97 protein-coding genes and 1 tRNA gene (2 of these 98 cut by a window edge) are annotated in these 115,343 nt (G+C 56.8%); 38 read left to right on the top strand and 60 right to left on the bottom strand.

The genetic code is table 11. The annotated features are described in order from the left end of the window. Positions 1-1,400, top strand: the 3' portion of a protein-coding gene (gene mutS / locus R5H23_RS06950) for a DNA mismatch repair protein MutS (RefSeq protein ID WP_317214917.1). The gene continues 1,231 nt to the left of window position 1, outside the view; 1,400 of the gene's 2,631 nt are visible here — the last part of the coding sequence; its start codon lies beyond the left edge, outside the window; the stop codon is at positions 1,398-1,400. Then, positions 1,397-4,246 (top strand): [protein-PII] uridylyltransferase, encoded by a 2,850-nt coding sequence (locus R5H23_RS06945; RefSeq protein WP_064273988.1) that lies wholly within the window; start codon positions 1,397-1,399, stop codon positions 4,244-4,246. The genes mutS and R5H23_RS06945 overlap by 4 nt, the downstream gene beginning before the upstream one ends. On the opposite strand, the gene R5H23_RS06940 is transcribed toward R5H23_RS06945, so the two are convergent. After that, positions 4,215-5,903 (bottom strand): tetratricopeptide repeat protein, encoded by a 1,689-nt coding sequence (locus R5H23_RS06940; RefSeq protein WP_317214916.1) that lies wholly within the window; start codon positions 5,901-5,903, stop codon positions 4,215-4,217. The genes R5H23_RS06945 and R5H23_RS06940 overlap by 32 nt on opposite strands. 152 nt (positions 5,904-6,055) lie before the next feature. On the opposite strand from R5H23_RS06940, the gene R5H23_RS06935 reads away from it, so the two are divergent. The 6 genes from R5H23_RS06935 (at position 6,056) to R5H23_RS06910 (ending at position 12,426) form a co-directional block, all read left to right on the top strand. Beyond that, positions 6,056-6,394 (top strand): hypothetical protein, encoded by a 339-nt coding sequence (locus R5H23_RS06935; RefSeq protein WP_233126245.1) that lies wholly within the window; start codon positions 6,056-6,058, stop codon positions 6,392-6,394. Between the two features lie 49 nt (positions 6,395-6,443). After that, positions 6,444-7,436: a hypothetical protein gene (locus R5H23_RS06930; RefSeq protein ID WP_317214915.1), complete on the top strand. Its 993-nt coding sequence runs from the start codon at positions 6,444-6,446 to the stop codon at positions 7,434-7,436. A 22-nt stretch (positions 7,437-7,458) separates the two neighbouring features. Next, on the top strand, positions 7,459-8,859 hold the full coding sequence (gene thrC / locus R5H23_RS06925) for a threonine synthase (RefSeq protein ID WP_317214914.1): 1,401 nt from the start codon (positions 7,459-7,461) through the stop codon (positions 8,857-8,859). A gap of 68 nt (positions 8,860-8,927) precedes the next feature. After that, a complete protein-coding gene (locus R5H23_RS06920) occupies positions 8,928-10,193 on the top strand; it encodes a pitrilysin family protein (RefSeq protein WP_064273984.1) in 1,266 nt (421 codons plus the stop codon). Further along, complete coding sequence (locus R5H23_RS06915) at positions 10,190-11,521, top strand: TldD/PmbA family protein (RefSeq protein ID WP_211513171.1); 1,332 nt, start codon at positions 10,190-10,192, stop codon at positions 11,519-11,521. The genes R5H23_RS06920 and R5H23_RS06915 overlap by 4 nt, the downstream gene beginning before the upstream one ends. Beyond that, positions 11,521-12,426: a TIM44-like domain-containing protein gene (locus R5H23_RS06910; protein ID WP_317214913.1), complete on the top strand. Its 906-nt coding sequence runs from the start codon at positions 11,521-11,523 to the stop codon at positions 12,424-12,426. The genes R5H23_RS06915 and R5H23_RS06910 overlap by 1 nt, the downstream gene beginning before the upstream one ends. A gap of 126 nt (positions 12,427-12,552) precedes the next feature. Here R5H23_RS06910 and R5H23_RS06905 read toward each other — a convergent pair whose 3' ends face one another. From R5H23_RS06905 to R5H23_RS06895, 3 genes are all read right to left on the bottom strand, one after another. Continuing rightward, entirely contained in the window at positions 12,553-13,500 is a 948-nt protein-coding gene (locus R5H23_RS06905; RefSeq protein WP_317214912.1) for a heme o synthase, read from the bottom strand. Beyond that, the gene (locus tag R5H23_RS06900; protein ID WP_317214911.1) at positions 13,497-14,672 is read right to left on the bottom strand and encodes a cbb3-type cytochrome c oxidase subunit I; all 1,176 of its coding nucleotides are present in this window, start codon (positions 14,670-14,672) and stop codon (positions 13,497-13,499) included. The genes R5H23_RS06905 and R5H23_RS06900 overlap by 4 nt, the downstream gene beginning before the upstream one ends. Before the next feature lie 83 nt (positions 14,673-14,755). Next, entirely contained in the window at positions 14,756-15,436 is a 681-nt protein-coding gene (locus tag R5H23_RS06895; protein ID WP_046899684.1) for a class I SAM-dependent methyltransferase, read from the bottom strand. A gap of 163 nt (positions 15,437-15,599) precedes the next feature. Between R5H23_RS06895 and R5H23_RS06890 the strand changes: the two genes are divergently transcribed. After that, positions 15,600-15,806, top strand: coding sequence for a hypothetical protein (locus R5H23_RS06890; RefSeq protein ID WP_086634556.1), 207 nt, complete (start codon positions 15,600-15,602; stop codon positions 15,804-15,806). 36 nt (positions 15,807-15,842) lie between these two features. On the opposite strand, the gene gshB is transcribed toward R5H23_RS06890, so the two are convergent. From gshB to R5H23_RS06860, 6 genes are all read right to left on the bottom strand, one after another. After that, on the bottom strand, positions 15,843-16,820 hold the full coding sequence (gene gshB / locus R5H23_RS06885) for a glutathione synthase (RefSeq protein ID WP_064273979.1): 978 nt from the start codon (positions 16,818-16,820) through the stop codon (positions 15,843-15,845). A gap of 83 nt (positions 16,821-16,903) precedes the next feature. After that, positions 16,904-17,317, bottom strand: coding sequence for an NUDIX domain-containing protein (locus R5H23_RS06880; RefSeq protein ID WP_211500070.1), 414 nt, complete (start codon positions 17,315-17,317; stop codon positions 16,904-16,906). Positions 17,318-17,328: 11 nt separating this feature from the next. Further along, positions 17,329-17,829 carry a transcription elongation factor GreB gene (greB, locus tag R5H23_RS06875; protein WP_317214910.1) on the bottom strand — a complete coding sequence of 167 codons (501 nt, stop codon included), beginning with the start codon at positions 17,827-17,829 and terminating at the stop codon, positions 17,329-17,331. After that, positions 17,829-18,710 (bottom strand): aldose 1-epimerase, encoded by an 882-nt coding sequence (locus R5H23_RS06870; protein ID WP_317214909.1) that lies wholly within the window; start codon positions 18,708-18,710, stop codon positions 17,829-17,831. Before R5H23_RS06870 ends, greB begins: the two co-directional genes overlap by 1 nt. 64 nt (positions 18,711-18,774) lie before the next feature. Beyond that, entirely contained in the window at positions 18,775-20,982 is a 2,208-nt protein-coding gene (uvrB, locus tag R5H23_RS06865; protein WP_086634559.1) for an excinuclease ABC subunit UvrB, read from the bottom strand. 98 nt (positions 20,983-21,080) lie between these two features. Further along, positions 21,081-21,248, bottom strand: a complete 168-nt coding sequence (locus tag R5H23_RS06860) for a hypothetical protein (protein WP_317214908.1) — start codon at positions 21,246-21,248, stop codon at positions 21,081-21,083. Between the two features lie 52 nt (positions 21,249-21,300). Here R5H23_RS06860 and R5H23_RS06855 point away from each other — a divergent pair, with 52 nt between their 5' ends. The 7 genes from R5H23_RS06855 (at position 21,301) to R5H23_RS06825 (ending at position 28,725) form a co-directional block, all read left to right on the top strand. Continuing rightward, on the top strand, positions 21,301-21,525 hold the full coding sequence (locus R5H23_RS06855; RefSeq protein WP_317214907.1) for a hypothetical protein: 225 nt from the start codon (positions 21,301-21,303) through the stop codon (positions 21,523-21,525). A 106-nt stretch (positions 21,526-21,631) separates the two neighbouring features. Further along, positions 21,632-22,048: a hypothetical protein gene (locus R5H23_RS06850; RefSeq protein ID WP_317214906.1), complete on the top strand. Its 417-nt coding sequence runs from the start codon at positions 21,632-21,634 to the stop codon at positions 22,046-22,048. Positions 22,049-22,272: 224 nt separating this feature from the next. After that, positions 22,273-23,256, top strand: a complete 984-nt coding sequence (locus R5H23_RS06845) for a GDP-mannose 4,6-dehydratase (protein WP_099210418.1) — start codon at positions 22,273-22,275, stop codon at positions 23,254-23,256. A 9-nt stretch (positions 23,257-23,265) separates the two neighbouring features. Then, positions 23,266-24,177, top strand: coding sequence for a GDP-mannose 4,6-dehydratase (locus R5H23_RS06840; RefSeq protein WP_317214905.1), 912 nt, complete (start codon positions 23,266-23,268; stop codon positions 24,175-24,177). Between the two features lie 135 nt (positions 24,178-24,312). Next, positions 24,313-25,527 (top strand): HAD-IIIA family hydrolase, encoded by a 1,215-nt coding sequence (locus tag R5H23_RS06835; protein WP_317214904.1) that lies wholly within the window; start codon positions 24,313-24,315, stop codon positions 25,525-25,527. Positions 25,528-25,894: 367 nt separating this feature from the next. Continuing rightward, positions 25,895-27,355, top strand: coding sequence for a glycosyltransferase family 1 protein (locus R5H23_RS06830; RefSeq protein WP_317214903.1), 1,461 nt, complete (start codon positions 25,895-25,897; stop codon positions 27,353-27,355). Beyond that, positions 27,352-28,725: a glycosyltransferase family 1 protein gene (locus R5H23_RS06825; protein WP_317214902.1), complete on the top strand. Its 1,374-nt coding sequence runs from the start codon at positions 27,352-27,354 to the stop codon at positions 28,723-28,725. The genes R5H23_RS06830 and R5H23_RS06825 overlap by 4 nt, the downstream gene beginning before the upstream one ends. 73 nt (positions 28,726-28,798) lie before the next feature. On the opposite strand, the gene R5H23_RS06820 is transcribed toward R5H23_RS06825, so the two are convergent. The 8 genes from R5H23_RS06820 to alkB all read right to left on the bottom strand — a co-directional run bounded on the left by R5H23_RS06820 (position 28,799) and on the right by alkB (position 39,195). Continuing rightward, positions 28,799-30,160, bottom strand: a complete 1,362-nt coding sequence (locus R5H23_RS06820; protein WP_317214901.1) for an AarF/ABC1/UbiB kinase family protein — start codon at positions 30,158-30,160, stop codon at positions 28,799-28,801. A 7-nt stretch (positions 30,161-30,167) separates the two neighbouring features. Next, a complete protein-coding gene (locus R5H23_RS06815; RefSeq protein WP_317214900.1) occupies positions 30,168-31,985 on the bottom strand; it encodes a M3 family oligoendopeptidase in 1,818 nt (605 codons plus the stop codon). Positions 31,986-32,075: 90 nt separating this feature from the next. Then, positions 32,076-32,570: a DUF523 domain-containing protein gene (locus R5H23_RS06810; RefSeq protein ID WP_317214899.1), complete on the bottom strand. Its 495-nt coding sequence runs from the start codon at positions 32,568-32,570 to the stop codon at positions 32,076-32,078. An 88-nt stretch (positions 32,571-32,658) separates the two neighbouring features. Next, positions 32,659-35,328, bottom strand: coding sequence for a pitrilysin family protein (locus R5H23_RS06805; RefSeq protein ID WP_317214898.1), 2,670 nt, complete (start codon positions 35,326-35,328; stop codon positions 32,659-32,661). 131 nt (positions 35,329-35,459) lie between these two features. After that, positions 35,460-35,912: a hypothetical protein gene (locus tag R5H23_RS06800; protein ID WP_046899702.1), complete on the bottom strand. Its 453-nt coding sequence runs from the start codon at positions 35,910-35,912 to the stop codon at positions 35,460-35,462. Then, positions 35,909-37,099: a nicotinate phosphoribosyltransferase gene (locus tag R5H23_RS06795; RefSeq protein ID WP_211500059.1), complete on the bottom strand. Its 1,191-nt coding sequence runs from the start codon at positions 37,097-37,099 to the stop codon at positions 35,909-35,911. The genes R5H23_RS06800 and R5H23_RS06795 overlap by 4 nt, the downstream gene beginning before the upstream one ends. Then, positions 37,096-38,490 (bottom strand): class II 3-deoxy-7-phosphoheptulonate synthase, encoded by a 1,395-nt coding sequence (locus R5H23_RS06790; RefSeq protein ID WP_064273966.1) that lies wholly within the window; start codon positions 38,488-38,490, stop codon positions 37,096-37,098. The genes R5H23_RS06795 and R5H23_RS06790 overlap by 4 nt, the downstream gene beginning before the upstream one ends. Positions 38,491-38,538: 48 nt before the next feature. Continuing rightward, the gene (gene alkB / locus R5H23_RS06785; protein WP_317214897.1) at positions 38,539-39,195 is read right to left on the bottom strand and encodes a DNA oxidative demethylase AlkB; all 657 of its coding nucleotides are present in this window, start codon (positions 39,193-39,195) and stop codon (positions 38,539-38,541) included. 96 nt (positions 39,196-39,291) lie between these two features. Here alkB and R5H23_RS06780 point away from each other — a divergent pair, with 96 nt between their 5' ends. After that, positions 39,292-39,747 carry a hypothetical protein gene (locus R5H23_RS06780; RefSeq protein WP_211509227.1) on the top strand — a complete coding sequence of 152 codons (456 nt, stop codon included), beginning with the start codon at positions 39,292-39,294 and terminating at the stop codon, positions 39,745-39,747. A gap of 84 nt (positions 39,748-39,831) precedes the next feature. Then, positions 39,832-40,653, top strand: coding sequence for an alpha/beta hydrolase (locus tag R5H23_RS06775; RefSeq protein WP_317214896.1), 822 nt, complete (start codon positions 39,832-39,834; stop codon positions 40,651-40,653). Between the two features lie 9 nt (positions 40,654-40,662). On the opposite strand, the gene R5H23_RS06770 is transcribed toward R5H23_RS06775, so the two are convergent. The 3 genes from R5H23_RS06770 to R5H23_RS06760 all read right to left on the bottom strand — a co-directional run bounded on the left by R5H23_RS06770 (position 40,663) and on the right by R5H23_RS06760 (position 45,093). Beyond that, positions 40,663-42,702, bottom strand: a complete 2,040-nt coding sequence (locus R5H23_RS06770; protein ID WP_086634575.1) for an FUSC family protein — start codon at positions 42,700-42,702, stop codon at positions 40,663-40,665. Positions 42,703-42,777: 75 nt separating this feature from the next. Next, the gene (gene gorA, locus R5H23_RS06765) at positions 42,778-44,178 is read right to left on the bottom strand and encodes a glutathione-disulfide reductase (RefSeq protein ID WP_317214895.1); all 1,401 of its coding nucleotides are present in this window, start codon (positions 44,176-44,178) and stop codon (positions 42,778-42,780) included. A 27-nt stretch (positions 44,179-44,205) separates the two neighbouring features. Beyond that, complete coding sequence (locus R5H23_RS06760) at positions 44,206-45,093, bottom strand: ferredoxin--NADP reductase (RefSeq protein ID WP_046899709.1); 888 nt, start codon at positions 45,091-45,093, stop codon at positions 44,206-44,208. Positions 45,094-45,229: 136 nt separating this feature from the next. On the opposite strand from R5H23_RS06760, the gene R5H23_RS06755 reads away from it, so the two are divergent. Beyond that, positions 45,230-47,695, top strand: coding sequence for a helicase-related protein (locus tag R5H23_RS06755; RefSeq protein ID WP_174694765.1), 2,466 nt, complete (start codon positions 45,230-45,232; stop codon positions 47,693-47,695). A 45-nt stretch (positions 47,696-47,740) separates the two neighbouring features. Here R5H23_RS06755 and R5H23_RS06750 read toward each other — a convergent pair whose 3' ends face one another. The 10 genes from R5H23_RS06750 to R5H23_RS06705 all read right to left on the bottom strand — a co-directional run bounded on the left by R5H23_RS06750 (position 47,741) and on the right by R5H23_RS06705 (position 57,234). Then, on the bottom strand, positions 47,741-48,130 hold the full coding sequence (locus tag R5H23_RS06750; RefSeq protein ID WP_099211091.1) for a helix-turn-helix domain-containing protein: 390 nt from the start codon (positions 48,128-48,130) through the stop codon (positions 47,741-47,743). Positions 48,131-48,341: 211 nt separating this feature from the next. Then, positions 48,342-49,082, bottom strand: coding sequence for an META domain-containing protein (locus R5H23_RS06745; protein WP_317214894.1), 741 nt, complete (start codon positions 49,080-49,082; stop codon positions 48,342-48,344). 14 nt (positions 49,083-49,096) lie between these two features. Then, complete coding sequence (serS, locus tag R5H23_RS06740; protein WP_317214893.1) at positions 49,097-50,359, bottom strand: serine--tRNA ligase; 1,263 nt, start codon at positions 50,357-50,359, stop codon at positions 49,097-49,099. Positions 50,360-50,373: 14 nt separating this feature from the next. Continuing rightward, entirely contained in the window at positions 50,374-51,153 is a 780-nt protein-coding gene (gene tatC, locus R5H23_RS06735; RefSeq protein ID WP_046899712.1) for a twin-arginine translocase subunit TatC, read from the bottom strand. Then, on the bottom strand, positions 51,150-51,740 hold the full coding sequence (gene tatB / locus R5H23_RS06730; RefSeq protein ID WP_086634579.1) for a Sec-independent protein translocase protein TatB: 591 nt from the start codon (positions 51,738-51,740) through the stop codon (positions 51,150-51,152). The genes tatC and tatB overlap by 4 nt, the downstream gene beginning before the upstream one ends. Before the next feature lie 9 nt (positions 51,741-51,749). Then, the gene (scpB, locus tag R5H23_RS06725) at positions 51,750-52,337 is read right to left on the bottom strand and encodes an SMC-Scp complex subunit ScpB (protein ID WP_408874339.1); all 588 of its coding nucleotides are present in this window, start codon (positions 52,335-52,337) and stop codon (positions 51,750-51,752) included. Further along, complete coding sequence (locus tag R5H23_RS06720) at positions 52,337-53,095, bottom strand: ScpA family protein (protein ID WP_086634581.1); 759 nt, start codon at positions 53,093-53,095, stop codon at positions 52,337-52,339. Before R5H23_RS06720 ends, scpB begins: the two co-directional genes overlap by 1 nt. Before the next feature lie 10 nt (positions 53,096-53,105). Continuing rightward, positions 53,106-54,221, bottom strand: a complete 1,116-nt coding sequence (locus R5H23_RS06715; RefSeq protein ID WP_317214890.1) for an SPOR domain-containing protein — start codon at positions 54,219-54,221, stop codon at positions 53,106-53,108. Next, positions 54,218-56,026, bottom strand: coding sequence for an arginine--tRNA ligase (argS, locus tag R5H23_RS06710; protein WP_317214888.1), 1,809 nt, complete (start codon positions 56,024-56,026; stop codon positions 54,218-54,220). The genes R5H23_RS06715 and argS overlap by 4 nt, the downstream gene beginning before the upstream one ends. 44 nt (positions 56,027-56,070) lie before the next feature. After that, the gene (locus tag R5H23_RS06705) at positions 56,071-57,234 is read right to left on the bottom strand and encodes a deoxyguanosinetriphosphate triphosphohydrolase (protein ID WP_317214887.1); all 1,164 of its coding nucleotides are present in this window, start codon (positions 57,232-57,234) and stop codon (positions 56,071-56,073) included. 185 nt (positions 57,235-57,419) lie between these two features. Between R5H23_RS06705 and R5H23_RS06700 the strand changes: the two genes are divergently transcribed. Beyond that, positions 57,420-57,764 carry an iron-sulfur cluster assembly accessory protein gene (locus R5H23_RS06700; protein ID WP_046899719.1) on the top strand — a complete coding sequence of 115 codons (345 nt, stop codon included), beginning with the start codon at positions 57,420-57,422 and terminating at the stop codon, positions 57,762-57,764. A 4-nt stretch (positions 57,765-57,768) separates the two neighbouring features. Beyond that, positions 57,769-58,539 (top strand): exodeoxyribonuclease III, encoded by a 771-nt coding sequence (xth, locus tag R5H23_RS06695; RefSeq protein ID WP_317214886.1) that lies wholly within the window; start codon positions 57,769-57,771, stop codon positions 58,537-58,539. Between the two features lie 45 nt (positions 58,540-58,584). Here xth and R5H23_RS06690 read toward each other — a convergent pair whose 3' ends face one another. Together R5H23_RS06690 and R5H23_RS06685 are read right to left on the bottom strand one after the other, a co-directional pair. Beyond that, on the bottom strand, positions 58,585-58,878 hold the full coding sequence (locus tag R5H23_RS06690) for a hypothetical protein (protein ID WP_080951390.1): 294 nt from the start codon (positions 58,876-58,878) through the stop codon (positions 58,585-58,587). Positions 58,879-59,015: 137 nt separating this feature from the next. Beyond that, on the bottom strand, positions 59,016-59,915 hold the full coding sequence (locus R5H23_RS06685) for a LysR family transcriptional regulator (protein ID WP_317214885.1): 900 nt from the start codon (positions 59,913-59,915) through the stop codon (positions 59,016-59,018). A gap of 130 nt (positions 59,916-60,045) precedes the next feature. Here R5H23_RS06685 and R5H23_RS06680 point away from each other — a divergent pair, with 130 nt between their 5' ends. Next, the gene (locus R5H23_RS06680; protein ID WP_317214884.1) at positions 60,046-61,140 is read left to right on the top strand and encodes an alkene reductase; all 1,095 of its coding nucleotides are present in this window, start codon (positions 60,046-60,048) and stop codon (positions 61,138-61,140) included. Between the two features lie 44 nt (positions 61,141-61,184). On the opposite strand, the gene R5H23_RS06675 is transcribed toward R5H23_RS06680, so the two are convergent. The 5 genes from R5H23_RS06675 to R5H23_RS06655 form a co-directional block, all read right to left on the bottom strand. Beyond that, positions 61,185-62,003, bottom strand: coding sequence for an alpha/beta fold hydrolase (locus tag R5H23_RS06675; protein ID WP_211496554.1), 819 nt, complete (start codon positions 62,001-62,003; stop codon positions 61,185-61,187). Between the two features lie 118 nt (positions 62,004-62,121). Beyond that, a complete protein-coding gene (locus tag R5H23_RS06670; protein ID WP_317215087.1) occupies positions 62,122-62,766 on the bottom strand; it encodes a CPBP family intramembrane glutamic endopeptidase in 645 nt (214 codons plus the stop codon). 135 nt (positions 62,767-62,901) lie between these two features. Next, entirely contained in the window at positions 62,902-64,698 is a 1,797-nt protein-coding gene (aspS, locus tag R5H23_RS06665; protein ID WP_317214883.1) for an aspartate--tRNA ligase, read from the bottom strand. Between the two features lie 81 nt (positions 64,699-64,779). Continuing rightward, positions 64,780-66,303 (bottom strand): FAD-dependent oxidoreductase, encoded by a 1,524-nt coding sequence (locus R5H23_RS06660; RefSeq protein ID WP_317214882.1) that lies wholly within the window; start codon positions 66,301-66,303, stop codon positions 64,780-64,782. 148 nt (positions 66,304-66,451) lie between these two features. Next, positions 66,452-67,219, bottom strand: coding sequence for a DUF2076 domain-containing protein (locus tag R5H23_RS06655; RefSeq protein ID WP_317214881.1), 768 nt, complete (start codon positions 67,217-67,219; stop codon positions 66,452-66,454). 564 nt (positions 67,220-67,783) lie between these two features. Here R5H23_RS06655 and R5H23_RS06650 point away from each other — a divergent pair. The 4 genes from R5H23_RS06650 to R5H23_RS06635 all read left to right on the top strand — a co-directional run bounded on the left by R5H23_RS06650 (position 67,784) and on the right by R5H23_RS06635 (position 73,886). Then, positions 67,784-68,662 (top strand): glycine--tRNA ligase subunit alpha, encoded by an 879-nt coding sequence (locus R5H23_RS06650; protein WP_317214880.1) that lies wholly within the window; start codon positions 67,784-67,786, stop codon positions 68,660-68,662. Then, entirely contained in the window at positions 68,655-70,709 is a 2,055-nt protein-coding gene (gene glyS, locus R5H23_RS06645; protein ID WP_317214879.1) for a glycine--tRNA ligase subunit beta, read from the top strand. The genes R5H23_RS06650 and glyS overlap by 8 nt, the downstream gene beginning before the upstream one ends. A gap of 5 nt (positions 70,710-70,714) precedes the next feature. After that, the gene (locus R5H23_RS06640; RefSeq protein WP_317214878.1) at positions 70,715-72,736 is read left to right on the top strand and encodes a DUF2075 domain-containing protein; all 2,022 of its coding nucleotides are present in this window, start codon (positions 70,715-70,717) and stop codon (positions 72,734-72,736) included. A 109-nt stretch (positions 72,737-72,845) separates the two neighbouring features. Next, positions 72,846-73,886 (top strand): L-idonate 5-dehydrogenase, encoded by a 1,041-nt coding sequence (locus tag R5H23_RS06635; protein WP_317214877.1) that lies wholly within the window; start codon positions 72,846-72,848, stop codon positions 73,884-73,886. Between the two features lie 4 nt (positions 73,887-73,890). Here R5H23_RS06635 and rodA read toward each other — a convergent pair whose 3' ends face one another. The 5 genes from rodA to R5H23_RS06610 all read right to left on the bottom strand — a co-directional run bounded on the left by rodA (position 73,891) and on the right by R5H23_RS06610 (position 79,635). Continuing rightward, positions 73,891-75,063 carry a rod shape-determining protein RodA gene (gene rodA, locus R5H23_RS06630; protein ID WP_203548478.1) on the bottom strand — a complete coding sequence of 391 codons (1,173 nt, stop codon included), beginning with the start codon at positions 75,061-75,063 and terminating at the stop codon, positions 73,891-73,893. An 11-nt stretch (positions 75,064-75,074) separates the two neighbouring features. Continuing rightward, positions 75,075-77,000 carry a penicillin-binding protein 2 gene (gene mrdA / locus R5H23_RS06625; RefSeq protein WP_099210478.1) on the bottom strand — a complete coding sequence of 642 codons (1,926 nt, stop codon included), beginning with the start codon at positions 76,998-77,000 and terminating at the stop codon, positions 75,075-75,077. Positions 77,001-77,065: 65 nt separating this feature from the next. Next, a complete protein-coding gene (locus tag R5H23_RS06620; protein WP_046899733.1) occupies positions 77,066-77,632 on the bottom strand; it encodes a hypothetical protein in 567 nt (188 codons plus the stop codon). A gap of 4 nt (positions 77,633-77,636) precedes the next feature. Then, positions 77,637-78,569 carry a rod shape-determining protein MreC gene (gene mreC / locus R5H23_RS06615; protein WP_046899734.1) on the bottom strand — a complete coding sequence of 311 codons (933 nt, stop codon included), beginning with the start codon at positions 78,567-78,569 and terminating at the stop codon, positions 77,637-77,639. Positions 78,570-78,585: 16 nt separating this feature from the next. Next, positions 78,586-79,635 (bottom strand): rod shape-determining protein, encoded by a 1,050-nt coding sequence (locus tag R5H23_RS06610; RefSeq protein WP_007283695.1) that lies wholly within the window; start codon positions 79,633-79,635, stop codon positions 78,586-78,588. A gap of 304 nt (positions 79,636-79,939) precedes the next feature. Between R5H23_RS06610 and R5H23_RS06605 the strand changes: the two genes are divergently transcribed. Together R5H23_RS06605 and R5H23_RS06600 are read left to right on the top strand one after the other, a co-directional pair. Beyond that, on the top strand, positions 79,940-80,197 hold the full coding sequence (locus R5H23_RS06605) for a hypothetical protein (protein ID WP_046899876.1): 258 nt from the start codon (positions 79,940-79,942) through the stop codon (positions 80,195-80,197). Positions 80,198-80,242: 45 nt separating this feature from the next. Continuing rightward, positions 80,243-80,707, top strand: coding sequence for a hypothetical protein (locus R5H23_RS06600; RefSeq protein ID WP_046899735.1), 465 nt, complete (start codon positions 80,243-80,245; stop codon positions 80,705-80,707). A gap of 19 nt (positions 80,708-80,726) precedes the next feature. On the opposite strand, the gene R5H23_RS06595 is transcribed toward R5H23_RS06600, so the two are convergent. From R5H23_RS06595 to R5H23_RS06585, 3 genes are all read right to left on the bottom strand, one after another. Continuing rightward, a complete protein-coding gene (locus tag R5H23_RS06595; protein ID WP_211507404.1) occupies positions 80,727-81,494 on the bottom strand; it encodes a sulfite exporter TauE/SafE family protein in 768 nt (255 codons plus the stop codon). A 114-nt stretch (positions 81,495-81,608) separates the two neighbouring features. Further along, complete coding sequence (locus tag R5H23_RS06590) at positions 81,609-83,177, bottom strand: 2-isopropylmalate synthase (protein WP_046899736.1); 1,569 nt, start codon at positions 83,175-83,177, stop codon at positions 81,609-81,611. 205 nt (positions 83,178-83,382) lie between these two features. Next, positions 83,383-84,228, bottom strand: a complete 846-nt coding sequence (locus R5H23_RS06585) for an N-acetylmuramoyl-L-alanine amidase (protein WP_317215085.1) — start codon at positions 84,226-84,228, stop codon at positions 83,383-83,385. 544 nt (positions 84,229-84,772) lie between these two features. On the opposite strand from R5H23_RS06585, the gene R5H23_RS06580 reads away from it, so the two are divergent. Continuing rightward, a complete protein-coding gene (locus tag R5H23_RS06580) occupies positions 84,773-87,535 on the top strand; it encodes an Rne/Rng family ribonuclease (protein ID WP_317214874.1) in 2,763 nt (920 codons plus the stop codon). A 66-nt stretch (positions 87,536-87,601) separates the two neighbouring features. On the opposite strand, the gene R5H23_RS06575 is transcribed toward R5H23_RS06580, so the two are convergent. The 4 genes from R5H23_RS06575 to xseA form a co-directional block, all read right to left on the bottom strand. Continuing rightward, a complete protein-coding gene (locus R5H23_RS06575; RefSeq protein ID WP_317215083.1) occupies positions 87,602-88,453 on the bottom strand; it encodes an NmrA family NAD(P)-binding protein in 852 nt (283 codons plus the stop codon). 115 nt (positions 88,454-88,568) lie between these two features. Then, positions 88,569-88,922, bottom strand: a complete 354-nt coding sequence (locus R5H23_RS06570) for a zinc ribbon domain-containing protein YjdM (protein WP_317214873.1) — start codon at positions 88,920-88,922, stop codon at positions 88,569-88,571. An 84-nt stretch (positions 88,923-89,006) separates the two neighbouring features. Beyond that, the gene (locus tag R5H23_RS06565) at positions 89,007-89,372 is read right to left on the bottom strand and encodes a hypothetical protein (protein WP_211496566.1); all 366 of its coding nucleotides are present in this window, start codon (positions 89,370-89,372) and stop codon (positions 89,007-89,009) included. Between the two features lie 45 nt (positions 89,373-89,417). Next, positions 89,418-90,914, bottom strand: coding sequence for an exodeoxyribonuclease VII large subunit (xseA, locus tag R5H23_RS06560; RefSeq protein WP_317214872.1), 1,497 nt, complete (start codon positions 90,912-90,914; stop codon positions 89,418-89,420). 77 nt (positions 90,915-90,991) lie between these two features. On the opposite strand from xseA, the gene purD reads away from it, so the two are divergent. Next, complete coding sequence (gene purD, locus R5H23_RS06555; protein WP_317214871.1) at positions 90,992-92,221, top strand: phosphoribosylamine--glycine ligase; 1,230 nt, start codon at positions 90,992-90,994, stop codon at positions 92,219-92,221. Between the two features lie 40 nt (positions 92,222-92,261). Here the strand turns inward: purD and R5H23_RS06550 are convergent, their stop codons facing one another. Continuing rightward, positions 92,262-93,659, bottom strand: a complete 1,398-nt coding sequence (locus tag R5H23_RS06550; RefSeq protein ID WP_317214870.1) for a hypothetical protein — start codon at positions 93,657-93,659, stop codon at positions 92,262-92,264. Positions 93,660-93,859: 200 nt separating this feature from the next. Between R5H23_RS06550 and R5H23_RS06545 the strand changes: the two genes are divergently transcribed. After that, positions 93,860-95,047: a hypothetical protein gene (locus R5H23_RS06545; RefSeq protein ID WP_317214869.1), complete on the top strand. Its 1,188-nt coding sequence runs from the start codon at positions 93,860-93,862 to the stop codon at positions 95,045-95,047. A gap of 14 nt (positions 95,048-95,061) precedes the next feature. Here R5H23_RS06545 and R5H23_RS06540 read toward each other — a convergent pair whose 3' ends face one another. Genes R5H23_RS06540 through polA form a run of 3 tightly spaced genes read right to left on the bottom strand, consistent with a single transcriptional unit; the run spans position 95,062 to position 100,124 of the window. Beyond that, entirely contained in the window at positions 95,062-96,711 is a 1,650-nt protein-coding gene (locus tag R5H23_RS06540) for an ABC transporter substrate-binding protein (protein WP_408874337.1), read from the bottom strand. After that, complete coding sequence (locus R5H23_RS06535; RefSeq protein ID WP_317214868.1) at positions 96,712-97,320, bottom strand: SCO family protein; 609 nt, start codon at positions 97,318-97,320, stop codon at positions 96,712-96,714. A 14-nt stretch (positions 97,321-97,334) separates the two neighbouring features. Beyond that, positions 97,335-100,124, bottom strand: coding sequence for a DNA polymerase I (polA, locus tag R5H23_RS06530; RefSeq protein ID WP_317214867.1), 2,790 nt, complete (start codon positions 100,122-100,124; stop codon positions 97,335-97,337). A gap of 50 nt (positions 100,125-100,174) precedes the next feature. Here polA and R5H23_RS06525 point away from each other — a divergent pair, with 50 nt between their 5' ends. Both R5H23_RS06525 and R5H23_RS06520 read left to right on the top strand, forming a co-directional pair. After that, a complete protein-coding gene (locus R5H23_RS06525) occupies positions 100,175-101,197 on the top strand; it encodes an alpha/beta fold hydrolase (RefSeq protein WP_317214866.1) in 1,023 nt (340 codons plus the stop codon). Positions 101,198-101,259: 62 nt separating this feature from the next. Then, a tRNA-Arg gene (locus tag R5H23_RS06520) sits at positions 101,260-101,336 on the top strand. A gap of 519 nt (positions 101,337-101,855) precedes the next feature. Here the strand turns inward: R5H23_RS06520 and R5H23_RS06515 are convergent. After that, complete coding sequence (locus R5H23_RS06515; RefSeq protein WP_317214865.1) at positions 101,856-102,107, bottom strand: hypothetical protein; 252 nt, start codon at positions 102,105-102,107, stop codon at positions 101,856-101,858. Positions 102,108-102,171: 64 nt separating this feature from the next. Between R5H23_RS06515 and R5H23_RS06510 the strand changes: the two genes are divergently transcribed. The 3 genes from R5H23_RS06510 (at position 102,172) to R5H23_RS06500 (ending at position 104,554) form a co-directional block, all read left to right on the top strand. Then, positions 102,172-102,621, top strand: coding sequence for a hypothetical protein (locus R5H23_RS06510; protein ID WP_317214864.1), 450 nt, complete (start codon positions 102,172-102,174; stop codon positions 102,619-102,621). Between the two features lie 281 nt (positions 102,622-102,902). After that, positions 102,903-103,283, top strand: coding sequence for a DUF3164 family protein (locus R5H23_RS06505; RefSeq protein ID WP_317214863.1), 381 nt, complete (start codon positions 102,903-102,905; stop codon positions 103,281-103,283). A 290-nt stretch (positions 103,284-103,573) separates the two neighbouring features. Continuing rightward, the gene (locus tag R5H23_RS06500) at positions 103,574-104,554 is read left to right on the top strand and encodes a GNAT family N-acetyltransferase (protein WP_211509266.1); all 981 of its coding nucleotides are present in this window, start codon (positions 103,574-103,576) and stop codon (positions 104,552-104,554) included. Positions 104,555-104,827: 273 nt separating this feature from the next. Here the strand turns inward: R5H23_RS06500 and R5H23_RS06495 are convergent, their stop codons facing one another. Continuing rightward, positions 104,828-105,640, bottom strand: a complete 813-nt coding sequence (locus R5H23_RS06495; RefSeq protein ID WP_211500028.1) for a mechanosensitive ion channel family protein — start codon at positions 105,638-105,640, stop codon at positions 104,828-104,830. Between the two features lie 314 nt (positions 105,641-105,954). On the opposite strand from R5H23_RS06495, the gene fdhA reads away from it, so the two are divergent. Continuing rightward, on the top strand, positions 105,955-107,148 hold the full coding sequence (fdhA, locus tag R5H23_RS06490; protein ID WP_317214862.1) for a formaldehyde dehydrogenase, glutathione-independent: 1,194 nt from the start codon (positions 105,955-105,957) through the stop codon (positions 107,146-107,148). A 77-nt stretch (positions 107,149-107,225) separates the two neighbouring features. Beyond that, positions 107,226-107,795, top strand: a complete 570-nt coding sequence (locus R5H23_RS06485; RefSeq protein ID WP_317214861.1) for an NADPH-dependent FMN reductase — start codon at positions 107,226-107,228, stop codon at positions 107,793-107,795. A gap of 54 nt (positions 107,796-107,849) precedes the next feature. Here R5H23_RS06485 and R5H23_RS06480 read toward each other — a convergent pair whose 3' ends face one another. From R5H23_RS06480 to R5H23_RS06465, 4 genes are all read right to left on the bottom strand, one after another. Further along, on the bottom strand, positions 107,850-108,995 hold the full coding sequence (locus tag R5H23_RS06480) for a DUF6624 domain-containing protein (protein WP_317214860.1): 1,146 nt from the start codon (positions 108,993-108,995) through the stop codon (positions 107,850-107,852). 14 nt (positions 108,996-109,009) lie between these two features. Beyond that, a complete protein-coding gene (gltB, locus tag R5H23_RS06475; RefSeq protein WP_317214858.1) occupies positions 109,010-113,530 on the bottom strand; it encodes a glutamate synthase large subunit in 4,521 nt (1,506 codons plus the stop codon). After that, a complete protein-coding gene (locus R5H23_RS06470; protein ID WP_317214857.1) occupies positions 113,527-114,960 on the bottom strand; it encodes an NAD(P)-dependent oxidoreductase in 1,434 nt (477 codons plus the stop codon). The genes gltB and R5H23_RS06470 overlap by 4 nt, the downstream gene beginning before the upstream one ends. Positions 114,961-115,137: 177 nt before the next feature. Then, positions 115,138-115,343, bottom strand: the end of a protein-coding gene (locus R5H23_RS06465) for a complex I NDUFA9 subunit family protein (protein WP_317214856.1). 751 nt of this gene lie beyond the right edge of the window; only the last 206 of its 957 coding nucleotides appear in the window; its start codon lies off the right edge, out of view; it ends in the stop codon at positions 115,138-115,140.

Raw genomic sequence — 115,343 nt, 5'->3', positions numbered from 1 at the left:
ACACGCTGAAAGCTGCGCTTGCGGAAGAATTGCCTGCACGCATCGAGGACGGTGGTTTCATCGCCGTCGGATTTGATACTGAGCTGGATCGATACCGGACACTCCGGGACGAAAGTCGACGGATCGTCGCAGCACTTCAGGGGCGCCTCTCCGAAGAATACGGGATCGGCAATCTTAAGATCCGCCATCATGCCCAGCTGGGTTACGTCATCGAGGTCCCTGTTGCAGCCGGGGCGAAGCTGAAAGAGCGACCTGAGCTTTCTTTCCGACAAGGCACAGCCAGCCTCGCACGCTTCTCCACCGAAGAACTCGCTGCGCTGGACCGCGCCATTCTCGAGGCAGCAGACAAAGCGAGCACGCTGGAGCGCCGCCTTTTCACAGCGCTCTGCACCCGCATCCTCGAAACTCCCGCGCTGGACGAAGTCGCAGAATATCTTGCCCTGACAGACGTCTTACGATCCTGCGCAATTCTGGCAGAGGGAGGATCGTGGTGCCGCCCAACGGTCACGGACGATACCGATTTCGAGCTTGTCGCTTGCCGACATCCCGTTGTCGAAGCCGCCCTCACAGAAACCGGCAGCGCGGACGCACGCTTCATTCCCAATGACTGCGCTCTTCCCCCAGAACACCGCGCCATGCTTCTCACTGGCCCGAATATGGCTGGTAAATCCACATTCCTCCGTCAGACTGCGCTTGCCGTGATCATGGCGCAGGCCGGGCTGCCGGTTCCGGCGAAAAGTGCCCGTATTGGTGTTGTGGACCGGCTATTTTCCCGTGTGGGTGGTGCAGACGATCTGGCGCGTGGGCGCTCCACCTTCATGGTGGAAATGACTGAAACCGCTGCCATTCTCAATCAGGCTGGTCCCAAGTCTCTTGTCGTCGTCGACGAGATTGGACGTGGAACGGCAACGCTGGACGGCCTCTCTATTGCCTGGGCTACGCTTGAGGCGCTTCACACCCAGCTTGGCTCACGCACGATTTTCGCCACGCATTTTCATGAGCTGGGCGCTCTGACCGAGTTCCTGCCACGCCTGGCTCCGTACACTATGGCCGTCAAAGAGTGGCGCGGCGAAGTCATTTTCCAGCATGAAGTCCGCCCTGGCTCAGCCCGTAAGAGCTGGGGCCTGCATGTGGCCAAACTGGCCGGGATTCCGCAATCGGTGGTGAACCGTGCTTCCCGGCTTCTCAGCACATTCGAACGTGAACAGGCTGAAGCCCGCTCTTCTCTGCCATTGTTCGAAGCCGTTGCAGACGCATCAGAAGACGCCCCGGAGCCACAGGTTCTGCACTCTCCGGCCCTCGATGCACTCACGACCATCAACCCTGATGATCTCTCTCCCCGAGAGGCGCTAGCCGCGCTATATGATCTTAAACGCCTCGCTACAGGAGACAGGACTTGAAAAGTGCTGGTTTCTGGGGCGAAAGTCTTCCCTCCCCTTTCGCTGACGATACGGATACGACCCTGTCTGACCGCAAAGCCATGACCCCGTCGCTGCAAACAGCTCTTCAGACTGCCGCCGCACAGGGGCTGACGTCCCGAGATGACGTCCTCTCCATCCTTCGTCGTCATCTTGGCAATGGCCATGCAGATATCCGCATCAGGTTCGAAAAGCGCCTGATCTCGGGGATTGATGCAGCGCGCGCGCTCGCGGCTCAGGCCGACAGCGTTGTCTGTGCACTGGCTGATCTTTCTGCCGCGCAGGACAATGCGTCCTCCGAAGAGCCACTCTGTCTGTGTGCCACCGGCGGCTATGGAGCGGGCCTTCTCGCCCCCTTCAGCGATATCGATATCCTGTTTCTCATTCCGGAAGATGCGTCTCCGGCCCTGACCACACGCATTGAGTTCATTCTCTATGCCCTCTGGGATCTTGGCCTCCGAGTCGGTCATGCGACGCGCTCCATCAGTGCCTGCATCAAGGACGTGGCCGAAGATCTGACCATCCGCACGGCCCTTCTGGACCTGCGCCCCCTTTATGGTGATCGGACGCTCGCCCGTAATCTCCGCTCAGCCCTTGGCGCGGACCTCCAGAACGACACGCTGTGCGATTTCGTCCGTGGCAAGATTGAAGAACGTGAGCTGCGCCATCGCCGGTTTGGCGACAACCCCTACATGGTTGAGCCGAACATCAAGGAAGGCCGCGGCGGCCTCCGTGATCTTCAAACGCTGAACTGGATGGGCCGTGCTGCTCTTGGCTGCGCCATTACAACGCCAGACCAGAGCACGGCCCCGGCCGAAGCCGTCCCGACACCATCCTTTATTTCCTTTGGCCTCCTGACCAACCGTGAAACCCACCGCGCCCGGCGTGCGTGGGATTTTTTCTGGACGGTTCGCCTGCACCTTCACTACATCACCGGCCGCGCGGAAGAGCGACTCACCTTTGACGTCCAGCCCGTCATCGGTGGCCGGATGGGATATGCCACGCACGGACGTCAGCGCGGTGTCGAACGCTTCATGCGACACTACTTCCTGACGGCACGTGACGTCATGCGCCTGACGCATGTTCTTCAGCCGATCGTGCTGATGCGCCTGCAGGATCAGGCCAGCGACACTCATCCGGAAGCACTCCCGGGGCCAGAAGGCTTCGAACGTATTGCCGGACGTCTCTGCCCTGTTGATCCGGTCACGTTTGCAAAGAACCCGCGTGACATGTTCCGAATGCTGGACTGCGCGCGCCGGCATGATCTGGAACTGCACCCACTTGCCATTCAGCAGCTGATCCGCAACGAACGGCATGCCGTTGAACTGCGGGATGATCCGGAAACAGCGCAGATCTTTCTTAATCTGCTCTGTGAACCGAGTGCGGATGAGACAAAGACCGTTCCGTTCTGGCTTCCCATTCTGAACGAAACCGGCCTGCTCGGTCGCCTGCTTCCGGACTGGTCACGCGTTGTCGGCCAGATGCAGTTTGACAGCTATCACATCTATACGGTGGACGAGCACATCATCGAAGCCGTCCGTATGATGGGCCAGATCGAAGCGGGTCATATGGCGGATGAGATCCCGCTGGCTTATGGGCTTGCCAAGGATCTGCGCTCACGCCGGGCCCTGTATGTCGCGGTCCTTCTCCATGACATTGCCAAGGGCCGTGGCGGCGATCATTCGGAACTCGGGGCGGATCTGGCCCTCACCATCTGCCCACAACTGGGTCTGGACCCTGAAGAGACAGAGACAGTTTCGTGGCTCGTTTTGCATCATCTGCTGCTGTCCCAGACAGCATTCACCAGAGACATTGATGATCCCCGGACGATCCTTGATCTCGCAGACACCATTCAGTCTCCGGAACGCCTACGCCTTCTCCTCCTCCTGACAATCGCGGACATGCGCGCCGTCAGCCCCAAAGTCTGGAATGCCTGGAAAGCCACGCTTCTACGTGAGCTGTTTTCCCGTGTAGCAGAAGTTCTGGAAGGCGGACTGGCCGCAACGGAGCAGGACGGCCGCGTCACACATGCTCGTGAATTGGCCCGGGATGGTCTGAGCTCACTGCTGCCAGAAAGCAGTATCGAGCACTTTCTGGCTCTCGGATATCCCAGCTACTGGCTCGGTTTCGACACCGATACCCACATGCGCCATGCACGCATGATCCACGATTCGGACCGATATCGCTCACCGGTCACGGTCGAGGCTTATCCAATCCCGGAACGCGGCGTGACAGAGCTGACCGTGCTTTGTGCTGACCATCCAGGACTGTTCTCACAGATTGCTGGCGCCCTTGCTGTCGCAGGCGCATCCATCGTGGATGCCCGCATCCATACCCTCAGCGATGGCATGGCTCTGGATACTTTCTGGGTTCAGGACGCTGATGGATGTTCCTTTGAAGATCCTCACCAGCTTGGGCGTCTTAATCATCTGGTTGAGCAGGCCCTGTCCGGTCGCCTTGACCTGAAGAAGGGTATCGCGGAGGCGCGTCATCGCGGAGCTTCCCGCCGGATGCGCGCTATTCACGTTCCACCCCGTGTAGTGATCGATAATACCGCTTCGGACCGGCACACCGTCATCGAGATCAACGGTCGTGACAGATCTGGCCTGCTCCATGACATCACAACGACGCTGAGCGAGCAGTCGCTTCAGATTTCCTCTGCTCACATTACCACCTATGGAATGCGGGCTGTGGACGTTTTCTATGTTCGTGACCTTCTCGGCATGAAGATCACAGATCCAACGCGCCTGGCCCATATACGTGAGACACTCCTTGCTTCCCTGACGCCACAAACCGTCAAGAAGGCTGTTGCTGCGCCCACTCCCTGAGGTTTTCGGCCACCTGTTTCACAACGGGTGGCCATGCTTCTGGCAGGAAGCCTTCCGGCCTGAACTGCTGCACATTCTGGTACCAGGGAGTTGTTTTCCAGCGCCAGTCACCGCCTCGGCGATTCAACAGCCAAAGCGAGCGCCCCATGGCACCGGCCATGTGTGCCACCGCAGTATCCACACTAATAACAAGCGAGCACCGCCCTACGGCGTCCGCAAGCTCTTCGGGTGTTTCGAGAGAGACCTTTTCCATCCATTCCGGGCAATTTCCCTGCTGAAGGGATACAAAACGAACGCCCTCAACACGTTGCAGCGGCTCCAGCCATTCCAAGTTTAGAGAGCGACGCCGATCAAACCTGTAAGACGGATTTCCCGCCCAGCAGAGTCCAACAACCCGCGGCTGCGGGATCGACGCGGACTCCAGATAGGGCGCTGTTCCTCCCTGGCCCATCAGCCCCAGAACAAATGGTAAGCTCAGAAGACTGATTTCTCCTGCGACAGGTCCTTCTGGTTCCAAAATCCGAGCATGGTCCATCGTAGGCATCCGGCTTACTAACGCAGCCACTGGCACATGCAGTCGGAGAGGTCGTCTGGTGGCGGCTAAAGGCAGAAACCTCAGAAACTGGATGCTATCTCCCAGACCCTGCTCTGCCGTCACGGCAATCGGTAATTCACCCTCGGAGCCGTCCCACACTGGAGAAGACTGCGGCGTGTTTAGAAGGCGATATCGACTTTCAAATTCCTGCCAGCCTTCCGAAAATTCGCCTTCTCCCAACAAAATAGTCGCGTGATTAAAGCGAGCCTGAGCTTGCTCGTAACCAGACGTCCGATAAGCGATAACCGAAAAAAGCCGCTTGGCTGTCTCTTCCTCGCCCATCTCCATCAGAACCGTTCCAAGATTATTGGCAATCCGGGCATCCTCGGGAGCAAAACCTAGTGCTTCTTCCAAGCTTCGGCGTGCTTCCGGCAAGTTCCCAAGAGCCATCTGAACCAAGCCGAGACTATTCAGGGTTGCTCCGGTTCGGACTCCCAACTCACATGCCTTTTCCAAAGCCTGCAGGGCTGACTCTAAAAGCCTGCTTTCAAAAAACGCCGCTCCGAAATTAGCCCAACCACGCCCATCGAGCGGCGCACGCTTCGTCACTCTGTCAAAACAGGAAAGTGCCTTATCCGGACGCCCATCCTGCAGATAGATTTCACCAAGCCTTGTGAGATATTCGACATCGTCTCGCGCAAGGGCGCACGCTTCCTCCAGAGCTTCACAGGCCGCTTTACGTTGCCCCAGAAGCAAAAAGACTTCAGCACTCGCGGCATGGGCGCGCGGGTCAGCTGGTTGCAATGTTCGCGCTACGGAGAGCGCCGCACGTGCGGGTTCAAAGTGGCCCTCTGCAGCGAGTGCCAACCCCAATGTGATATGAACACGCGCTGATCTTGATGCTGGAAGACCACCAGCCTGCAAAGCCCGTCCCGCCATCGCGATAGCTGTCGCATTCTGCCCGCGAGCACGAGCCAGACAGGCCATGCCGTGCCACGCATCAGGTTGCGCAGGGTCATGAGCCAGGATGTCACGAAAGGATTTTTCGGCGCTCGCGAGGTCGCCTCTGGCGAAGCAGTCAAAAGCAAAACGCGTCGGATCTGGCTTGTAATGACCTGTCATCCGTCAGTGATGCGGCCAAATGCCCTGAAAATCCATTCCTTCAAGAAGATTTCGGCAAGACGCCCCAAAGAAACACCATGAGGCGTTAACGAAGTTTTCAGACTCTGGGCGTCATAACGTCTTGTAACAAGACTAGCCAGAGGCGTCTGACCATGCATCTTGAACAACGGACAGGCAGCGTTCCGGGCCTGGTTTATGCAACTGTGCGCCAGGGTATGACCACGCGCACGTTCCCTATTGAAATCAGACAAACGGCATCCGGTCATTACATTGCCCGGATGCCCGACCAACGCTGGTCCATTGAGTGTATGACTGTAGATGCGGCGTTGCTTATGCATGCAGCCGTGCTTTTCCCGGTTGAGCATGAGCACGCTCCCTGGCTGTCCAACCCACGACCGGCACTGTCGCCCGTACAACGTCATGCAGCCCGCATTCTTTCTTCGAAAACCCGAGAAGAAAAAACAGAGCGAGAAGCCACGCTGGATTATTAGTCCTGTTTGAGGCTTGCGAAATTTTCTGGACGGGCCGATGTCTGGAGCTATGAAAAGCCGGTTTTTATATTCCGTCGCGAGCGCCCTTCTGGGCGCTGCTGGTCTGTTCTCTTCACCTGCTTATGCAGACCATCCGTGGAAAGATGCTCCGCAGTCAGCACAGATTGTTGCTGATGCTGCGCTTGATCGTGTTCAGCTTGGCTCCTTGCTTCCACATAGCGCAGACACTTTCCTGGCTTTGAGTGAAGAGGGTCGCCCTGTTTTACTCGATTCCCAAAATCACACTCATCCGTTTCCGATTGATGCCGCTGAGCAGGAACAAATCCCACCCCTCGCATTTCTGACGCAGGCAGGATCGGATTACTGGGGCCTGACAGTGTCGCCTCAGGCTAAGCTTGTTCATCTCTCTGTGGATGGAAAGCCCCTTGGAGAGGTCCCCTTCGTCGGTGGAACGCTGAAAGGCAGCAATCTCACGGCACTTCAGGTCCATGGCAGCTTTGCCTATGTGACGGATGAAGGAAAACCGGCCCTCGTTGTCGTTTCCCTGAGGGACGGTAAAGCACAGCGCTTTCTGCCCTATGATCCTTCCGTCACAGGACGCAGACCGTTCACGCGCAACGCACAAATTACCAACGGGCCGGACGGGCACCCTCTGACTGGCGGAAATGTTCGGCTTCTGGCGCTCGACGCCAAGGGACAATGGCTGTTTTACATGCCCGCCTGCGGCCCCCTGTATCGGATTGACGCCTCCCTCCTGACAGATCCGGCTTTCACGCCCGTTGAGCAGCTTGATGGCATTGTAGAATGGCGCGATACGCCGAGCCTCGGCGGCATCACCCTAAGCCCTGAAAACGTCTTCTACATGTCTGACCTTACGGATGGCGCTCTCCTTCAGTTCGGCAGCGAACGCAATCCTCTGATCCTCATCCGGGATACTCGCCTTCTCGAGGCTGGAGCACTGGCGGTTTCTGACGGCCATCAGGTTGCCGTTCTGACATCAGAAGATGGAAAACCGCACATTCTTCGCATCGCCTTGCCATAGAAGGTCGTGATATAAACTTCCCATGCGCTACCGATCTACTCGCGGCGACCTGACCGCCGACGCACCCAACTTCTCCGACATCCTCCTTGCCGGCCTTGCTGGAGACGGTGGTCTCTACATGCCGGAGAGCTGGCCAAAAATCAGCGCCCAGACGTTCCGTGAATGGCGCACGCTCTCCTACGCGGATCTGACTGCCGAAGTCATTTCCCTGTTTTCCGAAGGCGCCATTGACCGCGATACTCTTCGCGACATGGCCCGGGACGCCTATGCGGGCTTTGATCACGCCGCCATCGCGCCACTTTGCGAGGTGGAGCAGGACCTTTTCTCACTTGAACTGTTCCATGGCCCTACGCTCGCCTTCAAAGATATGGCGATGCAGATGCTCGGCCGCCTGTTCGATCATGTCCTGACCCAGCGGAACCAGAAAGTTACGATCGTCGGCGCAACATCCGGTGACACTGGCTCGGCTGCCATCGAAGCCTGCCGTGGCCGCGAGCGCCTGTCCGTCGTCATTCTTCACCCAAAAGGCCGGACGTCAGAAGTTCAGCGCCGCCAGATGACGACGGTTCCGGACGACAATATCCTGAACATTGCCGTCGAGGGTGACTTCGATACCTGTCAGGACATGGTAAAGGCTCTCTTCGCAGACACGACGTTCCGCGACGAAGTCTCTCTTTCCGCCGTCAACTCCATCAACTGGGCCCGTATCGCCGCTCAGATCCCGTATTACGTCCGGGCAGCACTGGCACTGGGCGCACCAGACCGCGAAGTGTCTTTCTCCGTTCCGACCGGAAATTTCGGCAATGTGCTGGCAGCCTGGGCCGCACGCCAGATGGGCCTCCCCATCCGTCGCCTGTGCATTGGGTCGAACCGCAATGACATTCTCACGCGCTTCCTGATTGAAAACGATATGAGCGTCCGTACGGTGGAGCCAAGCCTCTCGCCGTCCATGGACATTCAGGTCTCGTCCAATTTCGAACGTCTGCTGTTCGAACTTCTGGACCGCAACCCGACGCGTTGTGCTGCGATCATGAAAGAATTCCGTGAAACTGGCCGAATGGCCGTACCTCACGATGCGTGGACGCGCATGAAAGACGTCTTTGACGGCATGACGCTCAGTGATGAGCAGACCAGCGAAGCCATGCGTCACTTCTACAGCGAAAGCCTCTATCTGGCGGATCCCCATACGGCGATCGGCCTGGCAGTCGGCAAGCGCTTCCAGGAGCCAGGCATTCCGATGGTTGCGGCAGCCACTGCACATCCTGCCAAATTCCCGGATGCTGTTTTCGCAGCGACTGGAATCAAGGCTGCTCTGCCGCCTCACCTCGCTGATCTTTTCGAGCGCCCAGAGCGCTATGACACCATGAGCAGTCAGCTCGCCGGTATTCAGGATGCGGTTCGCAGCCATATCCGCCGCCACTGACAGGCTTGTTCCTTCCTACAGGCTCCCCATCTCAGGGAGCCTGTCTTTTTATGATTTTACGGAAACTCATGCCTGATACGATTGAAGTCACCACGCTCGACAACGGTCTGACCATCATCACGGAACGCATGGAACGCGTTGAGACCGTATCCTTCGGCGCCTATGTTTCGATCGGCACACGCGACGAAACTGCCGAAAACAACGGCGTCTCCCACTTTCTCGAGCATATGGCCTTCAAAGGCACAGAAAGACGGTCCGCAGCCCGTATTGCCGAAGAAATCGAGAATGTCGGTGGTCATATCAATGCTTACACTGCGCGGGAAACCACCGCGTATTACGTCAAGCTCCTCAAGGAGGATCTGACGCTTGGTGTAGACATTATCGGGGACATTCTTACGCACAGCACTTTTCTGGATGCTGAAATCGAGCGTGAGCGTGGTGTCATCCTTCAGGAAATCGGTCAGGCCAACGATACACCAGATGACATTATTTTCGATCACTTCCAGGAATGCGCCTTCCCGGCGCAACCGATGGGCCGCCCGACGCTAGGGACGGAAGAGCTCGTTTCAGGCATGACGCGTGAGACGCTGATGGGCTACATGCGTGAACATTACACCACGCGTAACATCACGATTGCCGCGGCCGGCAACCTGCATCACCAGCAGGTCGTGGATCTCGTGAAAGAGCACTTCGCCGACCTTCCCACTCATCAGACCCCAACGCCCCGCAATGCGGACTATGCCGGGGGTGACATCCGCACCACGCGCGAACTTGATCAGGCCCACCTGGTGATGGGCTTTCCATCCGTCAGCTATCACCACCCTGATCATTACGCTGTCATGATCCTGTCCACCCTGTTGGGCGGCGGCATGTCTTCGCGACTCTTTCAGGAAATTCGCGAACGTCGCGGGTTGGTTTACAGCGTCTATTCGTTTGCCTCCCCATTCAGCGACAGTGGTCTGTTCGGACTTTATGCGGGAACGGGCGAAGCCGAGGTAGCTGAGCTGGTGCCGGTCATGATTGACGAGCTCAAGCGCCTTCAGGACGGCCTAACACCTGAAGAGCTTTCGCGTGCCCGTGCGCAGCTCAAATCATCCCTGCTCATGTCTCTGGAGAGCACGGGTAGCCGGTGCGAACAGCTGGCACGCCAGATCCAGGTTCATGGCCGCCCCGTTCCTGTCACGGAGACAGTCGGCAAAATTGATGCCGTAACGGAAGCTGACATCCTACGGGTTGCGAAGACCATCTTTGCAGGCACTCCAACTTTCACGGCTATCGGGCCAGTGAAGAATGTGCCTGCCATTGAAGACATCACTGCGAGGCTTGCTGCATGACCACTACGCCCATTGAGGCCCTCCTCGCCGCTGCCAAACGACATGGTGCCGATCACGCTGATGCCGTGTTCATCAGAAATGAATCCGAATCCGCGATGGTTCGGAAAGGCGTCCCTGAAGGCATAGAGCGCTCTGAAAGTGTCGCGCTGGGCCTCCGTGTTTTCCGGGGCCAAAAGGCCGCGTCAGTGTCAACCAGCGTTCTGGATGAAGCCGAGTTTGATCGCCTAGCAGAACAGGCCTGTGCCATGGCGCTCGTCGTGCCAGAAGATCGCTTTGGCGGTCTTGCGCCTGACAGCATGGTTGGACATTTTGATGCGTCCGGTCTGGATCTGGAAGACACGGCAGCACCGCACATGGACGCGCTCTTGGCGCGCGCGCGAGAAGCGGAAGACGCTGCCTTGGCCGTGTCTGGTGTTACCAACACGAACGGCGCTTCTGCCGGACATGGTCGCACAGTTATTGCGCTTGGCACGTCTGCGGGCTTCATGGGGCGTTACAGCCGTACAGGGCACTCCATCAGCGCCAGCGTACTGGCCGGTGATGGCGCTCTGATGCAGCGGGACTATGCTCATCACGGCACCGTCCATTTGGAAGATCTGGACGCACCTGCCCTTATCGGCCGCGAGGCAGGAGAACGTGCTGTCTCGCGCGTGAACCCCTCTCGTCCGAAGACTGGCACATACAGCATCATTTATGATCCGCGGGTTTCCTCCAGCCTGTTGGGTCATCTGGCGAGTGCCATCAATGGCGCATCCGTTGCGAGAGGCACGTCATTCCTGAAAGAAGCCATGGGGACACGTATTCTGTCCGCTGGCCTGACAGTCCGTGACGACCCTCGCCGTATTCGTGGTGCAGGCTCGCGCCCCTTCGACGGTGAAGGCTGCCCTGCGACAGCTCTGGATCTGATTTCGGACGGCGTTCTCACCACATGGCTGCTGGATTCCAGAAGTGCCCGTCAGCTTGACCTGCGGTCCAACGGGCGCGCAAGCAGAGGCGTTTCAGGTCCACCGAGCCCAAGTGTGACAAATCTTCATCTTGAACCAGGTGATCTTTCCGCAGGGGATCTGCGTTCCGATATAAAGGAAGGGATACTGGTCACGGAACTCATGGGATCATCCATCAATATGCTGACGGGTGATTACAGCCGAGGGGCTTCCGGCTTCATGATCCGTAACGGCGAGCTTGCTGAGCCCGTGGCGGAACTCACGATTGCCGGAAATCTTCGGGACATGTTCTCCCGTATGGTTCCAGCCAGCGATCTTTCCTTCCGGAGCAGCGTGAATGCGCCGAGCATCCGGATTGATGGCATGAGCATTGCAGGACTTTGATGCGTAATTTTCGTCTTTTCTCCGTCGCCTGTGCGCTGCTTTGCGTGCTGGGTTCCGCCGATGCCCGTCCGGGTGGCGGTGCCTCTATGGGGAGCCGTGGTTCACGCACCTGGAGTGCGCCTCCACGGACATCCATCACGCCGAGCTGGACACGCCCAATGGACCGGACCATGGCGCCGCAGTCCAACTATGGCGCACAGACCGCTCCTCGTCCGATGGCACCCATGACGCCGGGTTATCGCCCATCCTTTCCAAACCGCCATCCGTTCATGACAGGTTTTGCAGGAGGCCTGCTGGGCGCTGGTCTATTCGGAATGCTGAGTGGGCACGGGTTCTTCGGGGGCATGAACGGCGGCACGTCATTCCTTGGATTTTTGTTCCAGGTATTCGTGATTGGTGCCCTGATTATGTTCGTTCTTCGGCTGTTTAATCGTCGCAAGATGGCAGCAAACGGGATGTCTGGCAGTGCTCCGTTCAGTGCGGCTGGAGGAAGCGCGCCCGTTACGTTGAGCAACGACGATTATACCAGCTTCCAGCGCCTCCTCCTTGATATCCAGGCAGCCTGGAGTGCACAGAACACACGTGCGCTTTCCAGCATGACCACACCGGAAATGGCTGGATACTTCAACGAACAGCTTTCTGATCTCGCCAGCCGTGGCGCACGTAACATTGTCTCCAATGTTAAGTTCCAGCGTGGCGATCTGTCTGAAGCCTGGCGTGAACGCAACCTGACCTATGCGACGGTTGCCATGCGTTATTCCATGACGGACGTCACAACCGACTCGTTTGGCAATGTAATTGATGGAAGCTCAACAGAGCCCGTAACCGTTACGGAACTCTGGACGTTTGTCCGCGCAGACGGGCGCGGAAACTGGATCCTTTCAGCCATCCAGCAGGCTGGCTGAAAGTCCGTTCTTAGAAACGGATCAGTGTAATCACATAGAAAATTGCAGCGAGGGTAATGACCCCTCCTGCAATTCCGACGATACGGCTCTGACGCCGTTTCGCTGCGAGATCAGGCATCGTTGTTTTCATGACAGCAGAACCCGATCCACCAGAAGACCACAAAATAGAAAAAACAGATAAGCCAGCGAGTATCGGAAAGCGAAGCGCGCTGGCTTGTCTTTTGTCAGGCTTACGCCCGTTGCATCCTGCTGGTCCATCAGCACACGCACGGCACACACGATAAAGCCCAGATCCAGCAAGCTTGTCGTCACTGTGTAAAACATTCCGCATTCATGCGCGAAAGATGGCCACAGTGAAACGGCCGTGAGGATGAATGTATAAAGAAGGATCTGCCAGCGTGTATGCCGGGCGCCTTTGACGACCGGCAGCATCGGGATCCCCGCTTTGTCGTAATCCTTGCACGCGTAGAGCGACAGAGACCAGAAGTGCGGTGGCGTCCAGAGGAACACAATGGCGAACATGGCAACGGGCAGAACTGCCATGGAATTCATGGTCGCTGCCCAGCCGATCATTGGAGGAAACGCCCCGGCGGCGCCCCCGATCACGATGTTCTGCGGCGTACTCCGCTTGAGCCACATCGTGTACACAACGCTGTAGAAAAAGATCGAGAACGCCAGAATACCTGCGGCAAGCACATTTGTGGCAAGCCACAGCACGACAACAGACAGCACGGACAGCGCGATACCATAAACCAGCGCGCTATCCGCTGGCATTCTGCCATCAGGGATCGGGCGTACATTGGTTCGGCGCATAACTGCGTCGATATCGCGGTCGTACCACATATTGATCGCACCGGCGGCGCCAGCACCGATACAGATGCACAGGATGGTAATGAGACCAATGGGGATGGACGGCCACTGTGGAGCCACAGCCATGCCCGTAGCGCCCGTAAACACCACAAGAGAAATAACCCGCGGCTTCAGCAGAGCCAGCCAGTCCTTGAGCGACGAGTCTCCATTATCGCCCAGAACTGAAAAAAGCCCCGAGGGGGCTAGGGGTGTTGCTTCACTCATGCTTTGGCCCGGGCGCGCCCGGTCTCCTTGATCAGGAAAAGTCCGAGTATGCCGAATGTCAGCAGGCTAAGGCCCATCAGGCCTTCTCCGAGCACCATCAGCGCAGGGGTCAGAGAGCAAAGAGCCCCCACAAAGGTCAGGCCTGCATGCATACGGCTCAGTGGAGACGGAATATTATCGGGGAGCACACGCATCATCCAGGCATAGAAACCACCACAGAGAGCCATGATGCCACCAAACGCCGCGGCTGAATGATCTGTTCCATGACCCGGCATGAACTCTGCAATCCAACCCGCTGAGAAAAGGATCACGCTGCCCAACGCCCAAAGCGTCGTTCCGTCCAGTTCCTGCCGCTGCTTCCAGACGTCAATGCAAAGCGCAGTCACCAGCAGGACTGACGGTACAAGCTGCGTCAACACCACGAGGCTTCCCTGCACTGCCGCAGGCACACCACCGAAGAGGCCGTCCATCCAGAAGAGCGGACCAACGACGGCCATCACGCCAAAAGCATACGGGGCCAGCCGGTCAGCCAGTCCCGGCTTATTCCGGCTCGACGACAGCAGATAGCAGACCAGCCCCAGAGCTGGCGTCAGCATCAGGGATGTTTCTGGAAGATGAAGCAGACTGACCAGTTCATGGGCCGCATTGGCCGGAGCCCCGTTGATCATCATCCGCGTCATGATTGCAGCAAGAACAGGCGCAACAATCGTCACACCTGATGCCGTAGCAAGCATGGACCAGGCCAGTGGGGAAAGCTTCCGGAACTGAAGAACACGTCCTTCAAGAAAAGTCGTGATTACATCCAGAGCGACCGCGAAAACCCCGACAGCCCAAAGCGCGAGTGCAATGATTGGCTGGATTGGAAGAAACACAACGCCGGATGACAGAAAACAGAAGCCCGTCAGTGTCAGAGCTGGAAGGGTTGTTCTGTCTGTCCCAAGTTCAGCGGGGAGTAGCCACTGGCCGAATCCACCGAGCGCAGCCGGGCAGATTACAAAGAAAGCCATCAGAATGCCGTGGCAGAAAGCCTGCCCGGCAGTCGGATGAATCTGAAGGAATGGCAGAGCCAACGACCCACCCAGAAGACCAGCAAACAGTGCCAGTAAAATAAAGGATGCGCCGATCCGTCTATTGGAAAGAGCGGGGGTAGAGTCGAAGGCCTGATAAGTCATGATCGCGTAGTCGGTCCCTGCCAAGGAATACCGCAGCGAGCGTCGGAATACTCGGCGCCGGCTTAACCGGAGCCATACGCCGATCAGGCGACCAGGGCTGCGGCGTCGCTTTTACTCTCGCATTGCGGCAATGTCACGAGTGTAAACAGCCCGGCAGGCGGAACGGGCGTCATAGTCGCGCGTTTCAGGTCTTCTGGTGGCAGAAGAGACTCGATTGCGAAGTCCGGATGCCAGCCGAGGGAACGCGAGGCACGGGCCATGCCGCGCTCTACCGTCAGACGCAGGCCACCTGTTGCAAGAAAGTGGTTCACAAACAGGATGTGACCACCCGGACGAACAACACGCTTCAGTTCGGCAAGAAGACGGTCAGGGTGTGGAACGACGGACGCGACGAACATTGCAACGGCAATATCAAAGCTGTTGTCTTCGAAAGTCGTGGCTTCCGCATCCATTTCCAGCAAATCGTCGACGTTGGTCAGACGGTCCTGAAGAACGCGCTGGCGGGCACGGTCAAGCATGTCTTCCGACAGATCAATGCCGGTAATGCGTTTATCCGGAGAATATGACGGCAGCGCGAGGCCTGTCCCAACGCCAACTTCAAGAACCCGCTCTCCTGGGAGGGCGTTTACGGCTTCAACAGCCCTCTTGCGTCCATAGCCGGAGATACCACCAAAAACAGTATCGTAAACTCGCGCCCATCGACGATAGGCCGCCTTGACGGCCTCCGCATCCAGTGCAGAACGCGGGGAGAGGGTTGAAGACATAATATATGCGACCTTCTGTGTCCGCTCCCCATCAAGACTGGAGAGCTTGTCCGGAAACTTCGTTCAGTTGGGTCCTTCTTGCCCTTCCAGACATGCATCTGGCAAGACACGCGTTGCGGATGACGGGCGAGTTACCCGTTTTTCACCGTTTTGGAGGTCCCGGATGCTGAATTTCCTGCTGATCCTGCTCTGCCTCGTTACATGGGGCGGTGTCTACGTGTTTCATTTTCGGGGACAAATTACGGAATGGTGGGATAACCGTTTTGTAAAGGACAAGGCACCGGAACCGCAGGACGAGCCTACGCCCGAGTTGCAACTTCCCATCCGCTATGATGCGGCGTCAGCTGAAACAGAAAAAAAAGACGCCTGAGCTGTACCGCTCAGACGTCTTTCTTGCTCCGTCACTTCAGGACGGGTAGCGCCGCTCAATCGCGTCCCAAACCAGCCCGGCACTGTTAATGCCCTCGAACCGGTCCAACTCCTGGAGCCCGGTCGGGGATGTGACATTAATCTCCGTGAGCCAGTCCCCGATCACGTCAATACCAACAAAAATCAGGCCGTGGTCTCGAAGGTACGGACCGATCGAATCACAGATCTCCCGATCGCGCTCCGTCAGTTCCACCCGTTCTGCACGGCCGCCAACATGCATGTTTGACCGCGCTTCCCCTGTAGCTGGAACGCGGTTAATCGCACCGATGGGCGTACCATCCACAAGAATAATGCGCTTGTCTCCAAGGCGCACGGCGGGCTCATAGCGCTGGATCATCAACGGTTCGTTGGTGCGGGCGAAGTGCATTTCCAGCAGAGCCTTCAGATTTTCATCATCCGGCTTGATGCGGAAAATTCCGGCGCCACCATTGCCGTAAAGCGGCTTGACGATGATGTCCTTGTGCTGCTCGCGGAATGCCAGAATATCCCGACTATCCCATGCAACCAATGTCGGCGGCATAAGGTGTGGGAAATGCGTGACAAGCAGCTTTTCAGGCGCATTCCGAACGGCGACTGGATCGTTCACGACAAGTGAGAGCCCCTCGCCCACCCCATGAACGTGCTCAAGCATATGGGTCGCGGTGATGTATCCCATATCAAACGGCGGGTCCTGCCGCATCAGGATCACATCGGTCTCGCCCAGTGGAAGAATTTCTTCTTCACCAAACGTCGCATGATCTCCACGGACACGGCGAACCTCGACCCGGCGCGCGCGCGCCTGAAGACGGCCGCCCTTGCCCTGGCCTTCAATCAGACTGAGCGTGGTTACAGGATAAACCCAGAGCTCGTGTCCACGCGCCTGCGCTTCAAGCATGAGGGCAAAAGTGGAGTCGCCATCGATGTTGACCTGTTCTAACGGGTCCATCTGTACGGCGACCCGGAGTGAGCGGGACATGTCGGAAACTCCGGCTAAGGAAAAATGGGATTTTATTCTGTAGCGGCCAGAATAGCTTTTTCAAAGCCACCCACAGCTCGCTCTCAAAAGATGTCGGCCCGGCTACGCAAAGCGGCCATAGCCTGCACTGTCGGTGTGGTCAGGGGAGAGGGAAGCTCACCCAAAGGAAACCAGCCAAAATCACTATGCTTTTCTGGCTCCATGAGCGTCGGCGTTCCGGTCAGTTTCGTCACCAGATAAACGGGGGCGATCCAATGCGTACCGCTCTCACGATCAGACTGCTCAACCAGACACAGCATGTCCCGAGCCTGGATCGTAATGCCAAGCTCTTCCGCAACTTCCCGTTCGACAGCATGCGAAACGGGCTCAAACAGATCTACTTTACCGCCCGGCAGTCCCCAGCATCCGGCTTCGGGCGACTTTTTGCGACGAATCAGCAGAAGCTTTCCATCCACGAGAATGGCAGCGCCACATCCAACACGCGGTTCAGATTGCACGACGCCCTCTTTCAACCCTGTGACTCAGGATAAGTGATTTTGAGAATTTCGATTTCGACAGGACCACGAGGCGTCTGCAATATGGCCACATCCCCGACACGGGTTCGCATCAGGGCACGTGCGATGGGTGAAATGAGACTGACCTCCCCTCGCACCAAGTCCGACTCGTCCACACCGAGGATCGTTACGGTGTGTTCGACATCGTCCTCATCGACATAAGTCACGGTCGCGCCAAAAAAGACCCGATCCCGCGTGGTCTGCGCCGCTGGATCAACGATGACCGCATTTTCAAGTCTTTTTCCCAGGAACCGCAAACGCCGGTCGATCTCCCGCAATCGGCGTTTGCCGTACTGATAATCGGCATTCTCAGATCGATCCCCATTGCCTGCGGCCCAGGAGACGATTTCGACAATGCGCGGACGCTCTTTCTGCGCCAGTTCCTTGAGTTCAGCTCGCATCACCTCCGCACCGCGCGGGGAGAGATAATGAGAGAGTGGTGTTTTTTCAGACATCAGAGCGCCTGAACCCGAAAGCGCATCCGACCACCAATCCGTGTTTTCGGTTTGAGGAGATGCAGCCCGCTGGCGACAACATCAGTCTGATTAATGGCGTCCGTCATGTTCGTGACGGGTTCCACAGCGACAAACGGGCTATCCGAGGAGGTAAAGACGACCAGATGCTTGAAGATTGAATCCGCCTCAACCGTCACTGCCAGCCCATCGTCCGGACGCTTCAAAACAACCCGCCCGCCAAAACCTGCAAAGCAGTTATCGATAAAACGATCATGAGCGGGCTTGGGCGTATGAAAAGACCACTCCCCGTCACAGGGAGCACCCTGCACAGGCAAACCATCCGGAGACGTCAGCCAGACCTTTTCAGCATCAAATGACAGCGTTGCGTTTTCATCTGCGGCGAGAAATGGATGAAAACCAAACCCGACTGGCTGCTCCGCCTCACCCCGATTTTCAATGGCCATCTGCACGTCCAAACCTGCGTCTGTCAGTTGGTAAGACAGGGCAGCACGATAGGCGAAAGGCCACGCTTGATCATTGTCCTGCGGGACGTGATCGAGCGTCAGTACCGCATGGCTTTCCCCTTGATGAGCAACAGTCCAGGCCTGCTCCCAGGCATTGCCGTGAATCGTGTGCGGATGATCCGCCATGTTCGGAGCCAGATCATAACTCTGGCCGCTGAACGAAAAGCGCCCATTGGCAATACGATTTGAATACGGAATCAGAGGATACGCACCGACTGCTACTCCGTTCAGTGCGCGCAAAGCATCATTCGGGGTTGGAAGAAAAATATCTTTTTCATCCCGCTGCCAGAGGCCGACAGAGCCTCCTGTTTCGGGAAGAATAGTGAGCCGGCTCTTGCCGCAACTCAGTTCAATCATGACAGTCTGCAATCCTGATAATGGCGGTCGGTCATGGGCAACCCGGGGCCCTCATATAGCCGGATCAGCGACGCCCACCACGTTTGCGCTTGTTTGGGTCATAGCCTCCGCCGCCCGGCCCGAGGGGCGTTGGGCCTTTTGGCTTTTTCCCGCCCCCGGGTCGCCCGGCGGTGGACGTTGCCAGCGGCGGTGGCTCCAAGCCCATATCAATAGCTTCCAGACGCCGCACCTCATCACGCAGCCGGGCAGCCTGCTCGAAGTCCAGATTGGCGGCGGCTTCGCGCATCCGCTTTTCCAACTCCTGAATCGTAACAGGCAGAGACTTGCCAACGAATTCTTCCGTGTCGCCAGCATCGTCAGGCGCAACAGTGACGTAGTCCTGCTCAAAGATAGACGACAGCGCATCACCAATCTTGGAACGAACCGTCATAGGCGTAATCCCATGAGCGTCGTTCCACTCGGTCTGCCTTGCGCGTCGCCGAGCGGTTTCCTCAATCGCGAATTTGAGGCTGTCCGTCATCTTGTCCGCATACAGCAGAACTCGACCGTCCACGTTACGGGCTGCACGGCCGATTGTCTGGATCAACGATGTCCGAGATCTCAGGAAGCCTTCCTTGTCTGCATCCAGAATGGCAACGAGGGCACATTCCGGAATGTCGAGACCCTCTCGCAGCAGGTTGATCCCGACCAGAACATCAAAAGCACCCAGACGCAGATCACGAATAATCTCGATCCGCTCCAGCGTATCCACATCAGAATGCAGATAACGCACTTTGATCCCCGCTTCCCCCAGATAATCCGTCAGATCTTCCGCCATCCGCTTGGTCAGCGTTGTGACAAGAATGCGTCCGCCCTTGGCAATCGTCTCACGCGCTTCGTGCAGCAGATCATCAACCTGACCTTCCACAGGCTTCACATCTGTTACCGGATCAATCAGACCTGTCGGACGAATGATCTGCTCGGCAAACACACCTCCCGTCTGTTCCATTTCCCACGGACCGGGCGTTGCCGAGACGAAGATACTTTGCGGCCGGAAAGCATTCCACTCACCAAAGGCGAGCGGGCGATTATCAATGCAGGATGGCAGCCGGAATCCAAAGTCAGACAGCACGGACTTCCGCGCCCTGTCCCCTCGTTCCATGCCGCCGATCTGTGGCACTGTGACGTGGCTCTCATCTACAATCAGAAGAGCATCTTCCGGTAGATATTCGAACAACGTCGGCGGCGGATCACCGGGACCACGGCCCGAGAGGTAACGGGAGTAGTTCTCAATGCCTTTGCACGCCCCCGTCGTTTCAATCATTTCCAGATCAAACGTCGTCCGCTGCGACAAGCGCTCTGCCTCCAGCAACTTCCCTTCTTCGGTAAACTGCGCAAGCCGCTGCCGAAGCTCGTTCTTGATCCCGATCATCGCCTGATTCAGCGTTGGTCGTGGTGTCACATAATGGGAATTTGCGTAAACACTGATTTCAGCCAGATCCGCCGTTTTGTTTCCCGTCAGAGGGTCAAACTCGGTGATCTGATCGATTTCGTCCCCGAACAGAGAGACACGCCAAGCGCGGTCTTCATTCTGCACGGGGAAAATGTCGATCTGTTCGCCACGCACACGGAATGTCCCGCGCTCAAAGGCCGCATCGTTGCGACGATACTGAAGCTCAACAAGGGCTTTGATGAGCTTCTCGCGATCAATCTCGCCGCCCACCTCAAGCCGGACGACCATCTTCGAGTACGTTTCAACCGAACCGATACCGTAAATGCAGGATACGGACGCAACGATGATAACGTCATTTCGCTCCAGCAGAGCCTGCGTTGCCGCATGGCGCATCCGGTCGATCTGTTCGTTGATCTGGCTGTCTTTCTCGATATACGTATCTGACCGTGGAACGTAGGCTTCAGGCTGATAGTAGTCGTAGTACGAGACAAAATATTCGACGGCATTATCAGGAAAAAACTGCCGCATCTCGCCGTAAAGCTGGGCAGCCAGCGTCTTGTTTGGCGCAAGGATCAGGGTAGGTTTCTGTGTCCGCTCAATGACCTTGGCCATACTGAACGTCTTGCCCGACCCCGTCACACCAAGCAGAACCTGATCCCGCTCTCCGGCCTCTACACCCTGAACAAGTTCCCCGATTGCAGTCGGCTGATCCCCTGCGGGCTCATAGTCAGCTTTGACCACAAACTTCCGCGTCTTCGCCTTGGTGGGCTGCTTTTCAGGGATGAATGCCGTCAGGGGCATTTCGGTCGCATTGCGGAGCGCGGAAGGTTTTTTGGCCATAGGGTCCAAGATGGGAAAGAAACGGGAACATCACAAGAGCGTCTCACCGGGCCTGTCGTTTCGTTCTTCGCAAAGAATTCCTGAAACCGACTACCAGTCTAATGCCGAACGAGAGGGGATGAACTTTCGTAAGCCTCCCCAAAAGCCTTTAAATTCGCGCCTGTGACAGGATCATGATCGATATCAGCACCTAGCCGCACATGAACGCGAACTCCGGGCCAGACCTGAACATCACGCTCCGTATGCCCATCAGAAAACTGACGCATCAATGGTTCTTTCACAGCAGGCCGCATTATCGACTTACGGCCCTGCACCTGAATGACCTCGCCTTTCACACCGTCCGGCTGTGATGTGGCGGAAAAAGACAAATCCTTTGCAGACAATATCGGCATGCTCGCAAACGTGCTGACAGGCTGGGCTCGCGCCATAGCACCATGCAGGACGATTGCACTTAAGATGCCTAAACCAACTGCTCTGCCCCGACCGGGCAAGCTCTTGCTGCCCCGCATTCTGACATCCGCCACAGCCGCATTTTCCCAGTAGGGCAAGTGATGAAATATCATTCATGACATAACATTTCTAAAAATGGATAGTGAAACTTGTTTTCCCGCGCTATGCAGACCAGCATATTTCTGAAGGAAGACCGATCATGGACGTCCAGACGATCGAACAGACGTATAATCAGCTTCAGCAGCAGGCCCAGCAGTCTGCGCAGGCGCTCCAGGCGCTGGGAGCAAAGATGCAGACCGCGGCTCAAACCGGGGACATGCAGGCCCGCGAGTGGTCTTTGGACCTGCGGGAGTTGGCGCTCTCTTTTCAGGCTGAACAGCAACAGGTCACAAACCTGCTTCAGCAATTGCACGCAGCCCTTACCAATGCGGCTTCAAACCAGCAGCCGATGGCGACCGCTCAATCCCCATACGATGCTCAACCTCTTGTGCAGGTTGTTGGGCAAGCGCAGGATAACGGATTTTTCTCGAATATCCTTAATTCAGGCTTTGCACGGTCCGTAGAAGCTGGTGCAGGCTTCAGCATCGGCAATGATCTGATCAAAGAGATTTTCTGAGCCTCTTCATGCTGTTGCGGCGATTGAGGCGATTGAGGCGAGCTTTATATTCCTTTCCTCAATGGGGGCATCCATTCGTGCTCCCATTAAATTGCCACCTTTGCCGAAGACACCAGAGTGCGCTCACGCATTGACCGTCTTGAGGCTGAAGCGCTAACCCACCACGAACTCATGCGGCCGGAAGACAGTCGCGGATCGGGACCGAAACCGGGATCAGGAAAACCATGACTACAGCGCTCATCACAGGAATCACTGGCCAGGACGGTGCATATCTCAGCCAGCTTCTGCTTAAAAAGGGCTACCGCGTTGTAGGTCTTCTGCGTCGCTCCGCCTCAGCCGATGTTGTCGGAGAAAGACTTCGCTGGCTCGGAATTATTGACGATGTTGAGCTGGTTGATGGGAACCTGACGGATCTTTCTTCCCTGATCCGCATCATGGAAACCGTCCGACCGGACGAGATTTACAATCTAGCCGCCCAAAGTTTTGTTGCTGCGTCCTGGCAGCAACCGCTCCTCACTGGGAACGTAACGGGCATTGGCGCTGTCAATGTTCTGGAAGCAGCTCGCATTGTTCAGAGCAAGGCCAGATTTTATCAGGCGTCTTCGTCTGAAATGTATGGCCTGATCCAGCAGCCGGTTCAGAACGAAAACACCCCATTCTATCCCCGCTCTCCCTATGCAGTTGCCAAGCTGTACGCTCACTGGATGACGGTGAATTATCGTGAAAGCTTCGGGATGCATGCATCGTCGGGCATCCTCTTCAACCACGAGAGCCCCCTTCGCGGCATTGAATTCGTAACCCGCAAAGTTACGGACGGCGTAGCGCGCATCAAGTTGGGTCTTGCGAAAGAGCTCCCGCTCGGAAACCTGGACGCAACACGGGACTGGGGCCATGCCCGCGATTACGTTCGCGCCATGCATCTTATGCTTCAGCAGGACACCCCGGACGACTATGTCGTCGCGACCGGTCGCACGACGAGCATTCGCGACCTGTGCCGCATCGCGTTCTCTTACGCTGGCCTGAACTACGAAGACCATGTGGTCACAAACCCGGCTTTCCTGCGCCCCGCTGAAGTAGAAGTTCTCTTGGGGGATGCTGGCAAAGCCAAGCGCGTTCTTGGCTGGGAAGCTGAGACAACCCTTGAAAGCATGGTTGCCGAAATGGTGGACGCTGACCTGGCCCGCCATCGCAACCGAACGGCCATTTAAGGACGCTTCATGCGTATTCTTGTTACGGGCCAGCGGGGCTTTGTCGGGCAGCATTTAAAAAACCGACTGAAGGCTCGCTTTCCGCAAAGCGAGATCCTTCCGTCCAGTCCGGACATTCGGGATGCAAAAGCCGTCGATGCGGCTGTAGCAACCAGCAAACCAGATCACTGCATTCATCTGGCAGCCATCTCAAGCATTGGAAACGCCAGGCAGGACCCCGATCATGCCTGGCAGGTCAACCTGCAGGGCACGCTCCATGTTGCACGAAGCATGCAGCGTCATGCTCCGCAGGGCCGACTTCTGTTTGCGTCAACGGCTGAAGCCTATGGCTCCACCTTCCAACGCGGAACTCCCGTCGCAGAAGATGCCGCTCTTGCTCCTGGCAATACCTATGCCGCCACCAAGGCCGCCGCAGATCTGGCACTGGGCGCTATGGCAAAGGAGGGCTTGAATGTCATCCGGATGCGACCGTTCAATCATACTGGCCCGAACCAGTCAGCCGACTTTGTCGTTCCGGCTTTCGCCTTACAGATCGCCCGCATTGCCAAAGGGCTTCAGGCCCCAGAAATCCGCGTAGGGAACCTGGAAGCCCAACGTGATTTTCTGGATGTACGGGATGTCTGTGATGCTTATCTTGACGCCCTGATGCCAGACAACGCTCTAGAACGCGGTAAAATCCTCAACCTCTGTTCCGGACAAACACGCTCAATTCGTTCCATTCTGGATGACCTCATCGCCCTCAGCGGGATCAAGGCCGACATTCTCACGGACCCAAACCGTCTGCGCCCTTCAGACACGCCAGTCGCCCGCGGTGATGGGTCCTTAGCCAGACAGCTTCTCTCATGGGCGCCTCGTATCCCGTGGGAGCAAACGTTGAGTGATATTTACACAGATTGCTTAGAACGTGCTGGAACTGAATAGTCATGTTCTACAATCACAGCTGCTGCAGAACAGTGATTTCAGTCATACACCGTTCCTAAAGCAGACGTCAGAAAAACCCGTGCTTGAACTCTTTGTACCTCCTTATCTGCGGTCGAGCATAAGCGGACACCAACTGTGAGCCATTTTCCTGTCCGACAATGTGTCTTCCTGCTCGAACCCACAGAACCACACGGTGAAACAGATACGCCTCCACATGCTCTCATGCAGTGTGGAGATAGACCGTTTCTGGCATGGCTCATGCGCGAAACGCAGCGTTTTGGAATAGAAGATTTCCTACTGCTGATGACAGAGCAGTCTAGGCTGCACTTCGAAACTGCTGTTGAGTTGATCCGCTCACGCCTTCCGAAAGCGGCAAACATTACTCTTTTAACAGCACCTCATCAGGCTGGCAGTGGCGGCATGCTCCATCATGCACGTCAGCACCTTCAGGAATGCTTCCTTTTTTGTGACGGAGAGGTTCTCTTTTCAGGCAATCTGGCACGGTTTCTTACGCATGCCGGACAAGGAAACTGGGCATTGCTGCGTGCGGACGACAGCGACGATCAAGAGAGTTTGGCTTGCCCGGGGGAAGACGACGAAAAGGTCGCCCCGTCTCTTTTAACAACACAGTACAGTTATCCGGCTGCCCCTGAAAAGAGCGGTATCTTTCTCTTCGACCACTCCATATTCCAGTATCTGATGGCAGCATGCTCGCTAGAGCAGGACGTCCTACCCGCCCTTGTTAAGCACGGGGTCCTGAAAGGTTTGTCGCTTCCCGGAGATGTTTGGGATGTGCGGCGACCAGAAGACCGCGCCAAAGCGAAGAGGCACCTCCCGACCACACTCCTCCGTCCAGCGGTATTTCTTGATCGTGATGGCGTGATCAATCGCGATCATGGCTGGGTTGGAACACGCGATCGCTTCGAATGGGAGCCGGACGTGCTGAGGACCATCGCGAAGATTACTGACAGCGGCCATCACGTTTTCATCGTGACAAACCAGTCTGGAATTGCCCGCGGGTTTTATACTGAGGACCACCTTGAACAGCTTATGAGTTGGGTGATCGACACTATTCGCGAGCATGGTGGAACAGTCGATGACTGGCGATACTGCCCCATGCATCCGGAAGCTGTGGTGGACCGGTATCGTGGCCAAAGCCCGAACCGCAAGCCGTCGCCAGGTATGATACTCGACTTATCAAACCGGTGGGAGTTAGCCCCCGCGCGCTGCGTTATGTTCGGAGACCAGACTTCGGACATCCAGGCTGCCGAAGCCGCTGGAATTGAAGGTATTCGTGTTGGTCCGCAGCTTCTTTCCGAACTGGCTTCCCAGATGAGCGCATTCCAGTAAATAAGGGTTTTTAGGCTCCGTCAGATACCCGTTTGCGTAAAATTTCTGCGTTTATCGTATGTGGTCTGACAGGACGAAGTTTCTGAAATGAGCGCGTCATCGCGAAAAATTCTTTACCTCCGCACTACCGGTGCGTGTCCGTCATCTGTGCACCTTGCAACGTGCTTTCTGCTCCATCGCGACACCCACAGATCCAACAATTGTGTCAAAATCAAAGTAATATCGAGAAATAAATAACAACTTCTCGATACTCTGGAAGTTGGGCACACGCCCTTGATCACTGGACGACACTTGTCATACAATCTTCGTTCAAAATGATTTGAATGAATGCCGTTCCCGTCGGCCAAACTGAAGCTAGCCTGGACCCATGAACAAAGATTACGTTATCTGGATCGACGTCGAAGACATCTTTCAGTACTTCGAAAACAATGCGCGTCCTAGCGGAATTCAGCGCGTTGTCTTTGAAATACTGCATGTCATCCGGCAGCAGGCCGCCCAAAAGCCAGGTATCGGTCGGATAGTTTTGACCCGGCGCGGCAAAGAGGAAGCCTGCCTTCTCTCGTCAGTTACTTTTGAGGAACTGGAAGCGCTTTTCTCCATCCGTTCGGAAGAAAAAATCACGCCGCCCCGGACGACAGCCGCCAAAAAAACGCGTCAGAACGCCCGCTCGCTCATGCGTAGCTTTCGTCACACCGTTATCCGACGCTTGGAAAGTCTGCCACCAGAGCTGGCCCGCCCACTCCTGAATATCGCTGTTAATCAGTTGCGCGCATTACAGCTTTTGAAACGTTACGCGCGTTCAAAGCTTCATCGCCCGGCATCAACTGCTGTACAGCCCGCTCCTGTGGCTCCGCCCTCCCCCGCCTATGTCGCAGCACACCCAGAGGCATCACCGAGCCCAGGGGATATTTTTCTGATCCTTGGTGCGGCATGGTCCGAGCCAGATTTTGGGGAGCGCTTGGCGCGCCTTCGCAAGGTTTTTGGCGTCGAACCCGTTCTCCTTGTTTACGACCTTATTCCGGCCGTCAGGCCAGAATGGTGCGCTCTTTCACTCATTTGCGATTTCCGTCACTGGCTGGACACGACGCTCCCTCAGTGTGGCCGCCTATTAGCCATCAGTCATTCCACGGCTAGCAGCGTTGAAGAGTATGCCCGCAAACAGCGCCTGACATTACAGGGTCCGGTTCAGACCATTCCAATTGGCAGCGGCTTTGGCCCTCCTCGACACGCTGAGGGCGAAAGACCCCTGGGTCTTCCCGCGAAGGACAGCTACGTCCTTTTTGTCTCAACACTCGAGGCACGCAAAAACCACCTGCTCGCGTTTCGGATCTGGCGGCGTATGGTCATTGACCTTCCAAGAGATCAGGTGCCAACGCTCGTTTTTGCAGGGCGCGTGGGTTGGCTGGTTTCCGACCTCATGCAGCAGCTTGAAAACACGGAATGGCTGCGCGGAAAAATTCGCCTTCTGCGCGATCCAAGTGACGATGAACTGGCCCATCTTTATGACGGCTGCATGTTCACTCTTTTCCCATCGCTTTATGAAGGCTGGGGACTGCCAGTGACCGAAAGCCTCGTGAATGGCCGCCCCTGTGTGGCATCCAATTCAACCTCCATTCCCGAAGCTGGTGGCCCGCTGACGCGCTACTTTGATCCTGAAGACTTCGATGACGCCTATCGTGTTGTGCGCGGAACAATCGAAGACCGAGCTGGTTTGAAGGCCTGGCAGGAGCAGGTCCGCACCCAGTTCAAGCCTGTGCCATGGGAAGACAGCGCGGATGCAGTGTTGGATGCATGCCACGCTGCTTATCTGAGCGGAGGCCTGTCATGACACTTTGGGTAGATATAGACGACCTGCTGTTCCATCTCCTGCATCATAGTCGACCGAGCGGAATTCAGCGTGTCGTTTTCGAGATTTGTGCTGCTTTGCGTGAGCTTCGCGGCCATGAAATCCAGTTCGTCCGCCGTGGGGCAGACTCTGCGGACCCCCGTGGCTTCCGAACAGTAGATTGGTCTTCCATTGAGGCCCTGTTTCGGCAAATCATGGAAGGTAATAGTGCCCAAAACGGGTCTTCTCGTTCAGCTGGCTCGTTCCCCGTTACCCCACCGATTGAAAAAGTGGCCTCGCAGGACGTTCTTTCTACTTTCCTGCAAGCAGAAAGCTGGGCGCTTAAAGAGCTTGTCACTGTCCCTCGCGCCCTTGGACATTTTGCACTGGATCTTGGCCGGGCAAAAATGCAGGAGCGCCAGCAGGAAAAGCCCTCTGCTCAATACGACGAGGGCACCAAGCTGGCGGATGCTGCCCAACCAGGCGATGTTTTCCTGACTCTCGGCGCCCCTTGGCATCATGCCAACTATGTTCAGAGCATTCGATGGATGCGCGACGAGCTGCGCATGTCGTTTGGAATGCTCATGCATGATCTGGTTCCCGTTCGTCATCCCGAATGGTGCGATCGTGGCATCATCATCACGTTCAAAGCCTGGCACAGCGCGATCCTACCTTTGGCGGATATGATTTTTGCCAACAGTGACGCAACAGCACGGGACGTTCAGTCTTATCTGGCCGAGCAGGATGTGGGCACTCATGTCACGGTCCAGACCGTTCCACTTGGTACAGGCTTTGGTCTTGCCGACGCCCCTATGGCACCTGAGCCGATTGTACAGGAACCATACGTTCTTTTCGTTTCCACCATTGAAGCACGCAAAAACCATGCCCTCCTTTTCCGGGTCTGGCGGAGAATGCTTGAGGAAATGCCGGCAGAAAATGTTCCCACGCTCGTTTTTGCGGGGCGCGAGGGGTGGCTGGTTTCCGACCTCATGCAGCAACTCGAAAACGCTGAGTGGCTGGATGGAAAGATCCGCTTCATCCAGAACCCTACAGATGCCGAACTGCGACGCCTTTACGCTGATTGCAGTTTCACGATTTTCCCGTCCTTCTTTGAAGGCTGGGGCCTGCCTGTGACGGAAAGCCTGTCCATGGGACGCCCTTGTCTGGCATCAGGAACCACGTCCATTCCTGAAGCTGGGGGCCAGCTGAGCCGCTATTTCAACCCGGACAATATCAATGAAGCCTACACGCTCATTCGCAAGACCATTGAAGATACTGAGGGCCTGAAAGCCTGGACGGAACAGGTCCGCTCAGAATTCAAGCCAGTCCCGTGGACTGAAAGCGCCAAAGCCATTCTCGAGTTCATAAGCTGAGAATTTCTTCAGTCATTAGCTTGGCCTGAACTTAAAAAGGGGCGTCTTCCGCATGGAAGATGCCCCTTTTTAATTAGAGGGATGACAGCGCTGGAGGTACTTTGGCCTTAGCCAAGGCTTCTTTCTGACGCGCTGCCAGAACATTCACGTCGAAACCGTCAATCAGCTCCTGAAACATCTGATGCCAGTTCAGACGCGCGCCCAGACGGAGGAACGCACTTCCCAGGCCAATTGCCGAGCGATCCATCAGAACAAACTCACGAGGGAGCTTCACCCCTCCCGTTCGTTTCAGCCCGTCATAGACCCTTTCCAAAACCTGCTTGGCTTCAGCTGGATCATTGCTCTCCTGCATAGAGCAAACACGATCTGTCATCAGCGGCCGATAGAAGAAACGAGCCCACTCGTTCAGAACCTCAGCGGTCTCTCGCGACAGACCTTCGAAGCCCCACTTGCTATAGGCGTGGAAAGCTCTGTCTTCATCGTTATCCCGAAGCGCGGCAAACAGATCTACCACGCCCTCAACAAAGCGAGGGGAGAAGATACGGACAGCGCCGAAATCCAGCAGGTTCAAACCGTAATCATCGCGCACGGTGAAATTGCCCATATGCGGGTCACCGTGAATGACACCATAGCGATAAACCGGTGTGTACCAGGCCCGGAACAACGCCCGCGCCATATCGTCCCGCTGTTCCTGCGTCGCCTCAGACGCCAGAACCGCCTTCATGCCACAACCAGAAACCCAGTCCATCGTCAGAAGACGCCCGGTGGACAGTTCCTCAATAGGGGCCGGAACGGTCACAGTCGGAGTTTCAGACAGCATGTCCCGATACAGACGCAGATGACTGGCTTCCCGACGATAATCCAGCTCTTCCCGAAGCCGGTCAGACAGTTCGGTATAAACCTCGTCCTGACGGATCGTTGTCTCAAACCGCTTATATACGCCAAGAGCCGCACGGAACTGCCGCAGATCGGAATCCACCGCGCCCTGCATGTCCGGATACTGGAGTTTGCAGGCCACCTCGCGTCCATCAACCAGACGGGCCCGATGCACCTGCCCGAGAGACGCCGCGGCTACGGCTTCGTGACTGAAAGAGCGGAAGTTCTTTTCCCAGCCAGCACCCAGTTCCGCCGTCATTCGACGACGTACGAAGTTCCAGCCCATCGGGGGCGCATTGGCCTGAAGATGAGCCAATTCTTCCGCATATTCATCCGGCAGAGCGCCGGGAATGGTGGACAGAAGCTGAGCGGCCTTCATGAGCGGCCCCTTCAGATTCCCCAGCGAAGACTTCAGGCCTTCAGCGTGGACACCCTTATCCGTCTTGATGCCCAGACGGTTTCCAGCCAGGCGCGCAGCGATGCCGCCGACTGCACCAGATGTCCGAGCCATCCGGCGAAGTTCGCCCATCAAACCGGTATTATCGAGATCGCGCGCCATGGTGCCCTCAGCCCTCCTGCTCGAGCTGATCAATCAGACCCGAGATTACATCCAGTCCTTTACGCCAGAAACCCGGATCCGTCGCATCAAGACCGAACGGCGCCAGCAATTCCTTGTGGCGAAGTGTCCCGCCGGCTTCGAGCATGGTCCGGTATTTGTCGGCAAAACCATCAGGCTGATCCTGATAGACGCCATACAGCGCATTCACCAGGCAGTCACCGAACGCATAGGCGTACACATAGAACGGTGAATGCACGAAGTGCGGGATGTAAGACCAATAGGCGTCATAATCCGGCGTGAAGTGGAACGCCGGACCGAGGCTTCGTTCCTGTACGTCGCGCCAGATGGAACCAAGCTGCTCTGCTGACAGCTCACCCTTGGCCCGCTCGTCATGCACGCGAACCTCAAACTGATAGAACGCGATCTGGCGGACTACCGTGTTCAGCATGTCCTCCACTTTCGCTGCCAGAAGATGACGACGACGCTTCGGATCAGTTTCCCGGTCGAGCAGAGACTGGAAGGTCAACATCTCACCGAAGACAGACGCTGTTTCAGCCAGAGTTAGAGGCGTCGCGGAGTTCAGATAACCCTGCTTCTGGCCAGCAAGGATCTGATGCACACCATGCCCAAGCTCGTGAGCCAGCGTCATCACGTCGCGGGCGCGACCATGATAGTTCATCAAAATATAGGGATGGACGGACGGTACGGTGGGGTGGGCAAAAGCACCCGAGGACTTGCCCGGTGCAGCTTCCGCATCAATCCAGGGATGCGTCAGGAAGCGGTCCACCAGTGTTCCAAGCGCGGGGTCGAAACCCGTATAGGCATTGAGAACGATCTGTTTGCCGCTCTCCCACGGAATAACCGTGTCAGCCACGCCCGGCAGGGGCGCATTCCGGTCCCAGTGCTCCAGCTTGTCCAGGCCGAGCCACTTGGCCTTCATTGCGTAATAACGATGGGACAGACGCGGGTAAGCCTCATCAACGGCGCTGACCAGCGCGTCCACAACTTCGTCCTCGACCATGTTGCCACGGTTACGGCTGCTGGACGGGCGCGGATAACCACGGAGTTTGTCCCCGATCGCCTTGTCTTTGGCGAGCGTGTTCGTGATCATCGTGAGCAGACGGGAATTGTCTGCCAGTACAGCGCTGATCTGCTCTGCTGCTGCGGCACGCCTGTCACGTTCAGCACTCGTCAAAGTGTTGAACGCCGCACCGAGGGGCTTTGTCTCCCCATCCAGCGTGACAGTCAGGCTGGCCATGGTTTCATCGAACAGCCGGTTCCAGGCACTCCGTCCCGTTACGGACTTGTCCATCAGAACCTGCTCAACCTCATCCGAGAGCTGATAAGGACGAAATACCCGCAGATCCCGCAGGAACGGCTGCCATTTGGTCATTTCTGGCGCAACTGACACGTTGTCCAGAACATCGTCATCCAGACGGTTCAGTTCCAGCGAGAAAAAGAGCAGATCAGCAGAAATGTCTGTGACGCGCTCCTGAATGCCCTGTGTGAAACGGCCCCACACCGGATCTGTCGTATGAGCGGCAAAACCTAGCTGGGCAAAGGAACCGATGCGTCCCAGCCCTTCCTCGATCCGCTCATATTCTGCGAATGCCTTCGCCAAAGCAACACCATCGGCCTGACCAAGCTGGCCTTTCCAAGTTTCGCTGAAAGCTCTGGCGGAGGATGTCAGAGTCGCGAAATCCTGTTCGATCGCCGGATCGTCCAACGACGCGTACAGATCGGACAGGTCCCAGCGCGGCGGAGCACCGTTCTCGGCCGAGGGGGCAGACGGGCCAGTGGCCGCTGAGAGATTTTGACTGTTCATAATTTGAATTTAGACGTCCCTGCCGCCGGGTCAAACGGGAGGTTGATGACAAATCGGTAGGAAATGCACTGACCCCATTCAGAGCAGTATTTAATGGGCCAATTGAACAGCAATCCTCAGATCTTCAATCGTGTCCTGACTGAAAACCTGAATCCCGTTCTGGCGGAGCAGCGCAGCCGTTACACCTGCTCCGGCATGTTTCTGCCCGCTGAAACTGCCGTCGTAAATCATCTGGCTTCCACAGGACGGGCTGCCTTCCATGAGTAACGCAAACCGACATCCCTGTGTCTGCGCGACGTTCAGGGCAATCCGCGCTCCCGCTACGAACTCATCCGTCACATCTGCGCCTAACGTGTCAGTGACGCGCGCCTCGCCCAGAAGAACATCTTTGCCATCTTGCCGTGCCCCGATTTCCGCCGGGGGGCGTGGAACGGGCATTCCACCTGCAAGTTCAGGACAGACCACAACCAGACGCCCCTCTTCCTGCCATTGCTGAAGCAGCGGGTGCAGAAGGGTCTTTGCCTTGCCATCATATCGGACTGACTGACCCAGCAGACAGGCACTGACCAGAATTCGGTTCTTCACAAGCGGCAATATCCTGCTTTCGGAGCATCTGAGAATTCTGTTCTGATACCCTCATCTGCCCGAAAACAGAACGACTTCTGGTGCTGTTTCAGTTCAGACCCTCCGGCATCGGCCCCAATATGAACGTCGCAAACCCATTTGGACGAATATAGCTTTTGAATGCCGCCTGAACGCTTTCAGGTGTCGCAGCCTGATAGGCTTTGGCGGCATCGTTCAAATGCTCCCAGCCTAGTCCACGCAATATCAGATTTTCATCCGTGCTACTGGGCGCCAACATTGTCGCGTTCGAGATAATCATTTCGCGGATCACATGTGCTTTGGCCCTGTTCAACTCTCCAATAGTGACGGGCATTGCTGCCATGCTTTGCAGCTCTTGCAGAACATGCTCCCGCGCGACCTTCACGGAGCCAGGATCAGCACCAAAACCCACACTGTAGGTACCAAAATTTTTCTGAGCAAAGACCATTGATTCGACAGTATAAACATATCCGGTTTTGATCCGCAGATCTTGATACAGGCGACTGTCAGGGCCTTTGGTTAACATGGTATCAGCCAAGTTCATGTTATAACGCTGAGGGTCCGTCCATCCGTGGGCATTCGCCTGTGCGATAATCACCATATCCTGTGACCGAACAGAATCTTTGACGGACTGGACTTCCGGAAGCATACGCAATGGAAGGGCTGGCAAATCCACATCCGGCTTTGGTCCGCTGGCTTTCCAGCCCCCAAAGGCCGCTGTGATCTGTCTGCGTGCCTCTTCGACGGAAATGTCACCAACAACTTCTATCGTCGTCATATCTGGTCGATAGACGGACGCGTAATAGGATAGCACATCCTCACGGGTCAGATCCGATAGTGTCTTCATGGTTTGCATGCGACGAGAAGGAAAACCTTCCGGCATCAATGTGTTCGTGATGCTTCTCTGAAAACGATAGGCAGGCATCTGCTCAGCACCTGCCTGCAGACGGATCATGTTCTGACGTATCAAATCAAACGCATATTGGGGAAACGCCGGGTGCAGTTCCAAGTCTGCCAAAATGGTAAGGGCAGCACCGAAATCCTGTGTCCGACTTCGAATGGAAAAATTGGTCCCACCTCTTGCAGTAGCTGCCAGATCATCCAGATTCTTCTCTAATATTTCCCGGTCTCGTGTAACTGAGCCAAACGAAAACAACTGACCTGTCAGGGCGGCAACGCCGTCTTTTCCGGTTGGGGCCTGCATGTCAGGGTCGGACTTTATGTACCCAAACAAAAATACCGTTGGACTGATATGTCTGGTTCGCACCAGCACCCGCAGACCGTTTGGAAGCATGAAGTCTGCATCCGGCGCGTCGTAGATTGGGGGCGCGGGAACATTCTCAATCGGCTTGGCCCAATCAGGCAGCGGCCCTGTCGCGCTAGCCTGACTGCCAAAGGATTCTGCGCCACCAAAGCCTGTTCCTGCTGGCAAAACCGCATGATCTGATGCAAGCATCGTCACCGCAACGGCATGTTCCGGATCCAGAAGTTTACGCGCCAGAGCATTGACGTCCTGCACAGTCACTTTTGTAAAACGATCGTAGACAGCATCGGGGCTATCGGCATTCTCTGCTGTCACAGCGGCAGACCATTGACTACCAAGCCCTGCAATGGAGTTCTTTTCAAAAGCCTTCGACGAAAGCACCCGTTTTTTCATACCATCGAGCACATCCGCTGATACACCCTTGGCCCGAATTTCAGTAAGTGTCGTCTTGAGAAGGGCCATAGCCGCCTTTGGGTCGCCTCCTCTGGGAATTGTCAAAGATGCTTGAACGGTTCCCGTGTGAAGACCCCGAGCGATACCCAATTCCGCCGACAGCGCCTTATGTTGCAGCACCAATTTGTAGAGGGGTCCACGACGGTTCGAAAGAACTGCGTCCAACAGGACTGCAGCGGGAGCATCCCTATCGCGGAGAGTGGGCCCTCTCCAGAACAACGTAACCCCATCGACCGCATAATTTGACTGCATACTCAAGGCCTGGGGAACAACCGGCGAAACAGGAGCCTTCGGGCGTTCTGGAAGCGGCTGTGCGGGAATAGATCCAAAGATCTGTTCAACCTGCTTCAGGCTCGTAACCGGATCGACATCCCCGACGATAACTAGAACAGCATTATTGGGCACATACCATTTACTGTAAAAATCTCGTAGGAGCTTCACGTCTGTCGCCTCGAAAGACAGCCGGGTTCCTAACGGCGAATGATCGTAGCCGCTGTTTTCAAACAGAATAGAATTCATTTGTTCTTTCAGCCGGAAATCAGGGCTCGAAAGATCCCGCGAAACTTCCTGCTCAATCGCACCCCGCTCTTTCGCCCACTGCCCCGCATCCAATGAAAGATGCTGCATCCGATCCGCTTCCATATGCAGGACGACATCCAGATCCTGCGCCGGAATCAGACAGTGATAGCGGGTCAGGTCCGTCTGCGTGAAAGCATCGAACTGCCCCCCTAGCGTCCCCATCACTGTTGAAAGCTGGTCTCCACTAAGAGACGACGTTCCACGGAACATCATGTGCTCAAGCGCATGAGCTGTTCCCGGAAAGCCTTTCGGAGCCTCAGCAGACCCCACCATATAGGTCAGTTGTACGCTGACGGCAGGGGCGATCGGATTGCGGACCACAACGACCCGCAAACCATTCGGCAAGGTTTCGCGCCCAATGTCTGCGCCATAAGCCGTTGAGCAGGCCAGACCCGTGAGCAGGGAAATCGCCAGAAATGTCTTTTGAAAAATATGCATCGACATGACTTCATCAGTGTATCGGTTAATGTAACGTAACAGTTACAGATCCCAAGTCATGTGGATATTTTGTGACCCCACTCGGTGCGGGGATGCTGCCCTTGTGAGACTACTGTTTCACAGGGGCAGCCATTAATTCAGTGACGAATGACTTCGTGGGTATTTTCGTCGTCTTCATCATCTTCGTCATCGTCTGGAGGGCCAGCAATCTCGTCGTCATCCACGAGACGACGCGGATCAATAGCGCGCCAGTCGCGCTCCATGGGGGTCGCCCGATTGGCAACGAAGTCATCCAGTTCCGTGGAAGACTTCCAGCCATCATCTCCCGCATCAACAACTTCCGCGTTTTCACCAAAAGCCATCCAGCTTTCCAGCACTTCACGACTTGTCGCACCCGGAACGCGGCAGCGCTCAATACTGTCTCGCACATAGGCGCGGGCGTAAGCATTGGCGTGCATCAGGTCCATGAAGTCTTTTACAACTTCTACAGTGTCATCCTCGGATGCACCGGAGAGATCGATGATCCTGACACTCCAGGACTGGCCCTGCCCGGCAGTTTCCGTTCCCGGGTTTTCGGCTTCGTCGCTCATGAGACCTCCTGTTCGGCTTTTGCCTTGTTCAGCAGAAATTCACGCCCAACCTTGACGCGAAGCGTGCCGTCATAGGCCACGATGTCTGCCGTTGCATAGGTCTCAGACCAACGATCAGGAATAAAAGAGCCACTGCCAACAACGTCAATCGGCGCGTGAGCATCGCGCATGCTTGTGCACTTGGACACATTGAACCCTGACGACACCGTGATTTTCACTTTCGGAAAACCAGCCTCATTCAGTGCTTCGCGCATTCGCCAGATCGCAGCAGCCGAAACACCCGTGCCAACCAGATCCCGCAACTCTGCATCGGAGCGGTAGCGGCGGATCGTACCCGGCGTGTAGCGTTCCAGCACGGCGTAAGACGACTGTGGGTCCAGCCCTTCCAGAAAGCGCCCACCATGCGTATCGAGGCGGACACTTAACTGCCCGGCAGCAGCTTTTTCCGGGAAACGTCGGCAGACTTCCAGCGCATCCGTCACTTCCTGTCCGAAATAGTCCACCAGAATGGTCAGTGGGTCATTCGGGTAGACTTCGGCATACATCTCGGCAGCCCGGAGCGTTGAACCCGCGTAGCCGATCAGGGCGTGCGGCATGGTCCCAAGACCATGCTCCTGACCAAAGAAGCCAGCTGTTGCATCATTGGCATTCCCAATGAATCCACGAGCCCCTTCCTTTTGAGCTGCACGGGAGCCAACGGCTGCCGCATAGCCCATTTGTTCCTGCATTTCGAAGCCAGCACAATGACGCGCTTCCATTGCCAGGAACGGGACTTCCGGCAAGGCCATCGCCATCTGATACGCATTATGGGCAGCGACACAGGCAGCGCCAAGACGCTGAAGGAGCAGGGTTTCGAGAGGGGCAAGTTTGGTGAACGGGCCAGTCAGATACAGAAGTGGTTCGCCCGCGCCGACCCACTGCCCTTCTTCATAAACTTCGCGGATATGGAGATCGAAACTCTGGGCCTTGGCCACATTTCGCAGCCAGGTGACTGCTATGCCACAGGCCGCGATGACCGGGCGGCGGATAAAAACCGCGTAGGTGACTTTCGCGTCACCAAAATGTTCGACGATTTTTCGGGTTCGCCCGAAATAAGCATCGGTCCTGGATTCAATTGTTTGTTGATCCAGCGGGCCAATGGCACCGCTGGATTGTTCTAATGCACTTTGAGAAACGGAAGAATTCATTCCTGCTTTCCTGCTCGTCGGCCTGTCAGTTCATGCGCAAGTAGAAACGCCATTTCAAGCGACTGTTCCGCATTAAGGCGTGGATCACAGAATGTTTCATACCGATCACCCAGATCGGCTTCCGTCAGACACTGGGCACCACCAATGCATTCGGTCACATCCTGACCTGTCATTTCAAGGTGGATACCGCCCGGACGACGGCCTGCGGCTTCAAATACATCGAAGAAACCAAGCACTTCGCCCAGGATGCTTTCGAAGGAGCGCGTCTTGACCTTGCTGGACGTTGTGGTGGTGTTGCCATGCATCGGGTCACACAGCCATGTGACCGTACGCCCCGTCTTGATAACGGCATCCAGAAGCGGCGGCAGATGCTCGCGCACCTTGTCCTTGCCCATGCGCGAGATCAGCGTAATACGGCCGGCCTCGTCATTCGGGTTCAGAATCTCAAGCAGCTTTTCCAGATCGGCAACTGTGGTCGTCGGGCCAACCTTGATACCGATCGGGTTCTGAACGCCACGCAGGAACTCGACATGCGCGCCATCGGGCTGACGGGTGCGATCACCAATCCACAGGAAGTGCGCAGAGCAGTCATAGTAGTTACCGCTGGTGCTATCGATGCGGGTTAGAGCCTGCTCGTATGGCAGGAGAAGAGCTTCATGAGACGTATAGAATTCCGTCTCATCAATCTGGGATGCCGCACTGTCGAAACCACAAGCCCGCATAAAGGAGAGCGTTTCGTCAATGCGATGGGCCAAATCCTGATAGCGGGCTGCGAGCGGTGAGCGCTCCACGAAGCCGAGGTTCCAGCTATGAACCTGATGCAGGTTTGCATAACCGCCATTTGCGAACGCACGCAGGAGGTTCATCACACCGGCAGACTGGAAATACCCCGTTTCCATGCGGGCAGGATCAGGAATACGGGAAGCCGCCGTGAATTCCGGACCATTGATGATGTCACCCCGGTAGCACGGCAGCGTCACACCATCGATTGTTTCCGTGTTGGATGAGCGTGGCTTGGCATACTGACCCGCCATACGGCCGATCTTCACGACAGGCACCTTGGCGGCGAATGTCAGAACCACAGCCATCTGAAGCAGCACACGGAAAGTGTCGCGGACGATATCGGCCGTAAATTCGTCGAAGCTTTCCGCACAGGCCCCACCCTGAAGCACAAAGGCTTCACCGCGGGATGCTGCGGCCAGACGTGTCTTCAGGCGGCGGGCTTCACCCGCAAAAACCAGCGGAGGATATCGATGCAAACGAGCCTCGACAGCAGCAAGCGCAGCTTCGTCTTCATAAGACGGGGCCTGGACGATCGGACGGGAACGCCAGCTTGCAGGAGACCATGACATCGTGTTGTCGGACGTCTGGGTCTTGGTCGAGGGGTGCATTGAATGCCCTCCGGGGGTCGGGAAGTGAACAGAATTGCGGGGCGCTGTTTATGGCTGAAAAAGCGCCGGGTTGATAGCGCGAAAAGTTAGATTGTAACGCATGGCACCTGTCTGCTGATGGAATGTTTCACGCACGGGCGAAACGCCGTGCCATGCCAGCCGAGACGGCCCGCCCCACACCACGACGTCTCCATGCCTCAGATCAAAGCGCCTGACCGAGGCAGTCTTCAGCAAGCCTCCAAACGCAAATCGGGCCGGAACCCCCAGAGAAACAGACACAATCGGAGACGCCAGATCATCTTCATCCCGATCCTGATGAAGCCCCATCTTTGCGCCTGGCTCGTAGCGGTTCACCAGACACGACACGGGAGTGAAATCTGGAAATCCGGCCTCCTTTGCAGCCGCGACCGCGATATGACGAAATATATCCGGCATATCCGGCCAGTGTTGGCCAGTCATCGGGTCGTGTCGAACGTACCGGTATCCACGTTTGTCGGTATACCAGCCGCAGGCCCCGCAACTGGTCATGGCGACAGACATTGAGCGACCACCCGGCGTCTTCATGAAACGGAAGGGAGAAATCTGGGAGAGAGAATGGATATGCTGCAAAAGCTGGTCTGCAACGGAGTCGACGAAGCCTGGAAGCCAGACCGCGCCTGTCCCGAGCTCTGTGCGAACCCGCATTTCCGCAAAGAGATCCTCCACTGCTTCCTCCTGCTCCCGCCATTCGAGATGAAAAGAACTCTTGAACCTCAGCCCAAGCGGACCGATTATAAAAAAATATGCGGTTCTGCTTTCCATATGGTGATGGGGCCGTTGATTTCCATGATTGGTTCAGGACCAGATCCCATGCTGCCCTCTTCCCGCTTTTTCTGCCATGCCCTGCTGGCGACCGCTCTGCTGGGAGGGGTGGCTCAGGCTCAGAGCACGACTTTCGGTCAGCCCTACGAAACAGCCCCCCAGCAAAACAGCACTCAGTCTCAAGCGCCGGGCGCTGAACAGAAGGCTAATGGCGGAGAGCATTTCCGTGCCCGTGGCCACCGGTCCCTGCCACCTGGCTATCAGGATGCTCCGAGCACAGAATTCGAGCACGGGCCCGATCCGGACCATGAGGCCGGGGTGGAACGCGATAGCGTGACGGGTGCCAACCTCTCCAAATTCGGGTCGTCTTATCAGGGGAGCAACAACACCCAGTCTGGCCAGCTCGGTGATGCTACCGGCAACGGTTATGTCGCTCCACGCGGCAACGGCTGGTAAAAGAAACCAATCTTCAGCGCAGGGGTTCTGCTCTTCAGGATGCGGCTGGTATCATCCAGCCAGATCGTATGAGGAGCAGACTCCATGCCGTATATTACTGCTACTGACGGAACGAGCCTTCATGTGAAGGATATGGGCGTCGGACGCCCGGTTGTTCTGATCCACGGCTGGCCACTGACCGGCGATATGTGGGAAAAACAGACCCTCGCACTTGTCGAAGCTGGCTACCGCGTCATTACCTATGACCGGCGCGGCTTTGGTCTCTCAGGCCACCCCATCAACTGCTACAATTACGATGTTCTGGCCGATGACCTTGCGGTCATTCTGGAACAGCTTGACCTGTGGGATGCGACCCTCGTTGGCTTCTCCATGGGCGGTGGCGAAGTTACCCGCTATTTGACGCGCCATGGTCGCTCAAGAATTTCAAAAGCTGTGCTTCTGGCTTCCATCGTCCCATTCCTTCTGAAAACTGCGGATAATCCCGAAGGCGTGGATATTTCTGTTTTCGATGGCATCAAACAGGAAATTCGACAGGATCGCTTTGGCTTCCTGAAGAGCTTTCTGCCGGGCTTTTATGGCACGACCATGCTGCACCACCCAGTCAGTGAGGGCGTGCTGGACTGGTCTTTCACACTGGCCAGCATGGCTAGCCCGATGGCAACGCTCGATTGTGTGGACGCTTGGGGAAAAACCGATTTCCGCAGTGACCTTCAGTCTTTCACCATTCCTACGCTCATCATCCATGGAACGGCTGATTCAGCGGTTCCGGCTGATATCGCCGGCCGGCGTGCTGCTGATCTGATTCCGGGATCGATCTTCCGGGAATATGACGGTGCTCCGCATGGGTTGTTCTTCACCCATGCCGAACAGGTCAATGCAGACCTGCTGGAATTCCTGGCGTCCTAATCTTGAAACTCAGGTTGTTGCCCTGAGAAACGCCCTGCTGGTCGGCAGTTCTGACTGTACGATCAGCAGGGAGCCAATCGCCAATACAAGATCATGACGAATGGACGGGTCCTGAGACTCACGCTCAAGGGCGTAAAGTTCCGTCAGTGTCGGCTCAATCGTTGCGGCTGTATGGGTGAGCGGCAGCTTACGACGCAGAAGATTGCGGATCAGACCATCCACCGCAGCTACGGCAGTATCTGGCAAACTGCCATGCTGCGCCAGCTTTCGCAGCATCAGCACATTTCGCCCAACGGTCATGACTGACAGCGTCCCACGCAGCATTTCTTCAGCGCGATCGCTCGCGAGAGACCCTGCAAATCGGACGGCACGCTCCATGCTTTGCGTACCATCATTAATCCAGACGTATTCGTCCATGACGACGCCTGGAAGCGCCAGACGCCGTAGACTGCGACGCAACTGATACCGTAGCACCTCAGCCGCCCGACGTGGCGTAAAGGGCAGAACCGCACGGAAAATTACGACGCCGGCTCCAAGACCAAGCAGCAGGGCGATCGTCGTGTTGAACCACGAAATCTCGTCCATACGTCCCTGATTATCCATTCCGAGAAGGAACGGAAAAAACGTCCCATAGGACGCTGCCATGACGGCCGTGCCAGGATTACGTGTCGCAAGACCGCCCAACATCATGAAGAAGCCAACGGTCAGACAGAAAAAGACATAGCTGGCCGTCACAGGCATCACGACGAAAACGGGAATAACACTCGCTAGGGCGGCCCAGACTGCGCCGTAAAAGAAAGCGCCACTCAACAGAACCGTGTTCTCGAAGGTGGCAAAACGCGCGCAGACCACGGCGATAAAGGTCAGAAACACACTTCCCTGCGGCCATGCTGTCACTTCCCAAACATATGCCCCGAATAGAAGAGCAGCCATTGTCCGCACTCCGTTTCGGACGGCCGCGCGCCAGTCTGTGTTCCGGGTCAGGCGGTGACGCTCAGAAATCGGAGCACCATCTACACTCGCGCGATAGGAACGCAGTGTTTCACAGAGGTCCGAAATCATGACCTCCACGCCGGTCAGAATAATGCCTTCATTCAGGGAATCTTCATCGTCACGTGGCAAAACCGCCTGCATTCGGCCTCGACATTCAGCCAGTAAGGCTTCCGTCTGAACAAGAGCTGCAATGCCGCGACGATCGCTTTCCAGACGTGCTGGCAGCCCTTCAAGGGCGACCCCCATATCGTGAAGAAACGGGAGAAGTGCTTCCGGAATATGAGACACAGACGTCATACGCGTCTTGAGCCCCAGCCCGCGTGACAGAACACGCGCCACGAGACCCAGCGTCACATAGGCATGTTCGACCTCATTTCCCTGACTGCGAATTTCGATCCGGGAGAACTCGATCTGATCGCTTGATGCCTGAAGCGATCCCATGAGGGCACAGAGCGTATCTGTGGCGTTGGCTTTCTGGTTCAGAACGTCCGTCAGAGCACCGCTGGCTTTTGTAAGAATAGCCTGCAACCGCTTTCGCAGTTCTTCGCGGGCGCGGTCTGCCACATTGGGAACGAACACCATTCCCATAACGGTCTCGCAGATCACGCCCAGAAAAATGTACGTTCCACGCGCCATGGCAATGTTGAACACATTGTCCGGCTCCTTGACGGCGCCAAGAGCAATGATCGTGCAGGTGTAGCCGGCAAGAACGAGCGCATAGCCTCGAAAGTTATGCGTCAGTGTGGCGAACCCGGCGCAAAGTCCGACCCAGATCGCCAAGGCAGGAAGAAAGAGCCAGGGGTACTGGGGAAACATGCCCATCAGAGCGATGGCGGCAACCATACCGGCAACCGTGCCGACAAGACGCCAGCGGCCCTTGGAGATACTTTCTCCGCGGGAGTTCTGGGCGACAATCCAGACCGTCATGGCGGCCCATTGCGGCTCACCAAGTTCCATCCACAGAGCGATGGCCAGAGCCAGTAGCGAAGCAATTGTCGTACGCAGGGCGAACATCACGGAGGTGATGGACGGCGCAAACAGCCAGCCGAGTTTCACGCTTGCACCTGCCCTGCTGTGTAATGGCTCATGATCTTCAGGGGCGACAAAGGATCGTCATGAGCCATCGGAGTATCAGTTCTGTTTATCGGAAGAAGGAGGAACATGGCGCGTTGGCGTCCGCATGGTCACGAACTCCTCCGCACTTGTGGGGTGAAGGCCGATCGTGCGGTCCAGATCGCGCTTGGTCAGACCTGCCGTGACGGCAATGGCCAGCCCCTGGATGATTTCCGGTGAATCCGGGCCAATCATATGGGCACCCAGCACGACCTGGCTTTTTGAATCCACGAGCAGCTTCATGAACGCCTTGCCCTTACGACCAGACAGCGACTGGCGCATCGGCGTGAAAGACGAGGTATAGATATCGAGCGTATGGTGTTCCGCAGCCTCTTCTTCTGTTAGCCCTACCGAAGCGAGTGGCTGACTGAAGAACACGGCTTTCGGCGTCGTGCCAAAAGACCACTCACGGCCCGTCTCACCGAACAGACGCTCAGCCAGAAGATGACCTTCGGCAATAGCAGTCGGCGTGAGGTTATAAGTGTCGGTCACATCCCCGATAGCATAAATGCCCGGAACGTTCGTCTTTGCATCTTCAAGGCGTGTGACAATGCGACCGTCCGTGACCTCGACCCCGGCCAGATCCAGCCGCAGAGATGTCAGGTTTGGGTGCCGCCCGGTTGCCATGAAAACGCAGTCGGTTTCGAGGACCTTTCCACCCTTCAGGTGGAGGCGATACCCTTCAGAAGTCTTTTCAATCCGTTCCGGCGTGCTGCCCGGATGGGATGTGATGCCACTCAGCGGCACCAGCTCTGCGATATGGCGACGCATTTCCTCGTCAAAGCCACGCAGCGGCAGATCCTGCCGATAAACGAAGTCTACCTGCGAACCAAGACCCGCAAAAATGCCTGCAAATTCAATCCCGATATAGCCGCTGCCAATAATGGCAACGCGCTCGGGCCGGTTCTCCAGATGAAACGCATCATCCGAAACAATCGCGTGCTCCGCACCGGGAATATCGAGGCGCGTCGGTGCACCACCCGTCGCAATGACGATGTTCTTCGCACGAACGGTTTGAACCTCAGCATCCGGATCAAGCTCGGACGGGCCGATTTCAACCGTGTTCGCATCTATAAAGCGGGCATCGCCCGTGAATAGCGCGACGCCAGCTTTCTTCAGCATTGAGACGTAAATGCCATTCAGGCGCTCGATCTCGCGGTCCTTGGCATCAATCAGCGTGCGCCAGTCATGCGGTCCCGGAGTTACATCCCAGCCATAAGCGCGGGCATCGTCGATCTCGCGGCCATACTCCGCCGCATAAACCATCAGCTTCTTCGGCACGCAGCCGAGATTCACGCAGGTTCCGCCCCAGTGACGACGCTCCGCAATCGCGACGCGCGCGCCGTTCTGGGCAGCAATACGCGCACAGCGTACCCCGCCCGATCCGGCTCCGATGACGAAAAGATCGAATTCCTGCATAAATCCCGGCCTTCCGTGCCTCTGGTCTCAGCGCTCTGCGAACGCCTTCTCGACAACATACGAACCCTGACGGCTCATGTTGCCTTCTTCGAAGCCCATACGCTCCAGAAGTGCTTCCGTATCCGCAAGCATTTCCGGCGAACCACAGATCATGACGCGATCATGCTCAGGATCGAGCTTGTCGATACCCAGATCCTCAAAGATCTTGCCACTTTCGATCAGCTTCGTAATGCGATCCGTGACGGCATAATCTTCACGCGTCACAGCCGGGTAGTACTTCAGCTTCTCAGCAACGAACTCACCCAGGAACTCATGCTCCGGCAGCTCATGACGGATGTGGTTCTCATAAGCCAGCTCGCCCGAAATACGGACCGTGTGGCTGAGGATCACATTCTCATAGCGCTCGTAGGCTTCCGGGTCCTTGATGAGGCTCATGAACGGCGCAAGGCCTGTGCCTGTGGACAGGAAGTACAGGTTACGACCCGGCTTCAGGTTATCAAGAAGCAGCGTCCCCACCGGCTTACGACCGATCAGAACCGTATCGCCCACCTTCACATGACGCAGACGGGACGTCAGCGGCCCCTCCGGCACGGCGATGGAGAGGAACTCCATGTGGTCTTCATAATTGGCAGACGCGATGGAATAAGCACGCAGAAGCGGCTTGCCCTCGACCTCGATGCCAATCATCGCGAACTGGCCGTTCTCGAACCGCAGGCCCGGATCACGCGTTGTGGTGAAGCTGAAAAGACGGTCCGTCCAATGATGAACGGTCAGAACCTTTGCAGGATACAGATGAGCGTATTCCTTGCTGGGTTCAGCCAGACGATACTGTTTCGGATGGCCTTCATACGGCGTCAGGCCCGTAATGGGTTCGTCGATCTCAGGAGTCGGGGCGGCAAAACTCGGGGTGGACATATCGGTTTCTGTCTCCGGTGTGGCACGGATAACAGGTCTCGGACCTGATAAGAGCCGGACCTTTTAGCGCAATCATCACGTTTCGGAAAACCCATCTGCGTTGAACCCGATAGCCGAATGACGCAAAAGTCTTTTCATGACAGACGACTCCGTGAGCGACGCCCCCCTCTCTCCCGCCGAACGGGCCCTGAACCAGGCTGAAGCCGATTTCGGGACACCACTGGACATCACCCCCCGTGAGCGGCCAGCGCTGCTTCGGCAGGTCGCCCGGCGGCTTGAGGGTAATGAAGCTACCCTCCCCCACGAGGCCTTGATCGACGCGCTGTGCGTAGTACGGCGTAAGACATGGGCGTCCCAGCTCATGAATGTCGCCCGCCGTGCCGGTGAAGTCTGGGTCACGAAGGCAGACACACAGGAAGCTGCCGCACGCACGCACGACCCCCGTGCCGACATTGCGGCTCTGCGCCTTACGCTAGAGGATGTTCTGGTCTCACGCTGGCAGGATCTGGGAGACTCGCCACGCAGCGTTCTGGAAGAGGTTCGTGCCGATCTGGCAGATGCTGGCCTGATCCTGTCTGGCGGCCAGCTTGAAAAGCTCTCCCGCAGTATTGCAAGCGCATTCGGAAGCGTTGACCTGGGCTTCGAAGACGATCTCCGTCTGGCGGAAGAGCGCCGTGCCCGCGAACAGGCTGACATTCAGGCCCGTGCAGAACGCCGCCGGGAGCGTGAGCTCGAACGCCTGAAAGAATGGGAAGCCAATCTTGCCGGGTTTGAAGAAGTCCCGGGCATTCTCCATTGTTCCCGGCGTGAAGCGTTGCGGTGGGTGGCGGAAAATCGTCTTCCCATTGCCAAACGCGAAACACGTGACGACGGCATCGAGCTGTTCTTCTTCGATCCAGACGAACTGAAAAAGCTTCGTGCACGCCTTCCCGAGTGGCGCAGCGGCACACCGGATCGTCCGGAGAAGCTGGAACGTGGCACCAAGGTCGGCAATGCTGCCATTGCCCGCGTCGCGGCGCTGGATCGTTTTGCGGCTCATTTCCGCACGGCGCGTTCTCTCAAACGCCGCATTACGCTCGTTACGGGCCCGACCAATTCGGGGAAGTCCTATACAGCGCTCAATGCTCTCGCCAATGCAGAGAGCGGCCTGGCCCTCGCCCCTCTTCGTCTGCTGGCGCATGAATTTCGGGAAGCTCTGCTGACACGTGGCGTTCCCGCATCTCTGGCCACGGGTGAAGAGCGCATTGAAATGCCCGGTGCTCGCCACCTGGCAGCAACGGTCGAAATGTGCCCGTTCCATAAGCCGGTGGACGTCGCCATCATTGATGAGGCCCAGATGCTCGCGGACCCGGATCGGGGTGCAGCATGGACAGCTGCGATCATGGGTGTGCCAGCTCGACATGTGTACATTCTTGGCGCTGCGGACTGTATCCCGCTCGTCAAACGGATTGCCGAACTCTGTGACGATCCGGTGGACGAGATCCATCTCGAACGAAAAAGTCCGCTCAAAGCTGGCGGAACGGTTCATCTCAGCGAATTGACGGTCGGCGATGCCGTCATTGCGTTTTCACGGCGTGAAGTTCTGGACATGCGGGCCGAACTTATGGCCCGTGGACGCCGGGTGGCCGTTGTTTATGGCGCCCTCAGCCCGGAAGTGCGCCGCGCAGAAGCCGCCCGTTTCAATAATGGCGATGCAGATATTCTGATTGCGACAGACGCTATTGGAATGGGATTGAACCTCTCCATCCGCCGCGTTGTCTTCAGCGCCCTACGCAAGTTTGATGGGCGTCAGACCCGCGATCTGATCTCGCAGGAGGTCAAACAGATCGGTGGGCGTGCTGGCCGCTACGGCAAGCATGAGGAAGGCCTTGTCTGCGTTCTTGCAGAATCCGGAAGCCCGACTTTCGTTCGCCACATGCTGGCTGCTCCTCCAGAACCTGTGACGGAACTGCGTCCACTGGTTCAGCCAGACTCAGACATCGTGCGTGCCGTTGCTGAAGAAATCGGCAGCGACAGCCTCTATGGCGTTCTGACACGCATCAAGCACGCTGTTCTGCGGCCGGATGATCCAAACTACCGCTTGGCGGACATGGAACAGTCTCTCGAGATTGCTGCCGCCCTGGAAGGCGTGGAAAACCTCGATCTGACCACCCGCTGGACGTACGCCATGTGCCCGATTGATGAGCGGGACAATGGGATTCAGCGACTGGTGAGTTGGGCCGCGGATCACGCTGCTGGTCGCCCGGTTCCGCCACCAGGAACAGGTCGCCTGCCCCATCCCGAGCAGGCAGGCCGTGAAGAGCTGGAGCGGGCTGAAAAGCGACATAAGCGCCTCGTCGCCTGGCGCTGGCTCGCATTGCGCTTCCCGGAAGCCTATCCCGCGCAGCAGAACGCTGAGATCAACACGTCGATCCTGAATGACTGGATTGAGCAGGTTCTGCGCACCCAGAGCCGGATGCGCGAAAGCCAGAAGCAGCAGCGCGGCGGGTTCACGCCGAGAGGCCGCAGTGACAAGCCTTTTGCCGGAAAGTCAGGCCACCCTGCCAAGCCGGGCTTCAAGAAAAAAGGGAAGCCTGGCGGCTTCCCTCGGAAACGAAGCTGAAAAGCTGTTCCGAAGGGCAGGAAACATCCTGCCCTTCGAAGCACCTTAACCTTCTGCGGCGTCTTCAGCCTGCCGAACGCGCCGTTCTACCCATTTCTGGGCCTGCAGCTTGATAAGCGGACTGAGCTGCCGATAGAGGTTCAGGAACATGCTTTCATCGGGTGTCAGCGTTTCCTGAATTTCCTTGTACGCCATGCCGGTCAGGAGCACTTCAGCGTCCACCCCAAGGGCCTCAGCCAGTGCGCCCAGATGCTTACCGACGTGGCCGGAGCGCCCGGTTTCCCAGAAAGCCACGGCAGACCGCGAAATTCCAACCCGATCTGCAAGCTGCTGCTGATTCAGTCCAACCATTTCCCGAAGAAGACGGATACGGCGTCCAAGCTCCAGCCCCGGTGAGAGCCGCTCTGGCCCATTTTCTTCCGTAGGTTGAGTCATTTTTTTCATCCCAAGCATCACCGTACCTTCAAGCACCTGAAACGCACGCTCTTCAGATTGAGAAGGTATCAACAAGACCGCAGCTATCGGAAAAACTTCATCAATTTGCAAATAATTTTTATCACAGGCTGAAGTTAAAAATAATCTGACACAGATTTACGCGTCACGATTACTTCGTATCAGGCGAAATTTCAGCCGACCTCTGTAGCAATCATAATTTTTGACTATCAATATCTACCGAAGTCAAAACAATCATGGCGATCCCAGATTGCGAATGCAAAGTGAGCTCTCCTCTCTGACCGATAGACCAGGAGCGCACGTCTTCCAGATTTTTAACGAAATGACTTTCGATCCACATGCCAGAGCCAATACAGGCCATTCGGGTCATCGCCATCGGGGCGAACCGTATTGTGTTCCCTTTAATCACGGCATGACCCATCAGCCTGTTACAGCCACCAAACCCCGAAACGCGACCGTTTTGATTGAGCGTTAATACAGGCTTTCTGGCCGTCGGCTCCAAAGGCTTGCCGTCTAGGGCCTGCACGCTCCAGGTTCCGTAAGGGGATGATGCAGCAGGCGCAGAGACACGATGAACCAGAATGTTCGGCTGATCAGGCCCATGAAAATCTTCGGTGGTGAACAGCAAGGTATCACCCACACGAATTTCTGCACGCAGCGCGTAACGGAACCCGCTTTTCAATGCAGGGTAGCGCAATGTGTAAGCAATCGGGCCCGGACGGAGAATATCCTGGCTGCTCTCGGCCAGAGTAATCGCGGGGGCATCTGCGCGGGAAATGTCTTCAAGCTGAACTGTGAGAACAGCTCCAGCCGGGAGCGCCATACGCTCCCGGTACGTCACCGTCCCGCTCAAAGTTTCCAGAGGCTCGGCTTTTGCCATCTGGACAAAGGCACTTCCTGCCACAAGGGAAAGAGCGAAACGGCGTGTTATCATCTTAGCAATAGTCCTTAGCCAATACGGGTTAGCCCACCCATATAGGAACGCAGAACTTCAGGAATGGTTATGCTGCCATCTTCGTTCTGGTAGGTTTCCATTACGGCAATCATGGTTCGCCCCACAGCCAGACCGGAACCGTTCAGCGTATTCACGAAGGCCGGACCATTCTCGGAGCGATACCGGGCTTTCATGCGCCGAGCCTGAAATGCACGGGTGTTGGAGCAGGAGGAAATCTCGCGCCAGGCCTGCTGTCCAGGGATCCACGCTTCCAGATCGAACGTCTTGGCCGCACCAAAACCCGTATCGCCCGCACACAGCAGAATACGACGGAACGTGATGCCAAGGCGTTCCAGAATGGTCTCGGCAGCCTGCGTCATGCGCTCATGTTCGACATCGCTGTCTTCAGGCTTCACGATGGAAACGAGTTCGCATTTCGTGAACTGATGCTGGCGCAGCATCCCGCGCACATCACGGCCCGCAGAGCCTGCTTCAGAACGGAAACACTGGGAGAGTGCCGTCAGACGGATTGGCAGCGCATCGGCGGGCAGAATATCGCCCATGACAGAGGCCGTCAGTGGAACTTCCGCGGTCGGGATCAGCCAGCGACCATCTTCCGTACGGAAAGAATCCTCAGCAAACTTCGGCAGCTTATCGGTGCCGTACATCGCCGCATCATTCACCAGCAGTGGAACACTGGTTTCGCTGTAACCAAACTCGGTCGTATGCGTATCCAGCATGAACTGACCCAGCGCACGTTCCAGACGGGCCAGCGCGCCACGCAGAACGACAAAGCGCGTCCCGGACAGCTTGGCCGCCGTCGGGAAGTCCATGAGGCCAAGAGCCTCACCAAGCTCGAAATGCTGCTTCGGCTCAAATGTGAATTCGCGCTTCTCGCCACGATAGTGAACGACGACGTTCTCATCCTCGCTTTTCCCATCCGGCACGGACGGGTCAAGCTGGTTCGGCAAAGAGGCCAGAACATCGTCGATACTTTTTTCGATGATGGCCGCACGCTCTTCCAGACCCGTAATCCGGTCACGCAGTTCGACTGCCTGCGCTTCCAGAGCCGACGTATCGGCGCCAGTGCGCTTGCCCTGCCCAATTTCCTTGGCCAGCGTTTTGCGGGTCGCCTGCGCCTCCTGCAATGCGGCCAGAGCGGCGCGACGCTCTTCATCTTCCGAGACGATTTTCTGCCCCACAGGTGACAGGCCCCGACGCTCAAGAGCAGCGTCAAATGCGGCCGGATCGGCGCGCAGGGCTTTCAGGTCATGCATGGTTCAGGGCTCCGTCAGTCTTCTTCGTCAGTCACGGGCTTCGGCTCAACCAGCCGCGCCACAAGAATGGATACCTCGTACAGCGCCACAAGCGGAATGGCGAGGCTCAGCATGGTAATGGCATCAGGCGGGGCAATCACGGCCGCCACGGCGAAGGATGCTACCACCGCATAACGGCGGAATTTCTTGAGCTGCGCCGTCCCGATCAGCCCAACACGGACCAGTAATGTCAGGATTACGGGCAGTTCAAAGCAGATCCCGAATGCCAGGATCATCTTCGTCACGAGCGTCAGATATTCAGACACTTTGGCCTGAAGTTCGATATCCATTCCGCCATTACCAGATGTCTGGAACGACAGGAAAAATTTCCAGGCAAACGGGAACACGACGTAATAGGCCAGCGCGGCGCCAACGGTGAACATGACAGGCGTTGCGACGAGGAACGGTGCAAACGCCTTCTTCTCACTGCGATACAGGCCGGGCGCGATGAAAATCCACGCCTGAATGGCAATCATCGGAAAAGACAGGCACGTCGCGCCAAACACCGCCACCCGAATATACGTGAAGAACGCTTCATAGAGCGCCGTATAGATCAGGTGTGGCTGCTCACCCTTCTCGCGCATGATATTGCCGAGAGGCGCCGCAAGAAACCGGTAGATATCGCCCGCATAGTGATAGCAGATCGCAAAGGCGATCACGAACGTTGCAATGGACCAGATCAGCCGGCGTCGAAGCTCCACAATATGGTCGAGCAACGGCATCGGGGTGTCCTGGATCGTATCGGAGTCCGTCATGCGTCTTTCTCCGCGCTCGAAATGGCAACGCGCCGGCCGTGATGAAGTGCACGGACAGGCGGCAGAATATCAGGCGCCCGCCACCGGGGGCGCTCATGCATCAGGCGCCGTGCTGTTGCGGGTGGAAGAATGGATGGCGCGTCCACAATGTCATCATTGAGCTCTTCTTCCGCCTGATCCTGAACCATCGCGTTGTAGGGGCGGCTCTCACCCCCGCCAAAAGAAGATGGAGGCATCGGTGGAGGAGCCGGGACCCGTGGCAGATCGTTGACACTGGAAGACGACACTGCTGCGCCGCTGGTATCAATGTCCAGGCTACGGCGAATGGAATTATCGCTGTCGATCGCCTTCGTGACACGGTCACGCAGATTGAAATTCTTCAGATCCCGAAACTGATCCCGCGCTTCAGACAGGTCCGCTTCCCGTACCATATCGTCAATATGAGACTGGAATTCACCAGCCATCCGGCGCATCGCCTTGATACCGTTCGAGAGTGTACGAATGGCAACCGGCAGATCTTTCGGCCGAATGAAAACCATTGCCACGACGACAAAAAGGGCAATTTCAGAGAAACTGAAGTCAAACATGCAACAATCCTAGCCCTTCCCGTCAGTCTCGCCTACGGGTGAAGACGCATCCGGTGCTGCTTCAGTGGGAGCCCTGTCCAGCAGGAAGTCTTCACGCTTCGGCAATGACCCGATATCGGGCAGTCCGAAACTTTCCAGAAATACGGGTGTCGTTCCCCAAAGAACAGGGCGCCCCGGCACTTCCTTTCGGCCTTTCGGCGCAATCAGACTATCTTCCAGCAGCGCATCCAAAATAGCCTGCCCTAGAGATACACCACGGATCGCTTCAATTTCTGCCCGTGTGCACGGCTGGTGATACGCAATAATTGCCAGCGTTTCCATCGCCCCCCGACTGAGCCGACGGGGTTTTTCCACGATCTTGGTCAGCGCAGACGCATATTCAGCGCGCGTCCGGAACTGCCAGCCTCCAGCCACTTCAACAAGCTCAATAGCATGGGTCGCATAACGCTCTCCCACTGCTGCCAGAGTTTCCGCGGCCGCGATTTTCAGACCCTGTGTACTTAGAAGGTCCGCAATGATGGAAAGGCGCACCGGCTCAGGGCTGGCAAAAACAAGTGCCTCGACCAGCAGGCAGGCGCGCTCCATATCGGAAGACATCACGAAACTGCCCGCCATTCAATTTCAGCAAAAGCCTCTGGCTGACGGAGCTCCACCGCACCACCCTTAGCCATTTCCAGCCCTGCGAGTAGTGTTCCCGCAAGAGCGGCGTTGCGGTCATACGGCCCAGCTTCCAGCCCTTCCCCCAGATGTTCGGGCAGAAGGGACGTCAGCGTCTGCCAGTCCGCCACGGCATCTGTGCCCAGCATGCGGCGCAGACGGGCTAAGGCATCCTGCACGCTCCAGTACCGGCGGGTGCGTGGCGCATAGACACGTTTGCGGTTCGTGCGCCTGCGGGCAGAAAGATAAGCTGTAATCAGCGCTGACAGGTCCACTCTTAGACCCGAACGGTCAATCTCGGTGTGATCTTCCCCTTCACCGCGACGGAACACATCCATACCAAGCCTGGGTTGTTTCATGAGCCAAGCTGCGGCGGCACGCATACGTTCCAGTTCGAACAGACGCTCCTGAAGCTGCTCCACCGCTTCTTCAGCGTCTTCCCCGTTATTTTCTGCGGGAAGAAGCAGTTTGGACTTCAACCAGGCGAGCCACGCTGCCATCACCAACCAGTCTGCTGCCAGTTCAAGCCGCAGTGCCCTTGCTTCCACGCGGGCCTGCTCCACAACGGACAGATACTGCTCGACAAGCTGAAGAATGGAGATTTTTGCGAGGTCCACCTTCTGGGACCGGGCGAGGTCAAGGAGCAAATCCAGCGGCCCCTCAAACCCGTCCAGCGTCAGATGTAAAACCTCGCTCAAGCCCGGTCTCTCAGAACTGTGCCGGAGTGCAGGCGATGGACTGTGCGTGAAGCTTTACGCAATACGCACGAGCGGCTTTCAGATCCTCAAAGCCGCCAATACGCAGACGCACGAATGTCTTGTCGCCATGAGCAGTCTTCTCAAAGAGCGGTGAATGACCTGCGAACAGTCCGGGTGCCTGATGGCGCAGTGTGTCCCATTCCTTGCGCGCTGCGGCTTCGCTGTCGAGCGCGGCAAGCTGAACTTCGCGTGCACCGCCAGCCTCAGCCTTCGGAGCAGCAGCCGTTTTCTGCTGAGGACCAGCATTTTCTGGCTCAGCAACAGGCGCCGGAAGGGGCTTCTGCACAGGCTTGGACGGAACAGCCTTGTGAACAGGCGCATCAGGGGCCTTAGGCTGCGGCTTGACGGCTGGAGCTGGCTTTGGTGTTGGAGCGTCTTCAGGCGTTTCGGCGTCCGCAGGCGCTGAAGCTGCATCTTTGCTTTCAGGAGCCACGGGAGGCACAGCCGACGGTTCAGCGGCAGCTTTGTCCTGGCCTGCTGCAGCATCTGGAGCAGCCGGAGCCTCACCGGCAGGAGGTGTAGCGTCAGCGGGCGCTGCGGGCTTGTCCGGCTGAGCCGCAGAAGGCGTCCCGGGCTGCACACCATACTGACGAGCCAGCGCCTTCGCGTCCGGCTGTTCCGGTCCCGGAGCCAAATGCGCTTCCCCGTTGCCTGTCAGATCCGTATCGCCGCTATCACTGCCCATGATCTGCATTCCTCCCGGATCGGTTGGAACATCTTTCACAGGGCCTGGCGGTGGGCCGATAATTGGAATTCCACCGTGATGGCCTCCCGTCAGAGACCATCCCCCGACAGCGAGCAGCAACACGGCGCCGATGCCGATGGCGCCCCCGACAAGCTTGCGCGTCGCTGGATCACTGCCAAGAAGGGACGCAAGGCCACCGGCGCGGCTCGCCGTCTCCGGCGCTGCCGCCGCACGACGACGCGGTGGGGCGTCATCGTCGTAATCGTTGCTCAGGCGCTCACGCTCCGCACGCGGGCCAGACGACGGGCGGGGAGAAGAAGGTCCCGCGCCATAATCACCCGGGTCCCGGAAATCGCGATCATTCTCGCTGTCAGGGCTCATCGCATTTCCTCCACTGGCACAACGCCAAGAATGGTCAGTGCGCAACGCAGGGTTCCGGCAATCGCAGAAACAAGCGCCAGCTTTGCCAGGCTCGTCTCACGATCGTTCTCATGCAGAAAGCGCAGGGTCGTGTCTTCGCGTCCACGATTCCACAGTGTGTGAAAATCAGACGCCAGATCAATGCAATACGTTGCAATCCGATGCGGTTCACGCGCTGCAGCAGCCGCTTCGACAGAACGTGGGAAAGACGCGATACGGTGCAGAACGGCCAGTTCCACGTCTGACAACAGACCGGAAAGATCAACAGTTGCCAGCGCTTCAGGCATCACGGACGCGGCACCAAACATCGCTTCTGCTGAACGCAGAACCGAGCGGCAGCGGGCGTGAGCGTACTGAACGTAAAACACCGGGTTATCACGCGTCTGGGCAACAACAGCGTCCAGATCGAATTCCATCTGCGCATCGGCCTTACGGGTCAGCATCGTGAAGCGCACGGCATCACGTCCGACTTCATCCAGCAGATCGCGCAGCGTCACGAACGTGCCCGCACGCTTGGACATCCGGACGGGCTCGCCGTTCTTCACAACGCGCACAATCTGGCACATCACGACTTCAAAGCCGGTCTTGCCATCCGTCAGCGCCGAAATTGCAGCGCGCATGCGGGAAACGTAACCGCCGTGATCCGCACCAAGCACGTCAATCAGAACGTCTGAATTCTCAGCCTTTTGGGCGTGATATCCGATATCATTGGCGAAATAGGTGTTGGTGCCGTCAGATTTGCGAAGTGCACGATCCTGATCGTCCCCAAAATCGGTAGAACGGAACAGGGTTTGCGGGCGCGGTTCCCAGTCTTCGGGGGTCTTGCCCTTGGGTGGCTCAAGCACGCCTTCATAAAGCAGGCCCTTGCTTTCCAGCTTGGCAATCGCGGCATCAACCCGTCCGCTCGCCAGCGTTTCCGCTTCACTGGCGAAGACCTCATGGGAGATGCCCAACCCTTCCAGATCTTCGCGGATTGCGGCCATCATCTGCACCAGCGTTTCAGCGCGAATGATATCGAACCAGACAGACGGATCAGCCGGGCTGCCATCATCGTTGGCGAGAGCGCGACCATGCTTTTCAGCAATACTCTCTGCAACCGGGATCAGATAGTCACCCTGATACTGCAAACCATTCGGGGTCAGCGGGCTGAACGTGTCAGCATCGATGTCCGTGCCAATAACCTGCAGGTAACGCCAGTAAGTTGCCCATGTCAGTGCAACAACCTGCGTGCCGGCGTCATTGATGTAATATTCGCGCGTGACCTTGTAGCCTGCCGCCTGCATCAGGTTTGCAAGCGCATCCCCCACCACAGCGCCACGACAATGACCCACGTGCATCGGGCCAGTCGGATTGGCGGAGACGTATTCAACATTGACGCGCGTTCCCTGCCCGATCGAGGAACGACCGAAGGCTTCACCGGCCTCCAGAACAGCCTTCGCCACGCCCTGCAAGACATATGGCTTAAGCGTCATGTTCACGAAGCCAGGACCGGCGGCTTCAGCATGATCAATGTCTGGCAGGTCGGCGAGTTTCTGCACCAGTTCTGCCGCAATCTCCGCTGGCTTGCGCTTGGCAGGCTTTGCCGCCAGCAAAGCAGCATTGGTCGCCATATGGCCATGGGACGGGTCACGCGGCGGCGTCACTTCAACGCGCTGCACCACCTCTTCCGGCAGGCCGGGGACAACGGACCGCAGCGCCTCGCACACCTGGTCTCTGGCGCGGGCAAAAAGGCAGTCAGTCGTATGGGCAGTGGGTGCAGCGACCATTTCAGCTCGATTCCTGTAACCTGTATCGTCTTGGAGGGGCTTTATCAGCCCAGCACGGAGAGGTCCGTCAACCGTCGATGTTCTTCCATCGCGAAACGATCGGTCATTCCGGCGATATAATTGGCCACCAGACGCCGACGTTCCATATCATCTGCGGCCTTGGCACGATCCTTGAGCGGGTCTGGCAGAAGGCCGGGCTCTTCTGAAAGGATCGTAAAGATTTCAGCCAGCGCAATCTTCGCTTTACGCGCCATGCGATTAACCCGCCAGTGGCGATACATGCGGGCGTAAAGAAATTTGCGAATAGCCTTGTTCTTTTCCCGCATCTCGGGACTGAACGCCACAACCGCATGATCAGCATGGCGAATGTCATCCGCGGACTGCGGATTAAGAGCCTCAAGATTGCGGCGCGTCTGATCCGTGAGATCCGTCGCGAGGGCGTTAATCACCACGCGGATTGTCTCATGACGGACACGCTGTGCCTGATCCATTGCTTCGCGACCCGTGCGACGCTCCATCTCACGCGACGCCCGAAGCGCATCACCCACCAGAGGAAGATCTTCAATGTCATCGAACGTCAGAAGACCGGCTCTCAGCCCGTCATCCAGATCGTGCCCATGATAGGCAATATCATCCGACATGGCCGCAACCTGCGCTTCGGCTGACGCGTAGCTGCTGAGATCAAGATGATGGCGCGCATCATATTCAGCCAGATACGGCGTTGGGCGCTTTACCGGGCCGTTGTGCTTCGCCAGCCCTTCCAGCGTTTCCCATGTCAGGTTCAGACCATCGAAAGCGTGATAACGCGTCTCGAGCGATGTCACGAGGCGAAGGGACTGCGTGTTGTGATCGAAACCACCCCAATCCTGCATGGCAAGGGCCAGAGCATCTTCTCCGGCATGACCAAACGGCGTGTGACCCATGTCATGGGCTAGCGCGAGCGCTTCTGTCAGATCCTCATTCAGGTCGAGGCTTCGGGCAATCGAACGGGCAATCTGGGCAACTTCCAGGGAATGAGTCAGACGGGTGCGAAAGAAATCACCTTCATGATTGATAAACACCTGCGTCTTGTACTGAAGCGTCCGGAAGCCAGCGGAATGTAGGACGCGATCCCGATCCCGCTGCCATGGAGAACGGACAGGGCTTTCTGTCTCCGGGTAGAGTCGGCCTCGCGCACCTTTTTCCTGAACCGCATAGATGGCAGGCATCAACACACTCCCCTGATGATCCTTAGGCGCGGAAAGCACTCTAATTGCTGGATCAAACGCGTCATTCTACGACAGGCTCCCTTCAGCGCAACTCTACCCCTTTGCCCCTGACCCCAGTCTGACCATATAATCAGGACCAGAACCGTCCTGCCTTTCAGCAGACCTCCAGAAACCGGGAACGAGCAATGTCCGAAACCCCTTCCTTCACCATGTCTGCCAGTGCGGCGGCACGGATTGTGGAAATCATTTCCGCCCAGCCGGAACCCGAAGGGCTGGCTTTGCGCGTCGCTGTTCTGGCGGGAGGCTGCAATGGCTTCCAATACCAGTTCAAGCTGGATCGCACGAAGAACGATGATGACGTTCTGATCCAACGCGATGGCGCGACCGTCTATGTCGATGAAACCAGCCTCGATCTACTTGAAGGCGCTGAACTGGAATTCGTCGACAAGCTGATGGGCGCGCACTTCACGGTCACGAACCCCAATGCCGCCTCAGCCTGTGGTTGCGGTACAAGCTTTTCGCTGGCCTGATCGAATGTCCTTTACCTTTGCAAGCTGGAACATCAATTCCATCCGCGCCCGCGCGCATCTCGTTCAGGACTGGCTGGAGCGTCATCCGGAGTGCGACCTGCTCTGCCTTCAGGAAATCAAATGTGAGGACAGCCAGTTCCCGGCGGTTTTCAAGGACGCAGGCTATCACGTCGCCACGACAGGCCAGAAAGCTTACAATGGCGTAGCGTTCATTGGCCGCCGCCCATTTGACGTTACAACGCATACCCTGCCCGGCTTCGATGACCCCACGGCTCGTTATATTGAATGTGAGCTTGATGGTCTGACGATTGGTAACCTCTACCTTCCCAACGGAAACTCCGGCGGAGAAGACGGCTACAGCAAAAAACTCGCGTTCTTTGAGGCTCTTGCGGTCCGGGGGAAAGAGTTTCTGGAAAGCGAAAAGTCATTCGCCTTCATCGGAGATTATAACGTCTGCCCCACAGATGAAGATCTCGCGCCCAAGGCTCTGTCGCCTACTGATGCGCTGGTGCGACCGGAAACCCGCGCAGCCTTCCACCGCCTGCAATGGCTTGGTCTGACAGACGCTCTACGCGCTATTCACCCAGCGGGTCGTCACTACACATTCTGGGACTATCAGGCCGCCGCATTCCAACGGAACTCAGGCTTGCGCATTGACCACGCCCTGCTCTCCCCGCGCGTCACCGAACGGCTTGTCTCGTTCACGATCGACCGTGACGAGCGTTCGGCTGAAAAAGCTTCAGACCATGTTCCGGTGATTGTAACCCTCCGGTAAGCCACAAAAAAAAGCCGCTCCCTTTCAAGGAGCGGCTTTTCCGTTTTAACCCCGCGGTGAGTATGGCGGCGGCCTGTGGGCTTGCACCCGGGCCAGATGGCCTGGCACCCACTGATAGCCATTTCCGACCCATTTCCACTGCCCTGGGATCCACTGCATGGTCCGTGCATGCGGTGGAATTCTCTCATTGGGGGGATGTGGCGGAGGGGGCGGCGTCTGGCGATATGGCCCCTGATAAGGAACGAACTGGGCATGGGCCGTGCCACTAATGGGTGGCAGAGCCATAGCTCCGACAAAAAGCGCCGACACGGCGAGCAAGCCCGACAGATGTTTCAACATAACGTCTCACTCCTTTTACAAAAGGCGCTGCGTAGGAGTGCTACCTTGCTGCCCTCACAAGGCAGTGATCAGGCGGAGTTATGGCGGAAAAAAGATTCTCTGCTGCGCTCTGTAACAATTCTCTCGCTGCCCCTAGATCAGGGCTCCGCCTTCTGAAGACCGTCAACAATTTCAGTTACAAAATCTGCCATGGCTCGCACTTTGGCACTGACCATCCGCCCCGCAGGGAATAACAGCCAGAGCTCTACCGCCTCCAAAGACCAGTCAGGCAGACACCGTTGAACATGTCCGGCTGCCAGTTCCGGTGCGAACATCCAGTCTGCCGCAATGGTCATGCCCTGGCCCGAGAGAACAGCAGCCCGAATTCCCTCCGCAGCACTCAGACGAAGCCCGGACCGTAGAGAAACCTCCTGACTGTCGTTGTCCCTCGTAAAAGCGGCTCGGAGCTGTCGGCCCTGTGCATAGAGAACCATCTGATGGTTTTCCAAATCTGCCGGGGCTGATGGTGCAGCGAATTTTTCAAGATATGCGGGGCTTGCCATCACGGATCGGCGCCCGCGCGCCAGACGTCGGCCAATCACAGCTGTATCTTCAGGACGACCAATCCGGACGGCCATGTCGATCCCTTCCGAAATCAGGTCTACGCGCCTGTCATCCATTTGAACGTCAAGCTCGAGCCCGGGATATCGTACGGTGAACTGCCCAAGCTGTGGCACCAGATGGATACGCCCGAATGTGGTGGGAATAGCGATCCTCAAGCGCCCTGACAGTTCCTTGCCGCTTCCCCGCGCCAGACTGTCCGCTTCTCTGGCATCTTCGATAATTCTGGCTGCACGCTCGTAGTAACGCTGCCCGGCATCCGTTGGGGTGAGACCGTGCGTGGACCTTAAGAGAAGCGCTGTGCCCAAATGGGCTTCAAGCTGTGCGATGACTTTGGAAACCGATGGCTGACCGACGTTCAGCAGGCGGGCAGCCCCTGAAAAAGATCCGACCTCCACCACCTTTACAAACACCGTCATGGCTTGAAGACGATCCATATTTATTCCCTTTAAGAATAATAAATATTAGAAAAACCAATCTACGCATATTATCAGAGAATAACCATTCTGGCTGTCACAGGACGCATCCATTCCGGACATCCTTCCGAGACAACGGAACACCATCAGCATGACGACGCTTCTCTTCACACCACGCTTCGTCGGTCCCACGCGACTGACCCATCGGGCTGTTATGGCACCACTCACCCGTATGCGGTCCAGTGAGGGTAACCTGCCAAATGATCTGATGCGCACCTATTACAGCCAGCGCGCCACGGAAGGCGGCCTGCTGATTTCGGAGGCGTCCCCCGTCTCCCTCACCGGATATGGATTTGAGCGCGCGGCCGGAATTTACGATGACAGCCAGATCCCGGGATGGAAGCACATCACGGATGCCGTCCATGCCAAAGGCGGTAGAATGGTTCTTCAGCTCTGGCACGTTGGCCGTCAGTCCGCACGCATCCTTCAGCCGGGTGGTGCTGCTCCCGTTGCCCCTTCAGCCATTCGCGCCAATGGAGAGGCATGGACGCTCACGGGGACGGTACCCTACGACACGCCACGCGCGCTTGATCGGGATGAAATTCCCGGGATCATCAAGGATTACGAACAGGCTGCCGAACGCGCACTGAAAGCCGGCTTTGATGGCGTGGAAATCCATGGTGCGAATGGATATCTGCCGGATCAGTTCCTCCAGGATGGCAGCAACACCCGCACAGACGATTACGGCGGCTCGCTCGAAAATCGCGCCCGTTTCCTGCTGGAGGTGACTCAGGCTGCAATGACCGTCTGGGGACCGGACCGGGTTGGCGTACGAGTAACTCCAAGCGGGCGCTATGGAACCATGGCAGACAGCAACCGCCCGGCAACGTTCCGCTATGTGGCTTCTGAACTGGATCGTCTGGGCGCTGGGTATCTCCATGTCGTACAACCCCGCATCGGGGGCGATGCAGAACCTGACCCTGTAGATGCCGGGACACTTCGGCAGGTCTTTTCCCGCACCATCATTGCCGCGGGCGGATTTGAGCGACAAAGCGCCGAAGCTCTGCTGGCTTCTGGACAGGCGGATCTGATCGCCTTTGGTCGCTCATTCCTCGCAAACCCGGATCTGGTCGAGCGTCTGCGTCAGAACTGGCCCCTGAATTCCTATGATCGCTCCACCTTCTATGGCGGCGATGCACGGGGATATACGGATTATCCATTTTACGCTGACGCAGCACAGCATTGAGCAAAAAAAAGACCCCGACCTGTGTCTGGCCGGGGTCTTTCTGATCAGGATTGCAGAAAAGACAGCAGATCCGCGTTCAGTTGATCTCCATGGGTGACCGCAAAACCGTGCGGCGCACCGGCATAGACCTTGAGAACCGCTCCCGGAACCAGTTTTGCCGTCAGGGCACCCGTGGCCTCAAAAGGCACGATCTGGTCATCATCTCCATGAATAATCAGGGTCGGGACGGTGATCTGCTTCATGTCTTCCCGATAATCCAGCTTGGAGAATGCCTTGACGCACTCAATCGTGCTCCGCAAGGACGCCTGAAGAGCAATCTGCTGCGTCTGCCCCAGAACACCGTCAGAAATCTCCGCGCCATGATTGATCCCGTAAAAGGGCACCGCAAAGTCTTTCAGGAACTGGGCCCGATCTTTCACCAAGCCTTCGATGATGCCATCGAAAACAGCCGCATCAACCCCTTCAGGATGATCGTTCAGCTTCATGAAAACAGGCGTGACAGCCCCCAGAAGCACTAGCTTCGCAACGCGGTCACTGCCATGGCGCGTTAGATACCGGGTAACATCCCCGCCCCCCATCGAGAAGCCGACCAGCGTCACATCTCTCAGGTCCAGGGTTTCGATCAGTTCTGCAATATCGTCAGCAAAACGATCATAGGTATTGCCATCCCAGGGCTGGCTTGACCGCCCGAACCCGCGCCGGTCAAAGGCAATCACACGGTAGCCGTTCTGTGCCAGAAACAGCATCTGTGAATCCCACATGTCTGAACTCAGCGGCCAGCCATGGCTGAACAGAACGGGCTTTCCGGTGCCCCAGTCCTTGAAATAAATCTCTGCCCCGTCGGATGTCGTAAATCTGGCCATGAGTGTGCTCCGTTAAGAGGTCAGGAAAGCATCGGCTCCCCCTGAAACCTTGCTCTTACGATAAGCTCTGCTCGTCATGCTCAATATAGACATCATGGAATAGTAAGATTTCCATTCATCACTGATGCCACGCGGCACCTGTGTAGAAAAACCGCCCTAACCCCACCGTGAAAATGAGACATCCGTACAGGCTGTGTTCAAAGCAGGTCAGGATGAGCGAACGATGCCGACTGTAATCGCTCGCAAACAGCACTCCCCCTATGAGCGTCATGCCCACGGCAATCCAGTTCAGAAACAGAATATGCGCAAAGCCAAATGCCACGGCACTGGCTCCGATTGTCACAGGGGCAATACGAAAAAGAGCATCATATCGCGAGAACAGAAACGCCCGGTACAGAACCTCCTGCGGCCAGACGGACAGAATGGGATAGAGCACCATGACCAGCAGCCAGAACAGCGGCTTTTGCCTCGGCAGGCTCAGGAATACGTCTGGCCAGACCCACCATGTCAGCAGCACGATCAGTGGAGCGAGAGCTGTGAAACGCAGTAAGATTCTGCGTGCTTCTCCCGGAAAATCATGGACCTCTGACTTCTGGTGCCTGAGCGAGACGAAAGCCAGAAGCGCTGCAACCCAGAGCAGGCCGAACAACAACCCGGCCCGGCGAAGGGACAGAATGAGCAAAGGGCCGCCGCCGTAAAGCGCTAGGAACTCCGCTCCCAGGTACAGGCGCCTGCCAAGAGAGACAGTCGGGCGAACGGGCATAGACAACAGACCTTCCGAAGTTCAGCCGGAAAGGCAGACTATCATGATGCCCCTGAGTTTTTCGGAGCGCAGACAAAAGAAAAGCCGATACCCCTTCAGGAGTACCGGCTTTTTCAGATGTCAGGCCTAAATACGTTACTTTGTGGCGACTGGCTTTGGCTTCGGTAGATCCAGAGCCAGATGCAGTTCCTTCAGACGGGCTGGCTCGACAGGGGCCGGGGCTTCCATCATCAGGTCTTCGCCGCTCTGGTTCAGCGGGAAAAGAATGACCTCACGGATGTTCGGCTCATCAGCCAGCAGCATCACGATACGGTCCACACCCGGAGCGGCACCACCATGCGGCGGAGCGCCGTAGCGGAAGGCATTCAGCATGCCGCCAAAGCGCTCTTCCACAACTTCCGGGCCGTAGCCTGCGATCTCGAACGCGCGCAGCATGACTTCCGGCAGATGGTTCCGGATTGCGCCGGACGACAGTTCCACGCCGTTGCAGACGATGTCGTACTGGTAGGCGTTGATCGTCAGCGGGTCCTGCGTGTTCAGCGCGTCCAGACCACCCTGCGGCATGGAGAACGGGTTGTGGGAGAAGTCCACCTTGCCCGTCTCTTCGTTGAGCTCGAACATCGGGAAGTCCACAACCCAGCAGAAGCGGAACGCGTTCTTCTCGATCAGGTCCAGCTCCGTTGCCACCTTGGTGCGGACAACGCCAGAGAACTTGGCAACTTCGTCGCCCTTGCCCGCAGCGAAGAACACGGCATCGCCAGCCTTCAGGCCGCAGATCTCACGGATACTCTCGACGCGCTCAGCTTCAAGGTTCTTGGCAATCGGGCCCTTGCCGCCTTCTGCCTCAAAAATGATGTAGCCCAGACCACCTGCGCCGCTCTCACGGGCCCAGGTGTTCAGCTTGTCAAAGAAACCACGCGGACGATCGCCCGCACCCGGCGCCGGGATCGCACGGATCTGACCGCCAGAAGCCGCGATCTTGGCAAACAGACCAAAACCGGAATCCCGGAAAGCATCCGTCACGTCCTTGATGATCAGCGGGTTACGCAGATCCGGCTTGTCGGAGCCATAATCGCGCATGGCGTCAGCATAGGGAATACGCGGGAATGCGCCGTCCGTGATCTTCCAGCCTTCCGGCGTGAACTCATTGAACACGCCAGCCAGAACCGGCTCCAGAACCGTGAAGACGTCTTCCTGCGTGACGAAGGACATCTCGAAGTCGAGCTGATAGAACTCACCCGGGCTACGGTCAGCGCGTGAGGCTTCATCGCGGAAGCACGGAGCAATCTGGAAGTAGCGGTCGAAACCCGCAACCATCGCAAGCTGCTTGAACTGCTGCGGAGCCTGCGGAAGCGCATAGAACTTGCCCGGATGCAGACGCGCCGGCACGAGGAAGTCACGCGCACCTTCCGGGGAAGACGCCGTCAGGATCGGGGTCTGGAACTCGGTGAAGCCCTGCTCGATCATGCGCTGACGCAGGCTGGTGATGACCCGGCTACGCAGCAGGATGTTCTGATGCATCTTCTCGCGACGGAGATCGATGTAGCGGTACTTCAGGCGCAGTTCTTCAGGATAATTCTCCTGACCGGCCACCTGAAATGGCAGAACAGCCGCGTTGGAACGGACTTCCAGCTCTTCGGCAAGAACTTCGATGTCACCCGTCGGCAGGTTCGGGTTCCGCTGGGAACCCTGACGGACCACAACCTTGCCGGTGACGGTAATGACGCTCTCAACGCGAAGACGCTCTGCCTTTTCCAGCAGGTCTGTGCCAGCCGGAATAACAACCTGTGTTACGCCATAATGGTCACGCAGATCGATGAACAGCAGGCCACCATGGTCGCGCTTGCTGTGCACCCAGCCGGACAGGCGGACAGTCTGTCCGGCGTCCTGTTCACGCAGGGCGCTACAGTCATGGGTGCGGTATGGATGCATGTCGGGCCTCTTCAACGTCCTGGCGGATAAGTGGGCGCAGGAAGCCGGGACGGCCCGCTCATGTCAAGCTTCGTGCGCGGTTCAGACCTTTTCCTGCACAAAACCTTCGAAATCGACGGCGGCTCTGGCCATGTCATACGCATGACCCGCTCCCGCCAACGCAACAGGCTTTCCGTCCTTAAGATAGGTCGCAAGGAAGCTGAAGCCCTTGATATCCCCTTCAAGGCTGACGTTATCGAAGCTCTCACCCCAACCTAGCAGCTCGATCTTCTTGCCAAACTGCTGCGTCCAGAACCATGGCGTCGGCATATGGCTGGTCTCGTGTCCCATCATGGCCATTGCGGCGATCCGTCCCTGCACCTGCGCATGACGCCAATGCTCGATTCGCCGTGGTTTCTCCTCATGCAGGATGGCGGACGCATCCCCTGCAGCGTAAACACCGGGTGCTGCCCGCATCAGATGATCGACAACGATCGCGCCGTCCTCATCCCGGTCCAGGCCTTGCACAAATCCGGTTGCAGGCGTCACGCCGATGCCGGCCAGAATGAAGGATGCTGGCAGCTTCATCCCATCTTCCAACTCCACGCCTTCGGCCTTTTTCTCTCCGTAAATTTTCACGACTTTTGCGTCGGAAATGAACGCCACACCATTTTCTTCGTGTAACTGGCGCAGACGCGTTCCAATCTCTCGACCAAAGTGTTTTTCCATCGGCACGTCTGTGGAGGCAATGACCGTCACTCCCACACCGCGCTGTCGCAGGCAGGAAGCCACTTCCAGGCCTATGAAACTCGCACCGATGATCGTTACGGCCTGATCCGGGTCAATAACCCGGGCAATCTCTTCCGCATCCTGCTCCCTGTGCAGCGTAAAGACGCGCTTCAGGTCTGCGCCAGGAATGTCCAGGCGCTTGGACCGCGCGCCCGTTGCGATCAGAACATGATCGCCAGACACGCTCGTTCCGTCTGATAATTCAGCCGTCTTGGTAGCAGGATCGAAGGTCTGGATGGTTGCATGCTTCAGACCAATACGGTGCTGGCCATAAAAAGATTCGCTTCGCAGCGAAGGAGCGTGCGCTTTCTCCGGATCGCTCAGCAATACGGTCTTACTCAGGGCGGTCCTGTCATATGGACGATGCTTTTCTTCCGTCACCATAGTGATTTTCCCGGCAAATCCCTCCTGACGGAGTGTCACCGCAGCCATCAGGCCTGCTGCACCGGCGCCGAGAATCAGGACTGTTTCATCCTCCTGACGCGCTAATGGCACATCCCGCTTCATGGGGCTGGTGCCGACCAACACACGACCGTCAACAATTTCCACCGGATACCGTGGCAGGGGCTCAAGAGCGAGCGGCTCTACGAGACTGCCGTCAACGGCATCGAAAACCGCCTTATGCCAAGGACAGACTAACACGCTGCCTTTTTCCGTCTTGCAGAACGCACCCTGCTCCATCGGCGCTTCCTTATGGGGGCACTTGCCACCCAAGGCATGCACCTCCTCGCCGTCCTTCACCAGAACAACCGAAGTCCCCTCAATGGAAAAAGAGGCAATCTGTCCCTCTTCCAGATCCTTGAAGGCCACTAGGTCGCGAAAATCATTGGTGCTCATCGGACAGCCCCTGAAAATAGTGGAAAATCTCGTTACAGAAACAAACGCAGCATAGGCATTCGGGTTGGCAAACAGCAAAAAACCCGCCGGGACAACGCCCGGCGGGTTTTCTGGATAGGAGCTCTATCAGGCGTAACATGCTGCGCCTTTAGAACATATCGTCGAAGCCACCACCGTCTCCGCCACCGCCGAAGTCTCCTCCGCCGCCGCCAAAATCGGAATCCGTGAAGCCGCCGCCAGCATCCGTGCCTGCACCACCGAACGGATCGGAGCCAGCATCACCGTAGTTGTTGTTGATGATGGTTTCGCCACCGCCACCAAAGGCCCCGGCGTCGCCACCGGAGTGATGATCGCTGAACAGACCTTCAAGCGCGTTCGCTGCCATCATGCCGCCAGCCACACCCGCAGCCGTCGTCAGAGCGGAGCCAAGGAAGCCCGATCCACCGCGCTGGAACATGCCCGGCTGATATCCTGGCGGATAACCATACTGCTGCTGCGGCTGGAAGTTTGGCGGAGGCATGGCGCCACCTTGCGCTCCCCAGCCCGGAGGCGGAGCAGAAGCCTGTTGGCGGCTGTTATTGCCACCGCCGAACAGACCACCGAACAGTCCGCCACTTCCGGAAGGACGGCTCTGCTGAGCCTGCTGAAGCTGCTGTTGCGCCTGCTGAAGCTGAAATTCCAGCTGACGGATACGGTTCTGCGCCTGAGCAAGCGCTGCTTCCTGCACAACCGCCATCTGCGTCACGCGATAACGGGCTTCCGGATATTTCTGGAAGTTATCAGCAATGAAGCGATCAGCCTCAGGGTCGATCGGCGGAAGAGCTGGCATCTGCTGCTGGCTGAAGCCACCTCCCTGCTGCGCACCGCCAACACGGCCGATAAAGCGGGAAATGACTTCGCGTTCTTCGTTGTTCATCGTCTTTGATCCTTCCAGACGAAGAAGTTACGTTCTCCCCCATCATATGAGGCACCAGCGCTCAATCGACAAGGGATCGACCTGCAGCTCCATCAGGCCTGCGACCAAATCGCACCTGACTGCTTTTAAGGCTCACGACGACCTGCATATCATGCAGTCAAACACAGTGTCTGATCTTTAGTTTCCTGCTTGAGCTACCCAGGCCTTTCCAGCCATTCCCATGTCATAGCGATTCGTCCATTTGACGAGGACATCAGCGATGGCACGGCTGCATCCAGGGCGACAGCAAGGCACGTCGAATCATGTGATGGCCGGAGCTTCGCCCTGAACGAAATGGCTGTGGATGTGTATTCAACCTTCTCCACCCTTGCGGCTCAGACAGAAGACATGCCTTCGTGCTGAAAGTAACAACCGGAATAAGCGCCAGCGCGGCGGTAAAGCGGCTTTTGATACGGCTGGCAGCGAATTTTCAACGATCTAGCAGTCCAATAACCCCGCTCACTTCCGGTTATGGACCTCAGGCTGTAAGGTAACCGCCAATTTTGCCAACCGGAGCCTATTGAATTGTCTGCGACCCGGCCGCTCAGCTTTCAGGACCTGATCCTGCGCCTTCATCAATTCTGGTCTGAGAAAGGCTGCGCCATTTTGCAGCCCTATGACACAGAAGTCGGAGCCGGAACGCTCTCCCCTCATACGACCCTGCGCGCCCTGGGCTCGCAGCCATGGGCTGCGGCCTATGTGCAGCCCTGCCGCCGCCCATCGGACGGTCGTTACGGCCAGAACCCGAACCGTCTCCAGCACTATTACCAGTATCAGGTGCTGCTGAAGCCAACCCCGGAAGAGAGCCAGAACTTGCTTCTGGAGAGCTATCGCGCCATCGGGATTGATCCCGAAAAGCACGATATCCGATTTGTGGAAGACGACTGGGAAAACCCGACGATCGGCGCCTGGGGGCTGGGTTGGGAAGTCTGGTGTGACGGCATGGAAGTCACGCAGTTCACGTATTTCCAGCAGGTTGGCGGTATCCCGACCGTCATGCCTTCCACCGAACTGACTTATGGTCTGGAACGGCTGGCCATGTATGTTCAGGGCGTTGAGAACGTTTACGACCTGGATTTCAACGGCAAGGGCCTCAAGTACGGAGATGTGTTCCTGCGTGCCGAACGTGACTATTCCCGTCACAACTTCGAACTGGCCGATACGCAGATGCTGCTCACGCATTTCAACAATGCGGAAAAAGAGTCGATCCGTCTGGCAGAAGCTGGCGTCGCACAGCCGGCGTTCGACCAGTGCCTGAAGGCTTCCCATTATTTCAATCTTCTGGATGCCCGCGGCGTGATTTCCGTCTCTGAACGCGCATCCTATATCGGACGCGTCCGAACGCTGGCGAAAGCCTCCTGTGAAGCGTGGCTTGCTGGCGAGGAGGAGACGTCCAATGGCTGAACTGTTGCTTGAACTGTTCTGCGAGGAAATCCCGGCAGGCATGCAGCCCAAGGCTGCGAGCGAACTCGGTGCCCTTCTGACCAAGGCTCTTGATGGCCTTAATCCGTCCGATGTTCAGACGTTTTACGGCACTCGTCGCATCGCGACCGTCCTAAACGTCGACGCCGAAATCCCGGCTCGCACCGTCTCCGAGCGTGGCCCCCGCGAAGGCGCACCGGAAAAGGCTCTGGAAGGCTTTACCCGCAAGCATGGCGTGACGGCTGATGAACTGACGCTGGAAAACGGCTTCTGGGTTCTCAACAAGCAGCTTGATCCGGTAAGCGCGGAAAGCCGAGTGGCTGAAGCTGTGCCGGACCTTCTGTGGAAGTTCCCATGGGCCAAGTCCATGCGCTGGGGTGCAGGCTCGAACTTCTCATGGGTCCGCCCGCTTCGTCGCATCACCTGCCTGCTTGATGGCAAGGTCGTTCCCTTCTCGCTTGCCCGCGATGGCGACGATGCTCACGGCCTGAAATCCTCCAACCTGTCCGAAGGCCATCGCTTTCTAGCGCCCGGCGGATTTGAAGTCCGTTCGGCAGATCAATGGCTGGAAGAGCTGGAAACACGCTCCGTTATCGTGGACGCGGACAAGCGCCGCGACATGATCCGTACCGGTGTTCACCGTCTGGCTGAACAGCAGGGCATTACGGTTGTGGAAGACGAAGGACTGGTCGATGAAGTCGCCGGTCTGGTCGAATACCCGGTTCCGCTTCTGGGCCGCATCGACGACGCATTCATGGACCTGCCCGCCGAAGTCATGCAGGTCTCGATGCGCATCAATCAGCGCTATTTTGCCCTGCGCAATGCAGACGGCAAGGCCGCGCCGTTCTTCGCCTTCGTCGCCAACCTGCCGTTCAAGGATGGCGGCAAGCTGACGATCGCCGGAAACGAACGCGTTCTGCGTGCCCGTTTCGCCGATGCCCGCCATTTTTGGGATCTGGATCGCAAGACAAAGCTCGCAGACCGCGTGGTAGCCCTCGATGCCGTGACCTTCCATGCGAAGTTGGGAACGCAGGGCGAGCGCGCCAAACGGATTTCCGATCTTGCCGGAACTGTCGCTTCTGCGATGGGCCTGAGTGCAGAGCAGATCGAACAGGCAAAGCGCGCAGGCCTGCTCTCTAAAGCCGATCTGACGACCGGCATGGTCGGCGAATTCCCGGAACTTCAGGGCGTCATGGGCGGCTATTACGCAGCACATGATGGCGAAGGGGACGCTGTTTCGAAGGCTGTGGCCGAGCATTACATGCCGCGCGGCCAGTCCGACGATACGGCAAAAGTGCCTGTCTCGGTTGCCGTAGCCCTTGCGGACCGTCTGGATCTGCTGGCTGGCTTCTTTGCGATTGGCGAGACACCAACCGGCTCGGGCGATCCGTACGGCTTGCGCCGCGCTGCACTAGGCGTGATCCGCACCATTCGTGACAACGGCCTGCGCCTGGACCTGACGGACCTCTTTGCCAAGGCGGCAAATGGTCGCACCGGCGGGGAACTCGCCAAACTGCCCGACTTCATGGCAGACCGTCTGCGCGTTCAGCTTCGCAGCGAAGGCGAGCGCCACGACGTTCTAGCTGCCACCCTGGCAGGAGGTCTGGATGGCGATCTTGTGCGCCTTCTGGCTCGTACTTCGGCGCTGTCTGATATGATCCAGACGGAAGATGGCAAGAACCTTCTCGCCGCAGCCAAGCGCGCCGCCAACATTCTGCGCATCGAAGACAAAAAGGACGGTCCTCACAAGGGAACGCCGGATGCGTCTCTCTACGCGCAGGACGAAGAACGCGCTCTGGCAGACGGCCTGAACAGCGCTGTGCCTGCAATCGAGACAGCCCTGAAAGACGAGCGTTTCACCGATGCCATGCAGGCGATTGCAGCGTTGCGCCCGACGCTGGACCGCTTCTTCGATGCTGTTACCGTCAACGCACCGGAAGCCGACATTCGCGCCAACCGTCTGAAGCTTCTGGCGACCTTCCGCACGACCACAGCCCTGATCGCCGATTTCGGTCAGATCGAGGGCTGAACCTGATGGGAGCGTGGTGGTCCGGCCCAGTCGCCACGTTCCTCAATACGGACCCGGATCGCATTGGAGAGCGCCTCGCCCACGAAGCCGGGCGGAGGCGCTTCTCCAGCGAGCCTCAACAACTCCGTGCCTGGGCCACCCAACTTGATCTTCTCCGCACCACGCTAACCGCTCTGCCGCAAACGGCAGGCTGGCAGATCCTTTTCGAATTCCCAATTCCCCGCCTGGGCGGCCGGATCGACACCGTCCTCATTTCCCCGGACGCGACCTTCGTTCTTGAATTCAAGGTTGGTGCGTCTCAATTCGACGCCGCGGATCTCGCCCAGACCGAAGGTTACGCGCTGGACCTTCAGGACTTTCATGCAGGCAGCCGTCATCACCCGATCATCCCCATTCTGATTGCGACAGAAGCCGCACAACCCGCTCAAACATCGCTGCTCCTTTTAGGATCTGGCGTCACGCCAGTTCTGAAGTGCAATGCTACAAACCTGACTGCGCTTTTGTCGGATCTCGCGCGCCGGACATTGCACTCCGTAGCGCCCATGCGACCGGAGGACTGGGAAGAGGCACCCTACAATCCCGTCCCAAGCATCGTCGAAGCGGCTCGCCTCATTTATTCCACGCACAGCGTCGCAGATATTCACACAGCGAGAGCAGACGCGACCAATCTGACCCTGACGTCTGACCGTATTACGGAACTCCTTGAAACCGCCCGGAGACAACACCGGAAAACAATCATTTTTGTCTCGGGCATTCCTGGCGCCGGGAAAACGCTTTGCGGCCTGAAGGCTGCGTTCGGCACGACAGAGCCCGATAACTCCGCCACATTCCTCACCGGCAACCCAACGCTCGTCCACGTTCTGCGTGAAGCCCTGACTCGTGACGCCGTGGCACAGGGTCAGAAACGCGCAGCCGTAGAACAGCGCATGGAATCCACCATTCAGTCCCTGACCAAATTCCGGGATTACTATGTTGGGCGCACCGCAGAGTGCCCGCCAGAACGGATCATGGTCATCGACGAAGCCCAGCGTTCCTGGAACGCCGATCAGGCTATTCGCAAAAGCGCACAACGACCTGTTAGTCTGATGCAGTCTGAACCCGCGCATCTCCTCGACATCATGCACCGGCATGACGGATTTGCCGCCATCATCTGCCTTATCGGACAAGGGCAGGAAATTCATGACGGTGAAGGCGGAATGGCCTGCTGGGGAGACGCTTTGGCGAGCCGGCCTGAATGGCAGATCCACGCATCACCGGATGTCGTCAGTTCTACACATGGCCTCACCACCTTGTCCCCGTCCTTGCCGGTTCAAAAAGAGCCCTCTCTGCACCTCACAGTGCCGGTTCGCTCCCTTCGGGACACTGCAACACCCAAATGGGTCAATGCTGTGCTGGACGGAAATGTCTCTCTCGCGCGCAATATTGCTGAGAACGCCAGTCTTCCATTCCGCCTGACGCGAAGTCTTCCGGAGCTACGCAAAGCCCTACGGAAACGAGCCCGCCTGACCTATCGCTGCGGTCTGATTGCCAGCTCTCAAGCCAAACGATTGCGTGCGGAGGGCCTCGGTGCAGAACTGGCTCACATGGACTCCAATGCGGTCGCTCAATGGTTTTTGAACCGCTGGGTTCCAGACAAAGACGTTCGGGCCTCCGATGCGCTGGAAACCGTCGCCACTCAATTTGCCATTCAGGGGCTGGAACTGGATTTTGTCGGTCTTTGCTGGGATGGAGACCTCATTCGTACTGGGTATCCACAACGGTGGCAGTCCCGGCGCTTTAGCGGAACAACATGGCAGACCGTTAAATCTTCTGAAAAAGCCCTCTGGTCCCTCAATACCTATCGCGTGCTGCTGACCCGTGCACGCTATGAGACCATCATCTGGGTGCCGGAAGGTAATCCTGATGATCCGACACGTTGCCCAGAGACACTGAATGGCATTGCTGACTTCCTTCTGGCGTGTGGCATTGCCCCCTTAAAAGGTGCGGAAACTCTTCAAACAGTCGGCAGATGCCTTCTGGATGTATGAAGGAATAATCAGGCGACCCGCGTCGCCCAAACGTGACTGTCTTTAGCGCACAAGATCGGCCATGTCTGAGTACCGTCATTCACGCTGCTCAGATGAAAGAGGCACAGCCATGCCCGGCATTTCCGCCCCTCAGACAACCGAAGCTCTGGTTATTCATGAAAAGGGTGATCTGCGTTTAGAGACAGTAGCCATCCCACCGCTCAAGACGGGCCAGGTGATGGTACGTCCAGCCTGGGGTGGGATCTGCGGGTCGGACATGCATTATTTCCTGCATGGCGGGGCCGGAGCATCCGTTCTGCGGGAGCCGATGATTCTTGGTCACGAGGTTTCCGGAATTGTGGAAGCTGTCAGCCCGGACGAGACACGTTTCAGGATCGGGGACGCTGTCGCCATCCATCCGGCTCGCCCGTGTGGACATTGCCCTGAATGCGAACGAGGCGCGAAGCACCTGTGCCGAAACATGCGCTTTTTTGGCAGCGCCGCGTTTCTGCCCCATACGGATGGCGGTTTCCGGCGCGAGATGGTCGTCGAAACATCCCAGCTTTATCCCCTGGCGTCAGGGCTGGACGTGAAACGTGCCAGCCTTGCCGAGCCTTTCTCGGTCGCGCTCCATGCCATCTCTCGCGCTGGCGACGTTAAGGGCAAGCGCATCATGGTCCAGGGAGCCGGCCCGATTGGCGCCCTGATTATTGCCGGGCTTAAAGTGGCTGGGGCCGCGGAGATCGTAGCAACCGATTTGCAAGACTTTGCACTGGATATCGCCGTCAAACTGGGGGCAACAGCCACAGTAAACACCGGCCGGGACAGCCACAACCAGGAATACGAAATCGTCTTTGAGGCCACGGGAGTCATACCTGCCCTCCCGACTGCAATCGCCAAGACACAGAAAGGCGGTATTCTCGTCCAGGTTGGGATTTTCCCACCGGGCGACGTGCCCGCTCCCTTAGGACAGATTATTGCGCGCGAAATCGATTACCGAGGGACCTTCCGCTTCGATGAAGAGTTCGCAGAGGCACTGAAGATCCTTGCAGATAATCCATGGATTGCGGATGGTCTCATCACCCACAGCTTTCCGCTCGCTCAGTACAAAGACGCTTTCGACGCCTCGCTGGACCGCAAAAGCTCATCCAAGGTTCTTCTAGAATTGTAAGAGATCAGTCGTCTTCGTCTTCAAAACCTGGGTCGCGCTCATTGCGATGGACCCAGGCCGACATCAGAAGCCCAAAGCCAAACATCATCGTCAGCATGGCGGAACCGCCATAGGAGATCAGCGGAAGCGGCACACCACCGACCGGAATAGCACCCATCACCATCGAAAGGTTGACGGCACAATACAGGAAGAAATCCATGGCAATGCCGAGCCCAAGCAACCGCCCAAACTGATTCCGGCTCCGCATGGCAATGAGCATTCCTCCCAGTGTGAGAGTGGTCAGCAATCCAATGACTGCGATGCCCCCTGCAAAACCCCATTCTTCGCCGATCATGGTGAAAATGAAGTCTGTCTGTTTTTCCGGAAGAAAGTTCAGCTGCCCCTGGCTGCCATGCAGATATCCCTCCCCCCACATTCCGCCCGAACCAAGCGCAATCTTGGACTGAATGATGTTGTAGCCGGCCCCCAGAGGATCATGCTCCGGATGCAGGAAGGTATCGATCCGGGCCTTCTGATAGTCATGCAAATGGCCGTAAATGAATTTTCCGAGAAACGGAATTGGCGCCACGAGAAGGATGATTTGCCATAGCCGCATGCCTGCAGCGAAAAACAGCGTTGCACCAATAACGCCAATAATCGTCGCAGTCCCGAGATTGGGCTCCTTGAGCACCAGAACGACGGGCAGAAGCGTCAAGATGGCAGGCATTATCAGACGCAGCGGGTTCCCCATCCGCTCGTTACCAATGCGGTGAAACCACGTAGCAAGCATCAGGATCAGGCCGATTTTGGCGAACTCTGAGGGCTGGAACTGCATTCCTGCCAGATTGATCCAGCGTTCGGCCCCCTTACCCACATGCCCCATTCGCAGCACGAGCCCGAGCAGCAGAATGGACAACAAATAGACGGGAACGGCCATGATGCGCAGAATGCGTGGGCTGACCAGCGCCACTGCAATCATCATGACCAATCCAAAACCGAACCGAACCATTTGCGGCCCAGCGAAAGGTTTGGCTGATCCGCCACCGGCCGAATACAGCGCCACATACCCAACACCTGCCAGCAAACAGACCAGCAGTACATACAGCCAGTTGACCTGAAGCAGCCGGGCCATAGGGCGGAAATCAGGCTCAGCACGCAGGAGCCGTTTATCAGATTTCAGAAAGCCAAATGTATTCATGACACCGCCCCTCACCCTTGCTCCGGTTCTGCCTGCGCCACAGTCTGTCCGGGAGGCCTGGATTGATTGGATGGATCACGAAGCAAAGTGTCTGTCATGATCTGCTTGGCCAGTGGAGCGGCTTCATCTGCGCCTGCATTGCCGTGTTCCACCACGACCGAGACTGCATATCGGGGGTCATCATATGGGGCGAAACAAATGAACAGCGCATGAGGACGATACTCCCACGGCAAGCTCATGGAATTAAAGTGCCCTGACTCACGCAAAGCCCGGGACACACGCCGCACCTGAGCTGACCCGGTTTTACCCGCCATCTGGACATCAGGCAGATCCAAACGGGCTTTCGGGGCCGTACCACGCTGCTCATTCACGACCGCAAACATACCAGCACGAACAACATTCAAATGTTCCTGCGGGATATCCACTGCCGGAGCGGCATCCAAAGAAGCCAGTCCGGAAATCTGGTCATTCGTTGCGCGGATCAGATGCGGTTGAACATTGCGACCTGAAGCAATCCGGGACACGTAAGTTGCAAGTGCCAAGGGCGTGACCTGCACAAAGCCCTGACCAATACCCGCATTCACCGTATCACCGCCATTCCAGTGAAAGCCGTGCTGCTGTCGCCATTCCGGCGTCGGGATAACACCTGCACGGACATGCGGTAGCTCAATATCGAGTTTCACACCCAGCCCCATGGCGTTCCCAACGGCCTTGATCGGGTCCATGCCACAGCGGCGGGCTACTTCGTAAAAATAAACGTCACAGGAAAATTTGAGGGCTTCACGCATGTTGATCATACCGTGCCCCCATTTGTTCCAGCAGTGGAACCGCACGCCCCCCATGTCGAAATAGCCGGGGCAATTGAAGCGGTCCTGCGGTGTCACGGCACCAGCCTTAAGGGCGCCCATCGCCACTGCGGGCTTGAAGGTGGACCCAGGCGGATACAGCCCGGAAACAGCCTTGTCTACGAGTGGCGTCCGCGGGTCATTCGCCCACTCATTCCACTGCGCATGGCTGACACCGGAATCAAACAGGGAGGGATCGAAAGACGGGGTACTGACCATCGCCAGCACTTCACCATTCCGGCAGTCCATGACCACGGAGCTGGCGACGCGATCACCCAGCCGCTCTAAAACCTTTGACTGGAGGCCGACATCCAGAGTCAGGCGAACATCCTCTCCCTGCTGGCCTTCCACACGGTCAATCTCGCCAATCACACGCCCCAGCGCGTTGACTTCCATTTCAACAGACCCCGGATCTCCACGAAGAACCGATTCCTGCGTCTGCTCTATGCCAGCGCGCCCCACGCGCATTCCTGGCAGGGACAACGTCGTGTCCTTGGCCACATCGTCTTCATTCGGCGGAGCAACATAACCGACAATATGCGCCGTCAGGTCCTGAAATGGATAGAGCCGGGTGGATCCGACATCGACGAGAACACCCGGCAATGAGGGGGCATTCAATTCAATCCGCGCCATGTCATCCCATGACAGGAATTCATGGAGCGTGACCGGAACATATTTATGAACGTGCTTCAGATCGCGCTCAATGCGTGCCCGATCATGCTCATCAAGCGGCACAATCTGTGCAAACCGTTCGATGACAGAGGCGATATCTGTCGTTTCTTCCGGCATCAGGAGTGCGCGCCAGCTAACCTTGTTATCAGCAAGAGCCACACCAAAGCGGTCATGGACGGTTCCACGCGCGGGGGCCAGCAGACGCTTGCTTGTGCGGTTACGCTCTGCAAGCTGGCGGAGATGGTCGCCCTCAACGGTCTGAATATTATAAAGCCGTCGCCCCAAAGCCCCCAGAACACCCGCCTGGACCGCCATCACCACGAGGGCACGGCGCGTGAAGACGCCACGCCCTGAGCGAACAGGCGCATCCTGGCTTCGCGAGCGCAGCAGGGTCCGAAAAGGGCGTTTTCTGGAAAACATCAGGTCAGGCGTTCAAGTCCGGAAAAGAAAGCGGCGATTTGCGCGGAGAGCGCGAAAATGCGCCGTCAGGCCTGATCGGGATTAGCAAACGTGCGGCGGCCCCAGACAAACAGCGCAGTAAGACTGGGATAGATACCGATTGTAAGCGCAGCCTGAAAGAGGCCTGGTGCGGGCGATAATAGCGCAAATGCATGCAGACAGACGAGAGCCCACTGAAAAAAGGATGCCAGCGCCGCCAGAAAGCTGAAAATCAGCCAGCAGGCTACGAATCCCAGGCGGGACAACCCATAGCGCCAGTGATGGGCCACTCCGTAAATCACGAGCAGTGACAGAAGGATGGCACCCGGCGGACCAAAACTGAACAGTTCCAGAACGAGGCCGCACACAAAGACGGCCAGGGCCGGCATGGAACGTGGGCGACTAAAGGCCCAGAACCAGACTGTACACATGGCGATGCCAAACTGAAGCTCTGCCTGCCCGGGAATTCCAAAAGGCGCAGACAACAGAACCGCAACCAGAATGATGAACAGCGACGGCATGGCTGCACGAACAAACATGTCCAACCGGCGGCGCAGTGTCTGTTTTGGCTCAACAGCAGAATGCAAATGGGGGGTAGAGTTTTCGGCAACCATCCGATTATTGCCCTCCCTTCCCCAAAGGTTCAGACATTCCCGGCAATTTGGGAAACGACAATCCGCCCGGCAACGCAGGTTCTGAAGGAGGACGCCGGATCTTGACGCGCCCTGGCGCATCAGGGGCTTGGCCGCCATCGTCACCGTAGTCAAAGACGCGCACGATATCCAGACGGCGCAAGTCAGCGTCCGGCATTACAACCGGCCGGTTGGGAGCGAGGTAATGAACCGTTCCAATCGGAAGGCCTGCAGGCATTGCGCTCTGCCCGCGCGTCTCCACACGTTCCCCTTCAATGGGATGGTGGTCCTGCGGGTAATAAATCAGTCGGGGTGTATCTGTGTCATCCCCGGCCATAATGGCATCTCCATGAGATGCCGCCAGCGTGACAGGAATTCGGCTGGCATCATCATTGATGAGCAGAACACGAACGGTGTGAGGTCCAACCTCTGTGACACGCCCTAACAGCCCAGACGAATCCAACGCCACATCGCCCATATGAACCTGATGCCCGCTGCCAACGTCCAACAGAACAGCGCGTGAGTAAGGCCCACCATCATCACGCGTAACGCGGCCGGTCACATACTGGGGGATACTTTCCGGAATCCAGTGAAGGCTATTCTTCAGGCGGCCATTTTCGGCTGCCAGAGCCACAGCCACATCATACCAGTGACGCAGAGCACGGTTCTCGTCTCGTAGACGGGAATTCTCCCGTGCAAGATCCGTCGCACCCCGTAGATCCACAAGCCAGTCCCGCAGTTTGGCCTGGGGCAGAACAAGCGCCTGATAAGCAGGCGCCAGAATATCGGTGGCCTGCAGACGTGCCCCATCCACTACTGGCCGCCGAACCAGCCCAAGCAGGACCAGTGCCACTGCGAAGAGGATCAGGATCGGCAGAGTTGCTCGTGCGAACACCTGCCGAGTGTGGATGGAGAACACTGAACTGTGTCCTGGTTCAGTACATGCTGCTCAGAACACTGCGCAGACGGCGCATTTCTTCGAGCGCACGCCCCGTTCCCAGCGCCACACACGACAGCGCATTCTCAGCCACGGTCACAGGAAGCCCCGTGTAGAGACGTAGAACCTCATCGAGGCGGTACAGGAGCGCACCACCACCGGAAAGGACAATCCCCTTGTCCACGATATCAGCAGCCAGTTCAGGTGGCGTATTTTCCAGTGCTGTCGTCACGGCATCCACGATCTGCATGACCGGCTCTGCGAGACTTTCGGCAATCTGGGCCTGGCTGACCATCACTTCACGCGGCACGCCGTTGATCAGGTCCCTGCCTTTGATTTCCGTGATGGGACCATCCGGATTGGATGGATCATCCGGCATCATGGCGGCGCCAAGCTCGATCTTAATACGCTCGGCAGAGCTTTCACCCACGAGAAGATTATAGGTCTTCCGGATGTAGGAGATGATGGCCTCGTCCATCTTGTCTCCACCAACACGGGCAGAACGAGCATAGACAATGCCACCGAGCGAGATCACGGCCACTTCCGTCGTCCCGCCACCGATATCCACGATCATGCTGCCAGACGGTTCAGTGACCGGAAGGCCTGCACCGATTGCGGCTGCCATCGGCTCTTCGATCAGCATGACCTTGCGGGCACCCGCGCTCTCGGCACTTTCCTGAATGGCCCGACGTTCAACAGCCGTTGCACCGGAAGGAACGCAGATGATGATCTGCGGACTCGCGAAAGCCCGCCGGTTATGCACTTTACGAATGAAGTGCTTGATCATTTCTTCCGCGACTTCGAAGTCCGCAATGACGCCGTCCCGCAGCGGACGGATGGCGGTGATGTTGCCAGGCGTACGCCCGACCATCTGCTTGGCTTCGTTACCAACAGCCAGAACCTGCTTTTTGCCGCGCACTTCAGCGATGGCAACCACAGACGGCTCATCGAGCACGATGCCGCGGCCTTTAACGTAAACGAGCGTGTTGGCAGTGCCGAGGTCGATCGCCATGTCAGCAGACATGAGACCCAGCAGACGAGAAAACATCCAAAACTCCTGGCGCGGCTCTGTGCGGCAGACAGATTATATATCGTAAAGTGGGGCGGGCTCCCCGCGGGTGGACTTAACGATGCAAAGGCCGTTCAGCAAGGGTAACAGTTCGGATAATGTCATTCATGACGAACAACTTTTCATCACGCGACATCAGGACATGGAAAAAAATCTTTCCTCGCCTCAATCCTGCCACCCTTCAGTCACGTTCTCCACGTTACCACTACATGGTCTTATCCGACATTCCTTTCTGAAAGATGACTGGAGTTCGGAGAAACCAAACAGAACAGGACATAAAAACATGAACATCACCAAGACTCCTCGCCTGATCGCCGTCCTGACTCTTTGTGGCGCTGCCCTTGCTGGTTGCGGCAGCCCGTACGACAGTGGCGCCCGCGCAGGCTCTGGCGCACTTGTAGGCGCAGGCGCCGGTGCAGCTATTGGTGCACTTGCTGGCGGTGGACGTGGCGCGGCTATCGGCGCACTTGCAGGTGGTGGTACAGGCGCTGCTGTTGGTGCGGCGACCACGCCAAGCCAGCGTTCACGGAACGGTTACTGAGACTGACACCGGGCTTGGCGACCATGAACTCTAAGGATTTGTGACATGAGGTCCGTTATCGACCGCTCTGCTGTTCGGGGCGTGGCCCTGATTGGAGCTTTTGCGACCGTTCTTTCCCTCGGCGGTTGCCAGGGAAATTATGACCCAGGATCCCGTGCGCTCGGCGGTGGTCTCCTGGGTGGTGGTGCAGGCGCAGCCATCGGCGCACTTGCTGGCGGTGGTCGCGGTGCAGCGATTGGTGCACTTGCCGGTGGCGCCCTCGGCGCGACGACCGGTGCTGTTACCGCCCCTAATCGCCCGAGCTACCAGCAGGGTGGGTACCAGAATGGTTACCCCCAGCAGGGTGGCTACCCTCAGGGGTATCAGCAGCAGAACGGTCAGTACCCGACCTATCCGCAGCAGCAACAGCAGTATCAGTGCCCACCCAACACGAACTGCCAGAACCCGTACCCTCAGCAGCAGGGCTATAACAACGGCGGCTACCCTCAGCAGAGCAATTACGGCTACTGAGTTTCACGGTTTCCGGATGTTAAATCATCCGGAAACCAATAACAGCGAGCAGAATGCCCAGAACCCACCGCTGGGTGTCTTCGTGCAATTTGCCCGCACATAACGTTCCCAAAATAATTCCCGGGATGGATCCCATCAGCAACGCGAGAAGCACGGCAGTATCAACCGCCCCCTCCAGCCAGTGACCTCCCCCTGCAATCAGGGTCAATGGCACTGCGTGGGCGATATCTGTTGCAACGAGTGTTCGTGTTGTCAGACGCGGATACAGCATCGTCAGAGCAGCCATGCCGACAGCCCCAGCGCCCACTGACGACAGCGTCACCAGCGTTCCCAACAAAATACCAAGCAAAACGGTTAAAACGGTTTCCGCTGTATTGCTCAGAGGCTTACGCCCTTCAGCCCATGTTCTGAGCCTCGGCTTCAGCAAAATTGCCGGTGCCGTCAGAAGCAGAGCTACACCGAGAACAACTTGAATCAGACGCGAGGCAGCATCTGACATACCTGCATGGTGCAGGAAAATCAGGCACAGAAGACCTGCCGGAAGACTCCCCACCATTTGCCAGCCAACAATCTTCCAGTTCACAACGCCCATATGGCGGTTGAGGCCGGTGCCAACAATTTTCGTAACGGCTGCGTAAAGCAAGTCTGTTCCGACGGCTGACTGAGGCTTTGCCCCAAACAGCAGAATCAGCAGCGGCGTCATGAGGGACCCTCCCCCCACTCCGGTCATGCCCACCAGAAAGCCTACAAAAAGACCCGACGCCGTATAAAGCCACGAATGCGGCATAGCTGCCCCTTCCAAATTCAGAAGGAGACAATATCAATCGTGTTATTTTTGTCTAGATCATCAATAAACTATATTAATTAGTTTATTGATGATCTCTCATGGTTCGTTCGAAACTTAGAGTGCTTCAGGCTCAGTCCGCTCGCGCTTGGTGAGCAGCTTATTCAGGGCATGGATATAAGCACGAACAGCAGACACAACCGTATCGGCGTCAGCACCCTGACCGTCTACGAGCTTACCATTTTCCTGCAAACGGACCGTGGTGCGGGCCTGAGCGTCCGTTCCTTCCGTGACGTTTGCCACAGAGAACAGCGCCAGTTCGGCTGAATGAGGGAATGCCTCACCGATGGCACGGAATGCCGCATCAACCGGGCCATTTCCACTGACAGCCGCATACTGGATGGCGCCATCAACGCTGATTTCCAGCTTGACCTGAGACTTCTGCTTGGTGCCGGACGCAACTTCCAGAGAAATCAGATGAACGCGCTCGTGGTCGCGGCTCTCATCATCGACCAGTGCGCAGATATCGTCATCGAACACGACCTTCTTACTGTCAGCCAGATCCTTGAACCGGGCAAAAGCAGCGTTCAGAGCCTCGTCCTCCAGCGGCGGGTAGCCAAGCTGAGCCAGCTTGTCGCGGAATGCCGCACGGCCGGAATGCTTGCCCATCACCAGCGAGCTCTTGTTCCAACCCACGCTTTCCGGCGTCATGATTTCATAAGTGGCAGCGTTCTTCAGAACACCATCCTGATGGATGCCACTTTCATGTGCGAAGGCGTTCCGGCCAACGATGGCCTTGTTCGGCTGCACGTCGAAGCCCGTGATCGTCGCCAGCATCCGGGACATGCCCAGCAGCTTCGGCGTCTCAATGCCTGTCACCTTGCCGTACTGGTCATGACGCGTCCGCAGCGCCATGACGATTTCTTCCAAAGCAGCATTACCAGCACGCTCACCGATGCCATTGATCGTGCATTCGATCTGACGGGCACCGCCTTCGACAGCGGCCAGCGTATTCGCGACACCCAAGCCCAGATCATTGTGGTTATGGGTGGAGAAAATCACCTGATCCGCACCCGGCACACGTTCACGCAGCATATCAAAAATGCGTCGCATTTCTTCGGGCGTTGCAAAGCCTACGGTGTCAGGAATGTTGATGGTGTTCGCACCATTCTTGATGGCAACTTCAACGCAACGGCACAGGAAGTCAGGGTCCGTACGGGAGCCGTCTTCGGCAGACCATTCCACGTCATCCGTGTACTGGCGTGCCTTCTGATTGCCAGACGCAATGATGTCCAGAACCGTTTCCGGCTCCATCCGCAGCTTGTACTTCATGTGCAGCGGAGATGTGGAAATGAAGTTATGAATTCGGGAGCGTTCAGCGCCCTTCAGGGCTTCACCGCAGGATTCAATGTCCCGCTTCCCACCACTACGGGCCAGACCGCAGATCACGGAACCACGGACCTCATCCGCAATGCTGCGCACGCTCTCGAAGTCGTCCTTGGATGCGACCGGAAAGCCTGCCTCAATAACGTCCACGCCCAGAGCGCTCAACGCATGAGCCATGCGGAGCTTCTCTTCGAGGTTCATGGAGAAACCGGGGGACTGTTCACCGTCACGGAGCGTCGTATCGAAAATGATAACGCGGTCGTCGGAAATTGTACCGAAGGACGGGTGTTGGAAAGTCATGTCTTGATCATCTCGCTGGTCAGGAAATTTTCTGGTCTGTCATCCCCTGAACGCAACGGAACGCTGCCCGCCTTGATGTGGCGTTCAGGGGCCGATAAGTCGAAGCGAGAGGATCGAAAGAAATGTCATGGGCACGGAAAATGTCCGATTCTTTCGTCATGCGCAACCCACATGACTAAAAACTCTGTCCTGCGTTCTTTTAAGGTCAACCAGTCATCACACCGGGACGAGTTGAAAAGTACCGATCAACCGCAGTTTTCATGGCGCTGGCAACCTGCGTGCGATGTACAGCCTGCCGTAACGCAGCCTCATCCAGCCGGTTGGACATGAAACCCATCTCCACCAGAACTGACGGTATTTCTGCGGACTTCAACACCACAAAAGCCGCATGACGTGACGGATGCGTCAGCAGTCCTATGCGACTACGAAATGCCCCTACAACACTTGATGCCATGTGCGCAGACCCACGCCGCGTTTCTTCAGAAACCAGGCTGGAAAGGATCTGCTGGACGTCGGGAGACATGCCATGGAATGCAGGGCCGCCAAATCGATCTGCACTATTCTCCCGCTGAGCCAGAGCCGCTGTCTGAGCATCCGACGCTCCGCTGGAAAGCGTATAGACACTCGCCCCGCGAACATCACGATCATGCAGTGCATCGGCGTGCATAGAGATAAAGAGATGTGCCTGGTGTTGCTGGGCCATTTCCACGCGCCCTTCCAGGGGAATGAAATGGTCCTCTGAACGGGTCATAGCCACGCGGTACTGTCCGGACGCCAGAAGCTGGCGCCGCAGTTCTGTCGCCGCAGCTTCGGCAATATGTTTCTCATACGTACCGGAAATACCGATTGCGCCAGGATCTTTCCCGCCGTGTCCGGGGTCCAGCATGACCAGCGGTTTGGGCGGCGGCGCACTTCGGTGAACAGCAGGTGCCTGAAGTGGTTTGGCGGATGGGGAATGAGATGTCGGGTGCTTAGTCCGGGCGATGGCACCCAGGGGAGCCACCGTGGAGAGGCAGGCAAGACCTTCCATTACCATGCGTCGCGTCAGCATCCGTTTACCCTGCGTCTTTTCGATCATCTGGACCTTCAATCATAACAGACACAGGACAATGTCTGAAACAAGGCAAAGCACCTTTTGGAGAGCCGGAAAAAGCCCTGCTTGCCAGCGGCCCTTCTTTAAGTCATCCTGTGCGTCAAGGACCTGAAGAGAGCGGTCCGATCGTTTGTGGGCTTTTATCCTTTTCCCACAACGCTCCCGCCTCGATCGTCCGAGCCGCGACGCCCCATCGTTTGACATGTGCCGGACATTTTCTGCGCCATGTCCTGATCGGGCTGCTCCGGCAGGATTAGTTCAGTCCGGCACAGGCTCACAACCTGACCGGAGTGCGTTTTCATCCGGTACCAGACCACGGGCCGGACGTCTGTCAGGGGTCGAATGTCACGCGACGTGATCACAGCCAGGAGCCTAACCGAAACGGGACCAGATGCGTCCCGCGGTCTGGCATTCCGGCTGATCCGCCCCCTCCACCCCGTACAATCAGGTGTTCCCTCTGGCCCAAAGCGCCACACTGGAGCATCGTGGAGTTCAGTTTTCCATGACCAAGCGTATGCTTATCGACACCACACACGCGGAAGAAACGCGTGTTGTGGTCATGGACGGTGACCGCGTTGAAGATTACGACGTCGAGACATCGTCCAAGAAACAGCTCAAGGGCAACATCTACCTTGCCAAAGTCATCCGTGTTGAGCCGAGCCTTCAGGCCGCTTTCGTAGAATACGGCGGAAACCGTCACGGCTTCCTCGCCTTCAGCGAAATTCACCCGGATTACTTCCAGATCCCCGTTGCAGATCGCGAGAAGCTTCTGGCCATCCAGGAAGAAGAGGTTGCGTCTGAACAGCGCGCCGAACTGCCGGACAGTGAGGAAGAGCCTGCTTCTGAAGAAACGGACGAGAACGACAACCAGGATCGTCGCGCACCGGAGACCGTCGGTGGCGAGCATGACACGGGTGAGGAAAGCGCGGCTTCGCGTCGTACAGCCCGTTTCCTGCGCAACTACAAGATTCAGGAAGTCATTCGCCGCCGTCAGGTCCTGCTCGTTCAGGTCGTGAAGGAAGAGCGTGGCAACAAGGGCGCGGCCCTCACCACCTACGTCTCTCTCGCTGGCCGTTATTGCGTCCTGATGCCGAACGCCCTGCGTGGCGGTGGTGTCTCCCGCAAGATTACGTCTGACACGGACCGCCGCCGTCTGCGCGATATCATTGCAGAGCTGAACCTACCCAAGACGATGGCCATGATCGTCCGGACAGCAGGTGCAGGACGTCCAGGACCGGAAATCATCCGCGACTGTGAATACCTGCTTCAGCTCTGGGATGACATTCGCTCACACGCCCTGTCTTCCGTTGCCCCAACACTAGTTTACGAGGAAGCGAGCCTCATCAAGCGCGCCATTCGCGACCTCTTCTCCAAAGACATCGAAGACATCATGGTCGACGGTGAATCTGCGTGGAGAAGTGCGCGTGAGTTCATGCGCCTGCTGATGCCGCACAACGCTGGCAAGGTGAAGCTCTGGCAGAACCGTGGGCAGAGCCTCTTCGCGCGTTACAACGTCGAAGGGCATCTGGATGCGATGTTCTCCCCGACCGCACGCCTGAAGTCTGGTGGCTATCTGGTCATCAACCAGACAGAAGCGCTTGTCGCCATCGACGTGAACTCCGGCAAATCCACGTCCCAGCGCAACATTGAGGAAACGGCACTCCGCACGAACCTTGAAGCTGCTGAAGAAGTTGCGCGCCAGCTGCGCCTGCGTGATCTGGCCGGCCTTGTCGTCATTGACTTTATCGACATGGAAAGCCGTCGCCATAACGCTCAGGTCGAGAAGCGCCTTAAGGAATCCCTGCGTACTGATCGCGCGCGCATTCAGGTCGGACATATCTCTCATTTCGGCCTGCTCGAAATGTCCCGCCAACGTCTGCGTCCGTCCATCGCTGAATCACTGCTGACGCCTTGCCCGCACTGTCAGGGCACTGGCTTCATTCGCGGTACGGAAAGCTCCGCTCTTCATGTGCTGCGTGCCATCGATGAAGAAGGCACCCGCCAGCGTGCCGCCGAAATCGATGTTCACATCGGATCGGACATTGCCCTCTACATTCTGAACAACAAGCGCGACTGGCTGTCTGACATTGAGCAGCGTCACCGCATGCGCGTAATCTTCCGCACGGAAGAAGATCTGCCGGCAGCAGACATGCGTATCGAGCGTATCCGTCCGCAGACGGCTGCACCGGCACCAGAGCCAGTACCGGCTCAGATTGCTGCGCCTCACAACGTCCGCACGATCGAAATCATTGAGGACGAGGCACCTGTCGTTCCTCAGGCAGCCGCGGTTGAAGCACGGGCTGAGCTGCCTGCCCGGAGTGAAGACGTCGAAGTCAACACGGGTGACGAGGAAGAGGGCAACAACGGTAACCGTCGCCGTCGCCGTCGTCGTCGTCGTGGTCGTCGTGATCAGAACGGCGAGAACGAGACTGTTCAGGGCAATGCTGCCGAACCAAATGGCGAACAGCCTTCCGTCCACCGGTCTGACGATGAAACCGAAGAAGTCGGTCTTATCCCGGGTCGTCGTCGGACGCGCTTCAAGCGTGTTCAGAAGGAAGACGAAGTCGCAGCAGAAGCCCCGGTGCAGGAAAAGGTGTCCGTCCAGGAAGAAGCACCTAAGCCAGCACGCCACGCTCCGGTGCAGCAGCCTTCCCAGCGCCGCCGGGAAGAACGCCAGCCTGTTTCGCGGGGATATGCAGGCCCGACGCCGGCTGATCCGTTCGGTGGAAGCTTCGATATTTTCGATGTGATCGAACAGGCTGAAATGGAGCAGGCTTCCCGCCCGCTTCAGACATCTACAGCAACCCCTGCCCGCCTTTCTGTCGAAAGCGCTCCGGTAGTTGACGTTGCCGAGATCATTGCCGAGCCGATTGCTGCAGAACAGGAAAAGCCAAAGCGCACCAGAGGCCGCCGCAGCACCAAGGCTCTGAAGGCTGAAGCAGTACCGGTAGCGGCAGAAGAAGTCGTCGTGGCTGCTCCGACGGAAGAGGAAGCTCCGGCAAAGCCAAAGCGCCCACGCACCCGTCGCACGACCAAGGCTACAGAAGCCAAGGCAGACGACGTTGTTGTGGAAGCAATGGCTTCGGAGGCCTCAGCTCCTGTCGCTGAGGAAGAGGCAACCGCCAAGCCGAAGCGTGCTCGCGCCCGTCGCGCAACCAAGGCTGTCAAAGCCGACGACGCAGCGGATGATGGAAACACACTACAGCCCATCAACATTGACGAGTTGCCACCGGTGACGCGTCGCATGGGCTGGTGGAAGCGGTAACACCCGCTTCTCACCCCAACAAAAAGCCGACCGGATATTTCCCGGTCGGCTTTTTTTATGCCCGGTTCATGCGTAACGCTTCAGACAAGCTTCAAGGCTTGTGGAGCCCCGCACGAGGGCTGCAGGACGATCATAATGTTGATGAACAAAGAGCCCGGTCATGTTCGCATAAGACTTCGCGGCCTCTTTCGAGAAACCATTTCCGCGATAGGCCTCATACCACCTCTCCTGGGGAATGACCTGCACTTGGACGGCGCGTCCTACCAGTCTGGAAAGGACAGCAGCAACATCTGAAGACGTGTAGCTTTCCGGCCCCTCAATATTGTGGATACCCGTCTCTTCGACGTCAGATATCAGTAACTGACCTGCCAGGCTTCCAACATCTTCTGGCGCAACCATGGGAAACGCCTGTGTCGGCGGCAGAAGTGTCTGTAGCACTCCTGTTGCTTTTGCAGCGCTTATCGCGTCTGCCCAGTTGCTCATGTAATAGGCCGCGCGGACAATACACACCGGAACGTTCAGGGCCTGCGCACCCTGTTCCAGCTCATACAAAACGCCGAGATCGCCACAGTGCTCACCAGGCTGCACGCCATAGGTGGATTGCACGACGACCTTTTCCAGAGCAACGCCCCGCAATGCTTTCAAAATGGAGCACACAGTCTTGCGTTCTTCCACATCCGTATTGCCAGACACTGCCGCAGGGGGATTGAGAACGAACACGCGTTGCGCCCTCTGAAAAAGCGTCCTCAGAGTATCGGTGTCGTTCACATCTACTGCCGCATAATCTACGCCGTCATGGCGTTGTTCAGAGGCCGCAACCACCTGCCGGGTTACTACCGTGACATCATGCCCAGCCGCCAGAACAGTTTGTGCAACAGCGCGGCCGACATGGCCCGTCCCGCCAAGAATGACATACATGCCTGCATCTCCTGTATCATCGAAAGGCATGCCCCCAGAACGGCATCAGCCTTCGCAAAGAGACCTCACGAAGGCTGATGAAAGCACACACGATGTAACTAAATGGCGTAACCCGTTAGGATTTTTTTACGAATTCAGACTTCAGGTTCATTGCGCCAATTCCCGCGATCTTACAGGCAATATTATGCCCGTCCGTCGCATCAACAAGACGAATGTTCTTGACCTTGGTGCCGCTTTTCACAACCAGCGAAGATCCTTTGACCTTCAGGTCCTTCACAACCGTAACGCTGTCACCATCTACAAGAACATTGCCATTGGCATCTTTAATTTCCGCAGATGCGTTGCCAGCGTCGGCCTGACCGCCCTCTTCCGGGTTCCATTCATTGCCGCAGTCCGGACAGACCCACAGGGTCCCATCCGGATAAACATGCTCCGACCCACATTTGGGACATTTCAGCTCATCAGTCATATTAAACCTCACTCTTTCGTGAGATCCACTTTAAAGCACTGAAGATGATAGGGAAATGCGCCAGCTCAATCTGCCCGGAAATTTTTACCGGCAGACGCTCTTGTTGCCGTTTGCCGCAATGAACGTTCCCGTCAAAGGTTCAAAACACGCATTCTGCGGGCAAGACGACGTTGTGGTGGCCAAACCCTGCGCATAAAGCGCTGATCCTGCCAGATTGGCTTCACGCTGCGCTGTCCCGCAAAGCGGCGTATTTGACGCCGCAGACGGGTCATTCAGAAGCACCTTATGACCGTCTGCCGGAGCTTCTTCGGCTAATCCCGGAGCAAAATCCTGCGGAGGAATCTTCTGGGCGGGAGCCTGCACGGCCGCGCTGGAAGATGGGGCGGAAGGCTGCTCCGCACAAGCTGCCAGAAGAGGCAGGACAACAAGGCTCAACCAGAACGAACGCATGTGAACTCCGGATCACAAACCGGGCCACGCCCGGACACTTCACCATTAAAGACCCAGATCGGCCTGGGATGTAAGAAGGGTATCGAGTTTTGCCCCACGTTGGCCGTCAGCGAAAGACAGAACCACACGTCCGTTCAAAGGTTCCGCGTCCGAATGGGTCACGGGACGCCCCTTGCTATCGTGGACGAGCACATATCCTCGACTGAGGATCGCCCTTGGGGAGACCGCTTCCAGATGACTTCCCAACCCATCAAGACGCGCTTTCTGAAGCCTGATAGCGCTATTGAGAGTCTCAGGAGACAGTCTCTGTCGTTCTACCCGAAGGTGAAACCGTTGGGATGCGCGCTGCCATGCCGTGACAAGAGCGGTCTCTGACGCACGAAGAGCGCTCTGTCGCCGTTCGATCATTAAACGCGGTGACGGAAGCTGCTTTGAGGGCGCCGTCAGGGCGGCCCTCGCCCGGCTGACAATCAGTTCCGGCGACGGCAGTTGCCGTACCGGAGCATCCAGACGGCTTCTTGCGCGCATGACAAAGGCTGGAAGAGCAAGATCAAGGCGCTGGCTCCGGTCATCCAAACGCATGCGGGCAGTCTCAAGAAGAGACGGCAGATCTGGCAGTCGCGATGTAGCCTGCTCCAGCCTTGCCCGGGATGTCTGCATGATGCGGCTCAAACCACCTGCGAGACGGGCCGTCCGATGTGCCAGATCCGCGACCAGTTCAGAGCGCAAGGGCACGGCCATTTCTGCCGCAGCCGTTGGTGTGGGTGCACGACGGTCTGAGACAAGATCTATCAATGTCGTGTCTGTCTCGTGTCCGACAGCCGAAATAACCGGGATGGGACAGGCTGCAACGGCACGTAAAACACGCTCATCATTGAAGGCCATAAGATCTTCAAGAGAGCCACCACCACGGGCCACAATCAGAACATCCGGGCGACGAGCCCTGTGTGCCATACCGTCAATGGCCGCAGCGATCTGGGCCGCAGCCCCCTCTCCCTGCACGGCAACAGGCCACAACAACACATCCCGGGGAAAGCGACGCTCGATGGTCGTACGAATATCATGAAGAACCGCCCCGGACCGTGACGTCACAACACCGACCAGCGATGGCAGAAACGGGATGGTTTTTTTGCGATCGGCTTCGAACAGTCCCTCATCAAGCAGTTTGCGACGCAGGCGCTCAATATTGGCGAGCAGAGCTCCCTCGCCTGCGAATTCCATCCGATCAATGATGAGCTGATAGCTGGAGCGCTCGCCGTAGGACGAGACCTTTCCCGTCGCGATGACTTCATTGCCGTTCTCGGGCGCCATACCCAGGCGCGACACCGTTCCACGCCAGATGACGCCGGAGATCTTTCCGCCCTCGTCCTTCAGCGACAGATAAATATGCCCGGACGGGTAACGCTTGAGTTCCGTCACCTCACCACGCACACGAACACGCCCGAATCCGGTCTCAAGCGTGCGCTTGATGGCTCCGGAAATCTCGGAAACTGAATATTGCGGCACATTCCCGCGTGCAGACGCGGCATCACTCTCCATCATGGCGCCAGTCTATGCTACGCACGCCATCAGACGAAGCCCTGATCTCAGGGACCCGCAGATGAAAAAGGGAGAGCGGAATGCGCGTTTTGCTGGTCGGTTCCGGAGGGCGCGAACACGCCCTGGCAACATGTCTGGCGCGCTCGCCCAGTCTTACGGCCCTTTATGCGGCGCCTGGCAATCCCGGCATGACGTCTTTGGCTACCTTGGTTCCCCTCAAGGTTGATGACGTCGCCGGTCTTGTCGCCTTCGCAAAAGAGCAGAAAATTGATCTGATCGTCCCCGGACCTGAAGCCCCTTTGGTCGCAGGCCTTGCTGATGCCTGTGCGGACGCTGGCATTCCATGTGCTGGCCCGACCAGGGCGGCAGCTCTGCTGGAGGGTAGCAAAGCCTTCACCAAAGAAGTGGCAGACGCCGCAGCCATTCCAACTGCAAAATGGGAGCGCTTTGAAGAAGAAGCTCCTGCCCTTGAATTTGTGCGCCGACGCGGCGCACCGATCGTGGTGAAAGCAGATGGACTGGCCGCTGGTAAAGGCGTCGTCGTAGCGCTGAGCGTGGACGAGGCAGAGGATGCCATTCGCAAGCTGGGCATGCCTCTTGTGATTGAAGAATGCCTTGTGGGCGAAGAGGTCTCCCTTTTCGCATTCTGCTCTGACGAAAAAGCGGTTCTGATCGGTGCCGCACGAGACCACAAACGCCTCGGAAACGGCGATACAGGCCCCAATACGGGCGGCATGGGCGCTATTTCTCCGCCGCCAGCTTTTGACCGAGCAGCTCAGGAAAAAGCCCTTGATCTCAGCGTTCGCCCCATGCTGGCAGAAATGGTTCACCGAGGAACACCTTTCCGCGGTGTGATCTTTGCAGGGCTGATGCTGACCAGCGAAGGTCCGAAACTGATTGAATATAACGTCCGGTTCGGGGACCCTGAAGCACAGGCATTGTTGATCCGCCTGAAGTCCGACCTGCTCCCCATTCTTGCAGCGCTTGCTGATGGCAATCTTGAACATGCCGCTGCCGAATTTTCGGATGAGGCTTCCATTTCTCTGGTGCTGGCCGCCAATGGCTATCCGGATGCCCCAAAGAAGGGAGGGCGCATCACAGGTATCGAACGCGCTGAAGCCGTTCCGGGCGTGTCAGTTTTTCATGCAGGCACAAAACTGGTCGATGGAGTGCTTGTCGCGGATGGCGGGCGCGTCCTGACCGTTTGTGCTAAAGCAAGCACCCCGGAAGAGGCACGCCGCCTTGCCTATGAGGGTGCCTCAGCCATTCAATGGGAAGACAAGATCTTCCGGACCGATATCGGCCTCTAGAAAACCTGCTCAAGAAACAGGCTTTCTATGTCTTCGGGCATCAGGATGTGGAAAGGGCTCGCAGTGCATCGGTTGTTGGAAGAATTTTCATAAAATTCAACCAGAACCCATGCGGGCCTTTCTGCTCCACCACGAATTCGGTGCATTCTGCAGGGAAATTTACCGCGTAAAAACGGAGTTCGCCTTTCTGCATCAGAAAACTGACAGGCATGACTTCGAAGCTGGATGCTACGTCCTTTCCCTTAACATCAAAATGGGATGTTAAATTAGGATCACGCGCAGCCAAGATAAGAGTGTATGCCCCACTCCCCCCGAGCGAAATCGGCAATGCTACCCCGTGATCGAAGAACATTGAGTGGCTTCGTTCGTAACTTGGCAGAGAAGCGAAAACTCTCTCGGGAAACTCAGAATAAACCTGGGTAAGAGCCTGAGTTAAATCTAGCGACATTCCTTCGGACGCAAGATCGAAATCAATTCCCGTTAGAAGCTCACGCGCATCCTCAACAACATCCTCACGCAGAACGGGATTATTGTAGATACGAGGGCAATGGAACAGTCGTGAGTAGACCTCAAGATCATTAATCTTACGAGCTCTATGTCGCGAAAGGCCATTACTGATCTCTTCTTCCGAAATCATGCAATGGTAATCTTGAACGAGGTTTGAAACGATAAATTTTTCATTCATCTCTGTAACTGGATGAATAAACGTTTTTTCTGCTCCGTTAACAATTTCTTTTTCAAGATAAACAGGCGCCCAATCATACTGCCTCAAACTATCGCAATAATGCGCGAGTTCTTCTGTTCGCATACCTGCACTGATAACTTCATGCGACATGACGGCTTCGCCAATTGGCCACGTCAGCAGGCCTTTTTCCCTCTTAAGAAATGACATTTCCAGCCGTCTCTTCAGAATAAGCAAGGCTGCTCTTCTCGAAAAGAACGAGATACAGAATAACCCTTTATGGACATGTTGAGAGAGATCGTAATATCCCTCACAACTACCAGAATGAGCCCATGCATGATTTTCGGCTTCAACATGCTTATAGACAGCATCAATATTTCTCGCTGCCATATCATCGAAGATGCTGTCGAGATCATTTAAAACTGCGACATCATTTTCAATTGAACAAATATAATCGTACTCGTTATGATTTAAAATAAACAGGTTTTGGTGGTAATCTCCATTATACCAATATCCACCATAATTTCCTATTTCTGTACCCCAGGCGAGCCCAAGGCTTTCCACTTCGGAATAAGGAGCCAGAAATATATTTTCTACTTCCTGTATATGCTCGGGGATTTCTACTGTTCCCCTTGAATTGTCGTAAAGTATATAAAAATCTGATTTGTTAGAATGTTTTTTGCAGCGCTCGTAAGACCGCTGGATGACTGCATCCCAGTTATGGCACTTGAAGAGAACAGCGGTCTTTTTTCCCATGATAATTTATTCTTTCTCTCGGACGGTCATCTCATGCCTATCCCTTAACATGGCTGAAAATTTGTGAATATATGATCCGAATTCAATTTAATCTATCACGCGCCATGGTTCGGCATTAATTTTCGAGCCTTCCTGCACACCTGCGAAGAAGAACCTTTATGAGCACAATATATGAGGGCGATCATTACATTGTTCGTGCATTGGAAGGTACTGACGAAAAAAATATTATTGTTACCAGCTTTACCGGCGTAGGCGCTCCTGAAAGACACGACGGTACATTCTTTGGATATTCACTTGCAAAAAAACTCGATCTTCCTTGGGTAGGAATTATTGCCAAGCATGACTGCTGGTACAGGGACGGAGATTATCTGCAAGCGTTCAGCGCAGCTCTTCACTGGATCCAGACCAGAAAGCAAACTTTGCACACACAGGATATTTCTCTTCTGGGATACGGCGTATCCATGGGAGCCTATGCTGTTATTAAATATTCCAGACTATTTAATTTTGACTATGTTATTTCCATGGCCCCGCAATGGAGCATTGATAAAAGCGAAGTCAATCATCACTCCCACTTCCAGAATTTTTTCCAACCAATACTCAAATCCATGGGCATTCAGACCGAAGACACTCATGGAAAAATTTATGTTTTCTTTGACCCGTATGAAAAACCCGACGCTGAAGAGGTAAAACTTATACAACAGAAGACCCCTGCGTTCTCTGTTCCCGTCTGTCACGCAGGCCACATGGTGACGGCACGTCTCAAGGGCACGAAGATTTTCCAAAAACTCGTGAGCAACCTAGACAATCCCGCCGCTATCCGCCGTATTGCGGCGCGCACTCGCAGAAATGCCCCTGAAAATATTTTCAAAATTCTTCGATATGCTCAGAGAAAAAGTCCACTCTGGGTTTTTCGCTTACTAACCTCTGACCATCCCGCCAATCGGGAGATCCTCGATCACTTCATGCGCCATCATGACGCTGACATGCGTCCTCTGGCTGCTGATCTTGCCCGTGCTGGTCATTCTACGGAGGCGACACAGCTATTTCGTCAACTCGGGGGAAATTACCGTCAGGTTTTCACCCCTTCATATGTCCTGGCCTGGACCGGTGAGTTGCTGTGTTACGACATTGCCGAACAAGCTTTCCTGCAAACCAAGCATCATATTCCCGAGCGTGGCGCACCAGTCATCCTGAATGACGATGATCTATACGCCTTTACACCCGCAGGCCTTATCCCATTAGCTTGCAAGATCCAGCAGGATGGTTTCTGCTTCTCGGTCCACACCGAAAACGGGCACCTCTCTGCGCGTCCGGACGGAACAGTTGCGCCCGTCTCTCATGTGATGGACTGGGAGAAATTCTGCGCCCTGCAATATCAGCAGACCTAATCCGACACGCGGCCTTATTTTACCCAGACGTGAGAGAACAGCATGTGGCTGAGAAGCGTCGAGTAGTAATTCCCAAGCCTCTTTGACACAAAGTCGATTGTCTTCATCTGGATCATGGGGGCACCGGGCATTTGCCTCATGATCTCATGACCAGCATCCTGCCAGATTGGTGCTGCTAAAGCTGGATCTGTCTGGGTTTTGGCACGTTCAAAAAGAGACTGAACATGCTGGTCACAAAAGCCGGTAAAGTTCGGAGAAATAGCTGAATTCGGATGGTAATTATCGCATCCAAACAGATCATCGAGAAACGTCGATGCTGAGGGATAATCTGCGAACCAGTAAGACAGACTAATCTGAACATGGTTGGCTGTATTCTGTTCGTAGGACTCTGCCAGCCCAGCTGTTATGGGACGGAGCTGTGCCTTGAAACCGATCTGCTGAAGTACATTTCGCAGGTATGTTCCCATCCCAAGCTCAACGGCCCGGTTGGGAACCACCAGCGTTACGGTCGCCCCCTCTTCACCGGCCTCCCGCACAAGCTTGCTGGCTCTCTCCAGGTCCTGTGGGCATGAAAGACCAAGATCAGCGCCTGGTATGCCGTGTGGAACCATCTGGCAGAGAGGTTCGGAAATCGCGCCACCACCGAACAAAATGGTCATGGCATGCCGGTTCACAGCCATACTGACAGCCTGACGAACCCGCTGATCTGTGAACGGTTTTTCATGCACATTCATGGCCAGATAATACAGCCCCAGCAGCGGCTCGATATGAACCTGCGAGGTGTACTTCGCGCCGAGTTCACCCAATCGATCAGAGGGCTTGGCATCGAGCATCCAGTCATATTGGCCCTGCTCGACCGCAGTAATCTGCGCCTCGTCAGAGAGACCAAAATTATACTCGATCCGGTCAGCAAACCCGTCAGTCTGGGCCTGCGGGTTCCAGACATGAAAGTAGGAATTTCGCTCTAGCACAATCCCATGCTCGGGATCGTAATGCGTGATCCGATAAGGCCCTGTGCCCGGCACGGTCTCATTCCCCACATCGTGTACAGACACTGACGCAGGCAGAATAACCGCATGAGGGAACGCAAGCTTGTAGAGAAACTCTCCATCCGGATGAGCTAGATGGAATACGATTGTTCCGTCTGAATGCCCTTCCACACCCGGCAACGTGCAGTGGTCCGGCGCATCCAGGCACTCTTTCGCACCGACAATCCCACCGTAAAATGACGCGGCCGTCGGGCTGCCGACCCGATAGATCCGACGAAAAGACGCAACCACGTCTTCAACACGAACCGGCGATCCATCCGAAAAATTCAGACCGGACCGTAAATGAAGTGTCCATGTCAGCCCATCAGGGCTGATAGTCGGCATGGCGTCCGCAAGATCGGGAACGACCTCCAGCCCGGTAGGGCCACGCGCCTCTCTAAACGTCAGCAGGGGATCGTACATATTGACGAACACCTGCATGTACTGCGTGCCGTAATTAACCTGCGGGTCCAACGTCCCGCCGGGACCATCCGCGGTGAGCCGAAGCGTTCCACCCCGGTGCGGGCTGCCCAGCGTCTGACCGTCCCAGTCAGGAGCTGTTTGCTCCTGAGCAAACGCCGTCCCGGCCACGCCAAGTGAAAGAGCGAGGAGAAAGGCCGGGACACGCATTGCCATTTAGCGCTTTGACAGCTGACGAAGGCGGGCAATCAACGCATCTGCATCGCCAGTCGCATCGATTGTACCAGCATAGCGGGCAGTTGGATCCATTATAACGATCCGCGGAGCCGGAACGTAATGGTCACCCTCTTTCTGATCCGGAGCATGATACTCAGCCGTCATGGCCTTGATCATGTTCGGCGTCCCCGTGAACGGCATCACATGGGGAGCAACCGGAATGACGTAGTTCCTGAGGGCTTCGTTTTCATCAAACGGGTCCAGAGACACCGCAAGCGGAGAGACACGGACGCCTTGTGCATGAAGGGCCTGATACGCCTGCTCCATGCTTTTCAGCACTGGCTGGCAGCGATCTTCAGGGCAGCTGGTGTCAAAGAACCACACCAGAACCCAGGTCCCGTGGAAGTCTCCTTCTGTGACCGTGCTTTCCCCAAGGGAATCAAGACGGAAACTGCCGCCAACTTCATTTCCGTTGGACTGTACCAGCAGCCCCGGTCCACCATGAGAGGCTAACTGGAAGCCGACCCCGGCCAGAACTGCCGCAACTGCCAGCACCCCCCAGATGATGCGATTGCTGATCCGCTTGCGGCGTTCGTGTTGGGTTTCCATGGTCGTTCAGTCTCTCAGTGTGCGTCAGCCCAGCTCGGGCCAATACCGGTTTCAACCTCAAGTGCCACATCCAGCTTGGCAGCACTTCCCATTTCCTGACGGACGAAATCCGCCAATGCCTGCGCATCCTGCTCCTGAACTTCGAAGAGCAATTCGTCATGCACCTGAAGCAGCATCTGCGCTTTCAGGCCCGTCTCAGGCAGCTTTCTCGCCAGACGCACCATAGCGCGCTTGATGATGTCAGCGGCACCGCCCTGAAGTGGCGCGTTGATCGCCTGACGTTCGGCATAGGAACGGCGAGCGCCGTTCTTGTCCTTGATGCCCGGCACATAACAGCGGCGACCAAACGGCGTCAGAACGTAGCCATGCTCCTTCGCCTCTTCCTTGGTGCGCTCCATGTAGGCGCGGATACCGGGATAGCGGGCAAAATACGCATCAATGTAAGAGCGTGCTTCACCCGGCGAAATCTGAAGCTGACGCCCCAGACCGAAAGCTGAAATCCCGTAAATAATGCCGAAGTTGATGGCCTTGGCCCGGCGACGGGTCAGCGGGTCCATGCCTTCAATGGGAATACCAAACACTTCGGAGGCCGTGCGGGCATGAATGTCCTGCCCAAGATGGAACGCCTCCAGCAAAGGCTCGATCTTCGCCACATGGGCCAGAAGTCGCAGTTCGATCTGGCTGTAATCCGCAGACACCAAAACATGCTCCGGAGCCGCCACGAAAGCCTTACGGATCAGCGCGCCTTCTTCCGTACGGATCGGGATGTTCTGAAGGTTAGGCTCATTGGAAGACAGACGCCCGGTGGTCGTAATGGCCATCTGAAAGGACGTGTGAACGCGCTGCGTTCCCTGGTCCATCTGCTCAACCAGCGCATCGGCATAAGTGGATTTCAGCTTGGCTAACTGACGCCATGACAGGATTTTCTGCGGCAGGTTATGTCCCTGCTCCGCCAGTCCCTCAAGGACAGAGGAATCCGTCCCCCAAGAGCCGCTTTTGGTCCGCTTCCCACCCGGAAGCTCCATTTCATCGAACAGGATCTCACCAAGCTGCTTGGGAGAACCAACATTGAAACTGCGCCCAACCTGCTCGTGAATATCCTTCTCTATCACTGCCATACGCGTTTCAAAATCGGCCGACATACGCCGCAGTTCGACGGCATCCACCTTGATCCCGACGTCTTCCATATCCGTCAGAACTTCAATCAGAGGTCGTTCGATTTCTTCATACAGAGCCAATGACTGACGAATACGTAACTGCGGACGCAAAACCTGCCACAGACGTAGCGTGACATCAGCATCTTCCGCCGCATACGCGGTCGCCTGATCCAGCGGCACTTCAGCGAACGGAATGCGCTTGCGGCCCGTTCCCGTTACGGAATCATAAGTGATCGGCGTATGCCCCAGATGAAGCTGGGAGAGCTCATCCATACCCTGCCCGTGCTCACCCGCAGACTGCGCATAGGAAATGAGCATCGTATCGTCGATCGGCGTTATTTCAGGCAGACCAGCCTTGCGGAACACCGTCAGATCATATTTGGCGTTCTGGAAGATCTTCAGAACAGACGCATCCCGCATCAGCGGGGCAAGACGCTCCAGCGTTGAGGCACGATCAAGCTGCTGATCGGTCGGCTGATCGTCCGGCCCATCCTGCAACAGATCCCGCTTGCCCTCATGCAGGAACGGCACATAACAGGCCTTGCCCGGCGCAACAGAGAGCGACAGCCCGACCATATTGGCCTGACGCGCATTGAGACTGTCCGTTTCCGTATCAACGGCGACGACCCCAGCCGTTCGCGCCTCGGCAATCCACCGATCCAGCGTCTCGAAATCCATGACGGTTTCGTAAGGCCCATAGGGTGCTTCAGAGAGCGTCACGGTCGGCTCTTCACCCTCTGCCGAAGCTACTTTGGGACGAGGCAAAGGCCTCGGCTTCGCAGCCAACCCCAGCCCCATACGCTGGATCGTGGAATGGAAGCCCATCGTGTCGAGCCAGTCCCGGAGCGTTTCCTGAACAGGTTCACGGCACCCCAGTTCCTCAATCGGCTGGGGCAATGGCACATCATCCGCCAGCAGAACCAGCTTGCGGGACATCCGGGCGGCATCCGCAAATTCGATCAGGTTCTGGCGGCGCTTGGAGGCTTTCATGCCCTCCGCAGCATCCAGAACCTTTTCCAGCGTGCCATATTCATTAATGAGCTGGGCCGCGCCCTTCGCACCGATGCCCGGCACACCCGGCACATTATCGGTAGAGTCCCCCATCAGGGCCTGAACATCGACAACCTGATCTGGCCGCACACCGAACTTGGCCTCAACTTCCGCTTCCCGAATCGGCTTCTGCTTCATCGGGTCCATCAGTTCGACGCCAGGGCAGATCAACTGCATCAGATCCTTATCGGATGAGATGATCGTGCAGCGTCCACCCTGCGCCACAACAGCCTTGGCGTAGCTCGCAATCAGATCGTCTGCTTCCCAGCCAGCCAGTTCAATCGACGGCACATTGAACGCCGCTGTCGCATCCCGGATCAGACCAAACTGCGGGCGCAGGTCTTCTGGCGGTTCAGGACGATGCGCCTTGTATTGAGGATAAATCTCGTTGCGGAACGTCTGACGACCAGCATCGAAAATGACGGCCAGATGCGTACCGACATGATCGCGCAGGAGGCGCGTCAGCATATTCGTGAAGCCGTAAACCGCATTGACCGGCACACCATCCGGGCTGCTCATAGGCGGGAGGGCATGGAATGCACGGAAAATGAACCCAGACCCGTCAACCAGAACCAGATGAGGCGTTTTAGACGGCACGAATATCTCCCTTCTCGCCCGGAAGGGCCGGACGTTCTAAAATCTTCGCGATGATAGGCTCATTCCCATCCGTTTCAAACCGCCTCTGGCGTCTTTCCTGCACCGTGGCCTGCTTTACGGCCTGCACGCTGCTTCTTGGTGCCTGCACGCACCGGCCAATGCCCGACCTGCATCCGACAGCGAAAGAAACAGCCCTCATCCCCCCGGATGTGACGCTCAGCATGTCCGATGGCGCTCGCATTCCTTTAAGAATTTATCCCGCAACACACCCTTTGAAGGCCGTTATTCTGGCGCTTCATGGCTTCGGAGACAGCCGGGATGCGTGGGAATTCTTTGTACCGCCCCTGAGCGCGGCCGGCATCGAAATCGTCGCACCAGACCAGCGCGGGTTCGGCGCCACACAGGACGCAGGTAGCTGGAGCAGCACGGCACGCATGGTTCAGGACACGCGGGAAGAGCTTACGTCGCTCCGCAGGCGTTACCCCGGCGTGCCTCTCTATGTCATGGGCGAGAGCATGGGCGGAGCCGTCGCCCTGCTCCTTGCGACCGAGCCGCCACCAGAACTGTCCGGAACCATTATTCTCGCACCAGCCATCATGAAACTCGGTGAGCCCTGGCAGACCGTTCTGGATGGCCTCGATACAGTCGCGCCTCGCTGGAAACTGGATGGATCAGCCGTTCCCGGAGAGCGCGTTGCGAGCGATAACATCCGTGCCCTGCGACGCATGTATTTTGACCCGCTGACCCAGCATAGTTCGACCATTCATCCGCTTTTTGGCCTGACCCGCCTCATGGCAACAGCTTTTGACGACGCACCACGAGTCAGAACACCCATGCTTATGATTTTCGGTGGTCGAGACCAGTTCGTTCTTCCGCCTTACACAGCACGTCTGTTGCAACGCCTTTCCGGCTCAGTACGACTGGATGAATTTCCGACGGCCCACCACTTGATGAGCCGGGATAAACGGATGACAGCACAGGACGTCACCTCATGGATTTTGACGCCCGAAAGCGCCCTCCCATCTGGCGGAGACGTGGCGGCAGCTCTCTGGAAAGCCACCGCGCAACCTTGAACAAACAAAATTCTACTAAGGGCTTGGCAAGCCTATCCTGAACCGTCTATTGGAAACCCGACGGACCCGTAGCTCAGCTGGATAGAGCGTTGCCCTCCGAAGGCAAAGGTCACGCGTTCGAATCGCGTCGGGTCCACCACAAATCTCAGAAATCGCTATTTCCCGCCAGTTTTCGGCAGGTTTGACACTTTCGAAGACAGGTTTGGCATTTCGCCTCAACCTTGACATTGCCGAACGTGCCAATTCAACCGGCTCGGCGGCCCGCGTATAGCGCGCTACTTCGGCCAAACTCCCAAGCCCTGTGATGGCGACGATCTGGTGCATTGTACAGCCAGCCTCCGGGCCTGCGCCTTGCGAAGACCATGCGGATTGCATCCGGACAAAGGCCGCACCTGAGAGCACCAGTTAATAAACTGATTGTAGAAGGTGTTCGCGGACATCGAGCGACGCTGCGCCGTATAAAAACAGCAAAACCACCGTCTGTGTACTCGTGGAAAAAATCCCACCGGGACGAGTTCTGGCAACAGCCAAACTAACAGGTATTCCACCCCAAAAACTACGACCAGATCTATATGAAGGTTCAACATGAGCATCCTTACCCTCAGAGGCAAGCTCTGCTCATGCCGCCGTCAGCAAGTTGAAGTCTTGCTTGTAACCCTTAGTGCATCTCGCCGTCAGGCTTTTGGAGAAGCACCTGCGCAGCATCGAGCAGATCGCGTCCAAGTTCAGCAGCCGTCTGCGGCGAAAGAGAGAACTGTTCGAGCTTATCGCCAGCAGGATAGTGTTCAGGGGATGTGGCAGCTTTTACCTGAAGCACCACGGCACCGTTCTGAATCACAACCGCACGGAAGCCCGTTACGCTCGAAATATCGAGGTTTCCGTCTTCCTTCAGTTTCCATTCGTCAGCCATGTGTCTTTGCTCCGTTTTATAGTGAGGCGCGCAAGATGGCCGATCGCAGTGTGAGGGTGAAGCCATGAATCATGCCCCTGCCCTCAAGATAGCCACGCAACTGGCCGCCCGTGCGATTGGCGGCATTGATGCCGCAGCAGCAGTCACACGCGTTGGCCGTGCGCGGATCTCGGAATATCAGAACCGCAATTCAGCAACGACAGCCCCGGTAGACGTGGCGATTGTGCTGGATGAGTTCGCCCAGGAGCCATTCATTCTACAAGCGATGGCGCATGGGTTGGGCTATCATCTGACACCGGTTCAGCTTGGCCACGGCGACGTGGCCGAAATCATGGAAGACGTCGCCGACAAGGCTAACGACACCGTGAAGACGACCATTCGCGTTTTGGCAGACGGCATTGTTACGGTCGAAGAAGCCCACAAACTGGGCCACGAACTGACCAAGCTCTGCCGCGTCGTGGACCACGCTATGAAGATCGTTCGCGGATTGGAAAAGGCAGGAGCTTCCAAATGACGCTCAAGTGGCGCAGATGGCGTGCGAGCATGTCGATGTGCTGCAACGTGTACTGCCGGAACTCGAGTTCACACGCTTCATCCTGCGTGGTGAGGATGGCGTGCTCTATAGCCCTCACTTGGTAGAACGAACTTCAGATCCGCCGTTAGGAACGCGCTCAGACCCGCGCAGCCGAGCGCCACGAACGCACGACATGCCCGGATGCTAAGACTGAAGATCTGGACCGCTGCCGAGGCACGCCGCACCCGAGCAGTTGAGGCCACGCGCAAGCGAGAACAGGCATGAGCCACAATCCCGACGATTACATGAAGGATTCCGCTGGACGCCTTGTCCCGCGTGCGAACGTGAAGCCGGAAGACCTGCTCAAAGACGGACTGGTCAAGAAGCTCTTCGAGCGTGCCCGCGCCATTCGTGAGCTGATGCGCCAGTTTCGTGAGGATGCGGACAGCGATATCCGGGCCTTTCTGAACCTTCTGGCTGAACAGTATGGAGCCAAGAAAGACGGTGCGAAGGGCAATCTGACGCTGTCGACCTATAACCGCTGCGAGCGCATTACCATCGCCATCAGTGACACCATCACGGTTGGTACTGAACTCCAGATCACCGAGCAATTCGAGATTATCGCCGGCACCCTACGCAGATGTATCGCATCTGAAGGATAGGAGAAAGCAAGCGTGAAAAAGGGGCGAAACCCATGAGACACCAGGTCCAATTCGGCCCTGTAGAAAATGGGCCCATAACGCCTGCAACAAATCGCGCATTGATCACGTCCAAAACCGTCGATGAGACTTTCGGTCCAGCTGTCAGCGCTTCACCTTTTTTGACCATCCTGATTGGCATGAAGCACTCTTCCATCAAGTAAGATTTCGCATAATTATTTTTTATATGAAACTGTCTGTTACTTTTTGTCGGGTTGAGAAATAAGTACCGAGCCTACAGCTCGAGTCACAGTATGAAGATGCTTACATCTCCCCTTCAGTTCGCTCCGTCGTCTCTCCCCTCAGAGCATTCGATTTTTCATGAAAACTGGTGGCTTTCGGCGGCTACTGATGACCAATGCGACAGAATTGAAATTAAAAACAACGGCGCAATTGTTTCTGATTTCAGTTTTTACAAAAAAACGCATTTCGGAATGAAGTATATCATCCCACCGCCCTACACGCGTACTTTAGGGCCTCGGTTTTTTCTCCCTGCCTCAAAAGCGTTTCGTCGATCTCAAAAAATAAGAAACATCGTTTCTGAGCTCATAGAAGCCCTGCCAAAATACGATCATCTGAAAATCAGTCTGGACCCGTCAGACGAGGCTGCCTTCGCATTTTCTATATCCGGGTTACAAATCAGAAATGCTTTTACATTCCGGGTCGACAAAAATACCTCCCCCTGTGTTGTTCTCGAACAGTGCGATCAGAAAACGAGAAATCTCATTCGTTCAGCAGCACAAAAACTAGATGTTGTTCAGGGTACAGATATTGAAGACTTCATCCAGATGTCTTTGATTGACCAGCCACACTCGAAAAACAGTCACGATTTTCCAAGAATGACTAAGATTTTTGAGGCTTGCTTATTACGTAATCAAACATGCGTCTTAAGTGCGTATGGTGAGAAAAATCAGAGGGTGTCTTCGTGTGTTCTGATCTGGGACGATAAAAATCTCTATTTCTGGCAGTCCGCGCGCGACCGTTCCTTTTCCACGCCAGGCGCGAACATGCTCCTGATCTGGGAAGCCCTGAAACTCTCAGCGTCCAAAAACCTGACTTTTGATTTTGATAGTTTTGCATCTGTTCGTGCTGCAAAAATGCTTGCCAGCTTCGGTCAACCTCCCGTTATCAGACCACAGGTCATCGGATCGTCAGTTCGGTATCAATGGGAGCGTGCTGCCAATTCAACTCTTATTTTTCTAAGAGATAGCTGGAAAAATAAATTGGCATCCTGAAGTCCGGGAATGAACACTCAAGATTTAGGTTTGACACCCAACGTTTTACGCGTTGCTTGTCCGCGATAGAAATTTGATGGTTTGACCCGATAAGAAACTGTTTTTAAGAGCTTTATCTAGTACATTGGGTCCACACACCAATTTCAGAAACCGCCGTCTTAAACCGAGTGAGTTTTCCTGAGGAGAACAACGGCGCTGCATTCTTAATGGAACACGCTCCAAAGACCATAACGCGGCCTGCCCAGCATAATCCTGGACAGGCCTCGAAAAGGTTCAAGCAGCAGTGCGGGCCGTAACACCCAGACGGAAGCCTTCTTTCTTCAGCGCCTGAATGGATGCTTCAGAATACTTGGCAACCAGCGGCGTTACGTTACCCGGTGCGCACCAGAAGCCCAGCGTCACGGCGACATTGGCCGGACGAGGCAGAAACGAAACGGATGGCGCAGGCGTCTTGAGAACCAGAGCGTCATTTTCAAACAGCCCCAGAAGCAGTGCACGAGCCTTGTCGATATCGTCGTTGTAATCAATCAGCAGACTGACCGACGCCAGAAGTCGCTCTGACTGCGAGCTGTTGATGACAACATTGTTCGAGAGCGTCCCGTTCGGCACATAGACGATGTCATTGCTGGCATCCTGCAGCACGGTGCGGAACATCTCGATCGAAACAACCGTTCCGGTATTACCCGCTGCGGTAATGGAATCACCGACCTTGAACGGACGGAACAGCAGGATCAGCACGCCACCCGCGAAGTTGGCAAGACTGCCCTGAAGCGCCATGCCAACAGCCAGGCCAGCCGCGCCCAGAACCGCGACGAAAGACGTCGTTGCAATGCCAACCATCGAAGCAACGCTGATCAGCAGAAGCGCCTTCAGCAACAACCCGACGACACTGAGCAGAAAGCCCCGGAGGGTCGGCTCAATGTTGCTGGCGGCCATCATGCGGCCCATGCCGCGCGTGATCATGTTGATGATGGACCAACCCACCAACAGCACGATAATCGCCAGAACAAGCTGCCCGACGTAACTCAGAAGAGTGGGAAGCCAGCCATAAAACTGTCCCCACAATGTATTGACGTGATTTTCCATGAACCCCTCTGTCGTTCGTTCAGTTGGCATAGCCGTGCCTACAGATGGATCACAGGGTAATGGGCTTCCATGGACGGCTTCAAGTCCGGCTTGAAAAGTTGGTCGCCTCTTAACTCACAAATCATCCGGCTCAGAAGGTGCCCGCAGGCGAAGGACAGGAATTCCCATCACGTTCGAGCGAGAGGCGCGTCTGTAGCCCTATGTCACGGTTCCAGAGCACGCGTCGAACGTTGAGGCCCTGTACGACAACATTTCGTCGTGCCGGGCGACCCCGGCCGCAAGGGATGGCCGCTGCCCGAACCTGGAGAGAAGCCATGTCTGACGAAAACAGAGGGGTCGTTTATCTTGGCCCCAATCATGTTGAAGTCCAGCGGATCGACGACCCCAGAATGGAAACACCCGATGGCCGGAAGATTGACCACGGCGTCATTCTCAAGGTCGTCTCGACCAATATCTGCGGCTCCGACCAGCATATGGTCCGAGGCCGTACAACAGCGCCGTCCGGGCTGGTCCTCGGCCACGAAATTACCGGCGAAGTCATCGAAACCGGATCGGATGTCGAGATGGTCCGCAAGGGCGATCTGGTCTCCGTTCCCTTTAACGTCGCGTGTGGACGATGCCGATGCTGCCGGGAACAGCACACAGGCGTATGCCTGACGGTCAATTCCAGCCGCGCGGGCGGAGCCTATGGGTACGTGGATATGGGTGGCTGGGTTGGCGGACAGGCCCGCTACGTCATGGTTCCTTATGCCGATTTCAATCTGCTGCGCTTCCCTGACAAGGCTCAGGCACTTGAGCGCATCAAAGACCTCACAATGCTGACCGACATTCTCCCCACCGGCTTTCATGGCGCCATCAATGCCAAGGTGGGTGTGGGCTCAACGGTCTATATCGCAGGAGCAGGCCCCGTCGGCATGGCCGCAGCCGCATCGGCGCGCATTCTAGGCGCTGCCGTCGTCATGATCGGCGATTTCAATCCTGAACGCCTCGCCCACGCGAAGGCGGTCGGGTTTGAGCCCATCAACCTCCAGAACCACGACAGGCTTGGAGACCTCATCGAACAGGTCATCGGAACACCAGAAGTCGACAGCTTCATTGACGCTGTCGGTTTTGAAGCCAAGGGTTACGACGGGACAGAACAACCAGCCGTCATTCTCAACCAGGCCATGGAAGTCACCCGCCCAGCCGGGGCCATTGGTATTCCAGGCCTGTATGTGACGGAAGATCCTGGCGCTCATGAAGCTGCGGCGCAGAAAGGCAACCTGACGCTCCGGCTGGGTCAGGGCTGGGCCAAAAGCCAGTCTTTCCACACCGGCCAGACCCCTGTTCTTCGATATAACCGGCAACTGATGCAGGCCATTCTTCATGGACGCCTCCCCATCGCCGACATCGTCAACGCCACCGTGATTTCACTGGAAGACGCACCACGCGGCTACCATGACTTCGACAACGGCGCGCCTCGAAAATTCGTTCTAGATCCTCACGGGATGCTGAAAAACGCAGCCTGACTCCTGCTTTGTGTCATGATCTGTTCCCCTTCGGGTCATGACAACAAAAACCCGACTCTTTGAAGGAGAACCAGTCCATGCCCAACGACACGCCTCTGCATTTCGTCACCCTGCTCGGAAGCCTCCGCAAAGCCTCCTTTAACGCGTCGGTTGCGCGCGCCTTGCCCGAACTTGCGCCCGAAGGGGTTTCCATTACCCCGCTCGGATCAATCGGGAATTTTCCGCATTACAACGCAGATGTTCAGGACACAGGCTTTCCAGCCCCCGTTCTGGCCATGGCGGAGCAAATCCGGGCTGCAGACGGCGTCATCATCGTGACCCCGGAATATAATTATTCCATTCCCGGCGTACTGAAGAACGCCATCGACTGGCTCTCCCGCGTAACGCCTCAACCTTTTAGTGGAAAACCCGTCACCATCCAGACGGCCTCCCCCGGCATGATCGGCGGCGCACGCGCACAGTATCATCTGCGCCAAAGCCTGGTGTTTCTGGATGCTTACGTCCTCAACCGACCAGAAGTCATGATCGGTCAGGTCGCAGGCAAGGTAGATCCGGAAACGCTGAAACTGACGGACGAACCAACCTGCAAGTTCATTTCAGGCCAGATTGACGCACTTGCAAAACTGGCACGAAAACTCAACTCATGACCCCCTAAAGCATCCGCAATGAGCAGAAACAAAATTTGGATTTCGAGCCTTTGCTCACCGGCAAATGCCTTCGTCTTTCATCTCGGAAATTTTCTGTTCGATTGTTCCAATGCCCAGCGCATGTCTGCGCTGGTTTACGTCAGTGGACTGCTCAATAGGTAAAGGAATAAGACGTCCTTTGGTACAGGACATTTGTGATCCATAAATTTGATGCCCTGTCAGGGCAATCGATACGCGATCAGTCAGCAGGGCATAATTGGATTGGTTCACTTCGCCTTTCTTTGCCAGCGGGGTCATGAGCTTTAACGCCCTAGCCTGAAAGGCAATATCGTCATCAGCATGCTGCACCAACAACCACGCAGCCTTCGAGGGAACAGAACCAGCCTGTGTCAGAGTGGGCCAGCCCTTGGATGCTACAATTTGCTGGAGCCAACGGGTGTTAGCGTGGTCAATCTCTTCCATTCGCTCTGCGAGAAACATCGTGCGAAATTCATTCTTCTGAACTGAAGCAGGATGACCCTCCCCTGTTAGATCCAGACCATTCATCAAAGGACGACGGATTGTCTGATCCGTTACCCCACGAATTAGCAATCTCTCAGATTCATGTTCTTTACCGTCTACATCAATAAGATTTTCAGCTTTTTGCGTTTCCTCAACTGCCGTCAGATAAGCACGAATTACGGTACTTTCTTCTGTCACAAGAGTTTTGAATTCAAGCCATGTCTTGACGTTCTGAGGTGGGGAAGACCAGAACCAGAGCGCTGAACATTTCTCATCCGCATAGGGGATATAAGGCCGTTCCTCCAAAGAATGGCTTACCTTTTCGCCCTCTCTCAGCAGCGCCTCAGTTTCCTGCTTCGTAGCCTCCTTAAGGCAAGCGGTAGAATATGCCTGCAAGTGTTCCCAGCGCTTTTTCTGTTCATCATTGGCTCTGGGAAATGCGCCGCGCATCCACGCAAAATCCCCGACTTCAAAATGGCCATCATGAACATACGACTGAAGTTCGGAAGGAAATGAAACGCTCCCTGCTTTTGCGAGAGAGAAGGTCATCAGCAGACCAGCCGCAGCCGAAACAACACTCCATCTCTTCATTATTTTCCCCATAAATATCGTTTTTATATCGATACTATTAGAGGCAGGAAATGATAGGTCTTCAAACAAAAAAAAGCCCGTACCGGAAATCCGGTACGGGCTTTTCATGCCGCTTAAAAACCTTAGGCTGAAAGCTTGGACAGATCTTCCTGCACATAGCCAATGACCTTGGCATATTCACGGGGAACGATGTGCCAGAACTGCTCCAGCGTGTGCTCCCAGCAATGCAGTAGGTCCGCGGCGTACGTACTGCCTGTTTCTTCCACATGCTGCTCGACCAGCGTGCGCAGTTCCACATCCCAGCGGCTACCCGGCTGCACGCGGTTCCACATCACCGTGTCCGGATTGATGCGGGATTCAAAGCGGTCCTTCGGATCAAGCACATAGGCCATGCCGCCCGTGAAGCCGGCACCGAAGTTATCGCCCGTTTCACCGAGGATCACGACCTTGCCACCGGTCATGTACTCGCAACCGTTCGAGCCACAGCCTTCAACAACAGCCGTCGCCCCGGAGTTACGAACCGCAAAACGCTCGCCAGCCTGCCCAGCCGCAAAGAGCTTGCCACTCGTTGCACCGTACAGAACCGTGTTGCCAATGATCGCGTTCTCTTCCGAACGCCACTGGGACGACGGAGACTGACGGACAACGATCGTCGCACCTGACAGACCCTTGCCGACGTAATCGTTGGAATCCCCTTCCACGATCATCTTCAGACCCTGCACCGCGAAGGCACCAAGGGACTGACCAGCCGACCCGCGAAGCGACAGCGTGAGCTGACCTTCCGGCAGTTCGTGCATCCCGAACTGACGGGTGATCATGCCGGAAATACGTGTCCCGATCGCACGATGCGTGTTCTGCACGTTGTAGTGCAGGTGCAGCTTCTCACGACGCTCGAACAGCGGGATCGCATCGGCCACGATCTGCGCGTCCAGCGTTTCCGGAACCTCGTTACGGCCCTCACGGGTGCAGTAACGCGCATGTTCACCCGGATCGGCCTGCACCAGCAGGGAGTTCAGATCCAGATCGTCCAGATAGTCCGCACCACGAGAAACCTGACGCAGCATGTCCGTCCGTCCGATGACCTCCTCGAGGGAGCGAACGCCCAGATCGGCAAGGATATGACGAATATCTTCGGCAATCAGCGTGAAAAGGTTGATGACCTTCTCCGGAGAGCCTTCGAACTTCGCACGCAGCTTTTCGTCCTGAACGCAGACGCCGACAGGGCAGGTATTGGAATGGCACTGACGCACCATGATGCAGCCCATGGCCACCAGTGCGGCCGTACCAATACCGAACTCTTCCGCACCCAGCATCGCCGCCATGACCACGTCACGGCCCGTCTTGATGCCGCCATCCGTCCGCAGCACCAGACGATGACGCAAACGGTTGAGCATCAGGACCTGATGCGCTTCGGACAGGCCCATTTCCCACGGCAGACCCGCATAATGGATCGAAGACTGCGGGCTGGCACCCGTACCACCGGAATGACCGGAGATCAGGATGGCATCTGCCTTGGCCTTCGCCACACCTGCCGCAATCGTGCCGATACCCGTCCGGGCAACCAGCTTCACGGTGACGGTTGCCGTCGGGTTGACCTGCTTCAGATCATAAATGAGCTGGGCCAGATCCTCGATCGAATAGATGTCGTGATGCGGCGGCGGGGAGATCAGCGTCACACCCGGCGTCGCATGACGCAGGCGGCCAATCAGTTCCGTGACCTTGAAGCCCGGAAGCTGTCCACCCTCACCCGGCTTCGCGCCCTGGGCCATCTTGATTTCGATCTCGCGGCAGTCATTCAGATACTGCGCGGTCACACCGAACCGGCCAGACGCCACCTGCTTGATCGCGGAAGACGCATTGTCCCCGTTCGGGCGCGGCTTGGAACGCTCAGCGTCCTCGCCACCCTCACCGGAATCAGACTTCGCGCCAATTCGGTTCATGGCAATCGCCAGCGTCTCATGGGCTTCCGGGCTCAGGGCACCCAATGAGATGCCCGGCGCGACAAGACGACGACGGATCTGCGTAATGCTTTCAACCTCGTCCACCGGGATCGGTGCATGAGGCGCTTTGAAGTCCAGCAGGTCACGCAGGGCAACCGGCGGCATCTGACGCACTGCATCCGCGTAACGGCGATACAGCGTATAGCTGTTGGCCGAAACCGCACTTTGCAGCATGTGCACGAGCTGGCCGGAGAACGCATGCGTCTCGCCCTGACGGCGCAGCTTGTAGCGGCCACCGACCGGAAGGGCTTCAACCTTCTGATCCCACGCAGCCGCATGAGCCTTCAGGATGTTGCGGGCGATACCCGGCAGACCAATGCCGGAAATACGCGACGGCATGCCTGGGAAGAACTCAGCCACCAGCGCACGGGACAGACCAATGGCTTCGAAGTTGTAGCCACCGCGGTAAGCCGAGATGATTGAAATCCCGAACTTGGACATGATCTTGAGCAGACCCTTGTCCACCGCCTTGCGGTAACGCTCCATCGCCTCACGCATCGTCATCTGGCCAAACAGGCCACGACGCAGACGATCCGCGATGCTGTGCTGGGCCAGCGCCGGGTTCACGGTCGTCGCACCAACACCGATCGTCACGGCAATGGCGTGAACGTCGATAGCGCTGGACGTCCGCACGTTCAGGGACGTGAACGTGCGCAGGGAATGACGCACAAGGTGAACATGCACGGCAGCCGTCGCAAGGATCATCGGCACAGCCACGCGATCCGGACCGGTGTTCTCATCCGTCAGGAACAGATGGGTGCAACCACCACGGACATGATCTTCCGCCTGAACCCGGATAGACGCGATCGCCGCACGCAGCCCTTCTTCGCCGTCTTCAACCGGGAAAGTACAGTCGATCGAGGCAGCGTTCTCACCGCAGACTTTCCGCAGTTCGTCAAACTCACCAACCGTCAGAACCGGGCTGGGAAGCTGAAGCAGATCGCACTGTTCCGGGCGCTCATCGAGGATGTTCCCCAGATTGCCCAGACGCGTGATCAGGCTCATCACCCGTGTTTCACGCAGGGAATCGATCGGCGGGTTTGTAACCTGGCTGAAGCCCTGACGGAAATAATGCGACAGCCCACGATAGATCTTCGACAGAACCTGAAGCGGCGTATCGTCACCCATAGAGCCCAGGGCTTCGGCAGCCGTTTCAACCATCGGGTGTAGGATGGTTTCCAGCTCTTCATGCGTCAGGCTGACGGCCATCTGCTGGCGACGCAGCACATCGGCGGTCATACCTTCCGGCTCGACCACATCCCGCACGATCGGCTCAATATTGCGGATGCGCTTGACCCAAGACTGGAAATCCTGACGGGAGGCCAGCATTTCAAGCAGTTCATCCGGCTGGTAGAGGCGACCTTCCTTGAGGTCGAGCGCCAGCGTCTGCCCCGGACCAAGGCGCCCGCGACGCTGAATCCGCGCTTCCGGCACGCGGACCATACCCGCTTCCGAACCCACGATCAGCAGGTTGTCATTCGTGATGGAATACCGCAGCGGACGCAGACCCGCACGATCCAGTCCTGCGATGACCCAGCGACCATCTGTCGCACAAACTGCGGCCGGGCCATCCCACGGTTCGATCACCGCATTGCAGTAGCGGAACATAGCCCGCGCTGCCGGAGAAATTGCGGAGTTCGCACCGCTGGAGGCCGGAATGAGCATCATCTTGGCCATCGGCGCGCTGCGGCCACCAAAGGTCATAAGCTCGAAGACGTTATCCAGCGCGGCCGTATCCGAACCCGCAGCCTGCACGACCGGCTTCAGATCCTCCATGTAAGGATCGAGTGCTGCGTGCGACAGGCGCGTTTCGTGCGACCGCATCCAGTTGGTGTTGCCGGAGATCGTGTTGATCTCACCGTTATGCGCCACCTTGCGGAACGGCTGGGCCAGCTTCCAGGTCGGGAACGTGTTGGTCGAATAACGCTGATGGTAGATCGCAAAACGCGAGACGAAGCGCTCATCCAGCAGATCCGGATAGAAGTCCGTCAGGTTCTCGGCCAGGAACATGCCCTTGTAGATGACGGATCGGCAGGACAGCGAACAGATATACAGATCCACCTGCTGGCGGGTCGCCTGCTTCTCGATGCGGCGACGCAGCACATACAGGTCACGCTCGAACTCATCCTCCGAACGACCCAGCGTATTGCGGATCATGATCTGTTCGATCTCAGGGCGCGTCTGATTGGCCTTCTCACCAATGCAGGCCGTGTCGATCGGCACCTGACGCCAGCCATAGATCCCGTAGCCGAAGTTCAGAACCTCGGTTTCGATGATCTGACGACCGGCTTCCTGCGACGCCAGATCCGTCTTCGGAAGGAATACCATGCCAACGGCAATGCGGCCGTCGATCGTGTCATCGCTGGAACTGTTATGAATGGCTTCGGCAAAGAAATCCTGCGGGATTTCAACATGGATGCCCGCACCATCGCCCGTCTTGCCATCGGCATCGACAGCACCACGATGCCAGATGTTGCCCAGAGCCTCGATGCCAGCTTTCACAACAGCGCGGGACGGCTTGCCATCCAGCGCAGCGACAAGGCCCACGCCACAGGAATCGCGCTCCTGCGTCGGGTCATACAGACCCTTCAGGCGCTCGACGTTCTCAGTGTATTCGCGGATGAAATCGGTATTCTGTGTCATTCCGCGGCCTCCAGCGCCAGGGTCTTGGTCAGAGAAAGATGCATTGCGTCAGCCGCATCACGGCCGTCCTTGATGGCCCAGACAACGAGGCTGGCACCGCGTACAATGTCGCCGCCAGCGAACACGCCCGGCAGGCTTGTCTGGAAGCCGCCCGGCGGAACCGTCAGCGTGCCCCAGCGTGTCACGGCAAGCTCCGGCTGCTGCCACTGGCCCGGCAGGTCTTCCGGATCGAAACCCAGCGCGCGGATCACAAGGTCGCCTTCAATAATGGAATGCTGGCCCGTGCCTTCGATGGAACGGCGGCCCGTAGCATCCGGTGCGCCAAGACGCATTTTCAGTACCTTCACACCTTCAACGGTGCTCTCGCCCAGAAACTCTTCCGGTGCAGCCAGCCACTCGAAGTTCGCGCCTTCTTCTTCAGCGTTGTACACTTCCTGACGGGAGCCCGGCATGTTTGCACGGTCACGACGATAGACGCAGGTGACTTTCTCAGCGCCCTGACGGATGGACGTCCGAACGCAGTCCATGGCCGTATCACCACCGCCGATGACCACAACACGACGCCCCTTGGCATGAAGTCCAATATCTTCGCCAGGGTCTTCGTCATATCCGCGACGGTTCGACGCCGTAAGGAAGTCAATCGCATCCACAACGCCGTTCAGGTCAGCACCCGGCACATCCACGGAGCGTGAACGATACACGCCCGTTCCAAGGAACACCGCGTTATGACGCGTCCGCAGATCATCCAGTGAGGTCTCCCCCTCGCCTGCACCGATTGGCGTGGAAAGATGGAAGATAATGCCCTGCTCTTCCAGCAGCTTGTGACGGCGGGCCACGACATGCTTTTCCAGCTTGAAGCTCGGAATACCGTACGTCAGCAGGCCGCCCACACGGTCCTGACGTTCATAGACATGAACCTCATACCCGCGTGCCCGCAGACGCTCCGCACAGGCCAGACCGGCAGGGCCGGAACCCACGACGCCGACACTGATTTTGAGTTCACGATCCGGCAGGCGCGGTTGCACCCAGCCCTGCTCAAAAGCATTTTCCGTAATGAAGCGCTCGACAGCCCCGATCGTGACGCTCTCGAACCCCTTCTGGATCACGCAGTTGCCTTCACACAGGCGATCCTGCGGGCAGATGCGACCGCAAATCTCCGGGAAGGTATTGGTAGCCGAAGACATCTCGTAGGCTTCCTGCAAACGGTCTTCCGCCGTCAGCTTCAACCAGTCCGGAATGTTGTTACCAAGAGGGCAATGCACGGAGCAGAACGGAATTCCACACTGAGAGCAGCGAGAGGCCTGCTCTTCAGCGCGGCTCATCGCAAACCCACGATAAATCTCTCCAAAGTCTGCACGACGCTCAGCAGCGTCACGCTTCTCCGGAAGGATCTGTGGGTGATTGACGAACTGCAACATCCGTTCGGCCATGCGCCGTGTCTCCTAAAAACAGAACGCACGCCAAAGCGTACGAAATTTGTGGAATACCAGCTATTCCGTCAGTTTACGCGATAATAGTCAGCAATGCTTACCAATATAAAAAAACCAGCCTCATAACGTCACTTTTCTTGCGTCTGTGTCACATTTTATAGGTCCGATACGGACCAATCAGGCTTTTAGCTGGCGATAAAGCTTACAGATGCTTCCATTCAGATACCCCGGAACCACCATTCCCAGTGATGCAGGATGGATTCCGAGTGCCTGCAAGGTCTCAGCTCCCGGCTGCACGACATTATCGACAGACATCATGGCCACCTGGTCCCGCGTCAGCAGATGGCCGGGCAACTTCTCCAGAACAGTCGCCTCAAGGCGGG

It is taken from the genome of Gluconobacter sp. GP1 (genome assembly GCF_032913585.1).
GTDB lineage: Bacteria > Pseudomonadota > Alphaproteobacteria > Acetobacterales > Acetobacteraceae > Gluconobacter > Gluconobacter cerinus.
Note: the sequence above shows the minus strand (reverse complement) of the source record. Positions and strands in the feature narration are given on the sequence as shown.

Coding starts and splice junctions, on each gene's coding strand:
- R5H23_RS06565 (WP_211496566.1), bottom strand. CDS start 89,372: ATGCGTTCGTTCTGGTTGAGCCTTGTTGTCCTGCCTCTTCTGGCAGCT.
- rodA (WP_203548478.1), bottom strand. CDS start 75,063: ATGAATACATTTGGCTTTCTGAAATCTGATAAACGGCTCCTGCGTGCT.
- R5H23_RS06485 (WP_317214861.1), top strand. CDS start 107,226: ATGCCCAACGACACGCCTCTGCATTTCGTCACCCTGCTCGGAAGCCTC.
- mrdA (WP_099210478.1), bottom strand. CDS start 77,000: ATGTTTTCCAGAAAACGCCCTTTTCGGACCCTGCTGCGCTCGCGAAGC.
- R5H23_RS06935 (WP_233126245.1), top strand. CDS start 6,056: ATGCATCTTGAACAACGGACAGGCAGCGTTCCGGGCCTGGTTTATGCA.
- R5H23_RS06795 (WP_211500059.1), bottom strand. CDS start 37,099: ATGAATTCTTCCGTTTCTCAAAGTGCATTAGAACAATCCAGCGGTGCC.
- R5H23_RS06610 (WP_007283695.1), bottom strand. CDS start 79,635: ATGTTTTCTCGTCTGCTGGGTCTCATGTCTGCTGACATGGCGATCGAC.
- R5H23_RS06655 (WP_317214881.1), bottom strand. CDS start 67,219: ATGAACAACGAAGAACGCGAAGTCATTTCCCGCTTTATCGGCCGTGTT.
- R5H23_RS06580 (WP_317214874.1), top strand. CDS start 84,773: ATGACCAAGCGTATGCTTATCGACACCACACACGCGGAAGAAACGCGT.
- R5H23_RS06590 (WP_046899736.1), bottom strand. CDS start 83,177: ATGACTTTCCAACACCCGTCCTTCGGTACAATTTCCGACGACCGCGTT.
- R5H23_RS06860 (WP_317214908.1), bottom strand. CDS start 21,248: ATGCGTCAGTTTTCTGATGGGCATACGGAGCGTGATGTTCAGGTCTGG.
- R5H23_RS06705 (WP_317214887.1), bottom strand. CDS start 57,234: ATGCCTGCCATCTATGCGGTTCAGGAAAAAGGTGCGCGAGGCCGACTC.
- R5H23_RS06635 (WP_317214877.1), top strand. CDS start 72,846: ATGCCCGGCATTTCCGCCCCTCAGACAACCGAAGCTCTGGTTATTCAT.
- R5H23_RS06700 (WP_046899719.1), top strand. CDS start 57,420: ATGTCCGAAACCCCTTCCTTCACCATGTCTGCCAGTGCGGCGGCACGG.
- R5H23_RS06930 (WP_317214915.1), top strand. CDS start 6,444: ATGAAAAGCCGGTTTTTATATTCCGTCGCGAGCGCCCTTCTGGGCGCT.
- R5H23_RS06820 (WP_317214901.1), bottom strand. CDS start 30,160: ATGGCGCGCGATCTCGATAATACCGGTTTGATGGGCGAACTTCGCCGG.
- tatC (WP_046899712.1), bottom strand. CDS start 51,153: ATGACGGACTCCGATACGATCCAGGACACCCCGATGCCGTTGCTCGAC.
- R5H23_RS06760 (WP_046899709.1), bottom strand. CDS start 45,093: ATGTCCACCCCGAGTTTTGCCGCCCCGACTCCTGAGATCGACGAACCC.
- R5H23_RS06550 (WP_317214870.1), bottom strand. CDS start 93,659: ATGGGAAAAAAGACCGCTGTTCTCTTCAAGTGCCATAACTGGGATGCA.
- R5H23_RS06690 (WP_080951390.1), bottom strand. CDS start 58,878: ATGTTGAAACATCTGTCGGGCTTGCTCGCCGTGTCGGCGCTTTTTGTC.
- xth (WP_317214886.1), top strand. CDS start 57,769: ATGTCCTTTACCTTTGCAAGCTGGAACATCAATTCCATCCGCGCCCGC.
- uvrB (WP_086634559.1), bottom strand. CDS start 20,982: ATGGCCAAAAAACCTTCCGCGCTCCGCAATGCGACCGAAATGCCCCTG.
- R5H23_RS06510 (WP_317214864.1), top strand. CDS start 102,172: ATGAATCATGCCCCTGCCCTCAAGATAGCCACGCAACTGGCCGCCCGT.
- argS (WP_317214888.1), bottom strand. CDS start 56,026: ATGGTCGCTGCACCCACTGCCCATACGACTGACTGCCTTTTTGCCCGC.
- R5H23_RS06775 (WP_317214896.1), top strand. CDS start 39,832: ATGCCGTATATTACTGCTACTGACGGAACGAGCCTTCATGTGAAGGAT.
- gorA (WP_317214895.1), bottom strand. CDS start 44,178: ATGCAGGAATTCGATCTTTTCGTCATCGGAGCCGGATCGGGCGGGGTA.
- R5H23_RS06800 (WP_046899702.1), bottom strand. CDS start 35,912: ATGAGCGACGAAGCCGAAAACCCGGGAACGGAAACTGCCGGGCAGGGC.
- R5H23_RS06870 (WP_317214909.1), bottom strand. CDS start 18,710: ATGATTGAACTGAGTTGCGGCAAGAGCCGGCTCACTATTCTTCCCGAA.
- R5H23_RS06915 (WP_211513171.1), top strand. CDS start 10,190: ATGACCACTACGCCCATTGAGGCCCTCCTCGCCGCTGCCAAACGACAT.
- fdhA (WP_317214862.1), top strand. CDS start 105,955: ATGTCTGACGAAAACAGAGGGGTCGTTTATCTTGGCCCCAATCATGTT.
- glyS (WP_317214879.1), top strand. CDS start 68,655: ATGGCTGAACTGTTGCTTGAACTGTTCTGCGAGGAAATCCCGGCAGGC.
- R5H23_RS06890 (WP_086634556.1), top strand. CDS start 15,600: ATGCTGAATTTCCTGCTGATCCTGCTCTGCCTCGTTACATGGGGCGGT.
- R5H23_RS06570 (WP_317214873.1), bottom strand. CDS start 88,922: ATGACTGATGAGCTGAAATGTCCCAAATGTGGGTCGGAGCATGTTTAT.
- R5H23_RS06895 (WP_046899684.1), bottom strand. CDS start 15,436: ATGTCTTCAACCCTCTCCCCGCGTTCTGCACTGGATGCGGAGGCCGTC.
- serS (WP_317214893.1), bottom strand. CDS start 50,359: ATGCATGACCTGAAAGCCCTGCGCGCCGATCCGGCCGCATTTGACGCT.
- R5H23_RS06755 (WP_174694765.1), top strand. CDS start 45,230: ATGACAGACGACTCCGTGAGCGACGCCCCCCTCTCTCCCGCCGAACGG.
- R5H23_RS06855 (WP_317214907.1), top strand. CDS start 21,301: ATGACCTCGCCTTTCACACCGTCCGGCTGTGATGTGGCGGAAAAAGAC.
- R5H23_RS06805 (WP_317214898.1), bottom strand. CDS start 35,328: ATGTCGATGCATATTTTTCAAAAGACATTTCTGGCGATTTCCCTGCTC.
- R5H23_RS06910 (WP_317214913.1), top strand. CDS start 11,521: ATGCGTAATTTTCGTCTTTTCTCCGTCGCCTGTGCGCTGCTTTGCGTG.
- R5H23_RS06605 (WP_046899876.1), top strand. CDS start 79,940: ATGAACATCACCAAGACTCCTCGCCTGATCGCCGTCCTGACTCTTTGT.
- R5H23_RS06640 (WP_317214878.1), top strand. CDS start 70,715: ATGGGAGCGTGGTGGTCCGGCCCAGTCGCCACGTTCCTCAATACGGAC.
- R5H23_RS06900 (WP_317214911.1), bottom strand. CDS start 14,672: ATGACTTATCAGGCCTTCGACTCTACCCCCGCTCTTTCCAATAGACGG.
- R5H23_RS06660 (WP_317214882.1), bottom strand. CDS start 66,303: ATGAGCACCAATGATTTTCGCGACCTAGTGGCCTTCAAGGATCTGGAA.
- R5H23_RS06680 (WP_317214884.1), top strand. CDS start 60,046: ATGACGACGCTTCTCTTCACACCACGCTTCGTCGGTCCCACGCGACTG.
- R5H23_RS06525 (WP_317214866.1), top strand. CDS start 100,175: ATGATAGGCTCATTCCCATCCGTTTCAAACCGCCTCTGGCGTCTTTCC.
- R5H23_RS06840 (WP_317214905.1), top strand. CDS start 23,266: ATGCGTATTCTTGTTACGGGCCAGCGGGGCTTTGTCGGGCAGCATTTA.
- tatB (WP_086634579.1), bottom strand. CDS start 51,740: ATGTTTGACTTCAGTTTCTCTGAAATTGCCCTTTTTGTCGTCGTGGCA.
- gshB (WP_064273979.1), bottom strand. CDS start 16,820: ATGTCCCGCTCACTCCGGGTCGCCGTACAGATGGACCCGTTAGAACAG.
- aspS (WP_317214883.1), bottom strand. CDS start 64,698: ATGCATCCATACCGCACCCATGACTGTAGCGCCCTGCGTGAACAGGAC.
- R5H23_RS06830 (WP_317214903.1), top strand. CDS start 25,895: ATGAACAAAGATTACGTTATCTGGATCGACGTCGAAGACATCTTTCAG.
- R5H23_RS06905 (WP_317214912.1), bottom strand. CDS start 13,500: ATGAGTGAAGCAACACCCCTAGCCCCCTCGGGGCTTTTTTCAGTTCTG.
- R5H23_RS06585 (WP_317215085.1), bottom strand. CDS start 84,228: ATGCTGACGCGACGCATGGTAATGGAAGGTCTTGCCTGCCTCTCCACG.
- R5H23_RS06715 (WP_317214890.1), bottom strand. CDS start 54,221: ATGAGCCCTGACAGCGAGAATGATCGCGATTTCCGGGACCCGGGTGAT.
- R5H23_RS06535 (WP_317214868.1), bottom strand. CDS start 97,320: ATGGAAACCCAACACGAACGCCGCAAGCGGATCAGCAATCGCATCATC.
- R5H23_RS06685 (WP_317214885.1), bottom strand. CDS start 59,915: ATGGATCGTCTTCAAGCCATGACGGTGTTTGTAAAGGTGGTGGAGGTC.
- R5H23_RS06620 (WP_046899733.1), bottom strand. CDS start 77,632: ATGGTTGCCGAAAACTCTACCCCCCATTTGCATTCTGCTGTTGAGCCA.
- R5H23_RS06745 (WP_317214894.1), bottom strand. CDS start 49,082: ATGATAACACGCCGTTTCGCTCTTTCCCTTGTGGCAGGAAGTGCCTTT.
- R5H23_RS06790 (WP_064273966.1), bottom strand. CDS start 38,490: ATGCACCCCTCGACCAAGACCCAGACGTCCGACAACACGATGTCATGG.
- purD (WP_317214871.1), top strand. CDS start 90,992: ATGCGCGTTTTGCTGGTCGGTTCCGGAGGGCGCGAACACGCCCTGGCA.
- gltB (WP_317214858.1), bottom strand. CDS start 113,530: ATGACACAGAATACCGATTTCATCCGCGAATACACTGAGAACGTCGAG.
- R5H23_RS06670 (WP_317215087.1), bottom strand. CDS start 62,766: ATGCCCGTTCGCCCGACTGTCTCTCTTGGCAGGCGCCTGTACCTGGGA.
- R5H23_RS06575 (WP_317215083.1), bottom strand. CDS start 88,453: ATGTATGTCATTCTTGGCGGGACGGGCCATGTCGGCCGCGCTGTTGCA.
- R5H23_RS06600 (WP_046899735.1), top strand. CDS start 80,243: ATGAGGTCCGTTATCGACCGCTCTGCTGTTCGGGGCGTGGCCCTGATT.
- thrC (WP_317214914.1), top strand. CDS start 7,459: ATGCGCTACCGATCTACTCGCGGCGACCTGACCGCCGACGCACCCAAC.
- R5H23_RS06470 (WP_317214857.1), bottom strand. CDS start 114,960: ATGGCCGAACGGATGTTGCAGTTCGTCAATCACCCACAGATCCTTCCG.
- R5H23_RS06515 (WP_317214865.1), bottom strand. CDS start 102,107: ATGGCTGACGAATGGAAACTGAAGGAAGACGGAAACCTCGATATTTCG.
- R5H23_RS06495 (WP_211500028.1), bottom strand. CDS start 105,640: ATGGAAAATCACGTCAATACATTGTGGGGACAGTTTTATGGCTGGCTT.
- R5H23_RS06940 (WP_317214916.1), bottom strand. CDS start 5,903: ATGACAGGTCATTACAAGCCAGATCCGACGCGTTTTGCTTTTGACTGC.
- R5H23_RS06505 (WP_317214863.1), top strand. CDS start 102,903: ATGAGCCACAATCCCGACGATTACATGAAGGATTCCGCTGGACGCCTT.
- R5H23_RS06825 (WP_317214902.1), top strand. CDS start 27,352: ATGACACTTTGGGTAGATATAGACGACCTGCTGTTCCATCTCCTGCAT.
- R5H23_RS06850 (WP_317214906.1), top strand. CDS start 21,632: ATGGACGTCCAGACGATCGAACAGACGTATAATCAGCTTCAGCAGCAG.
- greB (WP_317214910.1), bottom strand. CDS start 17,829: ATGTCTGAAAAAACACCACTCTCTCATTATCTCTCCCCGCGCGGTGCG.
- R5H23_RS06480 (WP_317214860.1), bottom strand. CDS start 108,995: ATGAAAAGCCCGTACCGGATTTCCGGTACGGGCTTTTTTTTGTTTGAA.
- R5H23_RS06845 (WP_099210418.1), top strand. CDS start 22,273: ATGACTACAGCGCTCATCACAGGAATCACTGGCCAGGACGGTGCATAT.
- R5H23_RS06595 (WP_211507404.1), bottom strand. CDS start 81,494: ATGCCGCATTCGTGGCTTTATACGGCGTCGGGTCTTTTTGTAGGCTTT.
- R5H23_RS06500 (WP_211509266.1), top strand. CDS start 103,574: ATGAAGATGCTTACATCTCCCCTTCAGTTCGCTCCGTCGTCTCTCCCC.
- R5H23_RS06675 (WP_211496554.1), bottom strand. CDS start 62,003: ATGGCCAGATTTACGACATCCGACGGGGCAGAGATTTATTTCAAGGAC.
- scpB (WP_408874339.1), bottom strand. CDS start 52,337: ATGTCTTCCGATATGGAGCGCGCCTGCCTGCTGGTCGAGGCACTTGTT.
- R5H23_RS06780 (WP_211509227.1), top strand. CDS start 39,292: ATGGTGATGGGGCCGTTGATTTCCATGATTGGTTCAGGACCAGATCCC.
- R5H23_RS06750 (WP_099211091.1), bottom strand. CDS start 48,130: ATGACTCAACCTACGGAAGAAAATGGGCCAGAGCGGCTCTCACCGGGG.
- R5H23_RS06540 (WP_408874337.1), bottom strand. CDS start 96,711: ATGGCAATGCGTGTCCCGGCCTTTCTCCTCGCTCTTTCACTTGGCGTG.
- R5H23_RS06920 (WP_064273984.1), top strand. CDS start 8,928: ATGCCTGATACGATTGAAGTCACCACGCTCGACAACGGTCTGACCATC.
- xseA (WP_317214872.1), bottom strand. CDS start 90,914: ATGATGGAGAGTGATGCCGCGTCTGCACGCGGGAATGTGCCGCAATAT.
- R5H23_RS06815 (WP_317214900.1), bottom strand. CDS start 31,985: ATGAACAGTCAAAATCTCTCAGCGGCCACTGGCCCGTCTGCCCCCTCG.